The sequence below is a fragment of the Siminovitchia jepli genome, assembly GCF_047228825.1.
Taxonomy (GTDB): Bacteria; Bacillota; Bacilli; order Bacillales; family Bacillaceae_C; genus Siminovitchia.
The window spans coordinates 1-81,811 of record NZ_JBFEGN010000010.1; the positions used below are offsets into that span (position 1 = coordinate 1).

An 81,811-nucleotide genomic window follows, 5' to 3' on the forward strand; every position below is an offset into this window, starting at 1 on the left:
AGAGTTTTTATAGTTATCCACAACTTTAAAGCCAAAAATAATCCATTGTGCTCGTTTTGACTTTTTTCACAGAAAAAACGATTGGTAAATTTTTACACCTGTGGATAAGTGCATTTTCTGTTTTAAGGACTAAAAAACATAAATTTACTCCTCAAAGCTGTGCAGCAACGATTAAAATTGACGAAAGGCCGTAAAAAGAGCTAATCTTATAGGCGGAGTAGTTTGAGGGAGGTAACGGAAGTGGGTAAAAAAACTTTTGCATTCCTGCTTGTTCCGTTTCTGCTTTTTTACGCCTTTCCAGCAAGTGCCGACAAAAAAGAAGAACGGGTATGGGAAGAGGAAATTGTCTATTCCATCATGATAGACAAATTTAACAACGGGGACCCCGCCAACGACATCATTGATGAAGCGGACAAAGCCGGTTTTGAGGGCGGGGATTTTAAAGGTATTGCCGCAAAGCTTGATTATTTGCAGGACATGGGTTTTACGGCGATTCTGCTGTCGCCTGTGTTCGAAAACGCTGGAGGCGGCTTTCATGGCGAAGCGGTAACAGATTTTTACAAGACGGACCAACATTTTGGTTCCAAGGATGACTTGAAAAATCTTGTTGAAGAAGCCCACAGGCGGAAGATGAAGGTCATGTTTGAATTTCCGGTTGACCGGGTGGCTGAAAATCACCCGTGGACAACCAATCCCGAGACGAAAGACTGGATTAAAACCGGTCATTCGGATAACGGCGGAAGTGCTTGGAATAAAGGGCTTCCCGCGATTAATTTGGAGAATGGGGAAGTGCAGGCTTACTTGATCGATGCGGCCAAATGGTGGATGGAGGAAACACAGGTCGATGGCTTCAGCCTTCAATATCTCGATCATGCCCCGCTTGATTTTATAAAGGAGTTCGCGTCTCAAGTAAAATCTGTAAATAGCGGATCTTATCTGATTGGCACGGTTACCGAAGCGGACCGGACAGAGCTGGCCAAACTGCAGGCAGCCGGGCTTGACGGCATAAAAGATGTCCATTTAAACAAACCGATGCGGGACGCTTTTTCCAAGATTGATGCTTCTTCCTCGGCATTATTTGACATTTGGGAAGAAAATGTAAGTGCGTATGATCATCCGAGTTTGTTTCCTGCTTATCTGGATGACAAAAACACCGCCAGATATACGCAGGACATGGTAGACCAAAGGCAATATCCCGGATCCCGGTGGAAGCTGGCATTGTCTTACTTGTATACACAGCCGCAAGTCCCGATTGTGTTTTACGGATCGGAGATTGCCGTCAATGGCGGAGGTCCACCCGACAATGTTCCGTTAATGAATTTTTGGGCAAATGAAGAGCTGATTGAATTCATGGGAAGAATAGCGGAAATCCGGAATCAGCAGCCGGCACTCACCCATGGGACGATGAAGCTTTTGTATGAAAAAAATGGAATGCTCGTATTTAAAAGGGAGTATCGGGATGATACGATCGTTGTGGCAATCAATAATACGAGCGAAGACCAAACGGCCGTCATCCAGGCAGCCGATCTGAAGGACGGAAAAGAGTTGCGCGGATTATATGGTACAGATATGGTTCGCAGTGAAAACGGAAAATATAAAATCATTGTGGACAGAGAAATGGTGGAAATATATAAACTTGCCGACAGAAGCAGTTACAACCTTCCGTTTATTATTGCCCTATTCGGCGTTTTTGGCTTCTTCATCCTGTTTATGTATGCTGCATGGAAAAGGGGAAAAAAGTGAAACGTGCGGCCATGAAAAAACAAGGCTCCGGCATGATTGTCGGCAGCCTTGTTTTTTTGCCATATAAATATTTAACCGTTGACTACTTCGCCACCATTTACATGGATGATTTGCCCGGAAACATAGCTGGAATCGTCTGAAGCCAAATATACATATGCAGGGGCAAGTTCACACGGCTCCCCGGGCCTTTGCATCGGCTGCGAAGCGCCGAATGAGCCCACTTCTTCTGCTGTAAAAGTGGATGGAATCAACGGCGTCCAAATCGGTCCCGGGGCTACTCCGTTGACCCGGATTCCCTGTTTGGCAAGTGACAGGGACAGGGAACGGGTAAATGATACAATGGCCCCTTTTGTAGATGAATAATCAATCAGCGTTGGATTCCCTTTATACGCTGTAATGGAAGCGGTATTGATGATGCTGCTTCCTTTTTTTATGTGCCAAAGAGCAGCTTTTGTAAGATAAAACATGGCAAAAATATTCGTTCTGAATGTTTTTTGCAGTTGTTCAGCCGTAATATCAAGCAAACTTTTTTGTGGATGCTGCTCACCTGCATTATTGACAAGGATGTCAATCTTTCCGTATTCATCCAGCACTTGCCGCACTAACTGTTCGCAATGGCTTTCGTCGCCGATATCGCCGCGAATAAGCAAACAGTTTCGGCCTTCTTCCATAATCAATCGTTTTGTCCTTTCGGCGTCTTCATCCTCATCGAAATATGCAATCGCAACGTCTGCGCCTTCCTTTGCAAAATAAACGGCGACTGATTTGCCGATCCCGCTGTCTCCTCCAGTTACGATTGCCACTTTTCCTTCAAGTTTGCCGCTCCCTTTATAATCAGGATTAACCGATTTTGGCCGGGGCTCCATTTCCGTTTCCACCCCGGGCTGGCGCTGCTGCTTCTGCTCGGGCAAAGTTTGTTTTTTGTTATTACTCATATGGCCGCTCCTTTCGGTTCAATCAAAAAAAACGAATGGTACATGATTTCTATACCCATTCGTTAGAACAATTATTCCATTATCTATAATTGATGAATTGTACGTCGATCGGCAAATCGGCGGAGCGGATGGCATTGATGATTTGCTGCAGGTCGTCGCGGTTTTTTCCCGTTACGCGGATCTGATCATCCTGGATTTGGCTTTTCACCTTCAACTTGCTGTTTTTTATAATGGTATTGATTTTTTTGGCATTCTCTTTATCAATGCCCTGGAGGAGCTTGGCGCGCTGCCGGACCGTTCCGCCTGCCGCATTCTCCGTTTTTCCATAGTCAATGTTTTTAACCGGCACTTCCCGTTTAATTAACTTGCTGAGCAAAACGTCTTTTACTTGCGACAGTTTGAATTCGTCGTCTGAAACGAGCACCAGCTCGTCATTTTCCAGGCGAATGTCGCTTTTGCTCCCTTTAAAATCATAGCGGGTCTTAATTTCTTTCATTGCCATGTTAATCGCGTTGGAGACTTCGGACATATCGATTTTGGAGACGATGTCAAATGAATTTTCCTTGGCCATTTCATACCTCCTGAATGGATCATTTTTTATTGAGAAAAAAGACGGCAAGCGTGCCTGGTCCGGCATGCGATGCGACTACGGAGCCGATCAGGTTAATGTAAAATTTTTTCGTTCCAAACCGCTCTTCAATCATTTGCTTCAATTCAAGCGCGGTTGCTTCGTCATCGCCGTGGCTGATGCCGATCGTTTGATTTTCCAAATCGACGCCGCGTTCTTCCATTAACTCAAGCATCCGTTTCAGCAGTTTCTTTTTGCCGCGAATTTTTTCCAGCGGCACCAATTTTCCATCTTCTACGTGCAGGAGCGGCTTGATATTTAAGAGCCCGCCAAAAAACGCGGAAGAGCGGGACAGCCGTCCGCCTTTGGCAAGGAAATCAAGATCCTCAACCGTAAATAAGTGCTCCATATGCTTGCATTGCTCCTTCACGCGTTCCGCAATGACCTCTTTTGGCTCTCCCTTTTTCAATAGCTCTACAGCGGTCATTACCGCCAGGCCGTATCCGACGGATACACATCTGGAGTCAATAATTGTCAAATCAAGGCCCGGATGTTTTTCTTTTACTTGCTCGCACATCATGACAGCCGTTTGATAGGTGCCGGAAAGCTCTGATGATAATGCAATGTAGATGCCGCTGTCCCCGGACTTGGCCAGATCGGTAAACAAATCCTCAAAAAATTGCGGGGTGGCCTGGGAAGTTTTGGGCATTTTGCCCGCCCTGATTTCCTTGTATACCGTCTCAGGCTGGATGGTGAGCAGATCTTTAAATTCCTGGTCATCAATATGTACTTTCAATGATATAAGTCCAATGCCATGTTCCTCAAAAAAAGCAAGGGGAAGGTCGCATGCACTGTCCGCAAATAGTTTCGTAGACATAAAATAACACCCTTCGTGAAATGATAATGGATAGATTCCGTTGCTTTTAGTGTATATGCTTTCTTAAGAAAGCTCAACAATTGTTTTTAAGGGTGAAAAGATGAACAATACATCGGTATGGGAAATCATAAAAAAAGTGGGCATTATTACATTTGGGGCACTTTTGGGAGCGTATGCATTAAACTTTTTTCTCATTCCGGCAAATGTCTATGCAAGCGGTTTTACCGGGGCTGCCCAGCTGCTGTCCAGAATTTTGGCCGACTATGCATCACTCCATGTTTCCACCGGCTTGCTGCTCATGCTGTTCAACATACCAGTAGCCGTTTTGGGGTGGTTAAAAGTAGGGCGTGCTTTTACGGTATACAGCTTCCTTTCTGTTTTGCTGACATCGGTATTTCTTGAATTGATTCCCATACAGGAGCAAGCGGACGATGTCATGCTCTATGCCGTATTTGGCGGCGTCATTTCGGCAATCGGCATCGGAATTACCCTGAAAATAGGAGCTTCCACCGGAGGACTGGATATCGTTTCCATGATTCTGTCCAGAATGAGCGACAAATCGGTCGGCACTTATTTTTTTCTCATAAATGCCGTCATTATTTTAACTGCCGGCCTGTTATATGGTTGGGACAAAGCGTTGTACACGCTTCTTTCGGTCTACGTATCAACAAGGGTGATAGATGCCATTCATACCCGGCAGCAAAAACTCACCGCAATGGTCGTAACCAAAAAAGCGTCCGAATTGCAAAAGGCGATCTATTCAAGAATGGTGCGCGGAATAACGATCGTACCGGCAAAAGGCGCCTTTTCCAATGAAAAAAGGGACCTGATGCTCACTGTCATTACGCGCTACGAATTATATGAATTGAAAAAAATCATCAGGGAAGTGGACCCAAACGCATTTACAAACATTATTGAAACAGCCGGCGTGCTGGGCTTCTTCAGGAAAGATGAGTGAAAATGTGATCTGCATTATGTTAGGATCGTATGCACGAAACCTTGAATTTCATGGAAAAAACGGGGACTTAAATGCCCCCGAGAGATGATTCTTTCATGAACTCAATTTTTTCTTTTTCCGCTTCATCCAAAGTTGCCCGGTAAGGAAATTTTTCGGCATGCTTTTCAACAGACACTTTCCCTTGCTTGGTAAAACGCCTTGATTTACTGTTTTTAGCCACCAGACGCACCGCCTTTATAGCAAATATGAACACATTTGTGTTCCGTTTTATTGTTTGCAGATACCCGGAAAAAACGCAGGCAATCCATTTGTATGTTTTGGAAAACAACTTTCGCCATGATAAACTGAAATCAACCAATGGGATAACCAAAGGAGTGGTCATTTGATTGAGATTCATCGCGAAGAGTTAACCGGTATTCCGGCATTGCACGCCGTAAAATCCGGCAATATGAAAAAAGAACTCCCGCTTATTTTTTTTGTTCATGGCTTCACATCAGCAAAGGAACATAATTTGCATTTCGCGTACTTATTGGCTGACAAGGGCTTCAGGGTCATTCTTCCGGATGCCATGCTGCACGGTGAACGGGCGGACGGGCGAACGGAAGCAGAAATGATGTATGAATTTTGGAATATTGTGGTCAATACGATATCGGAATTGGATCTTATGAAAAATAAGCTGGCTGCAAAAGGCCTGATTAATGATCATATAGGGGTCGTTGGCACATCGATGGGCGGCATCGTCAACTTTGGGGCCCTGACTCAATTCAACTGGATCAAAGCCGGTGTATCTTTAATGGGAAGCCCGGCATATGAAGCTTATGCGAGGGGACAAATTCAAGCACTTAAACGTGAAGGCACCGACATTCCATACACCGATGGAGAGTTGGAAGAAATGTACCGGCAATTAAAAAAATATGATTTAACCATGCAGCCTGAAACACTGAATGGAAGGCCGCTGTTCATTTGGCACGGCAAAAAAGATCCTGTCGTGCCATTTGGCCTCACATATGACTTTTATACAAAGATCAGGAACGACTATCAAAAACATCCTGAACGGCTGCAGTTTTTGGCCGATGAGCGGGCTGGCCATAAAGTAACCCGGGAAGCTCTGTTAAAAACGGTGCAATGGTTCACAGCATTTTTAAAAGAATGAGGCATATCAGTTTGAATTTCGATTCATTTTGGTATGATAAGGATAGAATCCTGATTTCTTGAAAGGAGTGGGGAACGATGGATGAAGCGTTAAAAGAAAATATTTACGGTGCCTTGGAACAAGTGATAGACCCCGAACTTGGGATAGATATTGTCAACCTCGGACTTGTATATGATGTGGATTTGGACGAAAATGGTACGGCAAAAATTACCATGACCCTTACATCAATGGGATGCCCGTTGGCTCCTGTCATTGTGGACCAAGTCAATGCAGCGCTGGCCGATATACCGGAAGTGAAACAGACGGAAGTGGATATTGTCTGGAATCCGCCATGGACAAAAGACAAGATGTCCCGGTACGCAAAAATTGCGCTCGGCGTAACTTAATTGCAAGAATGATGGAGCGGAGCACCTTGAAAAGGCTGCTTCGCTCTTTGACGTTGTTCACCTTATGAAGTGGGGAGGGATTTAAACATGGACCTTGGCAACATGACGCATACGATGCAGGAAGCTTTTGCGCAAGCCCAGCAAATTGCCGTTTCAAACCACCATTCGGAAATGGATGTCGTACACCTTTGGAAAGCACTCCTCGAAAAAAGCGACAGCCTTCTTGCTTCCTTGTATGAGCGGCTCGGACTGCCAAAAGGAGAAATGATCAACCGAATCGACCAAATGATCAAGCAAAAACCGGAGGTCCGCGGGCAAGGAATTCAAGGCGGCCAATACGTAAGCAGCGCTCTAGGGGAGCTGATCCGGAAAGCGGAAGAACAAAAAAGAGCATTCGAAGATGCTTATTTATCCGTAGAACATTTTGCACTTGCGCTGCTGGATTTAAAAGATAACGAAATCACCCGTTACATTGCGGAACATGGCATAACGATGGACGCTTTATTGAAAGAAATTAAAGATATAAGGGGAGGACAGCGTGTGGAAAACCAAAATCCGGAAGCCGGGTACGAGGCATTAAAAAAATACGGAAGGGACCTTGTGGCCGAGGCAAAATCGGGAAAACTCGATCCAGTCATTGGCCGGGACCAGGAGATCCGAAACGTCATCCGGATACTCTCAAGAAAAACGAAAAACAACCCCGTCCTGATCGGTGAGCCTGGCGTAGGGAAGACAGCGATTGTAGAAGGGCTGGCCCAGCGGATCGTGCGGAAGGATGTCCCGGAGGGGCTGAAGAATAAAACAATTTTCGCCCTTGATATGGGCTCTTTGATTGCCGGCGCCAAATTTCGGGGAGAATTTGAGGAAAGGCTGAAAGCGGTCCTGCAAGAAGTAAAAAAGAGTGCCGGCAAGATTCTGCTTTTTATTGATGAAATTCATACAATTGTCGGTGCGGGAAAGACGGAAGGGGCCATGGATGCCGGAAACATGCTGAAACCGATGCTCGCAAGAGGGGAGCTTCATTGTATTGGCGCTACAACACTTGATGAATACCGGCTTTATATTGAAAAAGACGCCGCGTTGGAACGCCGCTTTCAGAAAGTGCTCGTTCCCGAACCGACGGTGGAGGACACCATCTCCATATTGCGCGGCTTGAAAGAACGGTTTGAAATTCACCACGGGGTGAATATTCACGATCGCGCCATTGTGGCGGCGGCTACATTATCGGACCGCTATATCACGGACCGCTTCCTGCCCGACAAAGCAATCGATACGATTGATGAAGCATGCGCCAACATACGGGTAGAGATTGATTCCATGCCAAGTGAACTCGATCAAATTACAAGGCGCGTCATGCAGTTGGAAATTGAAGAAGCGGCCCTGCTTAAAGAAGATGATGAAGCGAGCAAAGAAAGATTGGAATTATTGAGGAAAGATCTGGCCGATTTAAAGGAACAAGCAAAGGAAATGAAGGCAAAATGGGAGAAAGAGAAGGCCGAGATTGCCCACATTCGTGAAAAGCGCGAAGAACTGGACAAGCTGCGCAGGGAGCTTGAAGATGCTGAAAACGAATATGATTTGAACCGCGCTGCGGAATTGCGGCACGGAAAAATTCCTGCTCTTGAAAAAGAGTTGAAAGAAATGGAAGGAGGCCTTGAACGAAAAGAGACGGAAGAATCAAGGCTGGTCAAAGAAGAAGTCACCGAAGATGAAATTGCCGAAATTATTTCCAGATGGACCGGTATCCCCATTACAAAGCTCGTGGAAGGCGAAAGGGAAAAACTGTTACGTCTTGAAACGATTTTGCACAAGCGGGTCATCGGCCAGGATGAAGCGGTCACACTCGTCAGCAATGCCGTCATTCGGGCCCGTGCCGGGATTAAAGATCCGAATCGGCCAATCGGTTCATTTATCTTTCTCGGCCCGACAGGTGTCGGAAAAACAGAGTTGGCCAAAGCGTTGGCGGAAACCTTGTTTGACAGTGAAGAGCAAATGATCCGCATTGATATGTCTGAATACATGGAGAAGCATGCTGTTTCCAGGCTGATCGGTGCGCCGCCGGGTTATGTCGGCTATGAAGAAGGCGGCCAGCTGACAGAGGCCGTCAGGAGAAAGCCGTATTCGGTCATTTTGCTGGATGAAATGGAAAAAGCCCACCCCGAAGTGTTCAATATACTGCTTCAAGTATTGGATGATGGAAGAATTACCGATTCTCAAGGAAGAAAAGTCGATTTTAAAAATACCGTCATTATCATGACCTCCAATATTGGCTCGGCATTTTTGCTGGAACGGGAACAAAATGAAGACCATATTGATGAAAATACAAAAGAACGTGTGCTGGGACAGCTCAGGGCAGCTTTCAGGCCGGAATTTTTAAACAGGGTGGACGATATTATTTTATTTAAGCCTTTAAGCCTGGAAAACATAAAAGGAATCGTTGAAAAATTGGCGGAAGAGCTTAAAGAAAGGTTGAGGCACCAGCATATACAAATGGAAATGACGGATGAAGCCAAAAGCTTTATTGCCCGTGAAGCTTTCGATCCTGTTTATGGTGCCCGTCCGTTAAAAAGATACTTGCAGGGCAGCGTCGAAACGAAAATAGCCAAAGAAATCATAGCCGGCCGCGTACACCCTTTCGACTCACTCATCGTTGGCTTGAAAGACGGCGAACTGACTGTATCTGTCCAAGAGTCGCAACGAACAAACTGAACAAAAATAACCCGCCAAAATTTTGGCGGGTTATTGATCTTCTGCTGGCTGTTCCGGCAATATGACCGGCAGGATGAAGATCAATATAACAGCTGCAATAGACAACATCGCGGCGGTACCAAAATCATAACTGGCTCCAATCATGGATCCGCCAACGTACATGAGCATATTCACAAGTAAAAATGTCCAAAAAAATGTAAATAAATATCTCATACCCTTCACCCCATTTCAATCTCCACATAACAAACAAACTCGCGGCATATTCACTCCGATAGTATAACATAAATCAATCAAATGGTACAAAAATTCATATTGACAACCATTTCTTTTAAAAATGGTCATCCATTTCACTTTGGCATATGTATAAAGCAGGGAAAATAGAGAAGGGAGTTTTCATATATGAGACATGCCGCAGTTTATGGCGCGCGCCAGCCGTTCGGTTTTGAATTATGTTCGCAGTTGCTTGAAAAAGGCTATTATGTGCACGCTGTGGATCATCAATATTGGATGAGGGAGGCGGATGAAGAAAAATGGCTGTTTGTTGGCCGCAATGCCAATCTGGACTATTATGAAATACAAAATGAGGATGACCATGCTAAACTTCCATTTAAAGTCCCGAAAAATTGCCTTATATTCATCCCTGTCGTTGATTATATGATGCGCCATGTTTCACAAGTAAGGGATCAGCTTGTTCGGCAATTGGCGGCTTTTTTACACATGAAAGAATTGCAGGGAGCATGCCTTTTTTTCATCTATCCCCCGGCTGCAAATTTGGATCAGGCTTCCTTTTTAAAAAATGTGCACGACATATACAGGGACCTTCGGACAAATGAAGTTACGGCCATCGACTATTGCCTGGCTGTACAGATGGACGGTTCGGCTAAACACCAAGTGGAAAGTTTCCTATGCGGATCTGTGGAAAAACTTGTCCGGAATTAGAACAACGACATCGAAAATCATCAAAACCTGGTGAACTGCCATGTTCCGCACCATCAAAATCCTCAATTATGATGGTGACAACCAAGGGGACAGATGGTATAATTAGCACCAAGTCCTAATAGAAGATAACATAATGAAAATTTTATGTATGCAAGGAAAGAAGGGAATTACCTATGAATGCAGGGATTATTGGTGTAGGAAAATATATGCCCGACCGGGTTCTGACAAATAAAGAGCTGGAAACAATGGTGGATACATCTGATGAATGGATTCGCACGAGGACGGGAATTGAGGAAAGAAGAATTGCACCCGACGATATCGATACATCCGACATGGCTTATGAAGCAGCCAAAAAGGCAATGGACCACGCCGAAGTCAATCCGGAAGATATCGATATGATTCTTGTTGCCACGGTGACTCCTGACCGCCCGTTCCCTTCGGTTGCGTGTATGCTGCAAGCCAGGCTGGGCTGCGTTAACGCAGCCGCCATGGATGTCAGTGCCGCGTGCGCAGGATTTATGTACGGCTTAGCTACAGCGAAACAATTTATTGAAAATGAGGCCTGCAAGCATATTTTGGTCATAGGTGTTGAAAAACTCTCAAAAATTACCGACTGGAACGACAGAAATACGGCTGTCCTTTTTGGAGACGGGGCCGGAGCGGTCGTGATGGGACCTGTATCCGAAGGACGGGGCATCCTTGCATTTGACCTTGGAGCGGACGGAACAGGCGGGCAGCATCTGTACCAAGACCAATATATCGTGATGAACGGAAGAGAAGTATTCAAATTTGCTGTCAGGCAAATGGGCGAGTCCTCCGTCAAAGTATTGGAAAAAGCCGGCTTGACCAAAAATGATGTTGATTTGTTAATTCCCCATCAGGCAAACATTCGAATTATGGAAGCGGCAAGGCAAAGGCTCGAGCTTCCTGAAGAAAAAATGTCCAAAATGATTCATAAATATGGCAACACTTCTTCAGCATCCATTCCAATGGTGATTGCGGACGAAGTGAAAGCCGGAAAAATCAATGATGATGATATTATTGTTTTGGTCGGATTTGGTGGCGGGCTGACTTGGGGGGCAATCGCCATAAAATGGGGCCGCTAGGCATTCAATATCTTCTTGAAATGATCTAAAGGAGATGAATACAAAAATGAAGAAAAGAGTTGTTGTAACCGGGCTTGGCACTGTATCCCCGGTCGGGAACGATGTCGAAACGGCCTGGAATCACATTTTGGCCGGACAATCGGGGATTGGTCCCCTTACGAGGTTAAACCCGGATGAATTTTCTGCCAAAGTGGCGGCGGAAGTAAAAGATTTTGATATAGAAAATTTTATTGAGAGAAAAGATGCCCGGAAAATGGACCGTTTCACACATTTTGCGCTTGTTTCAGCCTTGATGGCTGTTGAAGATGCCGGGCTTGTCATAAACGACAGCAATGCCCACCGGGTCGGTGTATGGATAGGATCCGGCATCGGGGGCATGGAGACGTTTGAAAAGCAGTATGAAATTTTTCAAAAAAGGGGTTACCGCCGGGTCAGTCCGTTCTTCGTCCCGATGATGATTCCGGATATGGCGACAGGACAGGTGTCGATTTACCTTGGAGCCAAAGGCGTTAATTCATGTACGGTTACAGCATGCGCAACCGGAACAAATTCGATCGGGGACGCTTTTAAAGTGATTCAGCGCGGGGATGCCGATGCCATGATTGCCGGCGGCACAGAAGCGCCCATCACCCAAATGTCGGTAGCGGGCTTTTGTGCCAATACGGCATTATCGACAAATCCGGATCCGAACACGGCCAGCAGGCCGTTTGACTTAAACCGCGATGGTTTCGTCATTGGTGAAGGGGCCGGTGTATTGATTCTTGAAGAACTGGATCATGCACTTAACCGCGGAGCCGACATTTATGCGGAAATCGTCGGCTACGGTTCAACGGGGGATGCGTATCATATTACAGCGCCTGCTCCTGGTGGTGAAGGCGGCGCAAGAGCCATGAAATTGGCCCTTGAAGACGCCGGGATGAATCCGGAAGACATTGATTATATAAATGCCCATGGGACAAGCACGCCTTATAATGATGAATACGAGACGATTGCTGTCAAAGAAGTATTCGGCGAACATGCCTATAAGCTGGCAATCAGCTCCACGAAATCCATGACGGGCCATCTGCTTGGAGCAGCGGGGGGAGTCGAAGCCATTTATTCTGTTTTGGCCATTAAAGACGGCATCATGCCGCCCACGATTAACTACGAAACACCTGATCCAAAATGCGATCTCGATTATGTTGTCAATGAAGCACGCAAGCGGGACATTAAAGCGGTCCTGAGCAACTCCCTTGGATTTGGCGGCCACAATGCAACCATCGCATTTAAAAAATATGAATAAGCAAAAAAAGATATGGCCTCTTTTGGGCCATATCTTTTTTTCATCCTAGCAAAGTGATAGCGCAAAAAATCTATTCAGCACAGCTTAAATGTAAAAAGGGGTACGTAGATTGAGGGGGCCACTAGAGACTTTGGATTGGATCCTCTTAACCGATTCAGCTAATCTGCATAATGACCAAGGATAGATCATTTAGTAAAAGAAAGAAGGGATAAAGATAAAATGGATTGAACCCATGTTCCGCTCCCCATATGCAAGCCCGGCCCGCGATGTTGTCACCTTTTTCCCGGGTTTTCGTACAATATCGAAGGGAAGGAGGAGGCATATGGGAATCATTGAAACGAATGAGTGGCTGGAAAAGAACTTTTACCATCCTGAACACATATGCGGTCTGGCTTATGCTCCGGAGGAAGGCAGCCGATTTTATCGATATTTGCGGCAGTTTGGCATGTATGAACCGTCAAGAACCACATTTGCCCTCTTTCATGAACTGAAAAAACAAAACGCATGGGAAAAAATCGATGAAATCTATCAAAAATATCATCAAAAGTGGAAAAAGCATGATGTTGATATTTATATTTTTCCAATCAATCCAACCCGGCAATTTCTCCAAGGTTTAAAAGGACGTTCTGGGGCGGCATTTCCGAAAAAATTGTTTTTGTTTTTATCCCCGACAGAAGACCGGAAAAATTGGGAGTCGCTATTCGTGCATGAATATCATCATTCAACAAGGATGCACCATTATAAAAAGGTCCCAGAAGATTACCATTTGCTTGATTCACTTGTATTTGAAGGGCTTGCCGAGCATGCTGTCCAAAAATATTGCGGAAAAGAATATTTATCTGAATGGACAGGGAAATACAGCCCGGATATGCTCCGCGCATATTGGGAGCGGCATTATAAACCAAATCTTGAATTAAAGAAACATCATCCACGCCATGATCAACTGCTTTTTGGCGGTAGAGGGGTTCCCGGGATGATGGGGTACGCCATCGGTGCGGATCTCGTCAAAGGATATAAAGGGCGCAAGCCGCTCACCGTTCAACATTCTTTTCAAATTCCTTCGGAGGAAATACTTTCAAATAATCCTCAATATAACCGTTAATCCCGAGTCTCCTTTTTTCGAAAAAATGTATAGAATGGGCTTGCCCGAATATAATGAACCAAAGACAAGCGGTTCGGGGGAAACCATATGCTCTTCAGAACGGTCATTTATTTGACAGGATTCGGATTAGCGGTTGCAGGAGGGGTCAATATTATTGCCTATTTTAATTTGTTGGCAATGGGCGCAAGTTTCGGGGATTACTTTCTTTATATTCTTAAACGGCCGGAATGCTACTTGTTTGTGGCAGGAGTCATAATGATTTCATTTGCCGTCTTTGGGTTCCCTACGGGCGAATAGCCTCTCGTTGTCGCTGGATAAACAGGAATAAATTAACTAAAGCCTGCCCATACTGAAAAACAAATAGTGATGAAGTGAGGGGTTAAGATGCTTTATCTTCATGATGTATGGGTCAATTGGTTTGAAGGGGAAGAAAATGGGTATAACGTTTGCCATTTTCACGAGTGGAGAAGAGGGGAAGACGTTATTGAGCTTTTAGATCAAGTTCCGCTGTTATATATCGAGCCTCTCCTTTTCAACCATATAGAAAATGACATGGCAGACTTGCCGCAGGAATTGTTGAATGATATATACAAAAAAGCTTATTTGAGAAAAAACCATGAACGGATTGTATTGGATTATTGTTTTGTAGTAACGGATGGACAAGGAATTCTTGCAGTCGATACCGTCGGCTATTCCATACCGCTGCGCAAAAGCAGGCTCATTCCCCGCCAGGAACAGCTGGTGTATGAGATGATTGCAGAAAATCAACCGGAAGCGTTTGAATTTAAGCCGCTGGCCAAAAAGAAAGAGTACCATATTTTGTCGCCGGATCCGATACTGATGCGCGGATTGACGAGAAGAGAAAGGCATTTAAAGCAATTGCTTTTTATGGCGCTGGACCAGCTTTACTCGTCAAGAAATACAGCAGAAGTAAGATATTGGTATACAGAATGGTGTCCTCATTTGTATACGGAAATTCAGGCAATGGGCTTTGAAGAGGTGTGGAACGCCCTTTATGAGGCAACGAAAACAGGTTGGTCGGAGAAACATCAGTTACTGTGTGAAAATATGATTAAAGGCCAGCCGTTCTTTGAAAAGCTTTGGGAAATGGAATGTGATTCAAAGGTTAATTGAAACCCGGCGACACAATAAAAAAAACTCCCCTGAGATGGTACTGCACCCCCCAAAGTTAGGTTTTCACTCTAACTTTGGGGGTCACCACCGATTTCGGGAGTTTTTTTGTTCTTGTTAAAAAAGTACCACTTGCTAAGAAAATTTTTCCAACAGAAGCTTTTCTGTGTCTAGCTCCGCCGCACAGGATGTGCTAGTGCAGGCGAAGCGACAGGACGTCGCCGCCTGAGCCTGCCGCCGCACAGGATGTGCTAGTGCAGGCGAAGCGACAGGACAAGGAGAGCTTCGACAGCATTAGCATCGCACGAAGGAAAAGCGTAGCTTTTTCAAGGACGTCGCCGCCTGAGCCTGCCGACGGACAAGACGTCCTAGTGTCGCCGGCGCCACAGGACGTGGCGACCTAAGGCGGCCAGCGCTTCGGATCATGCTGAATGATTCTAGGTAACCGTAAAGGTTGAAAGCCCGTCATATAGGTAACGTAGAGTGGCTCTATGTGACCGTAAAGGGTGGAAATCCGTCATATGGGTAACGTAAAATGGCTCTACGTGACCGTAAAGGGTGAAAGTCCTTCATATGGGTAACGTAGAGTGGCTCTATGTGACCATAAAGGGTGGAAATTCCTCATTTGGGTAACATAGAAGTGTTCTAAGTGACCGTAAAAAGGGAAAACCCGTCGCTTCGGTCACTTAGAGTGGTTCCAGGAACCGGAAGAAGGTTAAAAATCGACAATCCAGTCACTTAGAAGCGTTTAAAAGAGCCCGAATTCCGATGATATTGTAATTTGGCCGCCTAGATGTTCAAAGTGACCCAGTGGATGGGTCCTTTCCCACCGAGAAGAGGTGCGGAGCGTCTATTCTTTAAAGTGTTACGATCGTTTTCTGCCAAGCCCCATTGCGTTTTCCATCTTCTTTAACATGCGGTTGGCTTTTGTCCGCGCTTTTTCGGCACCCTCATCCAATATGTCATCGAGCTCTTGGGAGTCAACCAAATTCCGGTATCTTTCCTGAATGGGAGCCAATGCCTGAATGACAACTTCGGCCAGATCGGCTTTAAATTCCCCATACCCTTTTCCTTCATATTGAAGTTCGAGCTCTTCAATTGTTCTATTCGCCAAAATAGAATAAATGGAGAGCAGGTTGGAAACGCCGGGTTTAGTTTCCCGGTCAAATTTTACAATCCCATCGGAATCTGTTACGGCACTTTTGATTTTCTTTTCGATTTGTTTCGGCTCATCCAAAAGCGTGATAAAAGCTTTTCTGTTCGGGTCGGACTTGCTCATTTTTTTCGTCGGCTCCTGCAAGGACATAATTCTCGCCCCGACTTTTGGAATGCGCACTTCCGGAATGGTAAAGATGTCGTTGTACCTTCGGTTAAATCTTTCGGCAAGGTCCCTCGTTAATTCAAGATGCTGTTTTTGGTCTTCCCCTACCGGAACGAGGTGAGTGCCGTAAAGCAGAATATCGGCAGCCATTAAAGGCGGATACGTTAACAATCCGACAGAAACGGCTTCCTTTCCGGCTGACTTGTCTTTAAATTGCGTCATCCGCTCCAGCTCGCCGATATATGCGATACATTGCAGCATCCAGCTTGCCTGGGCGTGGGCAGGTACTTCAGATTGGATAAACAGCGTCGCCTTTTGATGATCGAGTCCCGCAGCAATGTACAATGCGGCAAGGGAACGGATGTTTTTTCTCAGCTCCAGACGGTCCTGCGGCACAGTAATCGCATGCTGGTCCACAACACAAAAATAACAATCATATTCATGCTGGAGCTCTATAAACTGTTTAATGGCCCCTAAATAGTTGCCAAGCGTAATGACTCCGCTGGGCTGAATACCGGAAAAAATCGTTTTCATGTACAATCCTCCTGCATATGTCGAAAACCATTTTTAGCCGTTCATGGGCGAAATGGTGTTTATAACGGTTTTTTTGAGGTATATCATTATATGGTATGTATTTGCAAAAAACCATGTACCTATTATAACGATTGCCCTCCATACAATCAAGTGACTGCCGAAACAGGTAAAAAAGGATTTCCTTTCATAGAAAATATTGCTAGAATAGTAATGAATGAACCTTGAATGAAAGGCAGCCGGGAAAAGGAGCGACCAACATTGAAAGTCAAAAAATTGCTGGCGACTGCAGGGCTGATCGGACTGATCGCGTTACCGGCCCAGCCAGCCGCTGGTAAAGAACCCGATCTGATACATATGAATCCGCTCAGGAAACTGGCGGTTGAATTGAAAACACTCCCTGTGGACTCACCCCGATTTATATACGATTCCGGATTAACGTTTGAATATCCCGACGCGGTCCGCGGCATTTACGTGACGGGTCTTTCAGCAGGGGGAAGCCAGTTTCACGAGCTTGTAAAATTGATAGAAACGACAGATTTGAATGCCATGGTCATAGACGTAAAAGATGATTGGGGAAATGTGACATTCAAAACCGATAAAGATTCCCCCTACGCCGGAATCGGCGAAAGTTATATAAATAATCCGAGAGAATTGCTGAAAATAATGGAGGAGAAACAGATTTACCCCATTGCAAGAATCGTTGTATTTAAGGACTCTTTGCTGGCGAAAAAAAACCCCGGTCTTTCCTTTCGGAACGGTGAAAAACTATGGGTCAACAACCGTGGGGAAGCATTCGTCAACCCGTTTTTAAAAGAAGTATGGGACTACAACGTAGGAATAGCCATCGAAGCGGCAAAACTCGGATTTAAGGAGATTCAGTTTGATTATGTCCGTTTCCCCGAAGGCTTTGAAAACCGGGATCAACAATTAAAGTACGAGATGGGCGAATATAAAAATATAAAAGAAGACAATGTGCATAAACGCGTCCACGCTGTAACCGACTTTGTTGCCTATGCGCGGGAAAAACTAAAGCCATACGGTGTGCAAGTGTCTGTGGACATTTTCGGCTATACCGCAACACTTCCCGAAGCACCGGGCATCGGACAAAATTTCAGCAAAATATCCGAAAATGTAGATGTTATTTCCTCGATGATATATCCAAGCCACTGGACGTCATACTTTGGAATTGCAAAACCGGATTTGGAGCCCTATAAACTTGTGCGTGAATATGCAAAAGTGGAAAATGCGAAACTTTCCGAGTTGGAAAACCCTCCTGTTTCGCGTCCGTGGATTCAGGACTTTACGGCATCTTACCTGGGAAGCGGAAATTATAAAGTGTATGGGAAAGCGGAGGTAGAGGCCCAAATAAAGGCGTTGCATGATTCGGGAATCAAAGAATTTCTGCTTTGGAATGCCGGCAATGTTTATACAAAAAATGTGGACTATATACCAGAAGAATAAACGAAAATAGAATCATCTTTTCCGTATGAAAATGAGGCCGATGGATAAATTATACAAAATGATGTTTATTCATTATCCTTTGGTGGTAAAAAGGAATGCGGGCTTATGTAACAGTTTGATGAAAAGGAGAGATACAGAACGAAAAATTGCCAAAATCACCTATTATTTATGCCGATATTAGTGTATAATACATAATAGAGAGTGTTTATTAAGATTTATTTTAAAGTGGGTCTTTTGATGGACCTTGCATATAAAATTGTGTATTTCAATTAATGAATGGGAGTGTGGATGAACAATGGTCACATTATACACCTCACCAAGTTGTACATCATGCCGGAAAGCGAGAACGTGGTTAGAAGAACAAAACATTCCGTATGTTGAACGAAATATTTTTTCCGAACCTTTAAGCCTTGAAGAGATCAAGGAAATCTTGCGAATGACTGAAGACGGAACAGATGAAATTATCTCAACCCGCTCCAAAGTTTTCCAAAAGCTCAATATAGATTTGGATTCCCTGCCGTTGCAGCAGCTTTATGACATTATTCAGAAAAACCCGGGACTGCTGCGGCGTCCGATCATTCTTGATGAGAAAAGGCTCCAGGTGGGCTACAATGAAGATGAAATCAGACGTTTCCTACCCCGCAAGGTAAGAACGTATCAGCTTCGCGAAGCTCAAAAAATGGTGAATTAACACCGGAACAAGCAGTCTTGATTTATAAGCCTTACAAAAAACCCGACCTTCATGCTATTCCCAAAAGTATGGAGGTTTTTTTGTAAACGAAAGGGAAAAGAAACAAATAACGTCACACGGGCTGCGGTCTGTATTTGTCCGTTTTGAGATGAATATTTTGAAAAATGCACTTGATTTATCCTCACATATTCGTTAAGATAGGCGCAACATCTATTGAGTTGCAATGGGCATATGATGATTTATGAAATGGAAACATATTTTGTTTCCCTTTTCCATTTATTTATCATAAAATAAGAAGTACAAGGGGAAGACTATTACTTATTATATGTAAGTCCCAAGGTTGGTCTCCGGGAGTAAGATCCCTTCACCTTGCTACCCTATTATAGAAGGGGGAGTTGCATGATGGAAATCGAACGCATTAACGAAAATACGGTAAAATTTTATATTTCGTATGTCGATATAGAAGAAAGAGGCTTTGATCGCGAAGAAATATGGTATAATCGCGAAAAAAGCGAAGAGTTATTTTGGGAAATGATGGATGAAATTCATCATGAAGAGGAGTTTGTCCCCGAGGGCCCGCTTTGGATTCAGGTGCAGGCTTTGGACAAGGGTTTGGAAGTCCTTGTTACAAAAGCCCAGCTCTCCAAAGACGGCCAGAGGTTTGAATTGCCGATTCCGGATGACAAACTTAAGGACTTGCCAATTGATGAAAGAATCGAGGAGTTCCTCGACCATCATCTTCATTTAAACCATTATGACCGTTCAGAGGATGATCTGCTTGAATTTGTCCTCGTCTTTCATGATTTTGATGATATCCTTGATCTGGCCAAAAGGCAAGTAATGGGTGAATTGGATACAAAGCTCTTTTCATATGAAGGCAAATATTTTCTTTATGTCAAATTTCCGGATGAAGACTTTGATGAAGAAGAAATTGAAGATATGCTAAGTGTTCTTCTGGAATATGGCTACGAATCATCCTTTACGATCCATCGTTTGCAAGAATACGGAAAACAAATCATCAGCCAAGACGTATTTGCCACATTGAATAAGCATTTTTCTTAAACGCCGGTTTCTTGCAGAAATCGGTTTTTTTTATGAAAGGATGTGTTAAATTTGTTAACAGCAGTCAATGAAAAAGGAACGATGTTCAGCCTTGCCGAGAAAGAACACCAAGCTTTGCCTAAGCTGCGCAATAAGCGCTTCTATTGCCCCGTTTGCAAAGAGCCCCTCGTCCTCAAGGCAGGCGCCGTCCGCATTCCCCATTTTGCCCACCGCATCAAATCCCGGTGCTTTACAACAGAACCTGAAACTAATCAACATTTACAAGGCAAGAAAGATCTCTTTCGTTTTTGTTCTGACAATGGCTATAAGCCCTTCCTGGAGCAGTACCTTCCCGAAATTCAACAGCGTCCCGACGTGTTGGCCATAAAGAACGGGAGACGCTTTGCGCTTGAATACCAATGCACCCCCATCTCGGTCCGTGACATACAACAGAGGTCCAATCGTTATTTTAAAATCGGAATCACTCCCGTATGGATAGCGGGCGGCTATCCATTCACCAAAAAACTAAATAACTCTGTATACGCGCTTTCCGATTACTATTGGTCCTTGACAAAAAGAACAGATGCCGGTATTACCTTAACCAGCTATGAACCAGCCAACCATACCTTGTATGTTTTATCAAATATTGTTCCCTTAACCTCCAAAAAAGCATTTGCCCGCCTGGATCGCATTCCCCTGACCAACTGCAGCGTTCCCCTTTATCTTCAAAACAAAGTTGATTCTTTTCCGTATTTTCTCTGGTTTAAAGAAAGGAAGAGGTGGATTGAGCAAAAAGTCCGATACGGTCATATCGGACATGACCGTTTCCTTAAAAATGTATATGAATCGGGGAATAATCCTTTTTTATTGCCTGCGGTATCCGGACTGCCGGTTTCGTATTCGGAAAGCTTTGCTTCGCATCCGATTGAGTGGCAATTTTATATATGGATCGATTGTTTACAAAAATTGCATGACGGGAAAAAGATTTCTTTAAAATATATCTTGTACAAGCTTCAACAAAGAATCGATTGCGGTGATCTCCTATTAAGAAATTTGCCGCTTCACGATCAGCGCAATTGGAAAAGGGCCGTTTCTTATTACCTGCACCTGCTTGCTGATTTGTTTTATTTGCGAAGCGCGGGGGAAGACTTATTTGTAAAGCAAAAAATGATCAGCAAATTAAGCCATATGGATGATCGGACTGAGGAAAAAAATATCTGCGACTTACTTGTAAAAAATTCCTCAACCATTCATCCGGATCGGAAAAACAATAAATGTTTCCTGTTTGGAGGGCAGGAAAAATGAATCTTATCATAGAATTATGATAACAAAGCTAAAATTTCCATATTACAACTTGAATGGAGGATGACTTATGACAGAAGGGTCTAACGTAAAAACGCTTCCGAGCCGATCGGAAGTTTCCGAAGAAATGAGGTGGCGATTGGAGGATATATTTGCAACAGATGAAGAGTGGGAGAATGAATATGCTGCCATTCAGCAAGCCATTAAAGAAGCCCGGCAATATAAAGGGAAAATGGGTGAATGTGCGGCCAATTTATACGACGCGCTGCAATTTCAATCAGGATTGTCGGAACGGATGGGGAAACTTTATACATATGCTCATATGCGGCATGACGAGGATACAACCAATACGCAATACCAAGGGATGAATGCACGGGCCGAAAGCCTGTATTCGCAATTGGCGAGTGCATTTTCATATATCGTTCCGGAAATACTCAACATCGAAAAGGAAAGGCTTGATCAATTTTTAAAAGACAAACCGGAGTTGCGATTGTATGAACATGCCCTTGACCGTATTAATTTGAAGCGCGGACACGTGTTGGATGCCGAGCAGGAGGCACTCCTTGCCGAAGCTTCGGAGGTGATGGGGGCTTCCAGCACCACTTTCAGCATATTAAACAATGCGGATCTTGAATTCCCGGTCATCAAGGACGAAGAGGGAAATGACGTTCAGCTTTCTCATGGAAATTACCTTCGCTTTCTGGAAAGCCAGGATCGCACTGTAAGAAAAGAAGCATTCATAAACGTATATGACACATACGGAAAGTTTAGGAACACGTTCGCGAGTACATTGAGCGGGACAGTCAAACAGGATAATTTTTATGCCAAAGCCAGAAATTATCAATCGGCAAGACAGGCGGCATTGGCGGCCAACAACATCCCCGAAAAAGTTTATGATCATCTTATTTCAACGATCCACAGCAATCTCCATCTGCTGCAGCGTTACGTAAGGCTTCGCAAACAAATTTTGGGGCTGGAGCAGCTGCATATGTATGATTTATATGTACCGCTTGTACAAGAAGTGGACATGAAAGTGACATATGGGGAAGCGAAAGATATGATCCTCTCGGGACTTGCCCCGCTTGGCGAAGAGTATATCGGAATATTAAAAGAAGGGTTTGAAAATCGTTGGGTCGATGTCATTGAAAACAAGGGAAAACGGAGCGGCGCTTATTCTTCAGGGGCGTATGGCACGAATCCGTATATCCTCATGAATTGGCAGGACAACGTCAATAATTTATTTACATTGGCTCATGAATTCGGGCACAGTGTACACAGCTACTACACAAGGAAATTCCAACCATATCCATATGGGAATTATTCCATATTTGTCGCAGAAGTAGCTTCTACTTGCAATGAGGCGCTTCTTGGGGATTATATGCAAAAAACGACCGATGACAAACAGGAGCGCCTATACTTGATTAACCATTATCTGGAAGGTTTCCGCGGAACCGTTTTCCGCCAGACGATGTTTGCGGAATTTGAACATTTCATCCATCAAAAGGCCCAAGAAGGGGTCGCCTTGACAGCGGACTTTCTTACAAAGGAATACTATGAGTTGAACAAAAAGTATTTTGGCGGGGAACACATTCACATTGATGATGAAATCGGGCTGGAATGGTCAAGAATTCCCCACTTTTACTATAATTATTATGTTTATCAATATGCCACAGGCTTCAGCGCCGCAACGGCCTTGAGCAAACAAATATTGGAGGAAGGGGAACCGGCAGTCAAACGCTATGTCAATTTTTTAAAAGCGGGCAATTCTGATTATCCGATTGAAGTGCTCAAGCGGGCCGGCGTCGACATGACTACAACAGAGCCGATTGAAGCTGCCTGTAAAGTGTTTGAAGAAAAACTCAATGAAATGGAACAGTTGTTAAATTCGTAACCGACATTGGCAAAAGGCCGGCATTGCCGGCCCTTTGCAAGATTTTGACGGAAGTTTATTGAAAGCCTTTAAATCTGTTGCGGTTATTCAAATAAGAAAAGAATATGAAAATGGAAAGGAACAAAATAGGAGAAGAAATATAGATCGGGATTAATTGCATAAGAGCAAGCGTGTGTACTGAAAAACCAAACAAAAAGAAAAGAATCATCGCGCATATCATAGCTTTTCGCATCTTTTGAAAACTCTCCTTTCAGTTGCATTCGGGCATCTTTATCAATGTGTATTCATTGCCAATCCGTTTTATAACGCAAAAAAGAAAGGCCAAGCAGGCCTTTCTCCATTAATTATATGCAATATATTTCCAATAAGAGCCGTTCTTTGTATGAATCCTTTCCACTCTGCGCTGCAATTGCAGCTTTTTCATCTTTCTTTCGATCTTCTGAACAGGCATATCGTAAATCACGGCCAAATCCCGGGTGGATACCATCGGATTTGCGGATAAATAAAGCTCCAGCGGCGGAAGCTCTGTCGGCTGGACGTACCCTCCAAGCATTTCCGTTAATATATGAACATAAATGTCATATGAATACAAGCCGCTTATTTTAAGGCCTTCATCTTCGATTCTCTCGTTGAAAAAGACGACAGCAGGCATTTCTCCCACATTCATTTCGGATGCAATGATTAAATCGCACTGGAACGCCCTGGCTGCGCTCGATGAATAGAGATCATGAAGAAACTCTTTCTGGTCCAACCCGACATGACTCGCACATTGTTCCAGAACGTAAATATCGGTAATATCTGCCTGTTCCATAAAATGCAGTTCCTGAAGCCGGCGCAGATAACGTATTCCAGCCCTTTTTCCCTGCAATTCGGCAGCTTTGATGCTGATGGCGGCCAAATGGGGCATGTGCACCGTTTTTTCGGGAGAAGCCGCAGGATCTGCCTTTCTACCGGCTTTTGGGGTGCCTGATTTACCCGAGTTTAAAACCGTTAAATCACCGGCCAAAACATGTTTTAATGTAAAATAATCTCCGTATTGGATTTGAAGTTTTTTTACAATGGGCGAAAGCGTCCAGCAATCCATACAAAACGGATCAACAAATACATACATTTCCACTGGCTTGTTTTGTATATATTTTGATTTAAGCTCCTTTGGGGATTTCCATTCCATCACGGCTCTTCACCTTGCGCCTCATCAGGAGAATTCACCATATGGTTGGCCGTCAAAACAAGCCGGGAAAAAAAATACTCCCGAATGGGATTATGGAGTTTTACCTCATCCATTGCGGCCGACATGCAAGACAACCAGGCTTTTGCCCTTTTGGGAGTGATTTCATGGGGCAGGTGCCGGGCCCGCATCATGGGCTGTCCGTGCTCTTCTGTATATAATGGAGGTCCACCCAAAAATTGCGTTAAAAATTGCTTTTGCTTTCTGGCTGTTTCGGTTAAGTCTTCAGGAAAAATGGGGATGAGATCAGGATGGTTTGCCACCCTGCGGTAAAAGGCGTCCACAAGGGAAGAAAGCTTTTTTTCCCCAATTGCGTCATACGGTGTCATGCGCTTTTCAACCATATGAATCGCTCCTTTTTCTAAAATGTATGTACATTGTAACAACGTGTAAAAAATAACTCAAATAAATCGCCTTTTTGGGGAAAAAGGAGGATTGACATGGTTAAAACCCCTGTCCAAACAGACAGGGGTTTTAACCGTAAAATGATTCGGTCACTTTTCTTACATAGTTTTGCGTTTCCTTAAAGGGCGGGATGCCCCCGTATTTATCGACATTGCCGGGTCCCGCGTTGTATGCCGCCAGCGCCAGCTGAATATTCCCGTTATATTTGTCAAGCATGCTCCGCAGGTACTTGCTGCCGCCCATAATATTTTCAAAAGGATCAAACAGATTACTAATACCGAGGCCGCGGGCGGTTGCGGGCATGAGCTGCATCAATCCGGAAGCGCCCGCTTTGCTTACTGCGTTCGGATTAAAATTGGATTCATGGCGAATAATCGATTTAATCAGCTTTGGCGGAAGGTGATATTTGTTTGCAGCTTCTTCAATAATTTTCTCCAAACCGTTTATATTTTTAATGTCAATCGATTGGGGCAGTTTAGGATCTTTCGTTTGCATCTGATGTAAACTTATTGTATGGATGAGACCGAGGGTATTCAATTTTTCGGGCGCGCCCATATCCCCCGTAACGGTGTTGACAGCCTCTTCAAGCAAGCTTTTGAACGCAGAAGATGTGTCTGAAAGCGTGTCATTGGCCGATTGCATTGTAAATCCTGCAAGTGACTGCAGTTCCATTAACATTTTGATTTCACCAAGCCTGTTCAAGCATATTCACTCCAAACGTGTATATTTCGCATCAAAGAGCCTCTTTATTTTGCTATCGGCTTTTTTTGCCGGAATGTTAAGTTCGTTTAATAATTGGAAAAAAAATTGTTTGCCCTCGTTTAACCTGCCTTCCGGAATTTCATATTCCACTTCGAAATCTTCTCTTCCCAAATACAGGCTGTGGTCAAACATGAGGCATCCCGGCCCAAATTGCCTTTCCGCCCGCCTTGTTTCAAGCGACCCGAAACAGATAAGCCGGTGCGGATCAATATTCATTGCGGCCAATTCTTCCTTTATTTCACCTTCAGGAAAAATATGCTTATGGAAGCATGCATTGGCTTCATCGGCGGAAATCCTTTGATTGATTTCAAGCAAGCCCGGCCGTTTTATTTTCTTTAGCGTCAGTTCGTAAAGATGATCCCTGTTTCTGATTCTCAGAGCTGCATCGCTTTGTTTCAGCATAAATGTATCCGTATCAAAGTAATGGTTCACCTGGTTGGCAAAGTCATCTTCTGTCATGTGAAAAACGCTTAAAAGCAATTCAAAATCTTCCTTTGTGACCATGTTTTTAAACTCAATTTCAATATTTCTCCCCACCGTTTCATCGCCCTTTCCATGTCTACGTACCATTATGGCGCTTTTGCCCGAATTGTTCAATGCCAAGTGGGCCGGCTTTGTGCTAAAATGGGGTCATGCAAAGGAATAGCGTCGTTTCAGAGGTGATTTACATTGAATCAGTGGGATCAGTTTTTAGCCCCATATAAACAAGCCGTCGATGAATTAAAGGTTAAGTTAAAAGGGATGAGGCAGCAATTTGCCGGGGAACATATCCATTCTCCCATTGAGTTTGTTACAGGAAGGGTGAAACCCGTTGCAAGCATTCTCGTGAAAGCGAATCTGAAAGACATCCCTTTGGAGAAGATAGAAACAGAAATGCAGGATATTGCGGGAATACGCATCATGTGCCAATTTGTCGATGACATTAAGACGGTCGTAAAGTTGCTCAGGCAGAGAAACGACTTTCGGATCGTAGAGGAAAGAAATTATATTTCCAATAAAAAACCGAGCGGATACCGTTCCTATCATGTTGTGATTGAATATCCCGTCGAAACAATACATGGTGAGAAAAAAATCCTGGCGGAGATTCAAATCAGAACATTGGCCATGAATTTTTGGGCGACGATCGAACATTCGCTCAATTATAAATATCAGGGGCAAATTCCCGAAGATATTAAATTAAGGCTTCAAAAAGCAGCTGAAGCGGCATTTCGCCTTGATGAACAGATGTCACAAATCAAAGAAGAAATTCAGGAAGCGCAAGTTTATTTTACGAAAAACAAAGAGGTTTTTGAGCAGTCTGACAGCAAATAACTCGGAGAGGGTGAGACGCTTTTGAGGTTTACAGTGATGTCAAAAGGGGATGCAACTTCAAATGCGTTAATGCAAAAGATGATTACATATTTGCAGGATTTTGAGTTGAGCTACGATGAAGAACAACCGGATATCGTTATTTCGGTTGGCGGTGACGGGACTCTTTTGCATGCATTTCATCGGTATAGCTCAAGGCTGGATAAAACGGCATTTGTAGGGGTTCATACGGGCCATCTCGGATTTTATGCGGATTGGCTGCCGGAAGAAATTGAAAAGTTGGTGATAGCCATTGCAAAAACGCCATACCAGGTAGTGGAATACCCCCTGCTGGAAATAATCATACGGTATAGGCACGGAGGAAAAGAGACAAAATATCTCGGGCTGAACGAGTCAACTGTCAAAAGCATGGAAGGAACGCTGGTGATGGATGTGGAAATCCGCGGCGAACACTTTGAAAGATTCCGCGGCGACGGTCTCTGTGTCTCAACGCCTTCCGGCAGTACAGCCTACAATAAGGCACTGGGAGGAGCCATTATTCACCCGACGCTGCATGCCATCCAACTGGCCGAAATGGCCTCCATAAACAACCGTGTATTCCGGACTGTCGGCTCGCCGCTCATCTTGCCGGCCCATCATACGCTCTTGTTAAAGCCGGTCAATACGAATGATTTTCACGTCACCATTGACCATTTAACAGTCATGCACCGCGATGTAAAATCAATTCAATTCCGCGTGGCTGATGAAAGGGTGCGCTTTGCACGCTTTCGCCCCTTTCCTTTTTGGAAAAGAGTCCATGACTCATTTATTTCAGATGGAGGATGATCCTAGACGGTATGCAGCAATATAAACTGCGCTGGACCGTGAAAAACGGCGGAATACGAAAAACCATTAAACAATTTTTAAAAGAAGAACAGGTTTCCCGAAGGGCACTTACGAACATCAAGTTTCAAGGCGGCTCCATTAAAGTGAACGGGATGGAGCGAAATGTCCGTTATCTGCTGGAGGATGGGGATGTGCTGGAGGTGGAATTTCCGGAGGAAGTCCGTAACGAACAGTTGCTGGGTGAAAATATTCCCATCGACATCATTTTCGAAGACAGGGACGTTTTGGTCATCAACAAGCCGCCGAAAATGAATACAATCCCTTCCAGAGAACATCCGGGCGGCAGCTTAGCCAATGCACTGGCTTATGATTATGAACAAAAGGGGCTATCGGCAGCCATTCATATTGTTACAAGGCTGGACCGAAATACATCAGGCCTGGTGCTCGTGGCAAAGCACAGGCACGCACATCATCTCTTTGGCATTTTACAACAAAAAAATGAAATTGGCCGATCATATGAAGGCTTTGCTTCCGGTATTCTCAGTAAGACTTCGGGCATCATCGATGCCCCGATCGGGAGAAAGCCTTCCAGCATCATCGAACGTGAAGTGAGGGAAGACGGAAAGCGGGCGGTGACGAAATACGAAGTGCTGCGCCAGTTCAATGCTGCGGCGCACGTAAAAATGCGGCTTGAAACGGGACGCACCCATCAAATAAGAGTTCATTTTTCCCACATCGGCCACCCGCTTTTGGGGGATGAACTGTATGGGGGACCGGTAAATCTGATCAAGCGCCAGGCTTTGCATTGCCGTGAACTGCATTTTTTTCATCCTTTTTTAAAAAAAGAAATGTATTTTCAAGCACCGCTTCCTCCTGATCTGAACGATATACTCCATATGCTTGACTAGACTCATTCAAAGGTCCGAAATTTTTCTTTTATGAAGGGCATGGATGACGGGATGGATACGGTCGTCATTTCCGGATATTGAAATGCCGTTAATGCTCCGCCAAAAACGGCACCCGTATCAATATTGATTGTATTTCCGGCCTTGCGCGGTGTTACGACCGGCGTATGGCCGTAAACGATAAAAGCGTTGCCTTTATATGATTTGGCCCAGTCGCGGCGGACAGGCATCCCGTCGGGAAGCATTTCCCCGGTAATATCCCCGTAAAGTACAAATGTTTTGATGGCCTTATTTGTTTTGCCGATCATTTCTTCTTTAATCCCGGCATGGGCAATGACAAGCTTGCCGTTATCCAATACTTGATAAAGCGGGGCATTTTCGTATAATTCCATAAACATTTTTTTTAATGGTTGAGTGCCTGTGCCGAAAGATTGTTTAATTCCGCCACAGTCGTTTCCAGGCCGTGGGCTATTTTCACATTTCTTCCCAGAAAATAACGGTAAAGCTTATTGCAATGGTTTCCCGGTACGTACCAGGCTTTCTGAGTTTTCCAAAGCCGCCAGACCGTCTCAATGACTTTTAAAGAGTGTGGACCCCTGTCCGTCAAATCCCCTACAAAGCCCAGTATACGGTCGGGATGAACCGGAATCCCATTGGTCCAAGTATAGCCGAGGCGTTCAGTCAGCTTTTGGAATTCCGTGTAACAGCCATGAATGTCGCCAATAATATCAATTTTCAAGGAAATCACCTTTCTATTCATATATATTGTATGAATGGACACCGTTTGATGCAAAAATATTGATTACATGAGCGACATTTGAGCGACATTTCATAAAAGATTTGTTAGGATAATGGAGATGAACGGGAGAGGAGGCGCGTCGATGGAATTTAATCATGAGGAACTCGAACAGCCAAACGAAGATTTGCTGCTGCAAGCCCTCGCATCGAACGATTTAAAGCAATTCAGGGATAACTTCCTGAAACTGCATCCATATGATCAGGCAAAGTTTTTTATCAAAATCGGGATCGACGAACGGCTGAAAATATTTTATTTTTTATCACCGAAGGAAGTGGCCGATTTCTTTGAAGTTCTTGATATCGATGATCAGGAATACAGGGATATTTTGGCTGAGATGGAGCCGAATTATGCTGCCGACATGCTTTCCTTCATGTATACCGACAATGCGGTTGATATTTTAAATAAGCTGGATAAACGGCAGGCGGTCAGCTATTTAACGATCATGAACAAGGAAAGCGCCCAAGAGATTAAAAGTCTTCTGCATTATGAAGAATCCACGGCCGGAAGTATCATGACCACCGAATTCATCGCCATTTCTGCCAATCAGACGGTCCGTTCGGCGATGCATATATTAAAAAATGAGGCGCCTACCGCAGAAACGATTTATTATGTATATGTGGTCGATGATGACCGCCGGCTTGTAGGGGTTATTTCACTTCGTGATCTCATCATCAGCAACGACGATACGATGATAGCGGATGTGATGTCCGACCGTGTCGTTTCGACGACGGTGGATGAAAATCAGGAATCTGCGGCGAAACAGATGCGGGATTATGATTTATTGGCGCTGCCTGTTGTCGATTTTCAAAACCATTTATTGGGGATTATTACGGTTGACGATATTATTGACGTTATTGATGAAGAAGCGTCCGATGATTACTCCAAGCTCGCGGCTGTATTTGATGTGGATACGGTTGATAAAAATCCGTTTGCTGCAGCGAGGAAACGGCTTCCCTGGCTCATCATCCTGCTTTTTCTCGGGATGTTTACCGCGAGCCTGATCGGCAGGTTTGAGGAGACATTAAATGAGGTTTCCATTTTGGCCGTATTTATTCCGTTAATTGCAGGTATGGCCGGAAACACGGGAACCCAGGCATTGGCGGTTGCCGTCAGGGGGATTGCAACCGGTGAATTGGAAGAAGAGAACAGATGGAAGCTCGTATTGCGGGAAGCGGGGACCGGCCTGATTACCGGTTCGATTTGCGGTTTAATGGTTTTTATCATCGTATTTCTCTGGAAAGGGGAGTGGTTTCTTGGCTTCCTGGTGGGAATTTCCATTTTGGCGTCTTTATTTGTCGCAACTTTGGCAGGCTCCGTTGTTCCGCTATTTATGCATAAATTAAAGATTGATCCGGCAGTTGCATCGGGCCCGTTTATCACGACAATGAACGACATCACGTCGATCCTGATCTATTTCGGTTTGGCGACGTTGTTTATGGGATATCTCATCCATTAACGGGGAGCGGGGACCAAAACGATTGTAACGGTCTCCCGCTCATACGTGCAATTCAATTTAAACATCAACCATCTTTACAAAGTTAAAATATCTCATGTATGATTAGTACTAGGTACTAATAACACGTTACAATTAGGAGGAACCTCAATTATGTTAACATTGGACGGAAAAACTTTTGTTGTCATGGGAGTGGCAAATAAAAGAAGCATTGCATGGGGGATCGCCAGATCCCTTCATAATGCGGGGGCACGACTTGTTTTTACATATGCTGGGGAACGTTTGGAGAAAAATGTCCGGGAACTGGCCGAATCGCTGGATGGAAATGAACCGATCGTTCTGCCATGCGATGTAACAAAAGATGAAGACATTGAAGAATGCTTTACGAAAATCAAAGAGGCAGCCGGCCCGATCCACGGGATTGCCCACTGTATAGCATTTGCCAATCGGGAAGAGCTGACGGGGGAGTATTTAAATGTTACACGCGACGGGTTTCTTCTTGCCCACAACATTAGCTCGTACTCTTTAACAGCAGTTGCAAAAGCAGTGCAAAAACTTCAGGCGATGCCTGAGGGGGGGAGCATCGTAACGATGACGTATCTCGGGGGAGAGCGGGTTGTGACCAATTATAATGTAATGGGTGTCGCCAAAGCCTCCCTTGACGCAAGTGTAAAATATTTGGCCAGCGATCTCGGCAAGTACGGCATCAGGGTAAACTCCATCTCCGCCGGCCCGATCCGTACGTTGTCAGCAAAAGGAATTAGTGATTTTAACAGCATTTTAAAAGAAATTGAGGAAAAAGCGCCGCTCAGAAGAACGACGACACAGGAAGAAGTGGGGGATACGGCATTATTCCTGTTTAGCGAATTGTCACGGGGAATTACCGGTGAAAACATTCATGTCGATTCCGGATACCATATTATGGGAAACTAATAGATTGAAAACTGCTGCCTTTTATGTGCAGCAGTTTTTTTGTTACACAAGTATAAACTTCTAAAAAGGGATATGCATAACTTATTATGAAATCACATATTGAGGGGTGTTCCAAATGGACCAAAAACCGATTGCGAAAAAACCTTTACTTTTTATAAATCAGCCAAAAATGAAAGAGCCTTTGGGATTAATGCAATCCAGCTTTACTTTTTCTGCAGAAAAGGCGGTTCAAACACAGCAAGACCATCAGCCGGTTCAAGAACAAAAAAGAAGCAGGAAAAGAGCCGGCGGTGAAGAACTGCCGCTATCATTTGGCGAATCTGTTAATGAGGTTCCACAGACGTCTTTCGATCAACAGCCTCCGCAAGGCTTAAAGCCAGTCAAATCGTTTCCGAATATGACGATCGACGAAAAACTGGATTATATATTTTCAAGTCCGCAATTTTATTTTTGCGCTTTCAAAACAACAGGCAGTGAATTTGTTGGTAAAATAAAGGAGCTTTATCATGATCATATTATTGTCATGACTTCAAAAGGAAGCATGCAAAGAATCGAAAGAAAAGACCTGACCGGGATTCGCATTATCGGTTAGAACAAAGGTAAAGGACGGGAGGGAGGGCAGCCCATCCCCGTCCTCTTGTTAATCACAAATTTGCAAATCTATATCGGCAATACATTGGACTGCACAGAAACAGTGAAGATCTACTGTAATACAGCTATTGCTTGCGCCCCAATGCTTTACTTCGCAAAGCTCATGATAGTTAATATGCCCGCCTGGTGTTAAAATGTCAACGACAGTTTGGCGGTCTTTTTTCAACGGAATCAGAACGCGGAGCGTAGCACAACAATTATCAAAGATCTCCTCTACCCGGAAAAAGACGGAAACGCATTTGCCGGCATGGCCTTTGTACAGTGCTTTAAATAAATCTCCATTTTTATTGGTTAATGTAAATACACGTGTATCGGCATGCATGCGTCCCCTGACACCAAGCTCGCCGAGAGGCTCCATGAAGCAATTGGTTGTGCATTGTTCACATTCCTCTTCTATTGCCTGATCTTGAATATCCTTAATGGCTTTTACGACCTGGCAGACACAATTTAACTTGCATCCACAGTCTCTTTTTGGACGATGGTGAACACTCGTTGTTTCGACTGAAACGACATCTTCTTCAAATGACATGGATGATGAGGACTCCATTTCAAAACTCATAAATCATTTTCCTCCTTCATTTTTTAATATGGTCATTCACATTAACAACATATTAATAGGTAGGTAAATGAGTAACGGACAATCGCCTGTATTGCATAAAATAGGCAAAAGGAGTGGTTTGGGACATGGATATTTCCTTGATGGAATGGGGGTTGCTCGGCTTGGCCGTATTCCGGCTGACAAGGCTCTTTGTTTACGACCAAATTATGGAATGGTTGAGAAAGCCATTTATGAAAGAATATGAAGAGTTGAATGAAGAGGGAGAAATTGAGGTTTATTATATGCCGATCGAGCGCGGATTCAGGGGCTGGGTCGGATCCCTCCTGAGTTGTTATTGGTGTACCGGCGTATGGATTGCTGCCGGGTTATATGTATGTTACGTCAATGTCCCAATCATTGCGGGTCCCATTATTATCATATTCTCCCTGGCCGGTCTTGCCGCGCTGATTGAAACGATCGCCCAGACAATGATTTCGGACTGATTTGGGATTTTGGGAAAACAAAAATATTCATTGGAACATAGAGTATGACAGGATGGCATATCATTCCAAAACGAATCGGGATGTGATGACATGAATAAAATGAAAATTTCTGGCGGAATCAAGCCGGCAAAAAAGAAAAAAAGGAAAAGAAAAAAAGGCTGCGGCTGCGGCTCCCCCATAAAAAAGCCGCATTATGATTAAATAAAAAAGGCTGGATGGATTTTTTGATCATCCAGTCCTTTTTTTAATAAATTAACCGTTTAACGTTCATATTTTATGAAGAATGGTGAAAAATATCGTTAAAGTACTTTTTTCAACGGGGGTTATTATGGCTAAATATGCAAAAAGGGCACTCATTCCGATCATAACCGGTTTGATGTTCATGGCCGGCTGTTCGTATGATGATGGGAAAGAGCACCAGGAAAGTGATACGGCACTGATGAAAACAACAAACCCGGCACCGATTGAACTGAAAAAAAGAGAGGAAAACAAATCTATTGGCTACCAGGTGCGTAAAGATGTATCCAAGTTTGATGAAATTTATGATGTGGCTGTCCTGGAGGGGGACAAACATATTGTTGTGGCCTACAAAGTAAAGCATCTTAACCGTTTCAACATGAAAAGTATTGAAAAAAAAATTACGAAGAAATTAAATAAAAAATATCCGGATGATCACTTTATTGTTTCAAGTGATTATAAAATTTTTCTTGAAGCCGTAAGGTTAAAAGAAGATTTGGATGATGACAATCTGTCTAATCAAGAGGCTGGAAAACGGTTTCAAAAAATCATCAAACTAAAAAATGAAATGACTTAGGAGCATAAAAATGTCAAGCAAAAATAAAACGAAAACACCAAATCAAATCAAGTATGAACAATTGCAGAGCAAGCACGAAAAAAAACGCCCCATTTTCAAAAACTGTGTTCGTGCTTTTTTTGTCGGCGGGACGATTTGTATCATTGGACAAGCGATTACATATTTTTATATTTATTTCTTTGACTTTACCGAACAAACAGCAGGAAATCCAACTGTCGCCACAATGGTCTTTTTAGCCATGCTGCTTACTGGATTTGGCATGTACGACCGGATCGGGCAATATGGGGGAGCAGGCAGTGCAGTGCCGGTAACCGGTTTTGGGAATTCCATCGTGTCAGCGGCGATTGAACACCGAACTGAAGGATTCGTCCTTGGTGTTGGCGGAAATATGTTTAAATTGGCAGGATCGGTGATCGTGTTTGGCGTGTTTTCCGCCTTTGTCATTACATTGATCAAAACTATATTGGAGATATGGGGGGGATTGTAATGCTTGCAGGCGCGCAGACGTGGGTTTTTAAATCGAAGCCGGCTGTGATATCAACAGGCATCGTAGGGGGACCCTTTGAAAAAAATGGACGGTTAACCAATGACTTTGACAAGTTTCATGAGGACTTGTGGATGGGGAAAGATTCTTATGAAAAAGCCCAAACCGTCCTGTTGGAAGATGCAGTAAATATTGCTTTACGGAAAAAGGCACTCAAGGAAGATGCCGTACAATTTTTCTTGGCCGGAGATTTAATTAACCAGATCACCCCAACGAGTTTTGCTGCCAGGACAAATCAAATCCCCCACCTTGGATTGTTCAGCGCCTGCGCCACTTCAACGGAAGGATTGGCCCTGTCCGCGATGATTATTGATAACCAGGGTGCAAACTATATTTTAACAGGAGCATCAAGCCATAACGCTTCCGCCGAAAGGCAATTCCGCTATCCGACAGAGTACGGAGGACAAAAGCCGCCGACAGCACAATGGACGGTCACAGGAGCGGGTGTGGCATTATTGGGCAAAGGCCAGGGACTTGAAAGCCCCCACCCCCGTATTGTATCTGCCACGATTGGAAAAGTAGTGGATATGGGATTAACGGACCCCTTCAATATGGGCGGAGCGATGGCCCCGGCAGCGGTAGATACGATTACGCGCCATTTTTTTGATTTAAAAATAGACCCGTCATATTACGATCTTATTTTAACGGGAGATTTAGCCCAAATCGGCAGGGCTGCGGCCCTGGATTTGTTTCATCAACAAGGGCTGCAGATCAAGGATGAACAGTTTCTTGACTGCGGTTTGCTGATTTACCGGGATGAGCAGGATGTATTTGCCGGTGCAAGCGGCCCGGCATGTTCAGCGATTGTGGCTTATGGACACATATTGAACGAAATGATAAAAGGGAAATATAAGAGAATTTTATTTGTGGCAACCGGAGCCCTTTTATCGCCGCTGTCATATCAGCAGAAAGAAACGATTCCGTGCATAGCGCATGCTGTCGGAATAGAATATATGTGAGGAGGCAAAAAGATGCTGGCAATGTTTTTTTGGGCTTTTGTGGTTGGCGGTCTCATATGTGTGATTGGGCAGCTTATGTTCGATGCAGCAAAGCTGCCGCCGGGACATACGTTAAGCATTATGGTTGTAGCCGGCGCTGTGCTTGCCGGTTTTGGGCTGTATGAGCCGCTGATTGATTTTGCCGGTGCCGGTGCAACCATCCCAATTACAAGTTTTGGAAATTCACTCGTGGAAGGAGCCATGCAGGAAGCAAATAAACACGGGATTATCGGTGTTATCACCGGCATGTTTGAAGTCACATCTTCGGGCATTTCGGCTGCGATTATATTCGGTTTTCTCGGTGCGCTTATTTTTAAGCCGAAGGGTTGACCGGAAGATAGTGGGCATTGCCCCATTCTTTTTTTGAGTAGTTTTCCTGACCTCACCAAAAAACTCCTCCTTCATAATATATTAAAGACGCAAAGGAGGGGTGGGAAAGGAATGGATAACCAATTTTTCAAGAATGTCGAAAAACAGACCGGAGTAAATATGAACGAGGTACTTAAACTCGCCAACTCATTGCAAGGTGCCAATTTTAAGGATGAAAAAACCGTAAGAAGGGTCATACGCCAAGTGGCAAAAATAGCCAATAAACCGGTTCCCAAGGAATTGGAAGATAAAATGGTCAAAACCATTACAAAAGACGGAAGTAAGCTGGATATGGGAACCATATCCAACATGCTGAACAATAAATAATCAATCGGGCTTGCGCAAATTGCTGCAAGTCCTTTTTTTAAAGGATATATTGGCAGTTCGCCAATTTAGTCAAATTAAACCTCCCACCTCTAATTTCAGTGTTTATTGAAACAAAAAGAGGGTAAATAAAAAAGAATATTACGAAAAAAGGAGGCGTGTATATGGGTTATATAGCTCCTGCAGTTCCTGTCCAATATGAAGATTACAAGAGAAGGATCGAGCAGGCGGCACGAACATGGGATCCAATGCCTGTTACGCCCGCATCAAAGGTGGAGCCAAGATCCGAAAGATTCATGCTGTTTTACCGGGGCGGCAAGGATCCTGCAGCAAAGGGCGGAAAAATTGCGGCGCAATTGTTTGAACCAACAGGAAAAGGCCGGTACATCAACGAATATGTATAGTATCATTTTTTGAAAGGATGTTCTTATTGGAATTCATCAGTGTATCGGAGCATTGCCATTATTTTAAAAGTGCAGTCAACATCGGTTATGTTTTCAAGGACGGGAAAGGCATGTTGATTGATGCCGGCTTGGAAAAAAGCACCGCGAAGAAGGTTCTTAAACATTTAATCAAAAAAGAGCTGCCCATCCATTACTTGATACTCACCCACGCCCATGCCGATCATTACGGAGGGGCAGCTTACATAAAAAAAGAGGCGCGCGCAGAAGTGTTTGCACCCCCGCTTGAAGCTGCGATTATGGAAAATCCGCTCTTGGAGCCCATTTATTTATGGAACGGCGCTTATCCAATTAAAACGCTCAGAAACAAATTTTTGGAAGGGGAGCCTGTGCAGGTTGATGGCCTGCTTGATTTTGGGGAACAATCCATCGGTCCCTTTCAAATCAAAGCCATCCATCTGCCCGGTCACAGCTACGGTCAATGCGGGGTGTTGATTGAGGATATTTTTTATGCTGCCGACAGTTACTTTGGCGTCGAAGTGCTGCGAAAGCATAAAGTTCCGTTTATTGTCGATGCGAACGCAGCCATTGCCTCCCTGGAAAAAGTTTTGCGGCTGTCTTGCTCCGGATTTGTACCCGGACACGGGGAATTTGAAAAGGATCCGGCCCATACAATTCGGGCCAATATGGAATGCCATTACAATGTAAAGGAGTTTATATTCGATCAAATTAATCATGTACCTTCAGGCGTTTCGCTGGATACCCTTCAGCAAGAAATGTTTGGTCATTTCGGCCTAGCGGCGGGGGAACCCGGACAATGGCTTTTATACAGGACTTCTTTTACAGCATACATATCTTCCCTGATTGAAGATGGTAAAGCCGGCTTGATTGTAAAGGACAATAAACTGTGGCTGCTAAGCAGTCATGAAAATTCCCTGGATTTGTTATGAATCCAGGGCCGTTTTATGTTTGACCGCTTTTTTCATCGTGCGATGAGGTATGCCCGCATCAAAAAATTGTTCCGAAATGACAATATACCCCAGTTTTTTGTAAAAAGGAATGGCCGAAGTTTGGGCATTCAGCACGAGCTCTTCTATGTGGAGGCTGCGGGCAAATTCTTCTATTTTCTCCATGATTTTCAGGCCGGCGCCTTTTCCTCTGTGCGTTGGCAAAATGCAAATTCTTTCGACTTTCCCTTTGCCGTCCAAAATTCGAAACCTGCCCGCCCCGACAGGCTTATCCCCGTCGTAGAGGACAAAATGGGATGCATTTGTTTCATGCTCGTCTAATTCAATTTCAATCGGCACATGCTGCTCCTCAACAAATACTTTTTTGCGGATGGCATAAGCCTCCCGAAGCTGCTTTTCCGTCTTTGCCTGTATGACGTGCATTTATTGAGGATCCTTTCCAAGGCGGAATGTTTCATATACTGTCCAGGAACCGTTTTCCAGCTGGTATACGAGGTGGAAACGATCGACAATTTCTTCGTGCTCCAGGCCAAGCATTCCCAATTGGCCGTACACATCCGAATGCTCGTCATTGGAAAGCTTTTGTCCAATGGTAATGTGCGGAACGAAAGGATGTTCCGGCTTTTCTCCAGGCAGGATATCGAAAAAGCTTTCGTATAAACCTTCCAGCACATGATTTTTTTCCGCTTTAAAATAAATGGTATTGTTTATAGGCTGGAATGAACTGACTTTCATGATCTTCAATGTAAAGGGTTCATATTTTTTAGCAATATCCACAAGTTTTTCAGTGATAGTATCTACATCCATATCCGTCTCGAATGCTTCCTTTAATGTTAAATGTGGAGGAATCAGTGCATAATGGGGATCATACCTTTTTCGATAGGAGTTTGCCAAGTCCTGCAATTTCTTGGATGGAAAAATAACAATGCCGTATTTCAAAATGTCTACCTCCTTATTGTCAAAACTTAAATAAATGATACACTCATGTATAACTATAGCAAATTTCACCCTATTTTCCTATAGGACTGAAGAAAGAGTCTATTTAGGAAAACATCATTTTGAGTGCTCTTTTTACATCAGGCTGCCAATATGTCCATGCATGCCCTCCATCAAATTCGTCATAGAACGTTTCAAAGCCGGCTTCCATAAAGGCTTGCTGCAGTTCCCTGTTTGGTGTTAAAAAATCTTCCACCCGTTCAGGCGAAAACTTTACCTCATGTTCTTCTTTTCCAACTACATGATAAATGTCCAACAAATGGGGTTCTTTGTGGGATTTGACTGCTGAAAGAACCTTATCGTTCACAAATGGCGAATGCAGGATGACATTTCCGAATATATTCGGATAGCGAAGCGCAGCCATTAAAGATACTGTTCCTGCAAGGCTGTCCCCCATTAATGTTCTGCATTTTCCCATGCAATATGCCGGATACTCGGTCTCGACCCAAGGCAGTAACTCGTGGGCGAGAAAACGGATATAGGCCTCATTTTTCTCCCCGTCCGGGTGATATTTGCTTCTTCGGTCTTTTGCATTTTGGTAAGGAACACCGACGATAATGACATTTTCAATTTCATTATTGCCGAGCAATTCATCCGCAAAACGGGAAAGCCGGCCCATTTGAAAGTAGTCCCTCCCGTCCTGAACGATTAAAACAGAGTGTTTGTAAAGCGGTGAAAAGGCAGGGGGAAGATAAATCAGCAGGGAGATCGTTTCATCCAGCTCCCGGCTTTCAAATTCGTGTTCAGTGATGGTTCCTTGACGAATATTCATCAGTCAGTTTCCTCCAATTATTGAAAATGATATGTATGATTTTATCACAAGCATATTTGAAATGAAAAAATGTTTACCAGTCTGCTATTTTGGGTAAAACCTGATAAGCTAAAGAACATTTATCCTATAACAAAAATAATATTGCTTGAATCCAAATGGTAATATGTTAAAATCGTTATGAAATTAAATAATGGTAAGGGGGATGCTTTCATGAGAAAAAGAAAGATGTTTCTTGGAACCGTTTTAATGATAGTGCTTTCACTCGCACTGGCCGCATGCGGAGGAGGCGGCAACGGGGATGGCGGCAAAGAATCAAAGGGAGATAAGGGAGACAAAAAAGATTACGGGGTTAAATTTTTAAGTATTGCGACAGGCGGTACCGGAGGTACATATTATCCATTGGGCGGAAACTTCGCCAATCTCATTAAAGATGCGACCGGCGTTGAGGCGAACGCTGTAACTTCGGGGGCTTCTGCAGAAAACATGGCGCTGATTAAAAAGGAAGAAGTTGAAGTTGCTTTTACCCAAACGGACATTGCCACTTACGCTACTGAAGGGACAAGAATGTTCGACGGGGACAAAGTGGAAAACATGAAAGGCCTGGGAACTCTTTACCCGGAAACAGTTCAAATCGTCACTACTGAAAAATCAGGCATTAAATCTATTGAAGATTTAAAAGGGAAAACGGTATCGGTTGGTGAATCCGGTTCCGGTACGCTTGCAAACGCTGAACAAATCCTGGAAGTACATGGCTTGACGCTCGACGACATTAAAGCGCGCAATTTATCGTTTGATGATTCCACAACAGGGATCCAGGACGGAACAATTGATGCTGCCTTTATTACAGCAGGAACACCGACAGGTGCAGTGGAAGGGTTGGCTGCGACAGAAAAAGTGGTAATTGTTCCTCTTGCTGACGACAAAATTGATAAATTAATTGATAAATATCCCTATTATGCTAAAGAAAAAATCCAGTCCGGTACTTACGGATCAGACAGCGAAGTAAATACAGTTGCCGTCCAAGCCATGCTCGTTGTACGGGATGACTTGTCTGACGACCTCGTTTATGAAATGACAAAAGCAATTTACGAAAATACGGATAAAATCGGCCACGCAAAAGGTGAGTTAATCAGTGCTGAAAAGGCATTGGATGGAATGGCCATCGACTTGCACCCTGGTGCAAAAAAATATTTTGATGAAAAGGGCATTTCATCGGAATAACACGAAAACCTCAACTGAGTGAATAGACCGGCCCGCTTCCTCGGTCTATTCTTTTCTTTGTTTCCTTCTTGATGCCCAAATGGAGAAAATGATGAAAAAATATAAAAGATATTATTGGATTCTTTTTACTCTCGCAATTGGGACAGTTTTGGCATTGGCAGCCATCCCTTATCAACAGGCAGTGACCTTTGAGGCCCATAAGAGCGGGGAGCTTTTGGCGTATTTTCTTTTACGGGATGGTGGTCAAACCTTTCAAATCGAATTTACGCATTCCATTCATCTTTCAGAAGTAATAGAAACATATCAGGTGCTCCCGGGCGGGGAGATCCGCCAAATTGAATTGGAATACGAAGATACCTCCATCGGAATGCCGTCTGAAGCGGAAGGCGGGGGAGTTTTTGAAATGAAAGATGGTAAATATTATATCCGCAATATGAAGCGCGATTTTCCTTGGATAGATATAAGTGTCGGCCAAGTCAGTGCGAATCATAGACTTCTAATCCAAAATAGGACCATCCCATTTTCTTCATTTTCCACCCCCGGCTCCGTTGTAAGAATCAAAAAACAAAAATTATCACTTTGGCAGCTGTTGAAAGGAGTGAATTTACTTGGAAGATCAGCAAAAATTTGAGACTTTATCGGAAGAAGAACAACAGAAAATATTAGAGAAATATGACCCGGAATCGGCTACGAGAAAAGTCAGGGGGCCTCTGGGTTGGATCATCTTTTTTGGATTGCTTGCTTTTTCCATATTTCAGCTTTATGCATCCATTACGCAATCCATTCCGAGGCAAATTCTATTATCGGTTCACTTGGGATTTACGCTTTCACTCATTTATCTTCTGTTTCCAGTCAGCAGAAGGATTAAAAAGAAAAATAAGGTTGCATGGTATGATATTATTTTGTCGATTATAGCCGTTGGAATCGGTGCTTATTGGCCGATTATGATTGAAACGATCGTCAACAGGGTGGGGACATTGACACCCCTTGATTTAATCGTCGGATCACTCGCGATTTTATTGACGCTTGAAGCGACAAGAAGGGCGGTAGGTCTACCGATTACAATTATCGCAATTTTATTTATGGCATATGCGTTTTTCGGGCAGTCAATGCCGGGATTTTTGGCCCATCGGGGGCTAAACTTTGAAAGTTTAGTAAATACGATGTTTTTTACTTCTCAAGGAATCTTGGGAACGCCGCTTTACGTATCGGCAACATTTATTTTTCTTTTCTTGCTGTTTGGGGCGTTTCTGGTCAAAACCGGGGTAGGCCAATATTTTAATGACCTGGCCCTATCCATTGCAGGAAGAAGAGTAGGGGGGCCGGCAAAGGTGGCGATCTTTTCCAGCGCCCTTCAGGGTACAATCAGCGGAAGCTCGGTTGCGAATGTGGTAACATCGGGTTCATTTACAATCCCGATGATGAAAAAGCTTGGTTACCGCAAAGAATTCGCCGGTGCCGTTGAAGCGGCTGCTTCAACCGGGGGACAAATCATGCCTCCCGTCATGGGGGCCGCAGCATTTTTAATGGTTGAATTTATTGGCATCACATACTGGGAAATTGCCAAAGCAGCGGCGATACCAGCGATTTTATATTTTTCCGGTATTTGGATCATGACACATTTCGAGGCGAAGCGTGTCGGCCTTAAAGGGCTTTCCAAGGAAGAAATGCCTGACAGAAAAGAAGTGTTGGGCAAAATTTATTTATTAATCCCGATCTTATTGATCATTATTTTACTTATGTCCGGCGTTAGTGTCATGCGTGCAGCCCTTTGGTCCATCATCGGAACAATTGTTGTGAGTGCCATCCGTAAAAGTACCCGGATTGGATTTAAACAAATGGTTGAGGCTCTTGTTGACGGAGCACGAACGGCCCTTTCCGTGGCAGCGGCTACCGCTACAGCAGGGATTATTGTCGGAGTTGTTACGAAAACAGGACTGGGTCTGAAGCTAGCCAACGGATTGGTAGGATTGGCCAATGAACAGTTGTTATTGACATTGTTTTTCACCATGCTGACATCCATTGTACTTGGTATGGGATCACCTACAACAGCCAACTATGTCATCACATCAACAATTGCGGCACCCGCTATTATTTTGCTCGGTGTCCCGGCGCTGTCTGCCCATATGTTCGTTTTCTATTTCGGTATTGTGGCGGATATTACACCGCCGGTCGCTTTGGCGGCTTTTGCGGCATCCGGGGTTTCGGGAGGGGAGCCGATTCGGACCGGTGTGAACGCGTCCAAACTGGCGATTGCTGCTTTTATCATCCCGTATATGTTTGTTCTTTCTCCCGAGTTGTTAATGATTGATACAACCATTCCGTATCTCATATGGGTCGTGTTTACCGCATTTACGGGAATGATTGGTATCGGAGCCGGAATTATCGGATTCTGGTACAGAAAGCTGTATTGGTTTGAACGCATTATTGCGATCATTGCCGGTCTCATGCTTATGTATCCGGAAGGCCTGTCCGATACGATTGGACTTGGATTATTTATTGTCATGGTCGCTAGCCAAATCATGACGAAAAACAAAGGAAAGTACAAATTGGCATAAAAAAAACAAAAAGCGAAAAACAGTCTTAAAAGGTTTTTCGCTTTTTGGCTTCCCTATCTCAAGCAATAATTACCAATCACGATCAACATGAATCAACGTTTCGCCGTCAAAATGCCGGCAAACGCAAGTTTTTTCGGAACTTGAGAAAAAGAAAAAACGCCCAATCCCTTGAGGGACAAGCGTTTTGCTGAGTGATTCCGACTGGGTTCGAACCAGCGACCTCCACCCTGTCAAGGTGGCGCTCTCCCTGCTGAGCTACGGAATCATTATTTAATGAAATCGACATTTATTAATATATAATAGATTCTTAATAATGTCAACTGCATTTTTCAACAAAAAAAGGGGGCTGCAAAAGTGCTTTTCCTCTGTTTGGTTCCCTATTTTCTTAAATGCAGGAGAAATCTTTCGTCAAAAAAATTCCCTGCTTTAGTTTCTGGGAAAAATTAAAAATATTGTTCAACACTCTATAATAATAGAAGACCTGTGAACTGGACAACTTACTTTTTTGCCGTCAAGCTGCATTCCTTCTTCTTGGATACTGTGCCGAAAATCACTTAGGCTGTTAGCCGGAGTTTAAGTCTGTTTTTCGGTAATGTACGTTTTTGTGGCCGGCGGTTCATAAGAACGAAATTTTTCTAGTAATCTCCCGGGTTCAACATCTACAAGGGCCATTGAAAGGTATTTTTCATGTAAAAATTGTTCTTTTGCCATATGATTGAACAGTTCCAGCAGGGGGTCAAAGTAATGATTGATATTTAGCAGGCCAAAAGGTTTTTGATGAAGTCCCAGCTGAGCCCAGGTGAAAATTTCAAAGAACTCTTCCAAGGTTCCCGGCCCCCCCGGCAAAGTGATAAATCCATCAGCAAGTTCTGCCATTTTGGCTTTTCTTTCATGCATGGAATCAACAATCACCAGTTTTGACAACTTTTTATGAGATATTTCCCTTTCTTCCAAGAAGCTTGGCATAACGCCAATTACTTCTCCGCCTGCTTCTAAAACGGAATCCGCAACTGCTCCCATAACGCCAACACTTGCTCCGCCATATACAAGTGTAATACCGCGTTTAGCCAGTTCTTTACCCAGTATTTTGGCACTTTTTATATAAATGTTGGAGGATCCACTACTGGACCCGCAAAATACGGCCGCTTTTTTCATTTTCATCGCCTCCTTTAGTCAGCATCCATATTATACAAAAATCCCGGTACTTTGTTAAACTTAAAAATCGTGATTTTTTAGGCGTAGTTGGAAAATTCATCTTGACTTCAATGATTTTTTTAAAAGACACTGTTATTGTAAGAAACTCTGCCGATACATAATAATGAGGCAGTCATTTATTCACAAAGCCTGAAGGGTACCCGTGAAGTTTGTCAGGCTCTTATGTATAACTTTTTATTATATCGAAAAAATTTCAGGTCACAAAACTGCCCCCCTGCAAGGGGGTTTTTTGTGGCTGCCCAAAAGGGTTGGTCGATCCATGAATATAAAAATAGTGTATCGTTTCCACAAAAAAGATGAGCCGACTTCCAATGACTTCATGATACAGGGGGCTCAAAAGCAAAATGGATTAAAATAATATAACCAAAATGTCATTCACCTTCGAAAAAAAGTGCTGAATGCCATAAAAACCATATTTATTATGACGATATAAAAAGAGTTGAATGAAAACAAAAGAGAATGACGTCCAAGGGCTTACATACTTCATTTTGGTTTTCAAGAACGGTTAGATTCCCAATTATGCGCTTCATTGGATAGATTGCAAAAGGACAAGAGAATTTGGCGAAAGGATGATAAAGTATTATGCGTTGGTACCTTAATAGAAAAACATCATTTAAATTATTATCAACTTTTACTTTGATTGCCATCATACTTGCAGGAGTAAGTATGTACGCAATCATAAACATGAAAAAAATTCATGATATTGGATCAGAGATGTATACACAAGCGTTGAAACCAATGGAAAATATGTCAAAAGCCCAAAATGAACTTCTGCAATTAAGGATTATTTGGCGTGACATAGCAAATGCCGATCCCAAAGATGACCTTGACCCAAAGATCAATGAATTAAAAAAAATTAGGGAAGATATAGAAAAAAATATTGCCATATACACCGATTCGTATGAATTAGAGTCCGAAGAAGCGAAACAGGAGGCCCAAGAATTTCAAGAAAAGTTTATGTCGGACTTTAAAGCCTACAATGATTCATTTGATCAAGCAGTACAGGCAATCGCCGCAGACCGAAGAAGCTTTCAACAACTGGATACTGAATTGAACGGATACCATAAAAGGTTAACAAATGCTCTCGAAGAGATATGGGAACTTGACATGTCGATCTCGGGAGAAGAGCATCTGCATTTAACAAAGACCTTTTCCACTACCATAAAAATCATGATTGCCATCATCATATTAACATTAGCCATTTGTATTTCTCTGGGAAAGATGCTAACAAGGATTATTGCCCAACCACTCAATGATATGGCAAACCTGGCGGAGAAAGTAGCTGCAGGGGATCTGACGGAAACAACCACCATCCAAACGAAAGATGAGGTCGGTCGGCTTGCCCAATCCATGAATAAAATGGTGATGCAGCTAAGGGAAACTGTCGGAAATATTCTCCGGGCTGCAGAAAACCTGTCTGCTTCCGCCTCCCAGGTATCTGCCAGCACCGAAGAGATTGCCAGCTCCAGTACAGAACAGGCGAATGCAGCCCAAACGATGAATGAGCTGTTTAAGGAGTTATCGGAAGCAATCAATGCTGTCGCCCAAAATACAGAGGAGGCTGCTGAACTGTCCAACAAAGCGATCCAAGTCGCTCAGAACGGTGAAAAAGTAGTCCTGTCTTCAGTTGAGGGCTCTAATCTTGTTAGTGAACAAATGTCGCGTTTGGAAGAAGACTCCAATAAGATTGGGGAAATTATTGAAGTGATTGATGACATCGCGGATCAGACAAATCTTTTGGCTCTGAATGCAGCCATTGAAGCTGCCCGGGCCGGAGAACAAGGACGCGGATTCGCCGTTGTGGCAGACGAAGTCCGCAAGCTGGCGGAAAGAAGCGGTAAGGCGACAAAACAGATTACTGATATTATAAAGGGGATGCAGGATAATACGAATAAAAGCGTGGCTGCGGTGGAAGATGGGCTGGAATTTACGCGGAAATCCGGAGAAGCATTTAAAGAGATTATCCGCACGGTAAACGATACGGGAAATAAGGTGACGGAAATTGCCGGAGCCAGTGAAGAACAGGCAGCACAATCAGCGGAAGTTCTCTCATTTATTGAAAGTATTTCAGCCGCGACGGAAGAAGCGGCGGCAAGCAGTGAAGAAACAGCGTCAACTGCGCAAGGTTTGAACGACCTTGCTGAACAGCTCAAACAATCAGTTGAATCCTTTAAAATAAAATAGATTTCTATCTGAACAACATTAAAAGCCCCTTTGTAACCGGGGCTTTTAATGTTTTATGACTGGTTGAAGGCTGCTTCTAAGTCTAATGGTCCACTAGATCACTATATTTTTCATTTAAATAAACTGTAAAGCTGTCAAACTCAAGTTCACCGCTTTTATACTGTGTTAAATCAAACACGATTTCTTCTCCTTCCGCATTCGTCTCTGAAATTTTCCTCTCTTTCGGTAAGTTGAAGTACGGAGTAACCGTCAGCTTCGTTGCATTGTTGGAAATTGGATTAAACATTTCATTGCCTTCTATATTTATTTTTCCGTCTTCAGAAAAGCCATAATTGCTTCCGGTGTTCAACACCAATTCATTTCCCAAATCGTCTTCAATTCGAAAGCCGATAAGATCTGCCATATATTTCTGAAGATCACCATCTTTCATTTCCATTTTATAATTTACCTTGAGACCAGCGGGTCCATGGATGATGTCTGTAACGGACAGCCAAACTCCGGCAGCTTCCTGCTCGTAATTCGTGACGATCGTCTTCACATTTGTCTGCGCATGAATCGGAAGGGAAAATTCCCACTTATCACCCTCTTTACCTATGAACATTACGTTTAAAGAAAACGTTTCCGGCAAGTCTTTTGCAGTATCAATCGCTGCGATCCCCTTGTGATGTGTTGAAGCTGAGTCCGTTATTTCATTTGATATCCCATAAGCAATCTGCTTGCCGTCAATTATAAAGTCCATCGCATCAATATAATCTTCACTCATTGGTTTTTCAGACTCTAATGAATAGCTTAGGGTAAAACGTGTTCCATCATAAAAAACTTCGTCAATCGTTAACGTTTTATCTCCAATTTTTTTAGATTCCCCGATGACTTGTGTCAGCCCCAGGTTGCTCATTTGCGACAAGCCTGGATCACCGGATTCTTTGAAAATCGACCCGACAATAGGAATCTTGGCAACAATGCCTGCCATAGCAGGCGATACAGTTGCTGAACCAAGTAACAGCCCAATGGCAGCAACCCCTCCGCTTGCACCATATATGAGCTTTTTGCGCAAAGAATGAGTTCTTTTTGGCGCATGCTCATGAACTGTTGTTAAAATGATATCATCGAGCTTATCCGTTGGAACCGGGATATTATTTATTTTATTTTTGAGAGACGCGATTTTGTCTGTCATCCAAATAAACCCCCTTCAGCTTTTTCTTCAGGTTTTCCAGCCCGCGACGGATGTTTGTTTTTACAGTGCCTTCAGGACAATTTAGAAACGATGCAATTTCTTTAACTGTATAATCCTCATAAAATCGTAAAAGCAATACTGTTTTGTATTTCTCTTCAAGTTCTTTCAGGGCTTCAAGCAAATCCATCTGTTCATCCAGTTGGTTTTTTTCAGACTCAGTGAAATTTTCCAAAACTTCAAGGCTCATTGGAACTACTTTTTTCTTTTTTCGTATAGCATCAATGGCCTGATTAATTAATATGCGTGTCAGCCAAGTTGAAAAATAACGATTATTTTTTAACGAAGAAATCGATCTCAATGCGACCAAAACAGTTTCCTGAAACACTTCCAAAGCATCTTCCTCATTTTTCATGTAGACAAAGGCCATTTTGTATAATTTTTCTTTACTTTCATCAATCAATGCTTGAAATGCCTCCGTATCACCTTTTTTCGCACGAGCCACAAGCTTCGTTTTTGTTGTCAATGCCACATCCTCCTTCCCGCTTATCTATTAGATGGTTATTTATGATAAAACGATTCAACTATTTTTACATAAATGAAAAATGACATCCTCCACCCAAACTGTCCAATTCACCTGGATGAATAGGGGAGTCATGTACGCATGCAGTTCGATAGAGATCCGGGAAATAACAACTTTTGTTAAAGAGAAAATATGGGGTTTCTTCAATTGCATTTGATGGGAAAACTAGTTTTGTTTGATCCAAGATCAAAACCTGGGAGAAACTTTTCTCAAAAAAGACGATTCGATTATCTGCAGCGTGTTGCGGCAAAACTTCCGATAGTTCAGTCCGTTGGTTTGAAATCAATTTGATTGTTCCCAATTTTTACTGTGATGTCCAGTCTTTCGGAAAATAAATTTTTCCAATATATAAAATCGATCAACAATCCAACTCTGCATAAAAGCAAATAAACTGTAACCGCATGTAAACTTTGCTATGATTGAGTCATGAAAACGAATGTTCAGGATACGAAAAAAGGAAGGGTGTTTCAATGCTTGATCAGTTAAAATCACACGCATCTGTCCGGCTCTATAAGGATGAACCGATCACGGATAAAAAGTTTCACGAAATGCTCCACGCTGCCCAGCATGCAGCAAGCTCCAATTTTGCCCAGGCTTACTCTGTTATCAGGGTAAAAGACCCCGTGAAAAAAGACAGGCTGGCAGAGCTGTCGAAAAATCGGAAGCAATTTGATTCCGCACCGTTGGCACTCGTTTTTTGTGCCGACCTGAAAAGACTGGAGCATGCCGCCAAATTCCATAAAAAGGATATTCTCGCCGGATTGACTGAAAACTTTCTTGTGGCGGTGATCGATACGGCGTTATTTGCCCAAAACTTTGTGGTTGCCGCAGAATCAAAAGGTTATGGCATTTGCTACATTGGGGGAGTGCGGAACAATCCGGGGCCGATTAGCGAATTGCTTGAACTGCCGGATTACGTAGTGCCGCTATTCGGGGTGACGGTTGGCGTTCCGGCTGAAGCAAATGAAGTAAAGCCGCGCCTGCCGGTAGAGGCTATTTTGCATGAAGATACATATAACGAACAAAAATATGAGCGGATTCTTGAAGATTACGACAAAATAATGGAAAATTACTATAAACAGCGAACATCAGGAAAACGGGACAATGCCTGGACAGATGTCATGGCTGAATTTATGTCTAAAAAGCGCAGGGAATATATGTTGGAATTCCTGCAATCAAGAGGTTTTTTGAAATATTGATCCATCAGCTGAAGGCTCCGATTTTATGGGCTTCATTTCATAAGCCATTCACATGCCAAAATTGATTTTAACACGAAAGAGTTGATTGCATGAAAACATACAAAATTGCTGTCATCCCGGGGGATGGCATTGGACCCGAAGTGATTGATGCCGGAATAAAGGTACTGGAAAAAGCGGCTGAACTGGACGGGACATTTCAGTTCGATTTTACCCACTTTCCCTGGGGGTGCGAGTATTACTTAAAACATGGTAAAATGATGGATGAAGACGGAATTGAACGATTAAAGCCGTTTGATGCGATCTACTTGGGAGCCGTCGGATTTCCCGGCGTCCCTGATCATATTTCATTATGGGATTTGTTGCTCAGAATCCGGAAAGAATTTGACCAATATGTCAATATCCGGCCCATTCAACTGTTAAATGGCGCCCCTAGCCCCATTATTGGAGGGAGCAAAGAAACGGTTGATATGCTGTTTATCAGAGAAAACAGTGAAGGGGAATACGCGGGTGCCGGAGATTGGCTATTCAGGGGAAAGCCGGAAGAGGTTGTGCTGCAAACAGCCGTTTTTTCCAGAAAAGGGACGGAGCGGATCATTCGCTATGCGTTTGAAACGGCCAGAAAGCTGGGGAAGTCGGTAACGAGCATCAGCAAAGCAAATGCGTTGAATTATTCCATGGTATTTTGGGATGAAGTTTTTGCGCAAATGAGTGAAGAATATCCTGATGTGAAAACACATTCTTACTTGGTTGATGCAGCGGCCATGCTGATGATCAAGGATCCGGCCCGCTTTGAGGTTGTGGTCACTTCCAATTTATTCGGGGATATTTTAACAGACCTCGGGGCTGCGCTCGCCGGGGGAATGGGCCTTGCGGCAGGAGCCAATATTAATCCCGAAAGAAATTATCCGTCCATGTTCGAGCCGGTGCACGGATCTGCACCTGATATCGCCGGAAAAGGCATTGCCAATCCGCTTGCTGCGGTGTGGTCGGCAAGCCAAATGCTTGACTTCTTTGGGTACGATCATTTGGGGAAAAAGCTGCTGTCTGCAATAGAAACTCTTCTGGAAGAAAAGGCTGTCCTGACTCCTGATTTGGGCGGCAATGCTTCAACGACTGATGTGGGCCGCCGCATTACGGAAATTTTAGACAATATGGAAGATGTATGAGGAATTTGGAATAAGGGGAATGAAAAATGACGATAGAAGAAAAACAGCAATTATTTAAAGAGGCGCTTGGCAACTATCCTACCGGAGTAACGATTGTCACAACGTATACAGACGACAATATACCGGTCGGGCTTACTGTCAACTCTTTTGCATCCGTTTCGCTTGATCCGCTTCTTGTACTTTGGTCGATTGACCACCGTGTTTCATCGCTGGAGGCTTTTACAAAGGGAAAGAAATTTGCGGTACATATTCTTGCAGCGGACCAGGTCGAATTGTGCAAGACATTCGCTACACCAAATGTAGACAGATTCAGCCAATGCAAGTGGAACAAGTCCGAATTTGGCCTGCCGGTCATCGAAGGCGCTTTTTCGGTATTGCAATGTGAGTTGTTTAAGACAGTCGAAGCCGGCGACCATACGATCCTGATCGGGCAAGTGTTGGATATTCAAGTGGAAAACCGCAATCCGATGCTCTATCACCGCCGTCATTTCGGTTCGATTCCGGCCGAATTTTATACAGATATTGAGAAAAAATAGCAGTTTCCGGACTTCTAACGAAAGGATGTATAACCAATGGAAGTTTTCTTTATAACCGGCGCTTCAAGGGGAATTGGCCGGGCGCTCGCGAAAGAACTTTTGCATGAAAACACCATCCTTGTATGTACAGCCAGATCAAAGAGTGATGAACTGATGGCACTCGCAGAAGAGAAAGGATCACACCTTGCCTTTATAGAATATGATTTGGCCCAAACCGGAGAATTGGAAAATCTGATGGACTCAATGATTTCGTATGTACCAAAGTACCCGGAGTCCGTTACGCTGATCAATAACGCCGGAGTGATTGATCCGATCGGGAATACGGAAGACAATTCTGCGGGGGAGATTGAAAGAAGCATTGCGGTGAATCTCATTGCCCCGATGATTTTAACTTCTGCTTTTATTGATAGATTAAAAGACAAACATGTACCAAAACGGGTCATAAATGTGTCATCGGGAGCAGGGAGGCATGCCTATGCCGGCTGGAGCAGCTATTGCGCCGGCAAAGCAGGCCTTGATCATTATTCTCGGGCAGTTTCGTTGGAACAAAAGCGGGAGCCGCATGGGGTAAAAGTGGTTTCAGTAGCCCCGGGTATCATTGATACGGATATGCAAAAAAGAATCCGCTCAACGGAAAGGGAAAACTTTGAACTTGTGGACCAATTTAAAGGCTACAAAGAAAAAGGGCTGCTCAGTTCACCGGAAGAAACGGCAAAAAGCCTTGTTCAACTAATGAAGCGTGAAGATTTTGCTTCAATGGATGTAGTCCTTGATTTGCGAAATCTTTAACGGTTGGTGTTTTCCCGTCATGGCCGCTGTCAGCCTGTGTCCTGTCGCAGGAGGGAACATAATGGATAAAAAAACCTTGGAAAAGCGGATTCAGCACCTCCAAGGTTTTTATTTCATTTTATATTTATTAACATAGCTGCCCAAACAAATCAACGGAAAGATGTAGCGGTAACTGTGATAGTGGATGTAAAATGCGCCGCCCATCCCTTGTCCGACAGGGTAGTCATCCGTCCAGTCCCATTGATCATATTTATTTATTAAAAAGTGGATGCCTGATTTGATTTCACGTGACGGTCTCTTTTCTGCAGCTATTAAGCTATCAAGCGCCCAGGAAGTTTGAGTAATGTTGCTTGCCCTAAGTGGAATGTACCGATTTCGCTGGTCGCTGTGGCACGATTCCCCCCAGCCCCCGTCTTCATTTTGGATTCGTTTGAGCCAATGAACCGCTTCTTGGATTTGCTTTTCTTCGGGACTCGTGCCAGCAGCCAAAAGGCCGGTCATTGCTGCCCACGTTCCATAAATATAACAGATGCCCCATCGGCCATACCATGAACCGTCTTTTTCCTGGTTGGACAGAAGCCATTTTATTCCATCCTTTACAATTTGATGCTCTTTGGGCAGATTCGTATAATTCCCCAGAAACTCAAGCGTTCTGCCGGTCAAATCCGCACTGCTCGCATCCGAGATAAGGAACTTGTTTCCTTCGATCGGAAGCAGGCTCCAAATTTTTTTATCAATATTTTTTTCGAATGCCGGCCAGCCCCCGTCATCGTTTTGCATGGAAAGGCACCACAACATGCCGCGGTCCCAAGATTCCCGGAATGGCGAGGTATAGGCGGTTGCAGCGAACGCCCTTAACGAAGCCGTTGTGTCGTCCACATCCGGGTTAAATGTATTGATGTCCGAAAAGCCCCATCCTCCTGGCATGACGCCGCGATTATGGATGGCCCAATCCCCGAATTTATAATGCTGCCTCTCCAGTAAATACTCACCGGCTTTCTTTATGGCCGGATCGGATTGTGGGACACCGGCATTTTGCAGGGCAAAAGAGATTAGAGACGTATTCCAAACATCGGCCGTTGTATACTGCATGTGGGTATGGCCGTTAATCGTACATCTCATTCTTTTTAATCCGTCAACCGCCTTCAGGATAATCGGGTCATCCTTTCGGTGCCCGAGTGAAAGCAAAGCAAAAATCATGAGAAATGTGGAACTGAAGTAGCTGTAAAAAGTGCCATCCGGTTCAATATGGGAGATCATGTATTGTTTAGTACGCTCAATTGCCATTTGCCGAAGCTGAAATGGCAGACCGATGATGTTTTTGACAGCCTTCTCCATATAATCAGCCATTGTTTTCAGCTTTCGGAGCTCTCCCTCAGAATAATAATCACTCTGCCTGGATGTGAATAAATCTGAAAGATCCGGACTCCGCTTTGTTTTTTTACTATATTTTTTCGATGCCAATATCATAATGGGAGCCAGGTTGGCCCTGCCAAATACGGAAATGTCATAAAAATTGATTGGAAATGAAAGCGGCAGCAAAATAAACTCGACGGGAATGGGGAAAAAAGCCGGCCATTTATATTGCCCGGTTAACGCGAGCATGATTTTTGTGAACATATGGGATCTTTGAATGCCGCCGTTTTTTACAATAAACCTTTTTGCCGCCCGCATTGGGGGATCAGATTTTGCATAATAGGTTGAATAAAGCAGTGCATAGTATGCTTCCACTGTCGCGGTTACATTTCCTTCGCCTTCATCATGATACAGTTTCCATGAGCCATTCTTTTCCTGCCGGCTCAGCAGCCGTTTGGTCAACTCCCGGATTAATTCTTCTTCATTTATTTCCAGCGTCCTTAATAAAATAATCATATACGCATCCGTGGAAATGCCGGTTTCAAAGGGGAAATCCCACGAGCCGTCAGAAGATTGGCAGGCTTTCAACTCTTCGACGATCTGTCGAATTGTTTTCTCGATGTTTTCCATGAACGAAAACCAACTCCTTTGCTTGCATGTGTATGTTTCATATTTATTCAGGAAATGCAAAAGAATGCTGTTAGGGGGTGAGGGAGTTTTTTGTTTAAAAAACTTTACAAAAAAAAGCTGTCGGAACACTTCATTCCTTTTAAAGAACAATTAATGAAAAAGCAGGATCATCCTCCAATTCCCGAAAAAAACGGCTTGCCGCACAAGGAGAGGGCCCTGTTGGAACAAATAACAGCCCAAACGGCTGCTTTAAATCTTAACAATGTGACACGGACGATGGCCTACCTGAATTTTTATTTGCATTTCCCTGAAATTCATTGGGCTTTTTTGGGGCATGCAGTTTCCCGAAACGGCGGATGGAATATGACGGATCTGAAAGGGGATTTACTTGCAAAATTATTGAATGAACAACGAAGGGAAGATTATTTCCACTTTTTAGAGAGGGGAAATTGGCTCATCTTCCAAGATGTTTACCCGCAATTTTTACTTTATGCGGAGTCCGTAAGGCAAAATAAAAATTTATTTTATTTGCTTCCGTATTTACACGTGTCCTTTTTTATGGAAGTGGCCTGGAACGACTTTTGGAAAAGGGGGGACAGCTATACACTCGCGATTGCCCAAGTCATCAATGAACAGAGCTATTTGGAAGAGCGGGTTGTAAAAAATCCCGTTTATAAAGAGAAGGTGCTGTATACAGTTGAATTTCTTTTACAGGAACTGCTTTCGTTCAACCACATTTTGTTTCCTTATTCAGAACCGGGCCATGAAGGAGGAACCGCGCTTGCCGGTATTACACTGGAATATTTTGGCTCGCTGCACGAACAGATTGTCCTTGGAAAACGTTTATATGGCCTTCTGTTTTCGGATCACCGAATGTGGCGGAAGGTCCTGAAATGGTGTGTCTCCCGGCCGCATACCGGTTCAAGAAAAGACTATTGGCCCCATCTTTTCAACGATGTACATGAAGGGCTGCCGGGCACTCTCTATAAAAGGCTAAAGAAATGCCAATTGAAAAAAGGAGTGCCCCGATTTTACAGTCCCAAGCTGACATTTGCCTGGAAAAATGTTGTCCATGAGGAAGCAGAAAAAGGGGACTGGTTTAACCGGTGGGAGGTTGTTTATTATTTGGAAAAAGATCAGGAAAAAAAGAGCGGAGAAATAGAAGGTGACTATTGTGAAACGCTTAAAAACCTCGAACTTGCCGCAATGGCCAAAAAAGCATTATCCAAATAGGCGGCCTGCTTATTTTACAGCGGTTGTTTTTGGCTGCCTCATTGCCACTTATTTGGATCTGGTGTTTGCCGGAAAAGGGTTATATGAATTTCCCAGGAGGCCGTTCCCGGATGTTTTTTCTTTCGACGTGTTTTTTACGCTTGCCGTTTTGCCTGTATTTACGCTTATTTTTCTTTATATGGGAAAGAACATGTCCGTAAAGGTGCGATGTTTTTTCTATTCCTTATTGAGCATCGCAGCGGCGGCATTTGAAATGCTGGCGGAGTCAGCGGGGTTATTGAGGCATGCGGAACAATGGCATCACTGGTATTCGGCAATTGGCTATTTCATATTTTTGCATCTCGTCTGGAAGGTTTCCCAATGGCCGCGGGTAAAGCAATAGGTTTTTCATAAGATAGTATGATAGTATAATATGGTAATTGAACCAATGAAGGATTGGCAGGCGGTATTGGATGAACAGTATTTTGTTATATGTTTTGTTATTTGTACTGATGATCATCTGGGGCTTTAACGTCACTGCGATTAAAATCATCGTCAGCCACTTTTCTCCCGTCACCATCACATCTTTGCGCATTTTTATCGCTTTTTTAACACTCTCGCCATTGCTGTTTTATCGCAATAGAATTCAAAAGCTCCCCTTAAAGAATATATTGATGATTGCCTTGATTGCTGTTTTTGGGGTGCTTGGGCACCATGCTTTTTTGTCTGTGGGACTAAATCATACAAGTGCAGCCAATGGGGGGTTGATTCTCGGTTCGGTCCCCATTGTCACTACCGTCGCGGCAGCTCTTTTTCTTGGCGACCGGCTGACGGTTTTTCGGATTTTGGGATTGGTGTTCGGATTCTCGGGTGTTGCCCTCATCATGCTAGTTCAGCCGGGGGCGGCTTTGCAATTTTCGATCGGGGACATATTCATTTTTGTTGCGGTCCTTACCCAAGCAACCAGCTTTATTTTAATAAATAAAATGGCAAACTCGGTCGGTTCACAAACTTTAACGGGTTTGTCCATGCTGATGGGATCCGTCATGTTATTTGCCCTTGGCATCACGGTGGAACCGGAAGGATTAGCCTCCTTGAAGTCGGGCACACCGACCGCTTGGCTCGTATTTTTTGCGTCCGGCTGCATCGCAACGGCACTGGGACATCTTCTGTACAACTATGCCATCCAAAGGATTGGTGCCGGTCAGGCCGCACTTTTTCTGAACTTGTCCCCATTTTTTTCACTGGTCGGAGCTGCTTTTTTTCTCGGGGAAAAAATCTATTCCATCCAATGGATCGGATTTTTATTGATTGTATTGGGCGTTCTGCTTGGAACAGGATTTTTGGAACACCGCGCAAAAATCAGGCGGCCGGAGGCTGGGAAGTGAGAGCGGCTGCTTGATCTTCTTTTACCCTCCCTTTTAAATATGAGGCATATTCGTATTAAGATTGTATGGTTTTACATGGATGAAATCAATATATTCTGACATATTAGTTCGTTGCAATATTTTATATTCATTATGCTGATTTTCTATAAATCCACTCTTTTTTAAAACGCCAAAAAATCCTGCCCATTTCTGAAGGGGGCAGGATCTTTTGATTCATTAATTAGGCCTTTATTGCCGCTTCATTTAATTCTTCAGCTGATTCGGTTATGATTGATGTAGCATGTTCAATTTCCTTTATTACCTTGGTAAGCGCCTGTATTTGTTCTTGTACCTCCATCGCAGTAATGCTGTTTTGCTGGACGGACTGAACGATCTTTTGGAATGACTCATGGGTTTGCCGGGATGATAAGATTCCGGTTTGAACTGCATTTTCAACTTGTTCAAGTGAATTTAATACCTCTTCTTTATGTTCGTTGGAGGCAGAAATTAATTCGTGTATTTGAGTGATAGAGTCTTTCGTTTGCTCGGCAAGCTTTTGAACCTCTTTGGCAAGAACGGCAAATCCCCTGCCGTGCTCTCCCGCTCTTGCAGCCTCAATGGCGGAGTTTAATGCCAATACGTTTGTCTGTTCGGCAATATCCTGAACAATATAGATGACATTGGAAATTTCATTGGTGGATTCCTCCAGCTTATAAATGCTCTCTATCATTTCTTTCGATAGTTTTTCCATAAAGCTGATTTTCTCAAGAAGTTCACTTAAATTATGTTGGCCATCGTTGGCAAAATTTCTTGCCAACACTGCTTGCTCATTGCTTTCGGTGGTGGTTTGTTCAACTTCTTGAATATTTATGCTTAACGTTTCAACCGAAGCTTGATTTTGTTCTGCAAGTGCCACAAGACCTTCACTCACCGTGGTCATTTTATTTTTAAGGTAGGATTTTCCTTCCTCAAATTGGGCGTTCAATTTCTTTTCAACTTCGATATGATAAGCTTCAAGGACAATTTGTTGTTCCAGGCTGATGATTTTTTGAACTGCGCTTAAAACTTTCAGCATGTCCCCTGTGTTTTTTACCTCTTTAAAAATAATATGGGTCAGCGTATTTTGTATATTTTGAAAGGAACCCATATACCAGGACGGTTCAAGGCCGATCACATAGTGAATTTTGGCCACGCGGAGACGCTTATCGATAAATTGTTGATCAATCTTCCCGTTGAATAATTCAATTGTATGGGCTTTTAATGTTTTTTTAAGCCTGTCAACCGTACTGTTCCGCTCAATAACCCCCTTTAAATGTTCGACCTGCATAATGGTTGAATAGAAATCATGTACAAGTGTTTCAATGTTTTTTTCTACAATCGGCTGGATGCTTCTAATTGCTTTTAAGTCGGCCTCCGTCAAGTTCACCATATTGATTTTATCTATTATGGAAGAATCGTCCACATGTATGCCGGTATTCCCGCCTGCGGATTGTTTCGGCGGTTTATTTGATTTTTTCTCTCCTGACTTAACCAGTCCAAACAATGCCATGATATTTCCTCCTCATTTTTGCTGCCCGTCCTGCAAAAAAACTGTCTGTTATGTAGTGTATTAGATCCCATACTTTTTTTATCGGCTGCTTGTTGATGATTATTAGTCTTTTTATACGTTTCTTTTATATTTATTGGAAAAAAAGTAAATCGTCCGATATATATGTCAGGAAGAATCAGGGTGTTTAGTCCTGTTAATCGTTTGGCAAACAGGTTTGCAGAGAATAAAAACAGGCCAAAATAACCCCGACTTTAGTTGAATTGTCTCATTTTATATAGTATTTTTAAAAATATCTGCAAAATATTTCCTTTAAACTCAATACACTCCCTATTGGGAGTTTGATATACAAATTTGCTTGATTTTAATCTATTTTAGCTGGAGGTTGGTTTATATGAAGATGTGGTTTAAAAATACGAAGACGTCGGTAAAATTGATTACTGCATTTGTAATTGTTGCATTGTTTCAAATCGGCATCGGGTTTTGGGCTATTGCCAATATGGGCAAGCTTAACAGCAGCCTGGAGAGGATGTATGATGAAAATCTAAAACCGGTAGTGGCCACCATGGAAACAAAATCTCTCTATCAGGACTTGAAGACAAAATGGCAGAATATAAGAGCAAAAGATTCAAAAGATGCCATTTTTAGAGATATGAATGTGCGTAGAGAAAAAATTGTCAGTAATTTCGAAACATATAAACAGGTTGAATTATCCAAAGAACAAAAAAGGTTATTGGAAAAATTTTATCCATTATGGGAAGCACATAATAAACTTTTCGATGAATCCGTCGAGTCGATTATTGACGGCAAGACGACACAAGCCGATTATGTGGGCGGTGAGTTTCGGGATTTACAATATCAAGTGGATGTCATGATTGATGAGATGATTCAATTGGACATGGCTTTAGCCGAAAAGGCAAAGAATGATTCCCAATCCCTGTACAAAATGACTAAAACGATTACAATTGCGGCCATAATTGCCGTGTTTGCAGCCAGCATTGCATTGGGCATTCTTATATCAAAATCGATATCACGCCCTTTAAACAAAGTTGTAAATCTGGTTGAAAAAGTTGCAGAGGGGGATTTGCGAGAAACAACCGATATTCATACGAATGATGAAATGGGTATGCTGGCAAAGTCTGTAAATAAAATGGTATATCATGTAAGGGACATCATACAACATATTTTAGTTGCTTCACAGAATTTATCCGCATCATCTGAACAGGTCTCTGCCAGCACAGAAGAAATTGCAAGCACAAATACAGACCAGGCCAAAGCTGCGCAAACGATGAATGAATTGTTCGCAGAGTTGTCGGCCGCTATTGATTCTGTTGCCCAAAATACTGAAGAGGCGGCGGCTTTGTCCAATGAAACAATCCGGATTGCCCGGGAAGGCGAAAAAATTGTTGTATCATCTACAAAAGATTCAGGCGTTGTAAGCGAACAAATGGCACGTTTGGAAGCAGATTCAATCAAGATAGGCGATATTATTGAAGTCATCGGCGATATCGCGGAACAAACTAATTTGCTTTCATTAAACGCGGCCATTGAAGCTGCCCGGGCCGGCGAGCAAGGGCGCGGATTTGCAGTGGTTGCAGATGAAGTCCGCAAACTGGCGGAAAAAAGCAGCAAGGCTGCAGAACAAATTACCGAAATTATCCAAGGCATGCAGGAAGCAACAGCTTTTAGTGTAAAAGCCGTAGAGAAAGGTGTTGCCTCAAACCATCAATCCGCAAAAGCATTTGAAAAAATCATTGAAATGATTCATCAAACAGCAAACAAGGTTACTGAGATTGCCGGAGCGAGTGAGGAACAGGCAGCCCAATCGGGAGAAGTGCTCTCTTTTATTGATAATATTACGGCTGCAACAGAAGAGGCTACGGCAAGCAGTCAAGAAACGGCAGCCACTGCGCAGGCCCTGGCGGATTTGGCGGAGGAATTGCATCAATCAGTTGCCGTTTTCAAGGTAAATTAACTTTCTGCTGTTTACAGATTTTCTGAGGTGAAAGTCCGACTCATTAGGTGGACAAAGCAAGGTCGGTATAGAGCGTGGTAAAGCAGACAGCAACTGTTTAAATAGTGAAAAAACTCCTTGCGTTCTAAAGAAAATGCAATATGTGCCGATAAAAAACATATGGAATTGAGTTTGTAAGCCAGATACCCGATCAAAATGCTTTTTCGTATAAATGATGTTGTGCGAGGTAACGGATGGTCGTTTGACCGTTAAGTCATATAAGATCTCGGCTTGTGGGCGTTTTATTTTGGAAGGGGAGGTTCAAATGAATTCAACAAATGGTCAATATGTTGTTTTTACGATTAATGATAAACATTTTGGAATTTCCATTCAAGATGTCCATGAAATTACCAGGATGAGGACCGTGAAGTGGGTGCCCAATTCAAAAGAAGAGTTTTTGGGGGTCATTCATTTCAGAGAAAAGGTCATACCGATTATCAGCTTGCACAGAATGTTTTTGGAAAGGGAAAATGAACTGGAGTCGAAAACCCGCGTGATCGTTTTGAATAACGATTATCAAGATATTGGGTTTGTGGTGGACGATGTGGATCAGGTGAAGTTTTTGCCCGAGGAATACATAACCCCCGCTCCTCACTCATCCCAGAGTGAATGGATCAAAGGGGTGTATCACCATGGCCATGAAACGATAACACTCCTGAATTTGAAGTCTCTGCTAAGCAAGGCAGATGTCCGGAAAGTGATGGAATAGCCGATTGTCGACTATGAATGGGAAACAAATAGCCAAAGGGCATTGGCAAAAGAAGAGTGGGAGTGGTTGAAGCGATGGAAGCGATCCAACTGGAAAAATATATTGCGTTTGCCATAGGCGAAGATTTATATGGCGTCAAAATTATTGAGGTTAAAGAGATTGTCAAAATGCAGGAGATAACCGTTATCCCGAACACCAATGCTTATATAAAAGGAGTCATTAATTTGCGGGGCATTGTGATCCCGATTGTCAGCCTCAGACACCGGTTGGGTTTGCCGGAAGAAAAAGATACAAAGGATACCAGAATTGTAGTGGTCAATTATGAAGGGGAAATGGTTGGCATCGTTGTTGACAAAGTAAGCCGGGTGGTTACATTTGAAGACATTCAATCTTCGCCCGATCATAATGAGAGCCCTTTTTTTGGCGGAATCGGGATTTCGGGGGAAGATCTGGTGACGATTTTAAATTTAAATGAAATTCTTCGGCAATAGGTGGTGAAAACATGGAAACTTTTGATTTAACTGAGTTTTTGGGCGTTTTTATCGATGAGGTTGATGAGCAGCTGCAAATAATGGATCAAGAAGTATTGGCCCTTGAAGAAAATGGGGAATCCCAAGAAGTGATCCAAAAGCTTTTTCGTGCCGCCCATACGATAAAAGGGTCCTCTGCGACGATGGGCTTTACAGACATGTCCCAATTAACCCATGCGATGGAACATTTGCTGGACCATGTGCGCAACAATCGGTTAACTGTGGATGAAGCGTTAATTGACCTTTTGTTTACATGCCTGGACCAATTAAAACAGTTAAAAGATGAGATTGTATCCGAGGAAGAACAAAGAACGGATGTGACTCCGCTTATCCGGGAAGTACAGTCCTTTTCCCAGAGAACCGGGCAAGCCAGCGCTTCCGGACAACCTGGAAGCAAAGGAAAAACTTCTGCTTTGTTCACAGTAGAAACGCATCGGAAGGCCAGTTCTTTTATGGAAAACGGATTGCATATTTTTCAAATTGGCGTAAAAATATCTCCCGATTGTGAAATGAAGTCAGTGCGTGCTTTTTTAATTTATAACGAATTGCAGTCGTTGGGGGAAATGATTCAAACCATCCCGCCCATGAGCAGCGAAGATGAAAATGATTTTGATCATCTTTGCTTCCTGATGGCCACACAGTACGATAGCCAGGAAATCAAAGATCTGCTTCATTCGATGAACGAAATAGCGGAGGCAAGTGTCACCCCATTTACACCGGAGCTTGAGGCAGAAAGAAAGCTTGTAAAAGAGACGGTTGCAGACACTGGATCCGAAGAAAAAAAGCCTGTTAAACGCGGAAAGCGGGACGATGCGAAGCAAAAGAAACAGACGGTTCGCGTAGATGTGGACCGGTTGGAGCATTTAATGAATTTGGTTGGTGAATTGGTGATCGATCAAACCCGGATCAGCCAGGTGGCGGGCATGCTGGGCAAACAATATTCCGGGGATGAAGTGATCGGAGAACTGAATCAGGTAACCGATCATGTTGGGCGGGTAATCGGAGAGCTTCACCAAAGCGTGATGAAAGTCCGCATGCTTCCCATAGGTCAATTATTCAGCCGGTACCCGAGAATGGTTCGTGATCTGTCCCATTCCTTGAACAAGGAAGTTGATCTGGTCATTGAAGGCCAAGAAACAGAGTTGGACCGGACAGTGATTGAAAAAATGGGCGATCCGCTCATTCACTTAATTCGAAATGCGGTTGATCACGGACTTGAGTCCAAAGAGGAGCGGGTAAGGAGCAACAAGCCGGAAAAAGGCCTCTTGCGGATTACGGCCTATCACGAGGAGAATCAGGTTGTCATTACCGTCGAAGATGATGGTGCAGGAATAAACCCGGAAAAAATAAAGGCTTCGGCCATTAAAAAAGGGCTTATCAGTTCGGAAGAGGCCGAAACAATGACAGACAAAGAGGCGATCCAGTTAATTTTCCGCCCGGGCTTTTCGACTGTTACGAATGTAAGTGATGTTTCCGGAAGAGGAGTGGGCATGGATATTGTCCGGAATCATATTGAAAGTTTAAATGGCATTATTGAATTGGATTCAAAATTGGGTAAAGGAACTGCCTTCAAAATCAAAATTCCATTAACTTTGGCCATTATTACAGGCCTCATTGTTGGCATAGGCGAGAGAATTTTTATTATCCCGATGAGCAACGTACTGGAAATTGTCCGGGTTCCTTTGGAATCAATCCAAACGATTAAAGGCAAATCCATTGTCGTGATCAGGGAACAAGTGCTGCCTGTTGTGTGGCTGCACGATTTATTGCAGATACCGAGGAAAGAACGAAAAAACAGGCAAATTCCGCTTGTCATTGTAGGTTTGGGTGAAAAAAGAATCGCTTTAATGGTAGATGAGTTGCACGGAAACCAGGAAATCGTTGTAAAATCATTGGGGAAATATATCGGGAAAATCAAATATATATCAGGAGCTACTATATTGGGTGATGGCAGAGTTGAATTAATTCTGGAAGTTGCCGGAATTTCCCGGGTTGTAAACGATGAATAACTTCATATCAGAATGGGAGCAATAGGAAAATGAGGATTTTAATTGTGGACGACGCCGCCTTTATGCGGATGACCTTGAGAAAAATGTTGGAAGAATTTGGACATGAAATCATTGGAGAGGCTGTTGATGGCAATGATGCCGTTGAAAAATACAAAGAATTAAGGCCTGACCTGGTTACCATGGATATTACCATGCCAAACAAAGATGGCATAACGGCAACAAGGGAAATCAAGGAATTTGACCCCAAAGCCAAAGTGCTGATTTCATCGGCAATGGGACAAGAATCGATGGTGAAAGATGCCATCATAGCGGGTGCATCCGATTTTATTGTCAAACCGATAGATCCGCAGAGAATGCGTACTGCAATTACCAAAATGGGCGGCAAATAACATAAGCAATGCTGCGGCTGATATGAAAAAGAGTGCAGCATGCGGTCAAGTGAGGTTGGGAATTTATGAATCTAATGAATTTGGAGCCTTTTTTAAAGGCTTCTGCATACGTTTTTGAGCAATTTCAAATGAGTTGTCAAGAATTGAACAGCGAGCAGGAATATGAAGCGGAATCATCCGAAGATATATTAACGATGGTCGGGATCACCGGAGATATACGCGGGCAGATCATTTTTAGAATCCCCATGCAGGTCGGCTTGGAGATTTCTTCTGTAATGATGGGGGTTCCAACAATAAAATCCCTGGATCAAATGGCACAGAGCGCACTTTTGGAATTGGGCAATATGATTTGCGGGAATGCCATGACCATTTTTACAGAAAAAGGGTTATCCATGAATATCACACCCCCAACTTTAGTTGTCGGAAAATCAATCGAGGTTTCCGGAACGGAAGTGAATACGTTATACACAACCCTTTCGGTCAACAATATGGATTCCATTGAGCTGCGGGTATTGTATGAAGAATAAGGCATATCAAGTTAAAGGTGAAACCATGCTTAATGTGATTGACTCACAGAACGATTATGAACAATTTATCTTAAGAATCAAGAAACGGACAAACATTGATTTGCACTTATATAAAGAAGAGCAGATGAAGCGAAGGTTAAAAGCATTTAAAACAAGAAAGGGTTTTTCCACCTTCAATGATTTTTATGCTGCAATGTTGGATGACCGTGTTCTTTTTGATGAATTTTTAGATCATATGACGATTAATGTTACGGAATTTTTCCGGAATCCTGCACGCTGGGAAGTGCTCGGAAAAAAGATTATTCCCGACATTTTATCGAAAAAAGAAAGGATCCGTTGCTGGAGTGCTGCCTGTTCGACCGGGGAGGAGCCCTATAGTGCAGCAATGGTACTGTCATCTTTACAAATAAAAGATTATCGGATTTTGGCAACGGACATTAATCAAAAGGTTATGGAGATAGCCAAACGTGGGGAATACAAGGAAAGTTCATTAAAAAATTTGTCTCCTTTACAAATTTCCACTTTTTTTGAGGCTTCTGGCGACCGTTACATCATCAGGGAAAATATAAAAAGCAAGGTTGAATTTAAACAGCAAAACTTGTTGTCGGACCCTTTTCCTGAAGGATTTGACCTCATTATCTGCCGCAATGTATTAATCTATTTTACAGATGATGCCAAGGAACAAGTCTTTAACAAATTCGGCAAGGCGCTGAATCAGGGCGGATACCTTTTTGTGGGAGGGTCAGAGCAGATTTTTCAGCCTGAGAAATATGGATTGAAAGAAACAGACACATTTTTTTATAAGAAAATGCAGGAGAGGTTACAGTGTTAAAAATCAGAGTGCTCGTTGTTGACGACTCCATGTTTATGCGCAAGCTTCTTTCAGACCTCATTAATAAAGATCCGATCCTACAAGTTGTCGGCATCGCCAAAAACGGGCTGGAGGCCATAGATTTAACGAAAAAGCTAAAGCCCGACGTCATTACAATGGATATTGAAATGCCAGAAATGGACGGTATATCAGCACTTGGAGAAATCATGAAACATTTCCCCACCCCCACTTTAATGGTCAGTTCTCTTACGGATAAGGGGGCATATGAAACCATCAGGGCTCTCCAGCTCGGTGCTGTGGATTTTATTCAAAAGCCTTCGGGCGCCATCTCGGTTGATATGTTTCGGGTGAGGGAAGAGCTTGTTGCAAAAATAAAAACAGCAGCCAAAGCCCCCATTTCAACGTTTAACCAACCTATACGCCATATAAATGAAAAGATTAAGAAAGAAACCCGCAGCATTGTTCCGAAAACTACTTTTGACCAAATATTTGCGATTGGAACATCCACAGGCGGACCCAAAGCTTTGGAAACTGTCATAACGGCTTTACCGGCGGATTTTCTTGATCCGATTCTGGTTGTGCAGCATATGCCTCCAAAGTTTACCCATTTTTTGGCCAAAAGGTTAAACGATATTTCAAATGTAAAGGTGACCGAAGCGGAAAACAACGAAATCATACAAGGCGGTACCGTTTATATCGCACCCGGAGACTTTCACATGGAGGTCCGCCAAACAATCAATGGGTATCGCGTCGCATTGAACAAACAGCCACATAGGAATGGACATCGCCCATCTGTCGATGTTTTATATGATTCGGTTGCCAAGCTAAAGAAGTTAAAGCGCCACTATATCATCATGACCGGAATGGGCAATGACGGTGCCCAAGGAATGCTGAAAGGCAAACAGGAAGGTGCTGCTTCAACCATTGCCGAATCTGAAGCAACCTGTGTTGTATATGGTATGCCAAAATCGGCCATACAACTGGGGTGCGTTGATCATGTAGTTCCCTTGCATCGTATCTCTTCAAAAATGGTAGAATTGTCAAAAAGGCAGAATAAGCGCCAATAAATATTTTCATTAAGATGTTCTGAAACATGTATCATCAAATTTTTCACCCCATCCAGCTTTCTTGGATGGGGCTTTTTCAATAATCCCCGAGGGAGATTCGTTCAAAAAGTGTGTTCCCAGTAATGTATCGCTGTTTTGTATATTCTAAAAATTGTCTTGAATACCATTTTGATTAATGATTAAATGAAGAAAACAGCACATCACGATTGGAGTGGACGAAAATGTCAACAGCAAGCATTGTCTCCCGTTTAAAAGCGGTTGTGCCTGAATACCGTATTGATGATGGCGGAGATTACGATTTCCGGTTTGGCAATGGGGGAAAAGTGTCGGTTTATCCTAAAACCGAGCAAGAAATAGCCGATATTTTGGCCTACGCAAACGAGTCGGGACAAACCGTTTCGGTGATGGGCAGCGGGACGAAAAAAGGATTTGGCGGATTAATGGAATCGGCTGATATCCTGATTTCACTGAGAGACTATAAAGGGATCGTGGAGCATGTTCAAGGTGACATGACTGTAACGGTCAAGGCAGGTACCCTTTTTGGTGATTTGCAACATTTCCTTGCCGGCTTTCAACAAAAAGTGGCAATCGATCCGTTTACCCCTGAAGCAGCCACGGTGGGCGGGGTGATTGCCGCCAATGACAGCGGCCCGAAGCGATTTAGGCATGGATCCGCACGGGATTCTGTCATCGGAATGAGGATCGTTTATCCGGACGGCACAATAATCCATACCGGCGGCAAAGTGGTAAAAAATGTGGCAGGTTACGATATGAATAAATTATTTATCGGTTCCATGGGAACGCTTGGGGTGATTTCCGAAGCCACATTCAAATTGCGTCCTCTTCCAAAGTATGAAAGCGTCGCCTTCGTCACTTTCCCGGCCAATCACATGGAAGAAATTCGCCGGTTTGCGATTCAGCTTTTGGATGCCATACTGGAACCTGTTGCGATTGAATTGCTGAATCCGACATTGGCTGCCAATCTGACAGGGCATGGATGTACAACAATGGTTGTCGGTTTTGAGGATGTGGAAAGTTCGGTTCTTTATCAGGAAAACATGCTCAGTACAATGAAGCCTTCAGGCTCTGAATTGTTCATATTGTCTGAAGAGGAAACGAAACAATTTTGGCATGCATTTTATTCAAAACGAAACGATGATAATGAATTTTTTAAGGCTGGCATTAAAATTGGGGTCGTTAATTCGGATGTTGTGTCAATAATCGATGAAACGATTAAACTAGAAAACTCCGAATACATAGAAATGGAGGCCCATGGCGGTTTGGGGCATGGGCTATGCCGAATCAATCTTTACGGAGAAGAAGCCAAAGTGATTGATGCAATAAAACAAATGAGAAACAAAGCAGAACAGCTTGGAGGTTACGCCGTCATTACACATTTGCCTTTAACTTTAAGAAAAGAGCTTTCTGTTTGGGGAGAAAAGCCGCCTTACTTTTTTTTGCTGGAAGGGATTAAAAAAGAGATTGATCCAAAAGGCATATTAAATCCGTACAGATTTGTGGGAGGGATATAAGTGACTGCAAAGGAAAAGGAAGTTCAGCAAACCCCTGCTTGCAAAGAAGTGCCGCTGGGCGGCTATCTTTGGAAAGATCCCCCCGATCCGAATAAATGGGCCGACTGCGTGCACTGCGGCATGTGCCTGGAGTCATGTCCGACATATGAAATCACGGGGCAGGAACAGCATTCACCCCGAGGCCGCGTCCATCTCATTCAATCCGTTGCAGAGGGCAGGCTGGAAGTAAATGAGGATTTGATTGATCCGGTTTTTGATTGCTTGGACTGCCGGGCCTGCACAACAGCATGCCCGGCAGATGTCAATGTGGGTGGGCTGATTGAAGAAACGAGGGGACAAATCCGGCAGGCGATGCCTTTAACCGGCTGGAAAAATGTTGTGGGCAAATTCTTTCTGGAAAGTTTGTTCCCATATCCCGCGCGAATGCAAAAACTTGGCGGACTTTTAAAATTTTATCAAAAAAGCGGAATGCAAACCGTTGCAAGAAAAACCGGCCTGATCAACGTGATTCCAAAGCATCTCGTTGAAATGGAGGAAATCATGCCTGCCATTACACAACAGCCTGTTCAAAAAAAATACAAAAATGAAGATGTTATCAGGACTAAGGCAGAGAAAAAGGGTGACGCCGCTCTTTTAACCGGCTGCATCATGGATGTCATGTTCAGCGATGTCAACGAAGCAACAATCAATGTCTTAACAAGAAATGGAATCGATGTTTCGCTTCCTAAAAATCAAACATGCTGCGGTGCCCTTCATGTTCATGCCGGAGACCGGGATATGGGAAGGAAATTGGCGATGCAGAATATTCAGGCCTTTGAAGCTGCCGATACAATTGTCGTCAATGCCGCCGGCTGCGGGTCGATGATGAAGGAATATCCCGAATTGTTCCGTTTCGATCCCGAATGGAAGGAACGTGCGGAACACTTTTCAAACAAGGTAAAGGATATAGCGGAATATCTTTATGATATCGGATACAAAAAGCCAACAGCCGAAATTCATAAGCGGGTCACGTATCACGATGCGTGTCATTTGGCTCATGGGCAGGGTATCAAGAAAGAGCCGAGGGAAATTTTACTCGATATACCCGGCGTGGAGATTGTGGAAATGCCCAACGCTGACCGTTGCTGCGGCAGCGCCGGAATTTATAATATTACAAATCCGGAAATGGCCGATGCCATTTTGGAAAGCAAAATGAAACATGTCCCGGGTGATGTGGAAATCATTTCAATGGGGAACCCGGGCTGCATGCTGCAAATGGCCCTGGGTGTGCAAAGGCAGGGACGAAACCAGGAAATCGTCCATACGATTCAATTGCTTGACCTTGCCTATCAAAAAGAAGGGGAGGGGAAGAAGTCATGCAGGCACCCAAATTAAAAGCGGACGACGGCCATATACAAAACCTGGCTTCTCTCCTGTCGGGAAGAAATGCCATTTTGTACAAACAAGCGGATTTGGCAGCCTATGATTGCGATGGTTTTACGGTTCAGAGACATATGCCGCGGGCGGTTGTTTTTCCGGAAAATACGCAAGAAGTGGCAGCGGTTGTCAAATATTGTTCAGACCACAATTTACCTTTTTTAGCGCGCGGGGCCGGAACGGGCCTCAGCGGCGGGGCGATTCCGCTCAACGGCGAAGTCATCATCAGTTTGACGAGAATGAAACGGCTTATAAGCGTTGACCTTGAAAACAGAAGAGCAGTAGTGGAGCCGGGTTTTATCAACTTGCAGCTGACCCGTTCGGTTGAGCATAAGGATTATTATTATGCCCCGGATCCGTCGAGCCAGTACTGCTGCACGATCGGGGGCAATGTCGCCGAGAACGCCGGCGGGGCGCACTGCCTGAAATATGGCGTGACGACAAATCATATATTGGGGCTGGAGGTCGTTTTGCCGAACGGGGAAATCATTGAAATCGGCAAAAACGGCATTCCGGATGAACCCGGCTATGATTTGCTCGGGCTCTTGACAGGCTCCGAAGGCACATTGGGGATTGTAACGAAAATTACCGTCAGGCTTCTGAAAAATCCGGAAGCAAAGCAAACGGTTCTCGCCTATTTTGATCGGATTGAAGACGGAAGCCAGGCAGTGTCTGATATCGTTTCGGCAGGAATTGTGCCTGCTGCATTGGAGATGATGGATAAAATCGCCATTGAAGGCGTAGAATCAGCCGCTTTCCCGGTCGGGCATCCGAGAGATATTGAGGCGGTATTATTAATAGAAGTAGACGGAATCGCCGCGGGAATTGACGAACAGATAGAACAAATATTGGAAGTGTGCAAAAAGAGAAATGTAAGGGAGGTGAGGGCTGCCAAAAATGAACAGGAACGGGAAAGGTGGTGGGCAAACCGAAAAACGGGATTTGGGGCGATGGGCGCCATTTCCAATGATTATCTCGTTCAGGACGGCGTCATTCCGCGCAGCAAACTTCCTGAAGTGCTGAAAAGCATCCATCAAATCAGCAAAGATTATGAATTAAGAATTGCCAATATTTTTCATGCCGGTGACGGAAACCTCCATCCGCTTGTTCTCTTTGATTCACGGATTCCGGGTGAAACGGAAAAAGCGATCGAAGCGGGAAGCGCCTGCCTAAAGGCATGCGCCGATGCAGGCGGGACGATTACGGGCGAGCATGGCGTCGGCATCGAGAAAAAGGAAGAAATGCGATTTGTTTTTACAGATGAGGAAATCAAAGCCCAAACCGACATCCGCCGCGTATTTAATCCGGTAAACTTGTTGAATGCAGGAAAAATGTTTCCGACACCGGGCCGTTGCGCCGAAATAAAAGAAGAATGGAAGAAAAAGTAAGAAACAAGGTTTCCTGTCCAAAAGAAAGCATTCACCAAAAAGAAGGAAATTTGAAAAACTCGCCTTGAAAGGGGATTGTTTGATGAGTACAGGCTGGCTTGCTTTTCTGTCTCTCTTGCCGATTCTTGCTGTCGGGGTGTTTCTTGTCGGATTAAGATGGCCTGCAAGCAGGGCCATGCCAATTTCTTATGTTTTGGCGGTTTTGCTTGCACTTTTTGTTTGGAAGGTTCCCGGAGCGAATGTGGCGGCAGCCACGATCAACGGGGTGGTCGTCGCATTTACGCTTTTATATATCATCTTTGGTGCCATTTTGCTGTTAAATACGCTCCAGGAAAGCGGCGGGATGAAAACGATCCGCCGGGGATTTACGGATATTTCCGAAGACCGGCGGATCCAGGTGATCATCATTGCCTGGCTGTTCGGCTCTTTTATTGAGGGTGCTTCCGGATTCGGGACCCCTGCCGCCGTTGCTGTCCCGCTGCTTGTCGGTTTGGGCTTTCCGGCCATGGCGGCGGTTGTGGCGGGAATGGTCATTCAAAGTACCCCTGTTACGTTTGGGGCAGTAGGAACGCCGGTTCTTGTTGGAATTCATACCGGTCTGTCTGCAGACCCCGGCATCAGCAATGATTTCCTGCAGCTGGTTACCCTGATCGGCGGAAAAGCGGCCATTTTGCACATGATTGCCGGTACACTGGTGCCCTTGTTCGTTGTAGCGCTGATGACGCGGTTTTTTGGCAAAAACAAATCGTTCTCGGAAGGAATCAAGGTTTGGAAATTTGCGCTGTTTGCCGCTTTCGCCATGACGATTCCCTATGTTATCGTCGCAAATGTGCTGGGACCCGAATTTCCGTCCATGACGGGCGGGCTGGTCGGTTTGCTCATTGTTGTGGCGACAGCCAAGAAAGGTTTATTTATGCCGTCAAAGAAAGAGACATGGAACTTTGAGGATGAATCAAAGTGGGATCCGGAGTGGACGGGAAAAGTCATATTAAAAGACGTTGCACACAAAAGCGGTTCCATGTCAATGGTGCGTGCCTGGTCCCCTTATATTCTTGTCGGAGTATTCCTTGTTTTGACAAGATTAAAGACCCTGCCGTTGATGGAATGGGCACAATCATGGACAATCGCGTTTGAAAACATGTTCGGATCCGGAATTACAGCAAGCTTCCAGCCGCTTTATTCACCGGGAACCATATTTATACTTGTTTCTGTCATCACCTATTTTATACACGGAATGAATGGGAACACTTACAAAAACGCCTGGGCACAATCCGGAAAAACCGCACTGGCCGCATCCACCGCCCTTATTTTTACAGTGCCGATGGTTCAGGTGTTTCTAAACAGTGGAGGGGGTGCCGCCGGTTATGAAAGAATGCCGATTGAACTCGCCGATGGCGTGGCAGCGATTGCCGGGGAATTTTGGCCGTTTTTTGCCACCTTCATCGGAGGGCTTGGTGCATTTATCGCCGGAAGCAACACGGTAAGCAATATGATGTTCTCCCTGTTTCAATATGATGTCGGTTCGCAAATCGGTGTTGACCCGACCTGGATTGTGGCGCTGCAATCGGTGGGGGGCGCAGCAGGTAACATGATCTGTGTTCACAATGTTGTGGCAGCATCAGCTGTTGTTGGGCTCCTTGGCAAAGAAGGAACCGTTATCCGGAAAACATTGTTCCCGTTTACTTATTATGCCCTGCTGACCGGATCCATCGGCTATTCCATCGTTTGGTACTCCGAAAAAGGACTGTTTAACATCGGTTCCATCGTCGCTCTTGCCATTACATTTGCCGCGGTTTATATCATTGCCACCAACAATAAAAGACTTGCGGCCCTTCAAATTGCAACAGACCAAAATCAGATGAATATAAAGTAATCCGGCGGAAACAGCACCCGCTGTTTGCAGCGGGTGTTACCGGCTTTGACAGACGGGCCTCCTACAGGTACGATAAACCTATATTCCGGGATATAGCGGGCATATACTTTGAGCCTGTCGAGACGGCCGGCCTGGCAGCTGACAGGCCCGACTCATGTTTATAAATAAAGGATATAATGCACATCGGCATGCAAACAAATGATACGCTCCCCAAAAACGCGATACCGCTGTTTCTGGGGAGTTTTGCCTTCTGAACTGTCAAGTGTTGTAAAACCGGTTTGCTGTTTTGGTTATTTTCCTTTCTAAAACTTATGATCGGCAGCGATCCATTGATATAATGGTAATGGTTCAGTCATTCCGAAAGGAGTCCTGGTTGTGAATCTCAGCCATTTTTCGATCAGAAGACCAGTTTTTACGATTGTGACGATGTTTCTCGTCATCATTCTCGGGGCTGTATCATTATTCAAAATCCCGCTTAAGTTGATACCCGATATCAATCCTCCGATTGCAGTCGTCATAACGACATATGAGGGAGCCGGCCCGGAGGAAGTTTTGGAAAAAGTGACGAAACCGCTGGAAGCAAGTTTATCGACACTGCCCGGCATCAAAAATATCCAATCTTTTTCCGAAGAAGGCTCAAACCTTGTTTTATTGGAATTTTCCTGGTCAACTTCGATTGATGACGTTCAAAATGATATATTGCAGCGAATTGACCAGACGCGCGTTCCTTCCGATGTACAGAAGCCAAGATTGTTAAAGTTTGATCCATCGCAGTTTCCGGTTATCCAACTGTCTCTGAAATCAGATTCGGATGAAGCGTCATTGAAAAAACTTGCCGACCAACTGGCGACTGAGCTGAAAAGGGTGGAAGGCGTGGCAAGTGTGAATGTTTCCGGGACGCTTACGGAAGAAATCCGGATCACGCTTGATCAAAACAAACTAAAGGACTGGGGCCTTTCCCAGTCGGATATCGTGAACGCAGTACAGGCGAACAATATGACGGCGCCCGGGGAAACCATTTTGACGGACGGCAAGGAGCTGACGACACGCATTATCAGCACCCTTCATTCCCCGAAGGATATTGAAAAACTTGCGGTAACAGTAGATCCGCTAACCGGGGATAAAATCCGCATTGGGGATGTAGCTGCCGTAAAACAGCAAAAACAGGAAGAGAATACGATTACCAGAACCAATCAATTGCCGTCTGTCCTCGTCAGCGTTCTGCAGGAATCTGATGCAAACACGGCAAACGTCTCAAAAAATTTTCAAAAAGCGTTAAAAAATCTCCTTAAAAAAGAGCGATATCAAGATATTGATGCCGATATTTTGTTTGACCAGGGAGATTATATAAGAGTTGCCATCGGAAATATTGCCTCTTCCCTTGTCATTGGGGGAGCGCTTGCCATGCTGGTCCTGTTTTTCTTTTTGCGAAGCGTAAAAAGCCCCCTCATCATCGGGATTGCGATCCCTTACTCCGTCATCGTGACATTTGTGCTGATGTATGTTGCCAATCTTGACTTAAATATAATGACCCTCGGGGGGCTGGCTCTTGGAATCGGGATGCTTGTGGATAATGCGATCGTTGTGATTGAAAATATTAATCGCCATCTTTCGATGAGAAAAGAACCGAAAACGGCGGCAAGGGAAGGGGCCCAGGAAATTGCAGGCGCCATTACCGCGTCCACATTGACAACGGTTGCTGTGTTTTTGCCTGTCGTGTTTATCAGCGGCCTGTTGGGCCAATTGTTTAAGGAATTCGCTTTTACGATCACATTCAGCCTCTTTGCCTCGCTGTTTGTTGCTTTGACTGTTGTTCCGATGCTTGCGGCCAGGGTGCTGAAACAGCCAGCCGGCGATTTGGAAGCAAGAAGGCGCAGATCCAAGCCGTATAAGGTTCTGGAACGTTCGATTCGCTGGTCATTAAGGCACCGGTTTATTGTATTGCTCGTTTCCCTGCTGCTTTTTGTTGGCGGAGCGGCCGGTCTTTCAACCGTAGGCATGCAGTTTTTGCCGCCTACGGATGAAGGATATTTCAGCATCCGTGTCGAGCTTGAAAACGGGGCTGCTCGGTCCGAAACGGAGAAAATGGCGGAAATCATTGAAAACCGTTTGAAAGATGACGAAGTGGTCAGTACGTATGTCAGTTTGATCGGCACAACCCAGGAAGCTTCGTTTCAGGGAACGTCAAATCCGAATACGGCCGAAATGTATGTAAAGCTGCAGCCGCTGGAAGACCGGGATATCTCATTGTTTGAGTATGTAGAAGAAATAAAGCCCGGCTTGGAACAAGAGATCAGCAAGGCAAAAAAAGGAACGGAATTGAGATTCAATGTGAATACGGCTTCCGGAATGGCGCCGCAAACCCTGACGTTTTATGTCAGTGATACAAACAAAGAGCGGCTCGATCAAAATACAAAAAAAATATACAAAGAGCTTGAACAGTTGAAACATGTTACAGATCTTTCCACCAGCACCGCTGAAACCGTGGAAGAGGTGCAAATTGCCATTGACCGGGAAAAAGCATTTGAGGCGGGGCTTGCTCCGGCGCAAATCGCTTCGATCGTAAACGATGTGACAAGAGGGGTCCAGGCGGCACAGATTATTGGGGATGATTCTGATGTGTATGGCGTATTCGTTCAATATGATGAGAAAGTGACAAGGAATCTCGATAAATTAAAAACGCTTCTGATCAAAAAGCCTGACGGTTCGTACGCAGAATTGAAAGATGTGGCGACAGTGAAGAGGGGGAAAGGCCCGGTTGAAATCCAGCGGATTAATCAGCAGGATTCTGTGGAATTTACATTAACATACGACACGGATACAAACTTGGGGGATATGACAAAAAGAGTCAATCAAGCCATCGCGGGCCTGCATCTTGACGATTCAACGGAAATAACGTTCAGCGGTGAATCGGAGCTGCTCAAAGACTCGATTAACGACATGGTGATGGCGTTTGTGCTTGCCGTTATTCTTGTCTACATTGTTATGGCAGCCCAATTTGAATCATTCCAATATCCGTTTGTCATAATGTTTACGGTACCGTTAATGGTGATCGGGGTCACGATCGCACTGTTCATGGCACAAATCCCGCTCAGCATACCGGCGTTGATCGGCATCATCATTTTGGCTGGTATTGTCGTAAACAATGCAATTGTAATTGTCGATTATATCAACCAAAAGAAAAGAGCCGGAATTCCGAGCTATGATGCACTCATCATTTCGGTAAAAGACAGGGTTCGCCCTGTTTTCATGACGGCCCTTACTACGATTTTGGGACTTGTCCCCCTTGCCCTCGGAATAGGGGAAGGGACGGAAATGAACCAGCCGATGGGTGTAGCCGTCATCGGTGGTCTCATCAGCAGTACATTCCTTACTTTATTCGTTATTCCGGTTGTATACAGCCTGTTTGACCCAGAAACAAGAAAAATGAATACCAGAAAAAAATCCTGATTAAAACTATTGAATTTTGCTCTTTCCTGTTTTATAATACTAATTAACTTAATAGGCTTGGCTTTTAGTCAAAGGGGAGTAGCATCAGATGCTTTTTTCTGCATCTGAAACAAAGTCGTCAATTCGTGAAGTTTCTTCACCGGCTTTGTTGGCATGAACAATGTCCAGCAAGACCTTTGCCCATCGGGCAGGGGTCTTTTTGATTGTTGGAAAATCCAATTAAATGCCCGGTGGAATGTCTATATTTCATTGGAGGGATATGTTTGGATATTTCAACGATCTTGGAATACTTGTGGGTATTGCTTATTTTGGTGGGACTGGAAGGGATTCTCGCCGCGGACAATGCAGTCGTTATGGCTGTCATGGTAAAACACCTTCCCAGGGAAAAACAAAAAAAGGCCTTGTTTTATGGCCTGTTCGGTGCACTTGTTTTTCGTTTTATCGCCTTATTCCTGATTACTTATTTGGTAAATGTATGGCAAATACAGGCGATAGGTGCGGCCTATTTATTATTTTTATCTGTTCATCATATTGTGAAAAAGTATTCGGCAAACGGTAAAGAAAAGAAAGAGGAAAAAGGAAAAAATGGAAAGTCCCGCTCCTTTTGGCCAACAGTCCTGAAAGTGGAAATTGCGGATATTGCTTTTGCGATTGATTCCATGCTTGCAGCCGTTGTCCTTGCGGTCACATTGAAGCCGACCGGATGGTTTCAAGTGGGGGGCATAGATGGAGGCCAGTTTCTCGTCATGCTGCTCGGAGGCCTGATCGGGGTGGTGATCATGCGTTTTGCCGCCACGACCTTTGTGCGATTGCTGGCCCAATATCCCGGTTTGGAAACATCTGCCTTTTTAATCGTTGGCTGGGTAGGGGTTAAACTGGCTGTGTTAACATTGGCACATCCACAACTGGGTGTTTTAAACAAACACTTTCCGGAATCAGCCGAATGGAAGCTCGCTTTCTGGATCGTGCTTGTCCTCATTGCAGCCGGCGGATATTTTCTGTCGAAAAAAAAGGCTGTTGCTGCAAAAAATGATATAAACCAAAGAAAAGCACAATGATCAAACGGACCGTCCCTGTTTTAAAAGACAGGGACGGTTTCATTTAAGAGTTATTTTTCTGGTCTGACAATTGGGCTTGCGCCTGTTTTACAAGCCGCTTCGTGATCTCTCCCCCAACGGAACCATTTGCCCTCGCTGCCGTATCAGATCCGAGGGTAACGCCGAATTCCTGTGCTATTTCGTACTTTACGTTGTCCAAAAATTGTTCTACCCCGGGAACGAGCAATTGATTGCTTCGTTGTGCCATAACTGATTCCTCCTTTCCTTTGCTTGGCTTAATGGTTATTATCCCGCGTAAAGTTAAAACAATGCTGGAACATGCTGCATGTGGATAAAATCGTGTTAAAATAGCTTTGTTTGTTCAACTTTCAAAAAATGACAGTTAAAATCCTTTCCTTTCCATGTCATTTTGCTTATTATGTAAGAATGAGTATGAAAAGGGAAATGAAAAGATGAATGACAAACCGATACATAAACAAAAACTATACAGACTGTCCCTGACACCGTTCCGCTTATTGGTTACATATTATTTGTTGGCGGTGGCGGTTGTTTCGCTTCTTTTGAGCCTCCCTGTCGCCAGGCAAAACGGGGCTGATTGGTCGGCAATGGATGCTGTTTTCGTTGCAGCCAGCTCCGTTAGCGTAACTGGGCTGACAACGGTTGATTTAGCGGAAACTTTTACTGTAACAGGGATTTTTATCTTGATCTTTGCCTTGCAAATCGGCGGGATCGGCATTATGACAATAAGTACATTTTTTTGGCTTATTTTCGGAAAAAAAATCGGGTTAAAACAAAGGCAGCTGATCAAAACGGACCAAAATCAGCTTAATTTTTCAGGATTGGTCAATTTGCTCAGGCAAATTATCACTTTGATATTATTGATTGAAGTACTTGGCGCATTGGTACTCGGCGTTTATTATATGAATTATTTTCCAACTTGGCAGGAGGCTTTTCTGCAGGGCCTGTTTGCTTCTGTCAGCGCCACGACAAACGCGGGGTTTGATATTACCGGGGAATCGCTGATTCCTTTTGCCGGCGACTATTTTGTTCAGTTTATAATGATTATTTTAATCATCCTGGGAGCGATTGGATTTCCGGTTTGGATCGAAGTCAAAAAATTTTTGTTCCATAAGCATGAAAACAGGCGCTTTCGTTTTTCACTTTTTACGAAGATTACGACCTCCACTTATTTTATATTGTTGGGTTTTGGAACCATTGTAATCATTTTTTTGGAATATAATGGTTTTTTTGCGGGGAAATCCTGGCATGAGTCATTTTTTTATGCATTGTTCCAGTCAACCACGATGAGAAGTGCGGGATTATTGACTCTCGATATAAACGATTTGCACCATTCCACGGCACTTTTTATGTCGGCACTCATGTTTATCGGTGCATCACCCAGCTCTGTTGGAGGCGGAATCCGGACGACCACTTTTGCGTTGAATATTTTATTTCTTTATCATTATGCAAGAGGGAACAGATCGATTAAAATTTTTAAAAGAGAGATCCATCAGGATGATGTGATCAAGTCGCTTGTTGTTCTTTTGCTTGCAGTTTTGATATTTGGCATTTCCGTCATCGTTTTATCCTATACGGAAGATGCGGGCCTGCTTGCCATCATTTTTGAGGTTTCCTCCGCTTTTGGCACTTGCGGGGCTTCCATGGGGATTACAGCCGATTTAACCAATACGGGCAAATGGCTGTTGATCATATTAATGTTCATCGGCAGGGTCGGGATATTATCGTTCCTGTTCATCATGGCAGGCAATGAGAAAGAACCCGATTTCCATTATCCGAAAGAACGCGTTATCATTGGTTAGTCAGGAATTTACAAGGAGGCATGACGATGGAAAAAATCAAAATAGGCATTGTTGGATATGGTAATTTGGGGCGTGGAGTAGAGTCGGCGATTGGTAAAAATCCGGATATGGAGCTTGTTGCTGTTTTTTCACGCCGGAATCCGGAAAATGTTCAAGTGAAGAATCCTCAAGTAAAAGTTTTACACATTTCTGAAGCTGAAAAATTTGTAAACGACATTGATGTGATGATTTTATGCGGAGGTTCTGCAACAGATCTTCCGGAGCAGGGCCCTCGGTTTGCAAAAATGTTTAACACGATTGACAGCTTTGATACGCACGCCAAAATACCTGAATATTATGCGGCAGTGAACGAGGCGGCAGCTTCCGCGCAAAAGACGAGCATTATCTCTGTCGGATGGGATCCGGGCATGTTTTCGTTAAACAGGCTGCTGGGGGAAGCGATCCTTCCGGAAGGGGCAACATATACTTTCTGGGGAAAGGGGCTCAGTCAGGGCCATTCGGATGCTGTTCGCAGAATTGAAGGCGTAAAAGGGGCCGTCCAGTATACCATTCCGATTGAAGAAGCGGTTGAAAGGGTCAGAAGGGGAGAAAATCCCGAACTGTCCACACGGGAAAAGCATTTGCGCGAATGCTACGTTGTGGCGGAAGAAGGGGCCGATGTAGAACGGATTGAGCGGGAAATTAAAACGATGCCGAATTATTTTGCGGATTATGATACGACTGTTCACTTTATATCTGAAGAAGAGTTGGAGAAAAATCATTCCAAAATGCTTCATGGCGGGTTTGTCATCCGCAGCGGAAAAACAGGGGAAGGAACAAACCAAATTGCCGAGTACTCATTAAAACTGGACAGCAATCCCGAATTTACCTCGAGCATTTTGGTTGCCTATGCCAGGGCGGCATACAAATTGAACAAGCAGGGCGAATTTGGCGCCAAAACCGTTTTTGATGTCCCTGTCGGGCTTTTATCGCCCAAATCTCCTGAACAGCTCAGGAAAGAGCTGTTATAAGTAAAGAAAAAGAGGTATTGTGCAAAAACAATATCTCTTTTTTTAATGGCAGAAACCCCGTGTGTTCGTCCATATTTCCGAAATGTCTTTCTATTTCAAAAAATCAAAAAATGCTTGATTTAACTCAATATTTTCTATATAATGATAAATATTTTTTGGAAAAGTGTTGAAAAAAAGGATAGTTTGGAGAGATATGTTTGTTGACGAGTGAATTGTATCGAATTGGTAAGAATAAAAAAAGTCTCTTATTTATTTGTTTGTTATTTGTGATACCCTTTGTCGATTTGTTAATGAATGTATATGCCAATTTTTTTGACTATTGGCTACATCCAGAAGCCTATGGGGGAAAATTATCGAGGGAAAACTTATTACACCCTGCTTATGCAAGTTTCTTATCTGGTACTTCACAGGGGCATGTGGCTCAAATGCTCTTGATTTGGATTTTACCGCTTTATATTTTACTCATTTATTCTGATTTTTATATCCTCGAAAAGAAAATAGGCTATTCCCATATCACGTACACCAAATGTTCAAGAAGTGAACTTTTAAAAGCTCGTTTTTTTCTATCTTTTTTCTTGCCATTTATTATTTTATTATCTTCACTGCTTTTGAATTTTGTTCTTTCACTCATTATTTTTAATGGTGGACAAAATTTTATGGGATTAGAAATGTATCCAGATCATAATGTCACTTTGTTAACGCTATCCTTGAAACATCCTTATATAGCTTATATTATTTATCTATTCGTTTTTGCGATTCTTGCTGGTTGCTGTGGTTTAATGTGTACAGCTTTGAGTCTGTTATTTCCACATTACAAATATGTTTATCCTGCTGCTTTCTTTATCTGGATTTTACAAATCATGTTGCCTAACAGCTTAACTTATCTAATGCAGCCATTTATAGAATATGGATTTAGAGAAATCATTCCAGCTGGTATTTTATTCGTTGCCATCGTTTTTATTTTCTTGCTTTCAGCATGGCAATACAAGGTGAAATTTGATGAGTTATAACTATCTAAAGTTTATATTTATTATCTCTTTTTTTGCATTTTTATGGTTATCTTTAAACTGGAATAATATAGATGCTGGTATTAACCATTTCAATTTGCTGGATTTATCTACGTCTTACGCGGGCTATAATTTTCTTATGTTGCATGGGACGATATACGCACTTTTATATTTATTGTTGCTTATATCAAATTATTTTTATACTATTGAAAACCTAATAATCCGAATGCGCAGAAAGGATATCATAAGAAAAATGTGTCTTAAGGCAATATACCTATCTATCCTTTTTGTAGGAATATTTACTATGATTAATGTCTTGATGATCTCTTTATTGGCTGATATATCTCTTCTCATTCAAACGGGCTTTTATTTAGGGGCATTGGTTTCTTTTTTAAGTACGGCATTTCTTTATAGTATGCTTGGGCTGTTTTTTTTAACCTATTATATCCTCACTTTTTCAGAGATAAAATCGTTAATACTTACGTTTATTTCTAGTACCTTGCTTGTTTGCTGCGATTTAATTTTGGGCTGGGATACGCACTTTAGCGATATTGTGGTTTATGATCATTTGTTCTCTTCTTCAGGTTTGAATTTATTAAAATACCTACTCATATACCTTAAGGACCTAATAATACTTGCTTGTCTATATATTGGATTGGTTATTATTTTTAAAGAAAAGGATATTATCCATGTATAAACATAGCTATCTATTGATAGTTCCATTGTTAAGTGTTTTTAGTTTATTGTCTGGGCTAATATTTAATGGCGGTAAAATCTAGTATTTTAGGAATTAATTTTGTCGTTACGTGGAGGGGGAGATA

80 protein-coding genes, 1 tRNA gene, 1 pseudogene and 1 riboswitch are annotated in these 81,811 nt (G+C 43.6%); of the genes and pseudogenes, 59 read left to right on the forward strand and 23 right to left on the reverse strand.

The features are described from left to right. Positions 1–240 precede the first annotated feature (240 nt). Complete coding sequence (locus AB1L08_RS06325) at positions 241–1,743, forward strand: alpha-amylase family glycosyl hydrolase (RefSeq protein WP_413063820.1); 1,503 nt, start codon at positions 241–243, stop codon at positions 1,741–1,743. A 71-nt stretch (positions 1,744–1,814) separates the two neighbouring features. Here AB1L08_RS06325 and AB1L08_RS06330 read toward each other — a convergent pair whose 3' ends face one another. The 3 genes from AB1L08_RS06330 to AB1L08_RS06340 all read right to left on the reverse strand — a co-directional run bounded on the left by AB1L08_RS06330 (position 1,815) and on the right by AB1L08_RS06340 (position 4,123). Beyond that, entirely contained in the window at positions 1,815–2,678 is an 864-nt protein-coding gene (locus tag AB1L08_RS06330; RefSeq protein WP_413063821.1) for an SDR family oxidoreductase, read from the reverse strand. A gap of 79 nt (positions 2,679–2,757) precedes the next feature. Beyond that, on the reverse strand, positions 2,758–3,249 hold the full coding sequence (locus AB1L08_RS06335; protein ID WP_413063822.1) for a YajQ family cyclic di-GMP-binding protein: 492 nt from the start codon (positions 3,247–3,249) through the stop codon (positions 2,758–2,760). Between the two features lie 19 nt (positions 3,250–3,268). Further along, a complete protein-coding gene (locus tag AB1L08_RS06340; protein WP_413063823.1) occupies positions 3,269–4,123 on the reverse strand; it encodes a DegV family protein in 855 nt (284 codons plus the stop codon). Between the two features lie 100 nt (positions 4,124–4,223). Between AB1L08_RS06340 and AB1L08_RS06345 the strand changes: the two genes are divergently transcribed. Then, a complete protein-coding gene (locus AB1L08_RS06345; protein ID WP_413063824.1) occupies positions 4,224–5,081 on the forward strand; it encodes a YitT family protein in 858 nt (285 codons plus the stop codon). A 67-nt stretch (positions 5,082–5,148) separates the two neighbouring features. Here the strand turns inward: AB1L08_RS06345 and AB1L08_RS06350 are convergent, their stop codons facing one another. Then, entirely contained in the window at positions 5,149–5,301 is a 153-nt protein-coding gene (locus AB1L08_RS06350) for a competence protein (RefSeq protein ID WP_413063825.1), read from the reverse strand. A 162-nt stretch (positions 5,302–5,463) separates the two neighbouring features. On the opposite strand from AB1L08_RS06350, the gene AB1L08_RS06355 reads away from it, so the two are divergent. The 3 genes from AB1L08_RS06355 to clpB all read left to right on the forward strand — a co-directional run bounded on the left by AB1L08_RS06355 (position 5,464) and on the right by clpB (position 9,329). Next, the gene (locus tag AB1L08_RS06355; protein ID WP_413063826.1) at positions 5,464–6,234 is read left to right on the forward strand and encodes a prolyl oligopeptidase family serine peptidase; all 771 of its coding nucleotides are present in this window, start codon (positions 5,464–5,466) and stop codon (positions 6,232–6,234) included. 77 nt (positions 6,235–6,311) lie between these two features. Next, positions 6,312–6,620, forward strand: a complete 309-nt coding sequence (locus AB1L08_RS06360) for a metal-sulfur cluster assembly factor (RefSeq protein ID WP_077112380.1) — start codon at positions 6,312–6,314, stop codon at positions 6,618–6,620. Positions 6,621–6,707: 87 nt separating this feature from the next. Then, on the forward strand, positions 6,708–9,329 hold the full coding sequence (gene clpB, locus AB1L08_RS06365) for an ATP-dependent chaperone ClpB (RefSeq protein WP_413063827.1): 2,622 nt from the start codon (positions 6,708–6,710) through the stop codon (positions 9,327–9,329). A gap of 30 nt (positions 9,330–9,359) precedes the next feature. Here clpB and AB1L08_RS06370 read toward each other — a convergent pair whose 3' ends face one another. Next, on the reverse strand, positions 9,360–9,542 hold the full coding sequence (locus tag AB1L08_RS06370; protein WP_413063828.1) for a YjzD family protein: 183 nt from the start codon (positions 9,540–9,542) through the stop codon (positions 9,360–9,362). Between the two features lie 186 nt (positions 9,543–9,728). Here AB1L08_RS06370 and AB1L08_RS06375 point away from each other — a divergent pair, with 186 nt between their 5' ends. From AB1L08_RS06375 to AB1L08_RS06400, 6 genes are all read left to right on the forward strand, one after another. After that, entirely contained in the window at positions 9,729–10,268 is a 540-nt protein-coding gene (locus tag AB1L08_RS06375; protein ID WP_413063829.1) for a hypothetical protein, read from the forward strand. Between the two features lie 173 nt (positions 10,269–10,441). Continuing rightward, positions 10,442–11,374 (forward strand): beta-ketoacyl-ACP synthase III, encoded by a 933-nt coding sequence (locus AB1L08_RS06380; RefSeq protein ID WP_413063830.1) that lies wholly within the window; start codon positions 10,442–10,444, stop codon positions 11,372–11,374. Positions 11,375–11,420: 46 nt separating this feature from the next. Further along, the gene (fabF, locus tag AB1L08_RS06385) at positions 11,421–12,656 is read left to right on the forward strand and encodes a beta-ketoacyl-ACP synthase II (RefSeq protein WP_413063831.1); all 1,236 of its coding nucleotides are present in this window, start codon (positions 11,421–11,423) and stop codon (positions 12,654–12,656) included. Between the two features lie 322 nt (positions 12,657–12,978). Next, positions 12,979–13,758 (forward strand): DUF2268 domain-containing putative Zn-dependent protease, encoded by a 780-nt coding sequence (locus tag AB1L08_RS06390; RefSeq protein WP_413063832.1) that lies wholly within the window; start codon positions 12,979–12,981, stop codon positions 13,756–13,758. 87 nt (positions 13,759–13,845) lie between these two features. Then, the gene (locus tag AB1L08_RS06395) at positions 13,846–14,055 is read left to right on the forward strand and encodes a YuzI family membrane protein (RefSeq protein WP_413063833.1); all 210 of its coding nucleotides are present in this window, start codon (positions 13,846–13,848) and stop codon (positions 14,053–14,055) included. Between the two features lie 87 nt (positions 14,056–14,142). Further along, positions 14,143–14,892, forward strand: a complete 750-nt coding sequence (locus AB1L08_RS06400; RefSeq protein ID WP_413063834.1) for a YjbA family protein — start codon at positions 14,143–14,145, stop codon at positions 14,890–14,892. 862 nt (positions 14,893–15,754) lie between these two features. Here AB1L08_RS06400 and trpS read toward each other — a convergent pair. Continuing rightward, positions 15,755–16,744: a tryptophan--tRNA ligase gene (gene trpS / locus AB1L08_RS06405; protein ID WP_413063835.1), complete on the reverse strand. Its 990-nt coding sequence runs from the start codon at positions 16,742–16,744 to the stop codon at positions 15,755–15,757. Positions 16,745–17,002: 258 nt separating this feature from the next. Between trpS and AB1L08_RS06410 the strand changes: the two genes are divergently transcribed. The 5 genes from AB1L08_RS06410 (at position 17,003) to pepF (ending at position 23,130) form a co-directional block, all read left to right on the forward strand. Then, positions 17,003–18,205 (forward strand): putative glycoside hydrolase, encoded by a 1,203-nt coding sequence (locus AB1L08_RS06410; RefSeq protein WP_413063836.1) that lies wholly within the window; start codon positions 17,003–17,005, stop codon positions 18,203–18,205. Positions 18,206–18,500: 295 nt separating this feature from the next. After that, the gene (spxA, locus tag AB1L08_RS06415) at positions 18,501–18,896 is read left to right on the forward strand and encodes a transcriptional regulator SpxA (protein WP_413063837.1); all 396 of its coding nucleotides are present in this window, start codon (positions 18,501–18,503) and stop codon (positions 18,894–18,896) included. Between the two features lie 402 nt (positions 18,897–19,298). After that, positions 19,299–19,958 (forward strand): adaptor protein MecA, encoded by a 660-nt coding sequence (gene mecA / locus AB1L08_RS06420; protein WP_413063895.1) that lies wholly within the window; start codon positions 19,299–19,301, stop codon positions 19,956–19,958. Positions 19,959–20,009: 51 nt separating this feature from the next. After that, positions 20,010–21,242, forward strand: coding sequence for a competence protein CoiA (locus AB1L08_RS06425; protein WP_413063838.1), 1,233 nt, complete (start codon positions 20,010–20,012; stop codon positions 21,240–21,242). 67 nt (positions 21,243–21,309) lie between these two features. Next, complete coding sequence (gene pepF / locus AB1L08_RS06430) at positions 21,310–23,130, forward strand: oligoendopeptidase F (RefSeq protein WP_413063839.1); 1,821 nt, start codon at positions 21,310–21,312, stop codon at positions 23,128–23,130. A 55-nt stretch (positions 23,131–23,185) separates the two neighbouring features. Here pepF and AB1L08_RS22565 read toward each other — a convergent pair whose 3' ends face one another. The 5 genes from AB1L08_RS22565 to AB1L08_RS06450 form a co-directional block, all read right to left on the reverse strand. Further along, positions 23,186–23,362 carry a hypothetical protein gene (locus AB1L08_RS22565; RefSeq protein WP_489686522.1) on the reverse strand — a complete coding sequence of 59 codons (177 nt, stop codon included), beginning with the start codon at positions 23,360–23,362 and terminating at the stop codon, positions 23,186–23,188. 108 nt (positions 23,363–23,470) lie between these two features. Continuing rightward, positions 23,471–24,301 carry a ClpXP adapter SpxH family protein gene (locus AB1L08_RS06435; RefSeq protein WP_413063840.1) on the reverse strand — a complete coding sequence of 277 codons (831 nt, stop codon included), beginning with the start codon at positions 24,299–24,301 and terminating at the stop codon, positions 23,471–23,473. After that, on the reverse strand, positions 24,301–24,702 hold the full coding sequence (locus AB1L08_RS06440) for a globin domain-containing protein (protein ID WP_413063841.1): 402 nt from the start codon (positions 24,700–24,702) through the stop codon (positions 24,301–24,303). The genes AB1L08_RS06435 and AB1L08_RS06440 overlap by 1 nt, the downstream gene beginning before the upstream one ends. A 130-nt stretch (positions 24,703–24,832) precedes the next feature. Beyond that, positions 24,833–25,465, reverse strand: a complete 633-nt coding sequence (locus tag AB1L08_RS06445; RefSeq protein WP_413063842.1) for a lytic transglycosylase domain-containing protein — start codon at positions 25,463–25,465, stop codon at positions 24,833–24,835. 6 nt (positions 25,466–25,471) lie between these two features. Next, positions 25,472–26,062: a CYTH domain-containing protein gene (locus tag AB1L08_RS06450; RefSeq protein WP_413063843.1), complete on the reverse strand. Its 591-nt coding sequence runs from the start codon at positions 26,060–26,062 to the stop codon at positions 25,472–25,474. 132 nt (positions 26,063–26,194) lie between these two features. Here AB1L08_RS06450 and yjbM point away from each other — a divergent pair, with 132 nt between their 5' ends. From yjbM to AB1L08_RS06465, 3 genes are read left to right on the forward strand one after another with little or no spacing between them, the layout of a single operon-like run. Then, positions 26,195–26,836, forward strand: a complete 642-nt coding sequence (gene yjbM, locus AB1L08_RS06455) for a GTP diphosphokinase (protein WP_413063844.1) — start codon at positions 26,195–26,197, stop codon at positions 26,834–26,836. A gap of 36 nt (positions 26,837–26,872) precedes the next feature. After that, entirely contained in the window at positions 26,873–27,658 is a 786-nt protein-coding gene (locus AB1L08_RS06460; protein ID WP_413063896.1) for an NAD kinase, read from the forward strand. Then, the gene (locus AB1L08_RS06465) at positions 27,655–28,566 is read left to right on the forward strand and encodes an RluA family pseudouridine synthase (RefSeq protein WP_413063845.1); all 912 of its coding nucleotides are present in this window, start codon (positions 27,655–27,657) and stop codon (positions 28,564–28,566) included. The genes AB1L08_RS06460 and AB1L08_RS06465 overlap by 4 nt, the downstream gene beginning before the upstream one ends. A gap of 2 nt (positions 28,567–28,568) precedes the next feature. Here AB1L08_RS06465 and prpE read toward each other — a convergent pair. Next, positions 28,569–29,302, reverse strand: a pseudogene (gene prpE, locus AB1L08_RS06470) (bis(5'-nucleosyl)-tetraphosphatase PrpE). A gap of 142 nt (positions 29,303–29,444) precedes the next feature. Here prpE and mgtE point away from each other — a divergent pair. The 3 genes from mgtE to AB1L08_RS06485 all read left to right on the forward strand — a co-directional run bounded on the left by mgtE (position 29,445) and on the right by AB1L08_RS06485 (position 32,340). After that, positions 29,445–30,818 (forward strand): magnesium transporter, encoded by a 1,374-nt coding sequence (mgtE, locus tag AB1L08_RS06475; protein ID WP_413063846.1) that lies wholly within the window; start codon positions 29,445–29,447, stop codon positions 30,816–30,818. Positions 30,819–30,968: 150 nt separating this feature from the next. Then, positions 30,969–31,748, forward strand: a complete 780-nt coding sequence (gene fabI / locus AB1L08_RS06480) for an enoyl-ACP reductase FabI (protein ID WP_413063847.1) — start codon at positions 30,969–30,971, stop codon at positions 31,746–31,748. A gap of 115 nt (positions 31,749–31,863) precedes the next feature. Next, the gene (locus AB1L08_RS06485) at positions 31,864–32,340 is read left to right on the forward strand and encodes a CotO family spore coat protein (protein WP_413063848.1); all 477 of its coding nucleotides are present in this window, start codon (positions 31,864–31,866) and stop codon (positions 32,338–32,340) included. Positions 32,341–32,388: 48 nt separating this feature from the next. Here the strand turns inward: AB1L08_RS06485 and AB1L08_RS06490 are convergent, their stop codons facing one another. Further along, on the reverse strand, positions 32,389–32,958 hold the full coding sequence (locus AB1L08_RS06490) for a CotY/CotZ family spore coat protein (RefSeq protein ID WP_413063849.1): 570 nt from the start codon (positions 32,956–32,958) through the stop codon (positions 32,389–32,391). Positions 32,959–33,083: 125 nt separating this feature from the next. Here AB1L08_RS06490 and AB1L08_RS06495 point away from each other — a divergent pair, with 125 nt between their 5' ends. The 8 genes from AB1L08_RS06495 to AB1L08_RS06530 all read left to right on the forward strand — a co-directional run bounded on the left by AB1L08_RS06495 (position 33,084) and on the right by AB1L08_RS06530 (position 37,840). Further along, positions 33,084–33,440 carry a DUF1360 domain-containing protein gene (locus AB1L08_RS06495; RefSeq protein ID WP_413063850.1) on the forward strand — a complete coding sequence of 119 codons (357 nt, stop codon included), beginning with the start codon at positions 33,084–33,086 and terminating at the stop codon, positions 33,438–33,440. A 328-nt stretch (positions 33,441–33,768) separates the two neighbouring features. Continuing rightward, on the forward strand, positions 33,769–34,254 hold the full coding sequence (locus AB1L08_RS06500) for a sporulation protein (protein WP_413063851.1): 486 nt from the start codon (positions 33,769–33,771) through the stop codon (positions 34,252–34,254). Between the two features lie 10 nt (positions 34,255–34,264). Beyond that, on the forward strand, positions 34,265–34,741 hold the full coding sequence (gene spoVAC / locus AB1L08_RS06505) for a stage V sporulation protein AC (RefSeq protein WP_413063852.1): 477 nt from the start codon (positions 34,265–34,267) through the stop codon (positions 34,739–34,741). Then, positions 34,741–35,757, forward strand: a complete 1,017-nt coding sequence (gene spoVAD, locus AB1L08_RS06510; RefSeq protein ID WP_413063853.1) for a stage V sporulation protein AD — start codon at positions 34,741–34,743, stop codon at positions 35,755–35,757. Before spoVAC ends, spoVAD begins: the two co-directional genes overlap by 1 nt. A gap of 12 nt (positions 35,758–35,769) precedes the next feature. Then, entirely contained in the window at positions 35,770–36,126 is a 357-nt protein-coding gene (spoVAE, locus tag AB1L08_RS06515) for a stage V sporulation protein AE (protein WP_413063854.1), read from the forward strand. 111 nt (positions 36,127–36,237) lie between these two features. After that, complete coding sequence (gene spoVIF / locus AB1L08_RS06520; protein WP_413063855.1) at positions 36,238–36,492, forward strand: sporulation-specific transcription regulator SpoVIF; 255 nt, start codon at positions 36,238–36,240, stop codon at positions 36,490–36,492. A 161-nt stretch (positions 36,493–36,653) separates the two neighbouring features. Continuing rightward, the gene (locus tag AB1L08_RS06525) at positions 36,654–36,893 is read left to right on the forward strand and encodes a hypothetical protein (RefSeq protein WP_413063856.1); all 240 of its coding nucleotides are present in this window, start codon (positions 36,654–36,656) and stop codon (positions 36,891–36,893) included. A gap of 26 nt (positions 36,894–36,919) precedes the next feature. Then, positions 36,920–37,840, forward strand: coding sequence for an MBL fold metallo-hydrolase (locus AB1L08_RS06530; protein ID WP_413063857.1), 921 nt, complete (start codon positions 36,920–36,922; stop codon positions 37,838–37,840). On the opposite strand, the gene AB1L08_RS06535 is transcribed toward AB1L08_RS06530, so the two are convergent. The 3 genes from AB1L08_RS06535 to AB1L08_RS06545 form a co-directional block, all read right to left on the reverse strand. Beyond that, entirely contained in the window at positions 37,835–38,281 is a 447-nt protein-coding gene (locus AB1L08_RS06535) for a GNAT family N-acetyltransferase (protein WP_413063858.1), read from the reverse strand. The genes AB1L08_RS06530 and AB1L08_RS06535 overlap by 6 nt on opposite strands. After that, on the reverse strand, positions 38,282–38,797 hold the full coding sequence (locus AB1L08_RS06540; protein ID WP_413063859.1) for a YjcG family protein: 516 nt from the start codon (positions 38,795–38,797) through the stop codon (positions 38,282–38,284). It lies immediately after the preceding gene. 103 nt (positions 38,798–38,900) lie between these two features. Continuing rightward, positions 38,901–39,626, reverse strand: coding sequence for an alpha/beta hydrolase (locus AB1L08_RS06545; protein ID WP_413063860.1), 726 nt, complete (start codon positions 39,624–39,626; stop codon positions 38,901–38,903). A gap of 210 nt (positions 39,627–39,836) precedes the next feature. Between AB1L08_RS06545 and AB1L08_RS06550 the strand changes: the two genes are divergently transcribed. The 3 genes from AB1L08_RS06550 to AB1L08_RS06560 all read left to right on the forward strand — a co-directional run bounded on the left by AB1L08_RS06550 (position 39,837) and on the right by AB1L08_RS06560 (position 43,405). Next, positions 39,837–40,847 carry a TAXI family TRAP transporter solute-binding subunit gene (locus tag AB1L08_RS06550; protein WP_413063861.1) on the forward strand — a complete coding sequence of 337 codons (1,011 nt, stop codon included), beginning with the start codon at positions 39,837–39,839 and terminating at the stop codon, positions 40,845–40,847. 91 nt (positions 40,848–40,938) lie between these two features. Continuing rightward, on the forward strand, positions 40,939–41,478 hold the full coding sequence (locus AB1L08_RS06555; protein ID WP_413063862.1) for a DUF1850 domain-containing protein: 540 nt from the start codon (positions 40,939–40,941) through the stop codon (positions 41,476–41,478). Further along, the gene (locus AB1L08_RS06560; RefSeq protein ID WP_413063863.1) at positions 41,456–43,405 is read left to right on the forward strand and encodes a TRAP transporter permease; all 1,950 of its coding nucleotides are present in this window, start codon (positions 41,456–41,458) and stop codon (positions 43,403–43,405) included. Before AB1L08_RS06555 ends, AB1L08_RS06560 begins: the two co-directional genes overlap by 23 nt. Positions 43,406–43,597: 192 nt before the next feature. Here the strand turns inward: AB1L08_RS06560 and AB1L08_RS06565 are convergent. Beyond that, positions 43,598–43,670 (reverse strand) — tRNA-Val (locus tag AB1L08_RS06565). 308 nt (positions 43,671–43,978) lie between these two features. Then, a complete protein-coding gene (locus AB1L08_RS06570; protein ID WP_413063864.1) occupies positions 43,979–44,560 on the reverse strand; it encodes an LOG family protein in 582 nt (193 codons plus the stop codon). A 642-nt stretch (positions 44,561–45,202) separates the two neighbouring features. On the opposite strand from AB1L08_RS06570, the gene AB1L08_RS06575 reads away from it, so the two are divergent. Beyond that, complete coding sequence (locus AB1L08_RS06575) at positions 45,203–46,804, forward strand: methyl-accepting chemotaxis protein (RefSeq protein WP_413063865.1); 1,602 nt, start codon at positions 45,203–45,205, stop codon at positions 46,802–46,804. 82 nt (positions 46,805–46,886) lie between these two features. Here AB1L08_RS06575 and AB1L08_RS06580 read toward each other — a convergent pair whose 3' ends face one another. Beyond that, positions 46,887–47,978: a DUF4179 domain-containing protein gene (locus AB1L08_RS06580; protein WP_413063866.1), complete on the reverse strand. Its 1,092-nt coding sequence runs from the start codon at positions 47,976–47,978 to the stop codon at positions 46,887–46,889. After that, entirely contained in the window at positions 47,947–48,501 is a 555-nt protein-coding gene (locus tag AB1L08_RS06585) for a sigma-70 family RNA polymerase sigma factor (protein ID WP_413063867.1), read from the reverse strand. The genes AB1L08_RS06580 and AB1L08_RS06585 overlap by 32 nt, the downstream gene beginning before the upstream one ends. Before the next feature lie 527 nt (positions 48,502–49,028). On the opposite strand from AB1L08_RS06585, the gene nfsA reads away from it, so the two are divergent. The 4 genes from nfsA (at position 49,029) to AB1L08_RS06605 (ending at position 52,248) form a co-directional block, all read left to right on the forward strand. Then, positions 49,029–49,757, forward strand: a complete 729-nt coding sequence (nfsA, locus tag AB1L08_RS06590; protein WP_413063868.1) for an oxygen-insensitive NADPH nitroreductase — start codon at positions 49,029–49,031, stop codon at positions 49,755–49,757. 89 nt (positions 49,758–49,846) lie between these two features. Next, positions 49,847–50,923: a tartrate dehydrogenase gene (locus tag AB1L08_RS06595; RefSeq protein ID WP_413063869.1), complete on the forward strand. Its 1,077-nt coding sequence runs from the start codon at positions 49,847–49,849 to the stop codon at positions 50,921–50,923. A 26-nt stretch (positions 50,924–50,949) separates the two neighbouring features. After that, on the forward strand, positions 50,950–51,459 hold the full coding sequence (locus AB1L08_RS06600; protein ID WP_413063870.1) for a flavin reductase family protein: 510 nt from the start codon (positions 50,950–50,952) through the stop codon (positions 51,457–51,459). A gap of 36 nt (positions 51,460–51,495) precedes the next feature. After that, positions 51,496–52,248, forward strand: a complete 753-nt coding sequence (locus tag AB1L08_RS06605) for a (S)-benzoin forming benzil reductase (RefSeq protein ID WP_413063871.1) — start codon at positions 51,496–51,498, stop codon at positions 52,246–52,248. 108 nt (positions 52,249–52,356) lie between these two features. On the opposite strand, the gene shc is transcribed toward AB1L08_RS06605, so the two are convergent. Beyond that, the gene (gene shc, locus AB1L08_RS06610) at positions 52,357–54,234 is read right to left on the reverse strand and encodes a squalene--hopene cyclase (protein WP_413063872.1); all 1,878 of its coding nucleotides are present in this window, start codon (positions 54,232–54,234) and stop codon (positions 52,357–52,359) included. A gap of 153 nt (positions 54,235–54,387) precedes the next feature. On the opposite strand from shc, the gene AB1L08_RS06615 reads away from it, so the two are divergent. The 3 genes from AB1L08_RS06615 (at position 54,388) to AB1L08_RS06625 (ending at position 56,834) form a co-directional block, all read left to right on the forward strand. After that, positions 54,388–55,467, forward strand: a complete 1,080-nt coding sequence (locus AB1L08_RS06615) for a DUF2515 family protein (RefSeq protein WP_413063897.1) — start codon at positions 54,388–54,390, stop codon at positions 55,465–55,467. After that, entirely contained in the window at positions 55,409–55,849 is a 441-nt protein-coding gene (locus AB1L08_RS06620; RefSeq protein WP_413063873.1) for a CBO0543 family protein, read from the forward strand. The genes AB1L08_RS06615 and AB1L08_RS06620 overlap by 59 nt, the downstream gene beginning before the upstream one ends. Positions 55,850–55,919: 70 nt before the next feature. Next, a complete protein-coding gene (locus AB1L08_RS06625; RefSeq protein WP_413063874.1) occupies positions 55,920–56,834 on the forward strand; it encodes a DMT family transporter in 915 nt (304 codons plus the stop codon). Between the two features lie 220 nt (positions 56,835–57,054). Here AB1L08_RS06625 and AB1L08_RS06630 read toward each other — a convergent pair whose 3' ends face one another. Continuing rightward, positions 57,055–58,362, reverse strand: coding sequence for a protoglobin domain-containing protein (locus AB1L08_RS06630; protein WP_413063875.1), 1,308 nt, complete (start codon positions 58,360–58,362; stop codon positions 57,055–57,057). A 391-nt stretch (positions 58,363–58,753) separates the two neighbouring features. Here AB1L08_RS06630 and AB1L08_RS06635 point away from each other — a divergent pair, with 391 nt between their 5' ends. The 14 genes from AB1L08_RS06635 to AB1L08_RS06700 all read left to right on the forward strand — a co-directional run bounded on the left by AB1L08_RS06635 (position 58,754) and on the right by AB1L08_RS06700 (position 77,153). Then, complete coding sequence (locus AB1L08_RS06635) at positions 58,754–60,334, forward strand: methyl-accepting chemotaxis protein (RefSeq protein ID WP_413063876.1); 1,581 nt, start codon at positions 58,754–58,756, stop codon at positions 60,332–60,334. Positions 60,335–60,638: 304 nt separating this feature from the next. Further along, complete coding sequence (locus AB1L08_RS06640; RefSeq protein ID WP_413063877.1) at positions 60,639–61,082, forward strand: chemotaxis protein CheW; 444 nt, start codon at positions 60,639–60,641, stop codon at positions 61,080–61,082. Positions 61,083–61,144: 62 nt separating this feature from the next. Then, positions 61,145–61,573 carry a chemotaxis protein CheW gene (locus AB1L08_RS06645; protein WP_413063878.1) on the forward strand — a complete coding sequence of 143 codons (429 nt, stop codon included), beginning with the start codon at positions 61,145–61,147 and terminating at the stop codon, positions 61,571–61,573. 11 nt (positions 61,574–61,584) lie between these two features. Continuing rightward, positions 61,585–63,621: a chemotaxis protein CheW gene (locus AB1L08_RS06650; protein ID WP_413063879.1), complete on the forward strand. Its 2,037-nt coding sequence runs from the start codon at positions 61,585–61,587 to the stop codon at positions 63,619–63,621. A 29-nt stretch (positions 63,622–63,650) separates the two neighbouring features. Beyond that, positions 63,651–64,010, forward strand: a complete 360-nt coding sequence (locus AB1L08_RS06655; RefSeq protein WP_413063880.1) for a response regulator — start codon at positions 63,651–63,653, stop codon at positions 64,008–64,010. Positions 64,011–64,075: 65 nt separating this feature from the next. Continuing rightward, a complete protein-coding gene (locus AB1L08_RS06660; RefSeq protein WP_413063881.1) occupies positions 64,076–64,537 on the forward strand; it encodes a chemotaxis protein CheX in 462 nt (153 codons plus the stop codon). Continuing rightward, a complete protein-coding gene (locus tag AB1L08_RS06665) occupies positions 64,527–65,369 on the forward strand; it encodes a CheR family methyltransferase (protein ID WP_413063882.1) in 843 nt (280 codons plus the stop codon). Before AB1L08_RS06660 ends, AB1L08_RS06665 begins: the two co-directional genes overlap by 11 nt. Then, positions 65,363–66,436, forward strand: coding sequence for a protein-glutamate methylesterase/protein-glutamine glutaminase (locus AB1L08_RS06670; protein ID WP_413063883.1), 1,074 nt, complete (start codon positions 65,363–65,365; stop codon positions 66,434–66,436). The genes AB1L08_RS06665 and AB1L08_RS06670 overlap by 7 nt, the downstream gene beginning before the upstream one ends. 221 nt (positions 66,437–66,657) lie before the next feature. Beyond that, positions 66,658–67,968 carry an FAD-binding oxidoreductase gene (locus tag AB1L08_RS06675; RefSeq protein ID WP_413063884.1) on the forward strand — a complete coding sequence of 437 codons (1,311 nt, stop codon included), beginning with the start codon at positions 66,658–66,660 and terminating at the stop codon, positions 67,966–67,968. Then, the gene (locus tag AB1L08_RS06680) at positions 67,969–69,342 is read left to right on the forward strand and encodes a (Fe-S)-binding protein (protein WP_413063885.1); all 1,374 of its coding nucleotides are present in this window, start codon (positions 67,969–67,971) and stop codon (positions 69,340–69,342) included. Next, the gene (locus AB1L08_RS06685) at positions 69,324–70,772 is read left to right on the forward strand and encodes an FAD-binding oxidoreductase (RefSeq protein WP_413063886.1); all 1,449 of its coding nucleotides are present in this window, start codon (positions 69,324–69,326) and stop codon (positions 70,770–70,772) included. The genes AB1L08_RS06680 and AB1L08_RS06685 overlap by 19 nt, the downstream gene beginning before the upstream one ends. Before the next feature lie 82 nt (positions 70,773–70,854). After that, the gene (locus AB1L08_RS06690) at positions 70,855–72,645 is read left to right on the forward strand and encodes an L-lactate permease (protein WP_413063887.1); all 1,791 of its coding nucleotides are present in this window, start codon (positions 70,855–70,857) and stop codon (positions 72,643–72,645) included. Between the two features lie 375 nt (positions 72,646–73,020). After that, positions 73,021–76,095 (forward strand): efflux RND transporter permease subunit, encoded by a 3,075-nt coding sequence (locus tag AB1L08_RS06695; RefSeq protein ID WP_413063888.1) that lies wholly within the window; start codon positions 73,021–73,023, stop codon positions 76,093–76,095. A gap of 61 nt (positions 76,096–76,156) precedes the next feature. After that, positions 76,157–76,324, forward strand: a riboswitch (yybP-ykoY riboswitch). Positions 76,325–76,358: 34 nt separating this feature from the next. Next, on the forward strand, positions 76,359–77,153 hold the full coding sequence (locus AB1L08_RS06700) for a TerC family protein (protein WP_413063889.1): 795 nt from the start codon (positions 76,359–76,361) through the stop codon (positions 77,151–77,153). A 43-nt stretch (positions 77,154–77,196) separates the two neighbouring features. Here AB1L08_RS06700 and AB1L08_RS06705 read toward each other — a convergent pair whose 3' ends face one another. Continuing rightward, positions 77,197–77,400, reverse strand: coding sequence for an alpha/beta-type small acid-soluble spore protein (locus AB1L08_RS06705; protein WP_413063890.1), 204 nt, complete (start codon positions 77,398–77,400; stop codon positions 77,197–77,199). A gap of 205 nt (positions 77,401–77,605) precedes the next feature. Here AB1L08_RS06705 and AB1L08_RS06710 point away from each other — a divergent pair, with 205 nt between their 5' ends. The 4 genes from AB1L08_RS06710 (at position 77,606) to AB1L08_RS06725 (ending at position 81,687) form a co-directional block, all read left to right on the forward strand. Beyond that, on the forward strand, positions 77,606–78,973 hold the full coding sequence (locus tag AB1L08_RS06710; protein WP_413063891.1) for a TrkH family potassium uptake protein: 1,368 nt from the start codon (positions 77,606–77,608) through the stop codon (positions 78,971–78,973). A gap of 26 nt (positions 78,974–78,999) precedes the next feature. After that, a complete protein-coding gene (locus AB1L08_RS06715) occupies positions 79,000–79,983 on the forward strand; it encodes a diaminopimelate dehydrogenase (protein WP_413063892.1) in 984 nt (327 codons plus the stop codon). 197 nt (positions 79,984–80,180) lie between these two features. Then, positions 80,181–80,993 (forward strand): hypothetical protein, encoded by an 813-nt coding sequence (locus AB1L08_RS06720; RefSeq protein WP_413063893.1) that lies wholly within the window; start codon positions 80,181–80,183, stop codon positions 80,991–80,993. Further along, entirely contained in the window at positions 80,983–81,687 is a 705-nt protein-coding gene (locus AB1L08_RS06725; protein WP_413063894.1) for a WxPxxD family membrane protein, read from the forward strand. The genes AB1L08_RS06720 and AB1L08_RS06725 overlap by 11 nt, the downstream gene beginning before the upstream one ends. Positions 81,688–81,811: the final 124 nt, after the last annotated feature.

Coding starts and splice junctions, on each gene's coding strand:
- AB1L08_RS06330 (WP_413063821.1), bottom strand. CDS start 2,678: ATGAGTAATAACAAAAAACAAACTTTGCCCGAGCAGAAGCAGCAGCGC.
- AB1L08_RS06335 (WP_413063822.1), bottom strand. CDS start 3,249: ATGGCCAAGGAAAATTCATTTGACATCGTCTCCAAAATCGATATGTCC.
- AB1L08_RS06340 (WP_413063823.1), bottom strand. CDS start 4,123: ATGTCTACGAAACTATTTGCGGACAGTGCATGCGACCTTCCCCTTGCT.
- AB1L08_RS06345 (WP_413063824.1), top strand. CDS start 4,224: ATGAACAATACATCGGTATGGGAAATCATAAAAAAAGTGGGCATTATT.
- AB1L08_RS06360 (WP_077112380.1), top strand. CDS start 6,312: ATGGATGAAGCGTTAAAAGAAAATATTTACGGTGCCTTGGAACAAGTG.
- clpB (WP_413063827.1), top strand. CDS start 6,708: ATGGACCTTGGCAACATGACGCATACGATGCAGGAAGCTTTTGCGCAA.
- AB1L08_RS06370 (WP_413063828.1), bottom strand. CDS start 9,542: ATGAGATATTTATTTACATTTTTTTGGACATTTTTACTTGTGAATATG.
- AB1L08_RS06375 (WP_413063829.1), top strand. CDS start 9,729: ATGAGACATGCCGCAGTTTATGGCGCGCGCCAGCCGTTCGGTTTTGAA.
- AB1L08_RS06380 (WP_413063830.1), top strand. CDS start 10,442: ATGAATGCAGGGATTATTGGTGTAGGAAAATATATGCCCGACCGGGTT.
- fabF (WP_413063831.1), top strand. CDS start 11,421: ATGAAGAAAAGAGTTGTTGTAACCGGGCTTGGCACTGTATCCCCGGTC.
- AB1L08_RS06390 (WP_413063832.1), top strand. CDS start 12,979: ATGGGAATCATTGAAACGAATGAGTGGCTGGAAAAGAACTTTTACCAT.
- AB1L08_RS06395 (WP_413063833.1), top strand. CDS start 13,846: ATGCTCTTCAGAACGGTCATTTATTTGACAGGATTCGGATTAGCGGTT.
- AB1L08_RS06400 (WP_413063834.1), top strand. CDS start 14,143: ATGCTTTATCTTCATGATGTATGGGTCAATTGGTTTGAAGGGGAAGAA.
- trpS (WP_413063835.1), bottom strand. CDS start 16,744: ATGAAAACGATTTTTTCCGGTATTCAGCCCAGCGGAGTCATTACGCTT.
- spxA (WP_413063837.1), top strand. CDS start 18,501: ATGGTCACATTATACACCTCACCAAGTTGTACATCATGCCGGAAAGCG.
- mecA (WP_413063895.1), top strand. CDS start 19,299: ATGGAAATCGAACGCATTAACGAAAATACGGTAAAATTTTATATTTCG.
- pepF (WP_413063839.1), top strand. CDS start 21,310: ATGACAGAAGGGTCTAACGTAAAAACGCTTCCGAGCCGATCGGAAGTT.
- AB1L08_RS22565 (WP_489686522.1), bottom strand. CDS start 23,362: ATGCGAAAAGCTATGATATGCGCGATGATTCTTTTCTTTTTGTTTGGT.
- AB1L08_RS06435 (WP_413063840.1), bottom strand. CDS start 24,301: ATGGAATGGAAATCCCCAAAGGAGCTTAAATCAAAATATATACAAAAC.
- AB1L08_RS06440 (WP_413063841.1), bottom strand. CDS start 24,702: ATGGTTGAAAAGCGCATGACACCGTATGACGCAATTGGGGAAAAAAAG.
- AB1L08_RS06460 (WP_413063896.1), top strand. CDS start 26,873: ATGTCAAAAGGGGATGCAACTTCAAATGCGTTAATGCAAAAGATGATT.
- AB1L08_RS06465 (WP_413063845.1), top strand. CDS start 27,655: ATGATCCTAGACGGTATGCAGCAATATAAACTGCGCTGGACCGTGAAA.
- mgtE (WP_413063846.1), top strand. CDS start 29,445: ATGGAATTTAATCATGAGGAACTCGAACAGCCAAACGAAGATTTGCTG.
- fabI (WP_413063847.1), top strand. CDS start 30,969: ATGTTAACATTGGACGGAAAAACTTTTGTTGTCATGGGAGTGGCAAAT.
- AB1L08_RS06485 (WP_413063848.1), top strand. CDS start 31,864: ATGGACCAAAAACCGATTGCGAAAAAACCTTTACTTTTTATAAATCAG.
- AB1L08_RS06490 (WP_413063849.1), bottom strand. CDS start 32,958: ATGAGTTTTGAAATGGAGTCCTCATCATCCATGTCATTTGAAGAAGAT.
- AB1L08_RS06495 (WP_413063850.1), top strand. CDS start 33,084: ATGGATATTTCCTTGATGGAATGGGGGTTGCTCGGCTTGGCCGTATTC.
- AB1L08_RS06500 (WP_413063851.1), top strand. CDS start 33,769: ATGGCTAAATATGCAAAAAGGGCACTCATTCCGATCATAACCGGTTTG.
- spoVAC (WP_413063852.1), top strand. CDS start 34,265: ATGTCAAGCAAAAATAAAACGAAAACACCAAATCAAATCAAGTATGAA.
- spoVAD (WP_413063853.1), top strand. CDS start 34,741: ATGCTTGCAGGCGCGCAGACGTGGGTTTTTAAATCGAAGCCGGCTGTG.
- spoVAE (WP_413063854.1), top strand. CDS start 35,770: ATGCTGGCAATGTTTTTTTGGGCTTTTGTGGTTGGCGGTCTCATATGT.
- spoVIF (WP_413063855.1), top strand. CDS start 36,238: ATGGATAACCAATTTTTCAAGAATGTCGAAAAACAGACCGGAGTAAAT.
- AB1L08_RS06525 (WP_413063856.1), top strand. CDS start 36,654: ATGGGTTATATAGCTCCTGCAGTTCCTGTCCAATATGAAGATTACAAG.
- AB1L08_RS06535 (WP_413063858.1), bottom strand. CDS start 38,281: ATGCACGTCATACAGGCAAAGACGGAAAAGCAGCTTCGGGAGGCTTAT.
- AB1L08_RS06545 (WP_413063860.1), bottom strand. CDS start 39,626: ATGAATATTCGTCAAGGAACCATCACTGAACACGAATTTGAAAGCCGG.
- AB1L08_RS06550 (WP_413063861.1), top strand. CDS start 39,837: ATGAGAAAAAGAAAGATGTTTCTTGGAACCGTTTTAATGATAGTGCTT.
- AB1L08_RS06555 (WP_413063862.1), top strand. CDS start 40,939: ATGAAAAAATATAAAAGATATTATTGGATTCTTTTTACTCTCGCAATT.
- AB1L08_RS06570 (WP_413063864.1), bottom strand. CDS start 44,560: ATGAAAAAAGCGGCCGTATTTTGCGGGTCCAGTAGTGGATCCTCCAAC.
- AB1L08_RS06575 (WP_413063865.1), top strand. CDS start 45,203: ATGCGTTGGTACCTTAATAGAAAAACATCATTTAAATTATTATCAACT.
- AB1L08_RS06580 (WP_413063866.1), bottom strand. CDS start 47,978: ATGACAGACAAAATCGCGTCTCTCAAAAATAAAATAAATAATATCCCG.
- nfsA (WP_413063868.1), top strand. CDS start 49,029: ATGCTTGATCAGTTAAAATCACACGCATCTGTCCGGCTCTATAAGGAT.
- AB1L08_RS06595 (WP_413063869.1), top strand. CDS start 49,847: ATGAAAACATACAAAATTGCTGTCATCCCGGGGGATGGCATTGGACCC.
- AB1L08_RS06600 (WP_413063870.1), top strand. CDS start 50,950: ATGACGATAGAAGAAAAACAGCAATTATTTAAAGAGGCGCTTGGCAAC.
- AB1L08_RS06605 (WP_413063871.1), top strand. CDS start 51,496: ATGGAAGTTTTCTTTATAACCGGCGCTTCAAGGGGAATTGGCCGGGCG.
- shc (WP_413063872.1), bottom strand. CDS start 54,234: ATGGAAAACATCGAGAAAACAATTCGACAGATCGTCGAAGAGTTGAAA.
- AB1L08_RS06615 (WP_413063897.1), top strand. CDS start 54,388: ATGAAAAAGCAGGATCATCCTCCAATTCCCGAAAAAAACGGCTTGCCG.
- AB1L08_RS06625 (WP_413063874.1), top strand. CDS start 55,920: ATGAACAGTATTTTGTTATATGTTTTGTTATTTGTACTGATGATCATC.
- AB1L08_RS06630 (WP_413063875.1), bottom strand. CDS start 58,362: ATGGCATTGTTTGGACTGGTTAAGTCAGGAGAGAAAAAATCAAATAAA.
- AB1L08_RS06635 (WP_413063876.1), top strand. CDS start 58,754: ATGAAGATGTGGTTTAAAAATACGAAGACGTCGGTAAAATTGATTACT.
- AB1L08_RS06640 (WP_413063877.1), top strand. CDS start 60,639: ATGAATTCAACAAATGGTCAATATGTTGTTTTTACGATTAATGATAAA.
- AB1L08_RS06650 (WP_413063879.1), top strand. CDS start 61,585: ATGGAAACTTTTGATTTAACTGAGTTTTTGGGCGTTTTTATCGATGAG.
- AB1L08_RS06655 (WP_413063880.1), top strand. CDS start 63,651: ATGAGGATTTTAATTGTGGACGACGCCGCCTTTATGCGGATGACCTTG.
- AB1L08_RS06660 (WP_413063881.1), top strand. CDS start 64,076: ATGAATCTAATGAATTTGGAGCCTTTTTTAAAGGCTTCTGCATACGTT.
- AB1L08_RS06665 (WP_413063882.1), top strand. CDS start 64,527: ATGAAGAATAAGGCATATCAAGTTAAAGGTGAAACCATGCTTAATGTG.
- AB1L08_RS06675 (WP_413063884.1), top strand. CDS start 66,658: ATGTCAACAGCAAGCATTGTCTCCCGTTTAAAAGCGGTTGTGCCTGAA.
- AB1L08_RS06685 (WP_413063886.1), top strand. CDS start 69,324: ATGCAGGCACCCAAATTAAAAGCGGACGACGGCCATATACAAAACCTG.
- AB1L08_RS06690 (WP_413063887.1), top strand. CDS start 70,855: ATGAGTACAGGCTGGCTTGCTTTTCTGTCTCTCTTGCCGATTCTTGCT.
- AB1L08_RS06705 (WP_413063890.1), bottom strand. CDS start 77,400: ATGGCACAACGAAGCAATCAATTGCTCGTTCCCGGGGTAGAACAATTT.
- AB1L08_RS06710 (WP_413063891.1), top strand. CDS start 77,606: ATGAATGACAAACCGATACATAAACAAAAACTATACAGACTGTCCCTG.
- AB1L08_RS06715 (WP_413063892.1), top strand. CDS start 79,000: ATGGAAAAAATCAAAATAGGCATTGTTGGATATGGTAATTTGGGGCGT.
- AB1L08_RS06725 (WP_413063894.1), top strand. CDS start 80,983: ATGAGTTATAACTATCTAAAGTTTATATTTATTATCTCTTTTTTTGCA.